We start from the raw sequence: 115,343 nt of genomic DNA, 5'->3' as shown, positions 1-115,343 counted from the left end.
CCAATAATAATGCAGATGATGCGAATAAAGCGATGAATGGTTTTTTCTTAATCATGTATGTTTCCCCCTAAGTTATGTATGTTTATTCATTAAAATGAATTTTAACACAGTGATGGTACTTTGAGAAGTTTTTTTCATAAGAAAGGAAAAGTTTATATTTTCAGATAGTTCATCATATGTTTCAGCCGCTTTGGGCATGGATTATGGGAAACTGCAAAAGAGTTGTTTATAATGGAGCAGTAAGGAGTGATGGGATGAAGAAATTATTATTGACGGGCTTTGAACCGTTTTTGGATTATACAGTCAACCCGACGATGAAAATAGTCGAAGAGCTGGATGGTGCTGTAATCGGCAACTACCAAATTGTCGGGCGGATTATGGCGGTGGATTTCAATTCCTCGGGAGCGGCGTTGCTGGGATTCATTGAGGAAGAGAATCCGGATGCAGTAATTTCTCTTGGACTTGCAGCGGGGCGCTTCAAGATTACGCCAGAGCGTATTGCAATCAACGTTAAAGATGGGGCAGTCGATAACGAAGGCAATAAACCTGTTGACGAACCGATTCGCGAAGAAGGCGAGCCGGCATATCTGTCTACGCTGCCCATCCGGAAAATGGTCGACAGCCTGCTTGAAAATGGTCTGCCTTCGACGATTTCAAATACAGCGGGTGCATATCTATGCAATAACGTGATGTATGAAGGCCTGCATTACGCCCATATGGACCGACCCGGCCTGCCTTCAGGGTTTATCCATATTCCGGCATCACATGAGCTGGCAATCCAGCATGGACGGATTCCAAGCTGGTCCCATGAAGATCTGGTGAAAGGCGTTCAAATCTGTATCGAAGTCTTGGACGAGGAATGAAAAAAGCGAATCGCGTTGGCGATTCGCTTTTTAACATACTAAATGATTTCCCAGTTGCGCTGTGTGGCGACGGTCCGCAACCGAGGTTCAGGCTGCACGGCTACCGGGTGTCCGACGAGTTCGAGCACAGGCAAGTCCGAGTGGCTGTCACCGTAGGCATAGCTGTTGGCCCAGTCGATGTCCTGGCCTTCTAAGGCTTCCTTGATTTTGATTGTTTTCAAAGGTCCTTGAATATGGGAGACGGCTGTCCGGTGATCCAGGATATTGTTTTTATAGAGGATTTCCGTCCCGATGATGGTCTTGATCGGCAGCTGTTTCGTCACTGCGTGGAGCAGCGGGGTGAAAGCTCCGGATACGAGCATGACGTAATCGTTGTTGGCTACGTGGTTTTTCAGGCGCTCGACTACATTCGGGTTCATGTCGCCATGCATCCGGTACGCAATCTCACCGAAATACTGTTCAAGCTCAGGTTGAGTGAACGTCTCCAGCGCAGACAGGTAAGCCTGCACAGAGCGTTCACGCATCTTTCGCTCCGGATAGATTTTCAGCTTGTGGCCGATATAGGGCGGCATGATGGCCCGGTAAAATTGGCGGTAGCGTTTACTGTGCTCGGGATGGTTCTTCAAATGATCCATCATCAGCTGGAAAGTTTCCTTCGAATACAATGTTCCATCAAAATCAAATATGGCTACACGCAAGGTGATCAACTCCGGTTTCTGAATTTTTTTCTGCTGTTTCCATCATAGCGGAAATTGCATCCTTCTTCCAGCGAATGGCAAATGCAGGTTTATGGATTTTCCTCTGCAGGGTATAGAAGCAGAAGTGAATGATTAAGTTACTGGAGGTTTTATAATGGAAAAGCAGCGCATCACAGTCGGTTACGTCGAATTGACACAGGAAGAGTCGGACCGGCTATTCGAAGAAGTAAAGAAAGACAAAGATATTGAAAACTATAAAGAGCTTCAGGGGTTGATGGATGATTATGATTCAGTGATCATTGAACCCGAAGCACGTCCACTCGACGAAATCCTCGATGGAGACGAAGCAACCGATGAGCCCGAACAAGGCGGAACCCGCTATATTGAGGTTTTCAATAAACTCGAAGAGGATACCCGTTATCGTTTCAAATCATCCAATCAGGAATAATTCAACCGCCCGGGTTCGCTTGGGCGGTTTTGTTATGGAACGATGCCTGAGGAGGATTTTATGAATTCGAGCGTTAATTCCCTGACACATGAAACATTTCCCGGATCAACAAAAAAAGGACAACCCATAACGGGTCATCCTTTCTTCAAAACTATTCTATTCTTCTGTATGTCCGATGCAGCGTTCGCATTCATAGATGATCGATTCGCGTTGCTCTTTGATTTCGCATCCGCATTCCCGGCATTCCTTTTTTGAACGAGTCCCATAAGTTTGTGTGTTTTTCATAATGATCTCCTCCAATAGTTTAGTTTAGTATTTCGTACCCAGGCAGTGTCAGGAATTCAGCAAAATCACTTTGCAAGGTAAGGTTCGTAAACAACTCGCGGGCTTCCGCGTAATTTCCGGATGAGTATCTTTCTTCGCCGACCGCTTGTTGAATCTTGGCGGCTTCTTCTTCGATGACTTCATGGAATAACGGAATATCGATTTTTCGGCCGTCATCCAAAATTCCTTTCGGATGGCGAATCCATTGCCACACTTGAGAACGTGAAATTTCAGCAGTCGCGGCGTCTTCCATCAGATTATTGATGGGAGCGGCACCGTTTCCTGACAACCAGGAAGCAATGTATTGGATGCCAACTGAAATATTGGAGCGTAAGCCTTCTTCGGTGATCGTACCCGTCGGAACTTCAACCAATTGTTCAGCAGTTACCTGGACATCTTCCCGTTTCTTATCGATTTGGTTAGGAGTTGGCATATGTTCGTCAAATTGTTCCATAGCAATCGCGACCATTCCAGGATGTGCTACCCACGTGCCATCGTGGCCGTCAACCGCTTCACGGCGTTTGTCTTCCGCGACTTTTTGGAACGCTGCAGCATTGGCTTCGTCGTTTCCTTTTACCGGAATTTGTGCAGCCATGCCGCCGAGTGCTGGTGCATTGCGCTTATGACAAGTCTTGATGCAGAGTTGGGTATAAGCGCGCATGAACGGAACAGTCATCGTCACCTGTGAGCGATCCGGGAAAATGTATTCCGGAAGGTTGCGCATCCGCTTGATGACACTGAAGATATAATCCCAGCGACCGCAATTGAGGCCGGCAGAATGATCACGCAATTCGTAAAGGATTTCATCCATTTCAAATGCAGCAAGGATGGTTTCGATCAATACCGTGGCACGAATCGTGCCTTGTGGAATTTCCAGTTCATCTTGTGCAAAGATGAAAACATCGTTCCAGAGGCGTGCTTCCAAATGGCTTTCCAATTTGGGAAGGTAGAAATAAGGGCCAGTACCACGGTCGATCAATTCCTTCGCGTTATGGAAGAAGTATAACCCGAAGTCGACAAGACTTCCGGAAATCGGCTGTCCGTTAATGTGGATATTCTTTTCCATCAGGTGCCATCCGCGTGGGCGAACCATGAGAACAGCCGTCTTTTCATTCAATGCATATTTTTTGCCGGTTTCTGGAGCTTCAAAGTCAATTTGGCGGCGAACTGCATCACGCAAGTTCACCTGGCCGTCAATGACGTTGAACCAATTGGGTGCAGTGGCATCTTCCAGGTCTGCCATAAACATTTTAGCTCCTGAATTCAAGGCATTGATCAACATTTTTCGGTTGGTCGGCCCCGTGATTTCCACGCGTCTGTCTTTCATGTCCTCCGGAAGAGGTGCGATGGTCCAATTATTTTTTCGGATATGCTTAGTCTCAGGCAGGAAGTCGAGTTTCTTTCCTCCATCGATTTCCTTTTGGCGTGCTTGGCGCTTTTCCAGAAGTTTGACTCGGCGCTGATCGAAGTTATTATGCAATTTTTCAATGAAGTCCAAGGCTTCAGGAGTTAAAATAGTCTCCATTCCCGGTACTTCTTCACCTTTTATAGTCACAGTAGATTTTGTCAACAAACAAATCATCCCTTTCTGAGAAAAAAGTTTTAAGCAACTGTATTAATACAGTTTGTTTTGATGTATATTAATATATAACAGAAAATTCTAACTGTCTTGCAAACAGGACGAAAGGGAGTATTAAGCGACGAAGACAGTTATTTGGCGATAAAGCTCGAGGGGAGAGTTATCCGCTGCTGATCTGTATAGGAGAACAACACATTTGGAAGGGGAGTCAGGGTATGGAGAACAGTATGTTGGAGCAGATGGGGTTTATCATTGGGGATTGGATTCCGAAAGAAGCATCGATTGCAATCGCGCTTGAAGGCAGCTACACCTACTATAAAGCGGGGGTGCATGACCTGCAGATTCAGGAAGGCCAACCAGTGCTCCCTGGCAGTATCGCAGCGCGTGCCAAAAAGGAAGGACAGCGGATCGAGATGTTCGTCGAGGAGTCGATTTTGGGTACAGCCTATTATGGCATCGGTTATCCCATTCGGCTTGGTGATAAAGAAGGGGTGTTGGTGATCATCCTGCCGCCCGATTATCTGGTCCGCAAGAAACAGCCGATCCGGTTTCTGACAGGCAAAATCGATGAAGCATGGCGGCCGGTCCCGGTGGATATGGTTTCCCATATTGAAAGCAGCCAGAAGAAAACCTGGTTTTATACGGATAACGAAACCTATTGCTCCATCCATACGCTGAAAAATTTGAAGCATCAATTGCCGGACAGCTTCCTGCCGATCCATCGTTCCTATATCGTAAATATCAATTATATAGAAGAGATCTCCCGGGACATTGCATCGAATTATCAATTGACGCTTAGGGACGGCTCGATTTTGCCGGTCAGCCAAAACTATACGGCGAGTGTCAGGGAACGGCTTGGATTTTAAAGCTTTCTAACATAGAAATAAAAGCCAGCTGAGGTTTCTGCTCCTCAGCTGGCTTTTATTTGAATATTTTCCCTGGGTTCAGCAGGTTGTCGGGGTCCAGCATGCGCTTCATGTTTTTCATGACCGCTATAGCGGCGCCATGTTCGGCATCCTGATATTTCATTTTGCCGAGGCCTACCCCGTGCTCGCCTGTGCACGTGCCCTCCAGCTCAATGGCGCGATAGGCGAGTTTTTCGTTGATCTTTTCCGCAGCAAGTTTTTGAACGGGATCTTTGGCATCATAAGAAATTGTAGTGTGGAAGTTGCCGTCTCCAATATGCCCTAAAGCGCCACCTTCGAGTCCGCTTTCTGCAATAAGTTCAAGAGCGAAATCAATCAGTTCCGGAAGTTTTGAAATCGGCACGCAGACATCGCCGCCGGTGACCGTCATCCCGGCTTGATGCCTGAAGGCGTAAGCCATTTCATGGCGGGCTTTCCAGATCAACGCCCGTTCTTCTGAATCTGCCGCAACACGCCAGTTTTCAGCATTCATATCGTGAAGCAATTCTTGGGCTAAGGCAGCTTCTTCCTCGACTGCACTCTTCATGCCGGCAAATTCAAAAAAGAGGGAATGCTTTTCGGGCAATCCATACTTTCCAAAGGCATTCACTTTTCCGATGCTGTAGGCGTCCACAAATTCCATGCGCTGTACAGGAATGCCGCTCAGAAGGATCATATGGGCTGCTTCTGCACATTCATGGGGCGTTTCAAAGGTGCAGCTGGCAGCGATCGTGTGTTCCGGAATCCCGTGAAGCTTTAAGGTGATTTCTGTAATAAGGCCGAGCGTTCCTTCAGACCCGGTGAACAAGCCGGTTAAATGATAGCCGGAGGAAGATTTCTTCGCTTTTGTTCCAGTATGCAGCAGCGTGCCGTCTGCCAGCACCACCTCTAAATCGATGATTTGATCGCGCATGACGCCGTAGCGGACAGCGGTAGTTCCGCTGGCATTATTGGCGGCCATTCCGCCGATGGAGGCATCTGCACCGGGATCGACCGGAAATTGCAGGCCATGCCGGTTGATGATGCTGTTCAACTGCAGGCGCGTGATGCCCGGCTGAACAGTGACCAATAAATCTTCCGGTGAAAATTTCACCACTTGATTCATGCGTTCAAAGTTGAGTGAGATTCCCCCTTTTACAGGTATGGCTTGGCCTTCCAGTCCGGAACCGATGCCGAATGGCGTGACGGGGATGGATGCCTCACGTGCAATTCCCATAATGGCCACTACGTCTTCTGTCGATTCCGGGAAGCAGACGATTTGAGGCTCTACAGGCGTATGTTCAGATTCATCATGGCTATGCCTGTATAATTCACTGACGCTGGTCGAATATTGATCTGCTTTTAAAGTGTTTTGCAATTGGGTGATCCAGTGATTTGTCATGTAGATAGAACTCCTTTATATAAAAATACTAACTGATAGCTGCAGGTTTAACTTAAATTCAAATGCGGGTAAAGAAGTTAAAATGTTAACAGGAGGAAGCTATGAAAAAACTGATTGTTTTTGCATTGATTCTACTGATTCTGTTGGCAGCCTGTGGACGGCCCGATGATCAATCCACTTCGACGGAACAAGGGGAAGGGGAAGAAACGTACACCATCCGAATGGCTTATCTGGTGCCTGAAGAGCATTCCGCCCACATCCAATCCCTGAAGTTCAAAGAAAAGTTGGAACAGGAGTCTGACGGGCGGCTGATTGTCGAGCTGTATCCGAATGGCCAATTATATGGATCGGATCGTGAAGCCATTGAAGCTGTGCAGCTGGGAAATCTGGAAATGACGATTCCGGCAGTGGCTCCATTAGCTTCGTTCAATGACAAGTTTCTGGTTTTCGATTTGCCGTTTCTGTTTAATGACTATGAAGCAGCTTACAGCGCATTGGATGGAGATCTTGGCCAGGAATTGTTGGACAGCTTGGAGGAAAGCGATTTGAAAGGTTTGGTATTCGGCGAAAATGGATTCCGCCACGTTTCCAATAATGAACAGCCGATCGAGTCGCCAGCGGATATGGAAGGGCTGAAATTGCGCACCTTAGAAAATCCGCTGCATACGGATACGTTTAAAGCATTCGGCGCCAATGCCTCACCATTTGCTTTCGGTGAGCTGTATACAGCTTTGCAGCAGGGAACTTACGATGCCATGGAATGTCCGATTTCACTGTACTATACAAATAAATTTTACGAGGTCCAGGATTATTTGACCTTGACCGGCCATGTCTATGCAGCTGCAATCGTTCTGGCCAATAATGATTTCTACGACAGTCTGCCATCAGATCTTCAGGAATTGGTCATGGAAGCTTCCGAGGAATTCCGGGACGAACAGCGCACACTTGCCCAGCAGCAGGATGTGGAATTCCTGGAGCAGCTGAAAGCTGAAGGCATGCAGGTAAACGATTTGACAGCCGAACAGCGCAACGAATTCCGTCAGGCCGCGCAGTCTGTTTATGACAAATACGAAAGCCAGATCGGCAAAGATCTGATTGACCGCGCATTAGCGGCAAATGAATAAGCAAGGATTTAAACCAGGGATCAGTTCCTGGTTTTTTGTCAGTTTCGTCTCTTTATTCTACAGAAATGTAATCAGCCTATAGCAAAAATAACGCATGAAGTTGTTAGAAAATTGTAATTCTTACTATACAAACGAATCTGTCTATTCTATACTTTCTGTATACAGTATACACTGTATGAACTAAATATGTAGAGAGGAGGAATTATGGAGAAAATCATAAAACAAGCCACGCTGGCAGATCAGGCATATGAGTATATCAAGAAAATGATCATTACCGGAAAGCTGAAACCTGGGCAGGAGCTGCCTGAAGAAAAGTTGGCTCTGGAGCTTGGAATCAGTCGGACGCCGTTGCGGGAAGCGTTGAAGAGACTGGCTGTTGATGCGCTTATCGAGTTGAGGAAGCCGAGGCCTGCAATAGTGGCAGCCTTTACTTTCCAGGATGTAAAAGAAATTATGGAGCTTCGCAGACTGCTGGAAATCTACGGACTTGAAAATTTGTCGAAAGCAGATCAACAGCCTGTCATGCAGGAACTAAAAAAAAACATCAAACGCCAATTTCAGGCAGTGAAGACGCAAAATGTCGTGGAATTTATGGATCTGGACCAGGAATTCCATTCTTTCTTATACCAGAACCATGGCAATAATCGCTTGAAAGAAATGATCAAAGGCATCAATAGCGGCGGCAGCAGAGCATTTTTGCTGTTATCTGATACGGCAGCCGACAGTGCTAAGAAAGCGTATGGTGAACATCTATCCATTATTCAGGCAATTGAAGAAGGAGATATGGGCAAAGCCAAGCAGCAGCTGGCAATCCATTTGGACAATATCGAAAATCGGCTGCTGAAATACATCACACAGGAGGAACTATGAAAAAACTACTCGGACTACTTTTTATCACATTAATTTTCCTATCAGCCTGCGGAAGACCGGACAGCGGAACAACGACAACTGAAGAAGGGGAAACGGGTGAAGATACTTATACAATCCGTCTTGCCCACCTGGTGCCTGAGGAACAATCTTCACATATCGCAGCAGTGGCCTTTAAGGAAAAACTGGAAGCGGAGTCAGACGGCCGCCTAACGGTTGAACTGTATCCGAATGGCCAATTGTACGGATCAGACCGGGAAGCGATTGAAGCAGTTCAACTGGGCAATGTCGAAATGACGATTCCAGCTGTAGCAGCAATGGCTTCATTCAATGAGAAATTCCAAGTGTTTGACCTGCCTTTCCTATTCAATAACAACGAAGCCGCTTATCGTGCGCTGGATGGAGATCTCGGCCAGGAACTGATGGCGGATCTTGAAAACAACGGCATGAAAGGCCTGGTCTTCGGCGAGAATGGATTCCGCCATGTCTCCAATAACAGAGGACCGATTGAAACCCCGGAAGATATGGAAGGACTCAAGATGCGCACATTGGAAAGCCCATTGCATACGGATACATTCAATGCTTTTGGAGCAAACGCTTCTCCGTTCGCATTTGGGGAACTTTACACAGCACTCCAACAAGGCACGTACGATGCAATGGATTGCCCGATTTCCCTTTATTACACAAACAAATTCTATGAAGTACAGGATTACCTGACATTGACAGGCCATGTATACGCAGCTACTGCGTTATTGGTGAACGATGATTTCTATAACGGCCTCCCGGAAGATCTTCAGGAACTGATGATGGAAGCTGCTGAAGAATTCCGGACGGAACAGCGCGAGTTGGCTCAGCAACAGGATGGAGAATTCTTGGATCAGCTGGAAGCGGAAGGCATGCAGATCAACGACTTGACGGATGAGCAGCGCAACCAATTCCGTGAAGCGGCTGAATCTGTTTATACGAAATACGAAGACCAGATTGGCAGAGATGTCATCGATCAAGCGTTGGCGGCAAATGAAGAATAAGTGAAAATGACAGTTGAAGAATCAAGGAAGAAATTCCTTGATTTTTCATTTTCAGCTGATTCGGCAATCAGTGAAAGAGAAAAATAGGCGAGTGGATAAACTTTCTCTTTAGGAAAGGAAGTGCATCAATGATCAAGAAATTCGAAAAGGCGGAAGAAGCATTTTTAGTCCTGACTTTAGTGGTGATGGTGGCGTTGATCTTCGGCCAGGTCGTCGGCCGCTATGTTTTTTCCAATGCACCCAGCTGGACAGAAGAGATGGCTCGCTATATACATATTTTCCAAGTGTGGATAGGAGCGAGTTATGCCGTAAAACTGCGGGAGCATATACGAGTGGAAGCTTTCATCACCCGGTTTAAAGGGTTGCCGAGAAAAGTTTTGGAAACCATCACTTTGGCAATTTGGTTTGGGATGGCGCTGTTTTTGGCGTATTTTGGAACAGACCTTGTCTTGAGCAGTATAGCCAATGGACAGGTCACTCCTGCAATGCAGCTGCCGATGTGGATTCCGTTTTTAGCAATCCCACTTGGCGGCATTGGGATGTGCATCAGACTTATCCAGCAATTGTTCAAAATCTGGAAAGGCGACTACGAGATGCATAAGGAAGGGGATCTTCCGGCATGACGATAGCTCTATTATTCGGAACTTTATTTATCTGTCTATTGATCGGTGTACCGATTGCAATTGCTTTAGGTGTCTCTGCCTTGACTGCCATCTATTTCGGCACGACCCTGCCGCTGAGCATCATCACTCAAAAAGCATTCACTTCATTGGATTCATTTCCATTGCTGGCGATTCCATTTTTCATGCTTGCGGGAATTCTTATGGGCAAAGGGGGCGTTTCCAAGCGTTTGCTGGCGTTCGCTTCTGCCTTGGTCGGTTGGATGACCGGTGGCTTGAGCATGGTGACCATCGTGGCTTGTATGTTTTTTGCCGCGATTTCAGGTTCAGGCCCGGCGACAGTTGCGGCAATCGGCGGCTTTATGATTCCGGCAATGATTGCGCGTAATTATGATGGTGGATTTGCATCTGCTGTTTCGGCCTCTGCGGGATCCATCGGTGTTATCATTCCGCCGAGTATACCCTTTGTCCTGTATGGTGTCATCGGAGGTGTCTCCGTCGGCAGCATGTTCCTGGCAGGCATCATACCTGGATTGATTATTGGATCCGGTCTGTTGCTCACAGCATATATCATTTCTAAAATACGCGGCTATAAACCGGAGCCCGGAGAAGCAATATCCATTGTATTCAAGGATGTCCTGAAAACCTTTTGGGATGCGAAATGGGCATTGCTGATTCCGGTCATCATCCTCGGTGGGATATACGGAGGCATCTTTTCTCCTACTGAAGCAGCCGTAGTAGCCGTAGTATATGCTATAATTATCGGCAAATTCGTTTATAAGGAATTGTCCTGGAAAGGACTTTATGAAAGCTTCAGGGAAGCAATCGTCATCAACGCCACCACGATGATCATCATCGGTTTATCGGTGTCGTTTGCGTACTTTATGACAATTGAACAGATTCCAGGTGAAATCTCCGATTACTTGACAGCATTGTCGACCAATCCATTGGTGATTCTGCTGGCCATCAACTTGCTGTTGCTGGTTGTGGGAATGTTCATCGATACCATTTCGGCATTGGTCGTCCTCACGCCTATTCTTTTGCCGATTGTGGTGACTGTGGGTGTGGATCCGGTTCATTTCGGTGTCATACTGGTAGCCAACCTGGCAATCGGCTTCGTGACACCACCGCTCGGTGTCAATCTGTTTGTGGCTTCAAGTGTGGGCGGAGTACGCTTTGAGCGCATCGCCTATGCCGTTTTGCCCTTCCTGTTGTCGATGATCGTTTGTTTGTTGATCATCACATTCATTCCGGCCTTGTCTTTATGGCTGCCGGGACTTTATGAATAACGAAGATTTATAAGTAGAGAAAGGTTGTCACTCATGAGCATTTCAATCAACAGCCGGATCGAGTCGATTCAAATTTCAGGCATCCGCCAGTTTTCAAATCAATTGATCGATTATCCGGAAGCTATTAATCTTACAATCGGACAGCCGGATTTCCCAACACCTGAGGCTGTCAAACAAGCGGGGATCGAAGCAATCAGAAACGATCAAACCAGCTATACACATAATGCGGGCTCACTTGAACTGCGGGCAGAAATCGCTTCTTTTTTCCGGGATTCATATGAATTGGACTTCGACCATAAAACCGAAATCATCGTCACTAATGGGGCAAGCGAAGGACTGGATTCTCTTTTCCGGGCGATTTTAGAGGAAGGTGATGAAGTCATCCTTCCTGCGCCGGCTTATCCGGGGTATGAGCCCATCATTAAGCTGTGTGGAGGAAAAGTAGTTTACCTGGACACGTCGGATACCGGCTTCCAACCAGATCCGCAGCGTCTGGAAAACTTGATCACCGACCGCACCAAAGCGGTCTTGATGAATTTCCCTTCGAATCCGACAGGTGTCACGATGGAGTCTGCCCAGCTTGAAAAGGTAGCTGCCGTGCTGGAGAAGCACGAAGTTTTCATCGTAACGGATGAAATTTACAGTGAAAATTCGTATGGCGAAAAGCATTCCACTTTTGCCCGTTTTCAAAAATTAAAACATCGGACATTTTTGGTCCACGGGCTGTCGAAATCGCATTCGATGACCGGCTGGAGAATCGGCTTTGTGCTGGGTCCGGAAATGTACATGAAGCATGTCTTGAAAGTCCATCAGTACAACGCCATCTGCGCTTCTGTCCCAAGCCAATTCGCTGCACTTGAAGCGGTGAAGAACCAGCGCCATATTCCTGCCGAAATGAATAAAGAATACATTCAGCGCAGAGATTTTGTATATGGACGGTTGACAGCGATGGGCATTGACGTGGTTCTGCCGAAAGGTGCCTTTTATATCTTTCCGTCCATTGAGAAATTCGGCATGACTTCTTTTGAATTCGCTACGCGTTTATTGAAAGAAGGGGGCGTGGCTGCAGTGCCTGGCTCTGCATTCACGAAGTACGGGGAAGGCTTTGTGCGGATTTCCTATGCCTATAGCATGAATGTCCTCGAAGAAGGAATGGACCGGTTGGAGAAATTCATCAATACGCTAGATTGATTTGCGAACTGGATAGATGATTAATCTATCCTCATCCGGGTAAAGTTCCTTAAACGATAAGGAGCTGACTTGCATGAAAAATCCGCAGTTTTATCAATTTGAAGATGACGGAGTGATTCCGAATAACCCATCGCTTGAAGTGATTGTGTATCCGGCTGCTTTCCAGGAAGATCCGGAAAGAATTGAAAAGGCCTTCAACAGCCATGAGTGGACAAACAGCTGGACCGGCGGTGTTTTCGAGTATCACCATTACCACAGCAATACACACGAAGTATTGGGGGTGCGCAGCGGTTCTGCAACTTTGCAGATCGGCGGCGAGAAAGGCGAGGCCTTAACTGTGGCAGCAGGGGACGTCTTGCTGCTGCCGGCAGGGACGGGGCATAAAAAGCTGGAAGCCAGTGATGACTTTGAGATAGTGGGTGCCTACCCTGGCGGTGTCGCCTATAACATGAAGACCGGTGAACCAGGCGAACGCCCTTATGTGCTGGAAGATATTCAAAACACACCATTGCCGAAAATGGATCCTGTCTATGGCAATCACGGACCTGTTATTGAGAAATGGACGTAAAACACATAAAAGCCCTTTGCCAGTCCTTGGCGAAGGGCTTTTGAGTTTTGGCGATTTATGCATCAAAACTCCATCGTGCTTGAATTACTCATAATAGCCTTCGGTCGATTTGCGGAAGGTCTTGAACTGATTGGCATCATGGCCGAACCAAACATCTGAATTGGTCTCCTTCGAGATTCTGCGGATTTTTTCAACGGCAGAAGTATAGCCGACGGAATCATAGAGAATGCCAGGCGGTTTGATCGGAGGGCCATAGCTTTCTGCTGTGTAAATGGCATCGGAAGCAAGGATGATTCCACCTGTTTCAGGAAGCTCGATTTGCAGCCCCAGCATGCCCCAAGCATGGCCGCTTCCGAAATTCAGGATTTTGATGCCTTCGGCAAGCTGCAAGCCATCTTCAGTCCGTTTGACGGTCTGCCATTGGAGGTTGTTCTTGATCCAGGCATCAATGTCACCCCAGATATAGGCGCCTTCCTTCATATTCCGGGCGTATGTCTGCAGTGCACCGTTCAGTTCATCTTCGTGGACGATGATGGTCGCATTGGTGAACAGCTCGAGACAGCCTGCATGATCCAAATGCAGATGGGAAGCGACCACATATTTGATATCTTCCGGACGAACGTTCAATTCCTCCAGACGATGATGCAAATAGCACTCCTCCGGCATGTCGATCGGAAACAGGGATTGTGTCACTTTCCCCCAGCGGCCTTCCGCACCCATTGAATTTGGATTGCAGGCCGTGTCGAACAGGATCTTGCCCTCGGGATGGTCGATCAAGACCGTATAGACCGGAAATGTCACCATCTCACTCGGTGGATTTGGATTCTGTACACTTGCTGGGTTGTGCATTGAAATCATGTAGTTCTTATCCATGCTTAATGTGCCATTATCCATTACATAAAGCTTTGGATTCGGCTTGATAATACCCGTCATCAATTTTCCCCCTCTCAGAATAATTCCATAATATCACAATTTTCAGAAAATAACATCAGCTACATAAAAAACTCCTGAGCGTTTGAGCCCAGGAGTTAAAAGATGGGGATAGCTGATTAATGAACCATAGCGGGCTCAAAGAATTCCTTGTATAATTCATTCAATATCTTTTGCTCATCTTCCTTGAGGATGCCGAAGACTAAGCTGACCTCAGAAGATCCCTGATTGATCATTTCAATGTTGACGCCTGTTCTGGCAAATGCATTTGCTGCGCGGGCAGTAAGGCCTTTTGTATTATTCATGCCTTCTCCAACCAAAACGATCATGGAGAAATCGCTGCGGATATGGACGTCGTCGGCCTGGAGCTCCGACTTTACACGGTCCACGATGCGCTGTTCCTTTTCAGCGGACAATTGATGGCTGCGCAAAATGACAGACAGATTATCGATGCCGGATGGGATATGTTCATAGGAAATCTCTTCATCTTCCAGTATTTGAAGAAGTCTGCGGCCGAAACCGATTTCGCGGTTCATCAAGTATTTACTGACGTACAATGTCGAGAAGCCGCTATCTGCTGAGATTCCTGTTACCGGGCGCAGCGAATGGTCGCGCTCTGCAACGATCATTGTACCGGGTGCTGCTGGATTATTGGTGTTGCGGATGCATAGCGGAACAGCCGCTTTGAAGACAGGCATAAGTGCTTCGTCATGCAATACAGCAAATCCGGCATACGAAAGTTCGCGCATTTCCCGGTAAGTCATCTGCTCGATTTCGACTGGGTTGTCGACGACACGCGGGTTGGCCGCAAATACACAGTCGACATCGGTGAAGTTTTCGTATAGCTCCGCTTTAATTGCAGCTGCCAGAATGGATCCGGTGATATCTGAGCCGCCGCGCTCGAAAGTCCGGAGCACGCCTTCTTTTGTATAGCCGAAAAAGCCGGGGAAGACGGTGATGGTTTCTTTATTGCGCAGATCTGCCAAACGTTCATAAGCTTCCGGAAGAGCTTGGGCACGCTCCGGCAATCCATTTACAAATAACCCGGCATCAAACGGATTGACGTATTCGGCAGTAAGACCGATGGAGGTCAGGTAAGCGGCAATCAATTTTGCAGAGTTATCTTCACCGCTCGCTTTAATCGAGTCTGCAAAAAGAGGGGGAGAACTTTTATCTGCTTGAAGGCGATTCAAGAGGTCTGTTTCGATGACTTCAATGATATCATTGCCCAACCCTAATCCATCAGCGATTTCCGAATATCTTCCTAAGACCTTGGCGAGAGCGGCATCAGTCGATTCTTCACGAAGTGCTGCTGCTGATAATTGGATGAGCAAATCGGTCACTTTTACGTCACCATCGAATCTTTTGCCTGGAGCAGAAACGACGACAATCCTGCGAGAAGGCTCTGCTCTAACGATTTCTGCCACTTTTTTTATCTGTTGTGCACTAGCTACTGAGGTACCGCCAAATTTGCTAACTTTCATCCAATCAAGTCCCATCTTTTTTAATAGTCTGTAAAAGGGTTGTTTTAAGTAAGATATAATACTATAATGTCCCTATGACAAAAACAGCTGTTTTTTCACAGTGTACACACCATGGGAGGAATCGTCAATGAAAAATGAAATTTCAATCGGATTATTAGGCCTTGGAACAGTGGGCAGCGGAGTTGCTAAAATCATCCAGCAGCATCAGCAGGATTTGCATCATAAATTAGGTGCCCAGGTTTCAATCCGGAAAGTACTGGTCAGAAATGCCAATAAGGACCGGCTTTCCAGTTTAGATCCGAGTGTTTTCACGACGGATATAGAAGAAATATTGAATGATTCTTCTCTCGATATCATCGTTGAAGTGATGGGCGGCATAGACGGTGCGAAATCAGCCATCGAAAAAGCGCTCAAATCCGGCAAGCAGGTCGTTACCGCCAATAAAGACGTGATGGCGGAATATGGCCATGATCTATTGAAACTTGCGGATGCCGAAAAATGTGATCTTTTCTATGAAGCAAGTGTCGCCGGCGGAGTGCCGATCATCCGCACATTGGAAGATGGTCTGGCATCAGACCGGATCTCCAGTTTGATGGGAATCGTCAACGGTACCACCAACTTCATCATGACAAAAATGAAACAAGAGAATATGACTTATGACGACGCATTGGCTGAAGCGACTGCACTTGGCTATGCTGAGGCAGACCCGTCATCGGATGTCGATGGCATCGATGCAGCACGGAAAATGGTCATCTTGTCTTCTCTGGCATTCTCGACAGAAGTCCACCTGGATGACGTCCTGGTCAGAGGCATGAAGGAAATTCGCGATGGCGATTTGGAGCTTGCGAATAAGTTCGGTTATACCATGAAAATGGTCGGTTCTTCAACTAAAGACGATGACGGAATCGAAGTTTCGGTAGAACCGATCTTCCTGGCAAACTCACATCCGCTGGCTTCTGTTAACAATGAATTCAACGCCGTGTACATATACGGTGATGCTGTAGGAGAGACGATGCTGTATGGTCCGGGAGCAGGATCTTTGCCGACGGCCACTTCAGTGGTCTCCGACATTATTGCAGCCTGCCGTAACCTGCAGCTTGGCGTCAACGGAAAACGTGCACATGCTGCACAACACGAACGTGTCATGAAACCGGAATCGAAACGGTTTGCAAAATACTGCCACCGCTTGTTGGTAAACGATGAAGTCGGTGTTTTATCGAAAATGACTTCCGTCTACAGCAAACACGGAGCAAGCATCCAATCGGTCATGCAATCGCCGGCACAGGATGATGGAAAAGCCGAATTGGTGTTGCTGACGCATCAGATTTCCCGACAGCAGCATTTGGATGTATTAAGTGAATTAGAAGGAACGGCGAGCGTCATCAGCCATTACCGCATAGAAGGAGAGGAAACAGCATGAGATGGCAAGGATTGATCGAAGAACATAAAGAATGGCTTCCAGTTACAGAAAACACCCCTTCACTGACGTTGCAGGAAGGCAATACGCCTTTGGTGCATTTGGAGAAACTATCGAAAGAATGGGGAATTGACCTCTATGTAAAACTGGAAGGTGCGAATCCGACCGGTTCTTTTAAAGACCGAGGCATGGTAATGGCTGTCGCCAAGGCCAAAGAAGAAGGCAAGACCGTATTGATTTGTGCTTCAACAGGCAATACCTCCGCTTCAGCAGCAGCTTATGGTGCAAGAGCGGGTATGCGGACCATCGTTGTCATTCCGGAAGGGCGCATCGCACTTGGGAAATTGGCGCAAGCCAAAATGTATGGAGCGGAAATTCTTGAAATCAAAGGAAACTTTGACGAAGCGCTGCAGATGGTGCGTGAAGTTGGTCAGGAAGCTGGCATCGCGCTAGTCAATTCCGTCAACCCTTACCGCCTTGAAGGCCAAAAAACCATTGCTTTTGAAGTGATCGACCAATTGGGCCAAGTACCGGATATCTTCGCTTTGCCGGTCGGGAATGCCGGGAACATTTCGGCATCCTGGAAAGGCTTTACCGAGTATGCTGAACGTACAGGCGAGAAGCGTCCGGTGTTGCTGGGTGTCCAAGCAGCCGGAGCAGCACCGATCGTCAATAATAAAGTTGTCGAAAATCCGGAAACGGTGGCGACAGCCATCCGTATCGGAAACCCGGCAAGCTGGCAGTTGGCACTCGATGCTTTGGATCAATCAGATGGCACGATTCTAGCGGCAACAGATGAAGAAATCCTGGAAGCCTACCAGTTACTGGCTTCAACTGAAGGGGTATTCGCTGAACCTGCGTCATGCGCTTCTATTGCGGGCATCAAAAAGCAGGTAGAGAATGGAATGTTGCCGAAAGGTTCGAAAGTGGTTGCTGTTCTGACAGGCAACGGACTGAAAGATCCTGAAACTGCGATTTCGGTTAATCAGCATAAAGCACTTCTTGTTCCGGAAGACATGGAACGTTTTTGGGAGGATCTTAAAAAAGGAGTGAAGATATGAGCTGGAAAGAATTTTCGGTGACCGTTCCTGCTTCAACGGCCAATCTGGGTCCTGGATTTGATTCGATCGGCTTGGCGTTGGACCTTCATATGTTCGTCCATGTTTTCCCGGCTGAAGAGTGGCTGGTCGAATACAAGGATCAAGGCTATCAGCAGATTGCAAGTGGCAACGACAATTTGATCGTTGCTACTGCGCAGTCAGTTGCGGATAAATACGGCCAACCACTTCCCACTGCGAAATTGGTTGTGGAGACAGAGATTCCATTAAGCAGAGGGCTTGGAAGCAGTGCATCTGCAATTGCTGCAGGAATTGAAATTGCGGATCGTTTAATCGGGTTAAAGCTGCCGATGAAAGAGAAGTTGAGAATCGGAACGGAAATGGAAGGCCATCCGGACAATATTTCGGCCTCACTTCTTGGCGGTTTGACAATTTCTTATTTTGATGAAGAAAATCTTGAAGTCGTCCATGTTCCAGAAGTGGAAATCGGCGTGGTGATCTTGGTTCCTCCTACAGAATTTCTGACTGCGGAATCACGGAACCTGCTTCCGGAAGCCCTAGCCCATAAAACAGCCATACGCGGCAGCGCTGCCGGAAATGTTGTGTCAGCCGCTTTAGCAAGAGGAGACTGGCGGACTGCAGGCCGGATGATGCAGAAAGATGTTTTTCATGAACCCTACCGGAAAGATAGATTTCCTGATTTTGATGCGATTCAACAAAGTTGCCTCGAGCTTGATGTCTTTGGTTCGGCCATCAGCGGCGCAGGGCCATCTTTGTTCATCGCGGTAGAAAAAGGCAGGGAAAAAGAGGTGGCCGCCCAATTGGCGGAGAAATTCCCACTTTATGAATGCATGGTTACAAGGCCCTCTTCCAAAGGGGTTAAAATTGGCGAAACAGTTGTATGAACAAGAAAAAGCGATCCGGATTTTCCGGATCGCTTTTTTCTCGTTTTAACATGCGGATTTTACCTTATAGCTTTATAGAAATGTATTTGGTTTCCAGGAATGCTTCTAAGCCTTCCTGTCCGCCTTCGCGGCCTACACCACTTTCTTTCATACCGCCGAATGGAGCTTGGGCTGTTGAAGGGGCACCATCATTCCAGCCGACAATTCCGTAATCCAGGTTTTCGGATAAGTAAGTGCCGCGGGACATGCTTTCAGTGAAGAAGTAGGCTGCTAGGCCGAAACGGGTGTCATTTGCGAGCTTGACCGCTTCTTCATCCGTTTCAAAAGACATGATTGGAGCTACAGGGCCGAATGTCTCTTCATTCATGACCAGCATATCTGAAGTGGCGTTGACTAACACGGTAGGATTATAGAAATAGGCATTGTTCTCGGAACGGCCATCTCCACCTACCAATACTTTCGCTCCTTTTTCGACAGCATCATTGACATGATTTTCGACTTTTTCATAGCCGTCTTTATCAACCAACGGCCCGATCTGGACGCCTTCATCCAGCCCATTGCCGACTTTCAGGTTGCCTGCAGCTTGCTGGAGTTTCTGGGAAAATTCCTCGACGATGCTTTGCTGGACGTAAATCCGATTGCCGCAGACACAGGTCTGCCCGGCATTCCGGAATTTCGATGCCATGACACCTTCAACTGCCAGCTCCATATTGGCATCCTCCAAAACGATGATCGGTGCGTGTCCTCCAAGTTCAAGAGACAGGTTCAACATGGTTTCAGAAGCCTGCTTCATCAATTCCTTGCCGATTTCAGTAGAGCCTGTGAATGTCAGTTTGCGGACGTCCGGATGGCTGGTGAAAACCTTGCCGATTTTACTTGCGCTGCCGGTCACCAAGTTGATGACGCCTTTAGGGAAGCCTGCCTCAATGGCGAGCTCGTACATCTTGACTGCAGTCAACGGCGTCATTTTTGCAGGCTTGGCTACAAATGTACAACCCGCAGCAAGGGCAGGAGCCATTTTTCTGGCCATCATGGCTGCTGGGAAGTTCCAAGGTGTAATGGAGACCACAACGCCGACGGGCTGTTTGTTGACCTGAATCCGTTTGCCGTCTTTGCTTGCCGGAATTGTACGGCCATACACGCGCTTGCCTTCTTCTGCAAACCAGGAGACGAATGAAGCTGAATATTCGATTTCCCCAATGGCTTCAGCCAGTGGTTTCCCCATTTCCTTCGTCAGGATTTCACCTATTTCTTCTTTGTGTTCAAGAAGAAGATCATGCCATTTCATCAAAAGCTCAGCACGATGATAAGCTGTCGTTTTTGACCATTCCGGGAAAGCCGCAGCCGCTGCCTCGATTGCTGCAGTAGCTTCCTGTTCACCGCCGTTGGGCACTGAACCTACGACTTCACCTGTTGCCGGATTCATCACTTCTATTTTTCCATCACCTGTATCGGTCCACTCGCCGTTGATATAATGTCTGCCATCCATTTGTTTGAATCCTCCTTTTGATTTTCGCTTATCCTAATAAATACCTCTAATGGATGAGGGATAAACGTTGCGAACCAATTGAAGGGCCGGCAGTTCGTAAAATGGACATATTTCAGAAAGTATAGATTGATATGCAATATATAGGCGTTGGAATCGTTTTCATAAAACATGAATCATTATTCAATTTAATATTATTTCAAAATAGTCGTTTTATTCTATTTATTAGCTTCCGATAGTGTGCTACTATTGCATCATTAAAAAAACACTCTTTGTAAAGCTTTGATTTCAATAGCTTATTAGTAATCAGGAAGAAAAGGGAGGAAATGGAAATGGCTCAAATGCTGGCGTTAACGATTTTGATTTTTGTATTGTTTATTGGCGAAGCAGTTTCAACCCGCACCAAAGCGTGGATTCCTTCGATATTTATCAGTGGAGTCCTGTTCCTGCTGGGATACTGGACGTTCTTTCCTCCTGAAATTGTCGCGATTGCAGGTATTCCGCCGGCAGTAGCAGTAATGCTCATTTATCTATTGATCACCAATATGGGAACGCTTTTGTCGCTGGAAGAATTAAAAAATCAATGGAGAACCATCCTGATTGCCATATCCGGTATTTTAGGAATTATTGCTGCATTGTTCAGTATCGGAATCCTGCTGTTCGACTTTGAAACGGTAGTGGTTGCGATACCGCCATTGGTTGGCGGACTGGTTTCTGCGCTGATCATGTCGGAAGGGGCAACTGCTGCTGGACTCCCGACTCTGGCTGTTTTTGCGATCGTCATTTATGTGGTCCAAGGATTTGCAGGCTATCCGCTGACTTCGATCATGCTGAAAAAAGAAGGCCAAAATCTGTTGGCTAAATACAGAAATAATGAACTGACTGCGAAGCAATTGCCTGGCGAACAAAAAGGGACGACCGGCAAGACCGTAAAAGAGCCGCGTATGTTTGCCAATATGCCGGATAAATATAACACCGATTTCTTCAAATTTTTCCGTCTTGCATTGGTCGGTTACCTTGCGTATCTGACATCTGTCCTTGCAGCGCCAGTAGTGGAAATCAGCCCGTTTGTCCTATGTCTACTGTTCGGTGTAATCGGGCGCAGCATCGGTTTCCTGGAGCGCCATCCGCTGCAGAAAGCGAACGGATTCGGATTTGCGATCATGGGGTTGCTGCTATATATTTTCGATGGCTTGAAAAATGCCACTCCGAGCATGATGCTGGAAATCCTCTACCCGCTTATCGGCTGTATCGTCATCGGTGTTGCAGGAATGTATATCTTTTCATTCATCATCGGCAAACTGCTTAAAGTCAGCAAAGAAATGGCATTTGCGGTTTCCCTGACAGCTTTGTATGGTTTCCCAGCCGATTATATCATCACCGTGGAAGTCATCAATTCCTTGACGAAAGACGAAGAAGAACGTGAAGTGCTGACCAGCCATATGCTGCCTCCGATGCTGGTCGCAGGATTTATCACCGTTACGATTGTTTCTGTTATATTGGCAGGCATATTTGTCGGCTTCCTATAGAACTGGAGGAAATTCATCATGATTAACCAAACCATAAAAAACGCTATCAAAGAAAACAACGAAGAAATGATTCAAATCCGCCGCAAGCTACACAGCGAGCCGGAACTGTCATGGGAGGAGTTTCAAACTTCCCAATTTGTCTATGATTACTTAACGGAACTTGGCATTGAAGCGCGTAAGACAGAACCGACTGGTGTAATCGGAGAGCTGAAAGGCGGAAAAGAAGGCAAGACCGTCGCATTGCGAGCTGATATGGATGCTTTGTCTGTGGAAGAGTTGAATGTGGATCTACCTTATAAGTCAAAAGAACTTGGAAAAATGCATGCCTGTGGACACGATGCGCATACATCCATGCTTTTAGCTGCAGCTAAAGCTTTGGTCAGTGTAAAAGATGAAATTCCAGGAAATGTCCGGTTTATTTTCCAACCTGCAGAAGAAGTGGCGACTGGTGCGAAAGCGATGGTCGAACAAGGAGCAGTGGCAGGTGTTGATGATGTGTTCGGCATCCATATCTGGTCTCAAAGCCCGTCGAATACAGTTGCCTGCAACCCGGGCGCTTCATTTGCTTCAGCAGATATTTTCAAAGTGCATTTCAAGGGGCAGGGCGGACACGGAGCAATTCCGCAAGCCTGCATCGATGCAGCCATCATCGCTTCTTCATTCGTCATGAATCTGCAGTCTGTCGTGTCGCGTACCATCGATCCCCAGCAGGCGGCGGTTGTGACTGTCGGGAAGATGATCGTCGGAACCCGCTTTAATATCATTGCTGAAAATGCGGAGATTGAAGGTACGGTAAGATGCTTTGATCCTGCGACCCGTGACCATATCGAAAGCCAGCTTCAAGTCTATGCTGACAACACGGCTGCCATATATGGAGGTTCTGCTGAAGTCGAGTATATACGAGGGACACAGGCAGTCATCAATGGAACAGAAAGTGCGCAGTTGGTCCAGCAAGTAGCCAGCGAAGCGTTCGGTGAAAATTCCATTTATGATGAAAAGCCGACAATGGGCGGAGAAGACTTTTCGTTTTATCTGGATGAAGTTCCCGGCAGCTTTGCATTGGTGGGCAGCGGAAATTCCGATAAAGATACACAATGGGCACATCATCATGGCAAGTTCAATATTGATGAAGATGCAATGGCAACAGGCGCAGAGCTCTATGCACAATATGCCTGGTCGTTTTTAACCAAGTAATGAAGCGCGATTAAAAAAGGAGGAAATCATACCCGTGAATAATGATAATCCTTTATACGAAGAGTTGATGAAAGACTATGATACTGCACTCGACCATTCAGGAATCAATGGAGAGCGGATTGCAAAACGGCTTTATGAATTGTCCCAAATCGGATTCGTACAGGTCGGAGGCGTAAAAAGGCCAGGATTTTCGGATGAAGAAAAAGCGGCAAAAGAGCTTGTGAAAAAATGGATGGCCGAAGCCGGGTTGTTGGTGAAGGAAGACGGAGCCGGCAATATCATGGCAAGGCTGGAAGGGAAATCCAACGTAGCGGCGATTGCCTCCGGCTCCCATGTGGACAGTGTGCCGAATGGAGGGAATTTTGACGGTCCTCTGGGCGTTTTGTCTGCTTTGGAAGTTGCAGAATCATGGAAAGAGATCGGCTATCTTCCTGAGAAGCCTTATGAAGTCATTGTCTTCTCTGATGAAGAAGGATCCCGCTTTAATAGCGGATTAACGGGCAGCCAGGCAATGACAGGTGCAATCACTGAGCAGGAGATGGCGCAGCTCAGAGACTATAACGGAGAAACCTTGGAGCAGGTATTGGCTCACTACGGCAGTACACTAGATGCTTTTAAAACGGCTAAACGGGATTTAAGTGAATTGGAACTATTTGTGGAAGTTCATATTGAACAAGGCAAAAAGTTGGAAAAGGCAGATCAGCCGGTGGGGATTGTAAATGGAATTGCAGGTCCCGCCTGGCTCGAAGTGGAATTTGTCGGAGAAGCGGGACACGCAGGGAACACGCCTATGATTGGAAGAAAAGACTCGTTGGTAACAGCAGCGGAATTCCTGCAAACAATCCCTGAATTTCCAAAAACGGTCAGTGATACTGCAGTAGCGACGGTCGGAAAATTAGAGGTTTTTCCTAATGGAGCGAATGTCATCCCTGAAAAAGTGAAACTGCTTGTCGATATTCGGGATATAAATGAAGAACCGAGAGACCGCCTCATCGATCAATTGGTCGAGCAGGCAGAAAAGATTGCGGCGAAAAACGATATTCAGTTGAACAGTAAGTTGAACACGCGTATTCAACCGGTGCCGATTGCGGAAGAACTCCAAGAGCGTTTGGCGGCTTCCCTGGAAAAATTCGGAATTTCCCCAACCTATATTCCAAGTGGAGCGGGACATGATGCTATGAACTTGGGCCGTTTTATTCCGGTGGCTATGCTCTTTGTCAGAAGTAAGGATGGCATTAGCCATAATCCGAAAGAATGGTCGTCTCTGAATGATTGCGTCACCGGCATCCATGTACTCAAGGATTTTGTTGAAGACGCGATGAATCGATAAAATAGAAGTGTACGTTGCATTTAAATGAAACAGGAAAAGAAATACTCTTTTCCTGTTTTTTGCTGTCTTCAATAGATTTTAAAGTAGATTTTAAACCTAACTTTAATCGGGAAATAAAATCCTTATAATGGATAATTAAAATTAAATTTGGAATTATCAGTATTAATTGAAATAGAGTGACTATTTTTAAAGAGAAAGGGTATAGGAAGAGTAAGTACCTATCAAAGGGCTGCAATTTTTGGAGGTGGTTAGATGAAAGTAATGGAAAATCGAGTGCATAATAGAACGAGAAATTTTTCGGAAGAAAAGATTTTAAACGAATGCCGTGAATATTTTTCATCCGAAACTGAAAAAACAGCAGAAATTGGTGAAAGGTTTATACGTTATTTTTTAAAGAACGCGTCTTCAGAAGGTGTGCTTTTCAAAACCATCAAAGAAATTACAACAGATATTACTATTTCACACCAAACTTTAACGAAAGTATTAAAAACGCTCGAATCGAAGCAAATCATTTACCGTAGAAACGGCATTATCGGTTTGTGGAAAGATTAACGGCGAAAGGCATCTCTCAATTTATTGAGAGATGCCTTTTTTTATTGGTTAAAAGTAGAGAAGGCATGGAAAAGATTGATCTATAAGTGCCGAGTAAAAAGGCTTTTTTCAATGTGGAATAAAAGCTCCAACTACTTATTTGTTATGGGAAGAACAAGTCTTAAGAATCAGTATTTCTACTCACATATAAGGGTAATAATGCCTAAACATAAGGATATAAATATAAAAAAATTTAACTGCATAGTCTAAGTGCTTATATTTTTTCTGAATAATTTAAAAAATATCCTTAAAAGTGTAGATTGAACCAATGATTTATGATATAAATGAACTATAATAATCTGAATTTTTAGAAATAATTTCAAAAAAACCATCTGTTTTAAGCGAAGGAGGAGAGGTTTGTGAATAATAAGCAAGTTGTATTGCCCTTATTGAAGAACTTGAAAAAACAAATTCGCTTCACAATTGGACTCATCCTTCTTTTGATGCTGGCAGTATGGGCTGTTTTTGTTTTTATTATCGAACCTGAGCACCAAGTATCCAGCCAATTGCTTATCCAAGAATCAGTGCCAGCGATCCCGCGCCTGGCTGCAGAAAAAAACCAGGTAGATTTTCAAACTTTAGAAGCATATGCAGCCTTTATCGAAAGTCCAGAAGTACTGGAGCGGGTAAGGGGAAACCTTGGATTAAAAATGTCCATCTCCCAACTTCGGGAGCGGGTGGAGATAAGTTATTCCGGTCATTCACCGGTGTTAACAATCCTTGTTTCTTCTGGCAGTACCCAACAGGCAATTGAAATTGCTGATGCATTGGCATTCACTTTTCAGAATGAGGTGAAAAATTCATTAAAAGCGGACAATGTCACGATTATTTCGCTGGCATCTTCGCAGGATGGAAGTATAAATCCGAGTGGAAATGAGCTGCTGTCCGCTCTGATGATAGCAGCGGTTTGTGGATTAGTTTTCAGCATTTTTTCAGCATTCGGCATCACTGCATTAAAAACAGCTGCCAATGCAAAAAAAAGAAAGATACGAAAAAAAGAGAATCAGTTGCAGACAGTGTTTAAGTGATTTTCTAGGTGAAGCAGGGGTGGAAAGCATGTACGAGCTAATATCAATACAAGAACATAGTCGTTGGCAACGGATTCTTGATATTTTGAAGATATCGGATATTTACTATACGAGCCAATATTTTCTATCGGCTTTGAAATTAGATCCGGGAGAAGCTTTGCTTTTCTATTACAAGGATGAAGATGGCGAAGTTGCCTATCCTTTCATCAAAAGGCGTATAAGCGATGAAAACACCCCTTACTTTGACGTTACGACTCCCTTCGGTTATGGAGGTCCTATATTAAAAGCAGGGAAAAATCATTCCAAACTGGCAGCCAATTTTCGAAAAGCTTTTGTTGAGTATTGTCAGAGTGAAAAGATTATTGCTGAATATATACGTTTTCATCCTCTCAAAGAAAATGCCCAGTTTTTCAAAGATCACCTGAAACTCTCTCCATTGTATGAAACTTTTACAATCAAACTGAAAGATTATTTCACTTCCACCACAAAAAAACAGTCGCCCACTGGACAAGCTGAAAAGGATTTGGATTTAGTGGTCAAAAAACTTGGAACGGTTCGGCATATGTTTGAATTTTTGGTGTTGTATTATTCAGCAGCAAGAAGAAGGGAAGAGGCAGACAGCTATTATTTTTTCACCAATGATTATTTTGAGACATTGATCAGTTCCATGGGGCCTAATCTACATTTATTTGGGGCTTACCACGAAAACAAATTGGTTTCAGCATGCTATGTTCTTGCTATGGGGGATACGATCTATTACCATCTCGAGGGAAGTTTATCCGAAGTGGAAAGTGAAAATACGCTCCGAACCCTTCTGCTGAAAATTGCTGAGTGGGGAGAAGAAAATTATTATACTTTCTTCCACTTAGGTGGAGACTTTCAAGGGGAAGCAAATAAAGATACTCAGATAAAAAGAGGAATCGCTAATTGTGAACCCGCTGTTTTTTCTATCGGTCAGCAAATCCATGACTTGCATGCCTATCACAATATGGGGTCTTTTGAAGACGAAGATATCATACGAAGATATAGAAATATTTGATGGAACAGGATGGAAGAGCATAAAAATCGTGATTATTCCGGGGAGGTATACTAATGAGATACATGCAGTATAAAGGTGTGGTAGAAAGAGAATACAAAAAATCATTGAGAAAAATCATGTATGAAATTTGTGTAGTAGAAGGGTTGAATGCTTCCCTGGGAGCAAAAAAGCTGGGAGTTGCGAAAGAGATTTTTGTTTTTTGGAGAAGTTTCTATCGTTTGGATAAGAACCAGCAATTGTTTGACCAAGCAGTCGATAATATGGAACAAATGAAGTTCCTTTATTTAAATGAAGCGAAGGGCATTGATTTATCTCGTCCCTTGCAGCATCAAAATGAACAATCACTTCAAGGTCTTGAAGAATTGATTGCCCATATGATAGAGTATTATAAATGCAAACACGCTGAAAGTGGTGGTCTTGCAATAGATGCAGGAAAGTTGCCATTATATGAATTTGCGCAGGAACTTCTTGAAGAGTATAAAACCGGCAGCTTACTAGCCGAAGTGGAAAACCTGAAGAAAAAAGCGTAATTGAAAGTTTTCAGAATGGATGGAATGGATGCAGAATTTTACTGAAAGAGCATTAACGATTATAAAGCAGATTCCTGCTGGCAGAATTATGACTTACGGACAAGTTGCTGCGGCTGCTGGAAGTCCCCGGGCAGCCAGGCAAGTGACAAGGATTCTACACAGCATGAGTGCAAAGTACAACTTGCCTTGGCACCGAATCGTAAATGTTCAAGGCCGCATTGCCCTTTTAGATGAAGAATCCCGATCTTTCCAAAGAGAGATGCTGCAGGCCGAAGGTGTAGAAGTGGATTCGAATGATCAAATCGATTTAAATCGTTTTCGCTTCGATCCAGAGAAGGATGTACATTGTTGAAAAACCCTTAATAGGGGTTTTTTTTATTGGTTATCAAGTAGTGGGAATTGTACTTGCCTGCATAATGAGAAGAAGTGAGATCTTCTCAGGGAAAGAATGGAAAGAACATAGTTTGCAGTTTAAATGTTTACTGGTTTGGAGCACTAGGGTATACAAAACAATGGACAACTGATTAAGTGGAAAAGAGGAAAAAAAATGACAGTAAAAGATAAGCCGGTAATTGGCATAACAGCACGCGTGGAAGAAGATCAGACATACTCGCTGGATCCTGTATATGGCAGAGCGATTCTGCAGGCTGGCGGTTTACCATTAATTGTACCTATCGTAGATAAAGAAGATATTCCCTTGTTATGTGAGCGTTTGGATGGGCTGATTGTCACTGGGGGAGGAGATGTTAATCCTACCTTATATGGCGAGGAGCCGCATCTGCGCCTGGGAGCAGTATATCCTGGCAGTGATGAATATGAAAAAGAATTGATTTTGAAGTTTCTTGATTTAGATAAGCCTTTCATTGGAATGTGCAGGGGTTTGCAGATGTTCAATATTTCATTGGGCGGCACTAACTATCAGGATTTAGAGTCCCAGTTTGAAGGGGATTTACATCAGCATAAGCAAATGGCGATGCGGACTCACCGTACCCATTCTGTAACTTTAGAAGATGAAAGCTTACTATATGACATCATGCAGGAGAAAAAGTTCAATGTAAACTCCTTCCACCATCAGGGAGTTAAAGATGTCTCAGAACAATTGACAGTAGCAGCTTATGCGGCAGACGGATTGGTGGAAGCACTGGAAAGTAAAAACCACCAATTTGCGATGGGAATTCAATGGCATCCGGAAGAATTTGCCCTTCAAGGGGATGAGGCATCGATGAATATCTTCAAACGTTTCGTCGATGAGTGTTTAGTGGATAAAAAACAAAATCAGTAAAGACAAAACTACAATTGAATATAAAAAGATCCAGGGATTAGTTATTCCCTGGATCTTTTTCGTTTTCTGATGGGACAAACAACGTTGTTTCTTTGCCATTGTCCTGAAACAAAGTATGTGCAGGCGAGTTGAAAGCAATAGAGGCTTGTACATAGTCGCCTCCCGACCCAGCGAAATTTACGATCACTACTATAAAAATACTGAGAAAGAAGCGCTCAGGAATGACTAACAACAGGATAATAAGCAATGTTCCCCATAATAATACAGGAGCTAATGCGATGACAATAAAATTGCCCCGCTTAAAGACTGCTTCGCTCCCGACGGAAAGAAATGGGAAGCGAATCCGAAAGGAAGGTCGACTCCCCGAAAAGAACTTTATGAAGAGAGCGTGAGTAAGTTCGTGAAAGGCCATATAAATCAAAACCAACAATACAGTGACTAGAAACGATAGAAAAGGGTTCAAGTCGGTTGACAAAGGCAAGCCAGTCCACAAAGCTAGACTGATCAAGACGCCAGTGATGAATAAGAAAGAGAATTGAATCATCCCGTTCAGATGCTTGTCCTTAGCTAAGTTAAACGTACGTTTAGCTTCGTAGCCGGCAGGTAAGGTACCTGTAACTTGTCTATTCATAAAAATCCCTCCATCCATAAGTTCAGGAAAATAAAAAAATTGCCGCTTTATGACATAAGCGGCAACCGGGTATGATTAAATGTATCAAGCTTGTTGGTTTTTAACAGACCAAGGTTCAGGAACACGGGCTTGGACAGCAACTTCAGTGCCGACTGACCAAGGCTCAGGAACGCGGGCCTGGACAGCAACTTCAGTGCCGACTGACCAAGGCTCAGGGACGCGGGCTTGGACAGCAACTTCAGTGCCGACCGACCAAGGTTCAGGAACACGGGCCTGGACAGCAACTTCAGTGCCGACCGACCAAGGTTCAGGGACACGGGCCTGGACAGCAATTTCAGTGCCGACCGACCAAGGCTCAGGAACGCGGGCCTGGACAGCAACTTCTTCTGATGAGCTTGAATCATTATTAATAGTTAAACTGCTTATTGCAAGAACAGAAAAGAACAAAATCGTAATGCCTTTTTTCATCACTTTCACTCCCTAAATAATGTATTGATATTTCTATATGATTCTCTTGCTTTGTTCATAATTTCAGCTGATTCTTTATAGCGTCCTTGATTATAGTATATTTGGCCCAAATGTCCAAAATAATACCCGCTTTCAAAATAATTATCTGTAGCCTCAAGGCTAGGAATCAATTGGTTTAGAACATAATTTTCGAATTTATCGTATTTCTTTTCTAAAAGATGTACTAAGCATATAAATTCGATATAAGCTTCTTTAAATATGTGGTTAGTTGGAGAATCAATATTCAATTTTTTGTTTTCGACAATTTCTAAGCCCTTACGGATCCATTCTTTTGCAGCCTCAAAATTCCCGACTTCATATTGGCATTTAATTAAAATGCAATAACTTAATAAAAGATCGGCAGTGTATTCTGGGTGAATGTATTTTAAGGAATTTTCAATATGGACAATTGAAAGGTCATAATTTTGAAACAAAAAGTATGAATACCCTAAATTAAATTCTGTCGTAAAACGCAGAATATCAATTTCCAGCTTGTTTCCTATCGTCAAAGCATTTTTATAATGTTCCATTGACATTCTGAAATTGCCGAAATGCTGGTGCGTAATCGCGATATTTAAGTGGCATTCGACAATACGTTTAGGAATGAATTCCTGTTGGTAAATTTTTAGCGCCATCTCCGAATATTTGTACGCCATTTCTGTTTCTCTGCACTTAGTGCTGGAAATTCCAATTGAATAATAGAGATCTCCGAGTTCAGAAGCAGAAATCGTATTAGGTGCGATTTTTTCTGCAACAAGATAGGTCTTTAATGCTTTTTCGAAATCATTCAGGATGTAATTGTAGTTGCCGTTGTATTTATGGAACAGGTAAAACTGTTCCTGGTTCATAAATTCCCTGAATCGATCCACTTCTTTAATTTTTTCTTCAGCACTATCCAGATCTCCGGTAATGATGAAATACCTGATTTGTTGAATGGAGTATTCCAACTCCACATCTTCATCAGCATGCAGTAAAGGATGACCTTGTATGTCTGCATACTGCTCCATGATTTTAGCTTTGTTTTGAGGATGTAATAATGAGTTTTTGAAATTCTTTACGAGTACTTTTCCAATCGGATTATCTTTGGGAGCTAATGGTATAGCCAATTTCTTGCATAATGCTTCCAAGTCTTTCAACGCCGGATCTTTACTGCCGATTTCTATTTTTTTCAGTTCCCGGGGAGACAGTATGCCAGAGGCTATATCTTCCAAGCTGATTCTCTTTTTTAAACGATGGTATTTTAAACGCATTCCCGTGTCCATTACTGCTCTCCTTTCCTTTTGCAAGGGCAGTACTTCTGTCATCCATGTAGGAGAGTTGTTTTCCGCCTTTGTCGGATCTTCCGAAAAGTAAGAAGAAAATAGATCGCCAAGTACGATAATTGCCGCCTCCATATCCTTTTTTTTTACTTTGTGTTCATATCTTTAATCCATGATATCATCAATTTTCAAAATAAACTGCTTTTTTATTTTAGAAATATGGAAAAAGAGAAAAAAGGTAAAATATGCTTACTCCGGTAATTGTTGAATAAAAATTTTTTTGAAATAGACCTATCTCTAGGCATATTGTATTAGAAAAGATTGGTTGACAAGTAAATCTTGCGCCTCAATCTAAAAAATGTGTAGATCAGCAGCCTTTCAGTTGTGGGATCAAAAATGATGGATAGGGGATTTTCCCATTCAATTGACTGGGAAGGTTAAGGTTAGTCCTGTGATGGGTAAAGATACAATAAGGTATTTTATCAAATCTATGGAGGTTTTTGTATGAGTTCGCACAAAAAAGTCTTGGCGGTAGTATTTTCAGAAACTGATTTATTGAAGAAGATTGAGGAGCTAAAGAGTTTAGGTTATAAGGAGCAGGATCTTCATATAATGGCAAGAGATACTGACCACTTTAAGGATTACGAAGTCGATAAAAAAGAAGTCGATACATTTGCTGACAAATTCAAAGGATTCATTTCTGGAGATAGTGGTATACGGGAAGGGGTCAAATCCTTGAACCTTTCGGAGACAGAAACAGAACGTTATACAGCTGATCTTGCAAAAGGCGGCATATTGCTCTACAAAGACGAAGAGAGTGAAACAATCCTTGATGAAATTTCCAGCAATGAAGTAAGGGCAGAACAAGAAGAACCGAATGATCGGGAAAGAAGGCAGTTCATCAATTCAGTCGATAATAACTTTGATGAGCAGGAAGACCGTTTTGCCCGTGGTGAAACATTTATGCAGGAGCCTACTATAGTGCAGGATGAAAAGCATAATTCGTTTACCACACAGAAAAAGCCTGATGTTGAAAAAGTACGTGGCGGTTCGAGTGAAGCTGAAAAGCATACCCAAAGCGACAAAAAGTATAAGTAAAACTTTGCTGAACGTTCAGCAAAGTTTTTTTGACTCAAGGATAATATAGGCAGCTGGGGAGTGGGGTCTTGTCTTTGCTCACTGTAGGTTTTAGCGATCCATAGGAGAGGGTAAACAAAAGTAACACAGTACACAGGAGGTTTTATAAAATGAGATCAGGAAATCGTGAATTTGAAATTGTCTACAGTAAATCAGAAATGGAAACAGCCATCCAGTCTTTAAAAGCAAAAGGCTATCGTGAAGAGGATATCCATGTAATGGCTAATGATAAGAAAATGGTGGAAACTGCTGGAAATTCAGGTGTTCATGCAGATCAGGCCAATTCCTTTTCAAATCGCTTTAAATCATTTCTGGGAGGGAAAGATGTTGTCAGAAAAGAACTGGATCGGTTTAATTTGAATAAAGACAGAGCAGATGACTATGAACGTGAAATTGAAAAAGGAGCTGTTCTTCTATATACAGACGGAGATGCAGCCTCACCCGAAGATGAACATTTTTCTTCTTTAGATGATTCAAATGCTCCAATGGATATGGAAGGTAGCACAGGACAAACAGCGGGTAATAAAGTTGTTCATCGCAACGACGTTAACCACGGAAACTCTGATGAGATATATGCGCGCGAAGTTTCCAGAGAAGATCAGCATGCACGTGCAGGTAAGAATGACCGCTTGCAGGATTCGCGCTTGAAAGGTGATGAAATTCATCCGACAGATGGGTTGAAGAAAGATGAAGGCAGTGTACGTGAGAAGGAATTGGATCATGAACCAGGCCTTCAAACAAAAGAAGGCGAAGATAATCTATTGCGTGAAGATGGAGTAAACCGTCGTCAGGATGAACCTTCACCTGGAGTAGACCCGAATTTGGGTCCTGCACCGTTTGGACGCGATTCAGAAGAAGAGCATCTACTGAATGATGAGCGAAAGGATCAGGGTGATAAGGGTAGAAACCCTCGCGATCATTATGACGAAAGAGATAGACAGAACAAAAATGATACCCCACCGCCAACGCAGAGATTATTTTAAATACAAAGGAGCCATTCCCTATAGGGGAAGGCTCCTTTGGTTGTTCTTATGGGTCGATCGCGCAACTGCTATTCCGATTGCAGTTCCGACAACAGCCGGAAGGACCCAGCCGATTCCCTGTTCAAAAAACAGCAGATGGCTTAAAATCGAATCGATCTGTTCAAAGGCTATTCCGGCTGAACGGAGGGCGTCGAAAATACTGACGATTGCAGTTACTGAGAGGGCAATCATGTAGACGAACGGTTTTCGATAGAAAACTCGATCAAAAAATGACAGTATGACTAGAACAATTGCCACAGGATATATTGCCAATAATACAGGGAGTGATATGGCGATTAACTGTGTTAAGCCTACATTTGCAATTATTGCGGAAAAGAGTGCAAAAAACAGGACATAAGTGATATAAGAAAATTTTGGGAAAATCTTATAAAAGAATTGTGCAGTGGCCGATACCAATCCGATAGAAGTAGTCAAACAAGCAAAGCTTATTGCAGCAGATAGGATAATGCCTCCAATTTCTCCATATAGAATACGTGAAGCCATCGCAATAATGATGCCTCCGTTATCCTGCAGGCCGATAGCTTCTACACTTGTAGCTCCAATGTGGCTTAACGATAAATATACTGCAGATAAACCGATGGCAGCAATAAACCCGGCATAAGCGGTCGCTTTTAGAATGGTCCTTGTATCCGTAACGCCTTTGCTTCGGACGGACTGAATAATGACAATCCCGAAGACCAAAGCGGCTATAGCATCCATCGTAAGGTAACCCTGCAGAAAGCTTTCAAAGAATGCCTCTGTATCATAATTTCCAACAGGTGAATTGATAGAACCCATCGGCGTCAAAAAACTTTTTATAGCCAGTGATCCAATGACCAGTATTAGCAATGGCGTCAAAACTTTACCGATCCTATCTACTAATTTCGTGGGATTCATCGCAAACAAAACTGTGATGGTAAAGAAGATTAGCGTAAAGATAGACAAAGACCAGAAAGATTCAGCGAAGTCAGCTGGCAGAAAAGGTGCTGTCCCGATTTCAAAAGCAACTGTAGCGGTACGCGGAATCCCGAAGAAAGGACCGATCGCTAAGTAAACAATCATTGTAAACACAATGCCGAATACGGGGTGAACGCGCCCGGCGATGGACTGAAGGTCACCGCCTGCTTTCGCGATTGCCAGAATGCCCAATAACGGAAGGCCGACTCCTGTCAGCAAAAATCCGGTTATGGCGATTGCTAATTGATCGCCGGCAAGCTGCCCTAAATAGGGGGGGAAGATGATGTTTCCAGCGCCAAGGAACAAAGCGAAAAGCATCAGTCCCAAGGTGAGGATATCTATTTTTGTAAGCGCCTTCTTTTGCATGACAAGCTCCTTCATAAATAACATTTACGCACGAATATTTATTATAACCGAATTCTTTAACTTTTGAAAACATTATAAATGCAAGAAAAAAAGCCCGTTTCAGAAACCGGGCTTTTGATTATTTATTATTTTTGTTTTTAAAGTCGCCGATCTTATCTTGGATATTCCCTTTGGCCTTATCCATTTTGCCTTCATTCTGCTTTTTCGGATCATCAGAGGCATTACCGATTTGATCTTTGAGCTCGCCCTTGCCTTTGTTCACGGCACCTTTTAACTTATCTGAGAAGCCTTTATTGTCGCTCATGAATAATTCCTCCTTCAAAATTTAGCTTACTTCTATAATAACCTTCAAAGGCAGATGCTAAACATCAAAAAGTCAATTCCTCGTGGCAGGGAGGTTTAATAAGGTTTTTTTAGCGGTATCTTTAATAGTAATACATAAATCTTCTTCGCTTAACCTTTTTAATGTCTGATGAGGCGTATGAAGGTTTTGGGCAACAGCCAATCGTACTTCAGTATGCTGGTCCATCGACAAATCAACAAGCAATCCTTCGCAGTTGATGATTTTTGCGAGTTCTGCACGGGATCCGTAATCCATCTTCAAAACAGCAGCTTCATCCCAAGGCGTCCAATCCGTCTTCAATGAATAGGGTTGAAGAGAGTTATCCATTTAAGTAACACTCCTAAAAAGTTAAAATTCAATCTATTTTATTTAATATATCATATATAAGATATTTAAGTAATCAAAAATACTTATAAAGGAGCAGGTAAATGAAAGTTTTAGTACTCGGAGGCACATCTTTTGTAGGGAGACATATGGTAGAGGAACTAGTGTCTAAAGGGCATGAAGTGATTTTGTTCAATCGGGGGAAAAGTAATCCTGGACTCTTTCCGAATCTAAAGAAAATTAAGGGGGACAGAAGAAAAGACGCTGCAAAAATTGGAGATGAAAAATGGGATGCTGTATTGGATACATCTGCTTACACACCAGCAGATTTGCAGCCAATAATGGAAAATATCAGAACGGATCATTACACATTCATTTCTACGATTTCTGTATATAATGACTTCACATCGGGGCCTGTTAAAGAAAGTTCTTCTGTATTTCGAGAAAATGTCAAAGGTGACCAGGTTACAAGTGATACCTATGGCCCTTTCAAGGTGATGTGTGAACAGCTGATTAAAGAAGAGATTGGAGGCAAGGCATTGATCATCCGTCCAGGCATCGTGATTGGACCTTTTGACCCCACAGACAGGTTTACTTACTGGGCAATGAAATTAAATGATAAAAGTACTGTATTAATTCCAGGAAGTAAAGAAAGGAAGGTCCAATGGATCGATGCCAGAGATTTAGCCCGGTTTACAGTCATGCAATTGGAGACAAAGGTGACAGGGGTGTTCAATGTAGTGGCTGATCCAGTTTCTATGAAAGAGTTTGTTGAGCAAATATCCGATAGAGAATGTAAAACTATTTGGGCAGATGATCAGTATTTAATAGAGGAAGGGGTGGAAGCTTTTGAACTGCCGTTTTGGATTCCCAATTCAGAAGAATTTCCAGATGGTTTCATTTTGGCAGATAATAAAAAAGCGAAAAGCGCAGGTTTGACCTTTCGTACGCTGAAACAATCTGCAAAAGAAACACTCGAATGGATTGAAAAACAAGGGGATTTTCGATTGAAAGCAGGGATAAGCAAAACAAGAGAGCAAGAATTATTGAAGAAACTTGGAGAGTAAGAAATCAGTGGTTTCACTATTTTGCCTGTTCTTGCGGCGAATATAGTTTTGATAAATAAAAATTTGTGCTTGTTGAAACTTTATCCGAATGAAGTCGTCCAATTTAAAAGAGCCTTAAGTATAGGCAAATTTTTCTTTATTTCTAATTTAGTCATGCTATAATACAAATGGATATGTATGTATCAATGTTTTTAAGGAGGAAAGATATGCTATACCTTACAATGGTTTTGGCATTTATCGCTTCGATTGTGCTGACTCCGATTGTCAAACGCATCGCCTTTCGGGTAGGCGCAGTTGACCGTCCGAATTATCGAAAAGTTCATGCGAGAATTATGCCGCGATTAGGCGGATTGGCCATTTTTGGTTCATTTTTAATCGCTTATTTTATATTGAAACCCCAAGATCCGATTTCCAATGCTATAGAGGCTTCATTTATTTCCATTGAAACGGCTATTATTATAGGAGCCTTATTGATCATCATTACCGGTGTCTTGGATGATATATACGAAATCAGTGCGAAAGCTAAATTAATCGGACAATTGGTTGCCGCAGGAATTGTGGTGGTCGGCGGTGGACTTGAAATTTCCTTCATCAATCTGCCATTTGGCGGAGTACTGGATTTTGGTTATTTGAGTATTCCACTGACGATCCTTTGGATTGTCGGTATTACAAACGCAATTAATTTAATTGATGGCCTCGATGGATTGGCCGCTGGTGTTTCTACGGTTGCTTTATTGACTTTAGCGGCTATGGCATTCATTATGGGCGATATCTTTGTCATGTCAACAGCTGCTCTATTGGCGGCAAGTACTTCAGGATTTTTGGTCTACAACTTTCACCCCGCAAAAATCTTCATGGGTGATACGGGTGCATTGTTTCTTGGATTTATGATTTCGGTGCTGGCATTGATGGGCTTCAAAAACGTAACGGTGGTTGCGTTAATTATCCCCATCATCATGTTGGGTGTTCCGATTTCGGATACATTTTTCGCCATTGTTCGTCGAGTACGTGAGAAAAAATCTATTTCGGAAGCGGATAAATCCCATTTGCATCACTGTTTATTGAATATAGGATTCTCCCATAGACAAACTGTTTTGATCATTTATGGGATTGCAGCCTTATTCGGGCTTGCAGCATTATTATTTTCACAAGCAACCTTATGGGGAGGGATTTTGCTCATCAGCGTGATGCTGGTAGCAATTGAACTTTTCGTGGAAGTCGTCGGATTGGCAGGAAAGAATTACCGTCCGCTTTTAAATTTGGTGAGGCTGATCGGCAAATGAAGAAACTGGACTTGAAGCTCAAATGCTTTGGGTTCAGTTTTTTTTGTGAAGGAATAGATCGTCTTAATTCGAATTTTATCCACGCACGTGATAAAACACAAAAAAAACACCACATTTTATTGTGGTGTTTTTTCCTCTTCTGTTTGATATTCCGCTAATTCCTGTTCAATTCCGCTATTCGTTAAATTCGATGTATCCGGCTTTAAACCTAAGTGGCTTTTTAGAACATCTTGTACTTCCATCAGCGATTCTTCTTCAAGCTGCCAATAGTAAATCCCTGTGGTCATATCATCGTAGCCATCAAGTGTAATGGTTTCTACATCAGGTTTTCCATTTTTCGCATATTCGAAAAATGCTTGCATGTCCTTGAAACTCATGCTCGTTTTCATATTGTCACCCACAGCTTCAATGACATCCCCATATTTAGTGATTGATCCGGCTGACAAGGTCCGGTTCATAATGGATTCCAAAATCATCTGTTGCCGTTTGCCCCGCTCAATATCATTGTCGTAATGACGAGTTCTCGCAAGTGCGAGTGCTTCACTGCCATTTAAAAATTGAATGCCTTCTTTCAATTCGATGGCATTTTTTGAATCATTTTCATCCTGCTCGGTCAAATCATAAGGAACTTCAACTTTGATGCCACCGAGAGCATCGATCGTATCAATAAAAGCATCAAAATTCATGCGCAGATAATAATCCACCGGTACTTCCAATAATTCTTCGACACTTTCAATGGTCGAACTCGGCCCATTATAAGAGTAGGCGTGCGTAATTTTATCTTCGTATCCTGCATCAGGAATATAGGTATAGGTGTCACGAGGAATACTGACCAATTTAATGGACTTGTCTTCGTTGTTCAAAGTGGCTAAAATCAGTGCATCCGAACGGATATTGTCATCGTTTTGATCTCGCACTTCACTGTCATCCACTCCTATAAACAAAATAGAAATATTATCAGTAAGCGGCTCGACTTTTTCGTCGCGTAAATCAGATAGGCCAAGTCCATCATCAAAGGCTCCATCTGCTGCAAACTCAGCCTTCTTCACCAGATAAATACCATAGGCAGATACACAAATAAGTAAGGAGACGGCTAAAGTGGCGATTATCTTGATAATTGTCCTTTTCTTATCTGATTTGGTTTTCCGATAAACTTTTCGGTTCATGTTTAGTTTCTCCTCTATAAGGAATGGGCCAACCGAGTATCTATTTCGGACAATCCAATCTTTTATTTAAAATAAAAATGTTAAAATTTGGAATTAAGTATATTTTCATTTTTCTATGCTGTTGATATTATACAGTGATTTTGGAAATGCGTAAATAAAAAGAATTACAGTGCCTTAAACTCCAAAAATTCACTGGTGACTATACTGGTCTTTGCTTGGCCATTTGTCAATTCATTTATCCAATTGATAAATTCTTCTTCTTTTTCGACTGGAACATGAATAAAGAGATCCACGCCTTCTGTGTATTCGAGATGATCCAGCGGATATGGAGATTGGCGGATTTCGTTTTCCAGTTTTCCAAGCCAGGTATAGTCTATAGAAGTTTTCATCACATGATGAAGTTTTCTTTCGACTATGCCAGCAGCAGTAAGCGCCGCAGATACAGCTTTCCCATATGCCCGTATCAAGCCGCCGCTGCCCAGCTTGATTCCGCCATAATAGCGGGTCACAACAACGACTGTATCTTTCAAGCCTTGTTTCTTAAGGACCTCCAGCATAGGAAACCCGGCAGTTCCACTTGGCTCCCCGTCGTCATTGGCTTTCTGCACAGAGTCGTGCTCTCCGATAAGGTAGGCAGAACAATTATGTGTAGCTGACCGGTGAAGGGATTTAATTGAATCGATAAATTCGATAGCTTGCTGTTCGGTTTCTGCTCGAGCGGCATGTCCGATGAACCTGGATTTTTGGATAAGTATTTCTGCACTGGCAGAATCGCCTACAGTTGTGTAATTTTCTCGCAATTTGACTCCCCCTGTTGTAAAATGAAATCAGATAATTTGTAACGTATATTTAATATGGTCTTGCGTATATAGTGATATACTTAATACAACCGACAAGGTATAAAGAAGCAAGGAATATACCTGGATACAGTCAGTATAGCTAAGGCGGTTTTGAAATGGCAAAGAAAATCGGTGGAAAATCACCTGATTCTATTTTTAATGCAATGTTGGAAGGAATGGAACAGGCAAAACAGGATATTTTCGTCATTAGCGAAGAAAGTCGCCAAAGTTATGAAGAGATGAAAGATGAGCTGGAAGACGTCCGAGTGAATATTTCACGTGTCATTGAAGCCGGAGATCTTTTGGAAGAGAAGACGCGCGCTGCTAGGAGGCGTTTAGCTGAAGTATCTCAGTTTTTCAATTCTTTTACTGAAAGTCAGGTTCGCCAAGTATATGAGCAGGCAAATGACCTTCAAGTACAATTATCCCTAAATCGCAACGAGGAAAAAAAGTATCGGCAAAAGCGGGACAAACTGCAGCGCAGGCTTCAAATTTTACTTCAGACGATAGAACGGGCTGAAAGCCTAGTCAATCAAATCAATGTCGCCAGCAGTTATTTGAATTCAGATTTAGAGAATGTGGATGAGGCTATCGGCAAGAATAAGTCAAGTCAGGATTATAGTCTGCGCATCATTGAAGCACAAGAGGAAGAAAGAAAACGCCTCTCGAGGGAAATCCATGATGGACCGGCTCAAATGATGGCGAACGTCCTGCTCCGTTCAGATTTGATTGAAAGGACTTACCGTGAAAAAGGTCCTGAGTTGGCTTTCCAGGAAATCACTTCATTAAAGGATATGGTTAGGCAGGCATTGACTGAAGTGAGGAGAATCATTTACGATTTACGGCCAATGGCGCTTGATGATCTTGGTTTGGTGCCGACTTTAAAGAAATACATCGACACCATTCAAGAGTACAACAAGGGAATCAAATTGGAATTCCAGTCAAAAGGAAAAGAAGGACGGTTACCCAATAAATACGAAACTGCTATTTTCCGCCTTATCCAAGAAGGAATTTCAAACGCAATCCGCCATGGAAAGTCGACTAAAATTACAGTTGAGATGGAATGGTTGAAAGACCAAGTGAAAATTATGGTAACTGATAACGGAACTGGTTTTGATCAAGGGATTGTGAAAAACCAGTCATTCGGATTAGCCGGGATGAGAGAAAGAATTGAATTGGTCGAAGGTGACTTTTTCATTAATTCCTCACCAGGGAACGGTACAATCTTAATGTTTCATATACCTTTTGAAAAGGGTATGTAAGATAGGGTATTCGAGGAGGACGACATAATGACAAAAATAATTATTATTGATGATCACCAATTATTTCGTGAAGGTGTAAAAAGAATTCTGGATTTTGAAAGTTCGTTTGAAGTCGTTGCTGAAGGTGGAGATGGCAGCGAAGTCGTTAAATTATATGAAGAAAATCAGCCGGATGTGGTATTGATGGATATCAACATGCCACAAAAAAATGGTGTAGAAGCAACAGGTGAGCTGATTGAGAAATTCCCTGATGCAAAAGTCATTATGCTGTCCATTCACGATGATGAATCTTATGTAACGCATGCATTGAAGACAGGTGCTTTAGGTTATATGCTTAAAGAAATGGATGCAGATGCAATTATTCAGGCTATTAAAGTAGTAGCAAAAGGCGGATCTTATTTACATCCGAAAGTAACCCGTAATTTGGTGATGGAATTCCGTCGATTGAGTGAACGTGAAAACAAAGGCTCTTTCCACCAAACGGAAATTCGCCGTCCATACCATCTTTTGACAAAACGCGAAAGTGAAGTTCTTCAATTATTGACAGATGGCCAAAGCAATCGAGTCATCGGAGAAACTCTATTCATCTCGGAAAAAACAGTTAAAAACCATGTATCGAGCATCTTACAAAAAATGCAGGTAAATGACCGGACACAAGCAGTTGTGACCGCGATTAAAAATGGCTGGGTTGAAGTAAGATAATACGAATAGGGAAGACGGTGCATCTGCTGGTTGGCAGTTGCACCGTCTTTTTTGTTTAGTAAGGAAATAATTGTTTTGCTTTTGGGCGCTTCCGCTTTTCTTTATAAACGGTCATAGCAGTATTGATAGATGGCCGCCGTTGCCAGGCAATCGCCTAGTGCATCGTGGGCGTCGTGCTCGAGTTTTAAAAAAGCTGTTAATGTGGTCAGTTTGTGGTTGGGTGTTTGAGTAATCGCTTTTCTCGCCAGTTTGACTGTATCGATTACTGTATATTCAGGAATTGGTGTAATTTCTTCAAGTGCATATAAGAATCCCATATCAAAAGGAGCATTATGAGCGATGATCGGCAAGTCGCCGATAAACGCAATCAGTTCATGGGCTACTTCTTCGATGGTTGGTGCGTTTTCTACATCTTTATTTGAGATGCCGGTAATTCGGGTGATGGTGCTGGAAATGAAGCATTCCGGATTGACCATGAGGTACATGGTTTCCTTGCGTTCATGCTCGATGAATTTGACGGCTCCGATCTGGATGATTTTATCGCTTCCTGCACGCAGACCGGTGGTTTCAAAATCCAGGACCACGTAATTCTCGACTTTTTTCATACTCGATTTATACTTCTTGGGGCGGGCAGGCTGTTTGCGGCTCCATTGAGGGCGCGTTTCTCTCATTTTTTGTTCCAGTATCTGTCTTGCATCTCTTTTCTCCATGCTATCCCTCCTTTTTTGGTACCTATTAGTGTACCGTAAAACTGAAAAAAATTCAGTTTTGACAGATGACACAGTTTCTTCATTGTATTCAACAACTGCCTATGGCAAAATGAAGCGCAGGAGGAATGCATGATGAAAAAAATGATTATTGCAGCAGGACTTATTTTGACACTGGCTGCCTGTTCAGATTCCGAAGAGCCTTCAGTCAATGAAAACACGGTCGAAGATGGCAATGCAGCTAATGAGAATAATGCAGTCGACCACGGCATTGATGAAGACAAGGAAGAAAAAGTCGGTTTCACAGTAGATGACGAAGGAAATGTTATAGAAGCAGAAGTGCCTGAAGAACAGGCCAGTGAATTATTGGCAGCTTATGATGAATATATTGCAGCGTTTAATGCTGAAGATATTGATCGTTACATGAACACCATCGCCCAGGATCCGGATGGTTTTGATCGCGAGGAAGATAAAGCTGCATTAGCACAAGCTTTCGAAGCTTATGACAGCCAATATGAAACAAGTGATGAAACGATTGTAAAATACGAAGAAGATCGCGCGGAGGTTTTTGCGACACTCAATGTAAAGATGAAGGACGCGAACTCGGATGATGCGATTGAACAATCCGGCCGGCAGGTCGTTGTATTCGAAAAAGAGAATGATGGATGGAAAGTGACAAGCGTTCACTTTATCGGTAATCAATAAAAGGTTTCTCGCTATATGCGGGAAATTTTTTTATTATGTCCTTTCCATTCATGTCTTTTCTATGTCTTTTTTTGGTAAACTAGCAGAGGAGGCTGATTAAGCATGAAAACCGCAATTGTAACAGATAGCACATCCTATTTATCTGAAGAAACACGTAAAGCGTTGAATATTCATATGATTTCGCTGGAAGTGACATTCGGAAACAAGTCATTTAAAGAAGCGGAAATGACCGAAGAAGAGTTTTATCAAAAGGCGAAAGTGGAATTCCCGAAAACTTCACAGCCCCCACTGGGAGAATTCACCACACTTTATGACAAGCTTTCAGCCGATCACAAGGAAATTGTCTCCATCCATTTGTCCAGTGGCATCAGTGGGACTTATGCAGGTTCGAAGCAGGCGGCAGAAATGGTCGAGAATGTAAAAGTATATTCTTTTGATACGGAACTCACCTGTGCTCTGCAGGGATTTTACACGGTAAAAGCTGCGAAGATGGCTGAAGAGGGAGCGGATGCTCAAACGATTTTAGCTGAATTGGATGAAATGAAAACCTCTTTGCGCGCTTATTTCATGGTGGAAGATTTGAAGCATCTGCAGCGCGGGGGAAGATTATCCAGTGCCCAGGCCTTGGTTGGCGGGATGCTGCAAATTAAACCGATATTGCACTTTCAGCAAAAAGTCATTATTCCTTTCGAAAAAATCCGGACGCGCAAAAAAGCGATGAACCGAATTGTGGATTTGTTGAAAGAAGATAGCAAAGATGGCCACGAGTGGCAAGCGACAATTATTCATGCGAACCGTCCTGAAGAAGCAAAGCAATGGAAAGCGGAACTGGAAATTGCGTGTCCGGAAGTGGATTTTGAAATTTCCTATTTCGGACCGGTTATTGGAACACATTTAGGAGAAGGAGCGATGGGTCTTGGTTGGGTGAAGAAATAAACCTGCTGAGGCTTTTTCTCTACCGAAAGGTGGTTGCAGATGAAGCAGTTAGAAGAATTTTTAACAGGCAGAACATGGCTGCGAAATTTTATTCCATTTCCAAAGGAGCTCGTGGACAAAGCCATATCCACCGGAGCCATCAGTGTCAGTCAAGGGATGCTTGACGGAAGGCAATGTGCCAGATGCCTGGAAAAATCCAAACAAAAAATCATTCCTTTTTTATGTGCCAGGTGCAATGGAATCTGTTATTATTGCCGGCACTGCATAAAAATGGGGCGCATCAGTTCCTGTACGGAATTGATCACTTGGGCGCTCCCTTCAACAATCTCTCCTCAAAGCCATTCATTCCATTGGAACGGCAATCTCACCCCGCTGCAGGAAAAAGCTTCGCTGGAAGTTCAAAATAGCCTCTCACAAAAAAACGATCACCTTGTATACGCTGTGTGTGGAGCAGGAAAAACTGAGCTGTTGTTTCCGTCCATCTTCGATGCATTGAAAAAAGGGCAGCGTGTTTGCATCGCTGCTCCCAGAACGGACGTGGTATTGGAGCTTTCTCCACGATTGCGAACCGTTTTTCCGAATACGATTGTCCATAGCCTCTACGGGAATTCTCCAGAAGAACCTGGCTTTGCCCAATTGGTCCTTGCCACTACCCATCAATTGTATCGATTCAAAGATGCCTTCGATGTCATGATCGTCGATGAGGCGGATGCATTTCCCTATTCTTATGACCCAGCGCTGAAGAGGGCGGTTATAAAGGCGAAGAAAAAGGAAGCGCCCATCATTTATGTGTCAGCGACTCCTTCAGATCAATTAATAAAGCAAGTGTCCAATACTTCAAAGATATTTCAGCGGTTTCATGGTTACCCTTTGCCTGTTCCAGAATTCCGCTCCTTATGGGGGTACGAAAAGGATATTGCCAAAGGCAGGATTCCGTCGAAATTAATGGCATGGGTAGATGATAAAATAGCGAAAGAGCAACCGTTCTTATTGTTTTTTCCATCGATTGAACTGATTGAACAGGCGATAGTCCTATTCCAGAAAAAACATCCAAGCATCGAAGCGGTCCACTCTCAAGATGAAGACAGAAAAGAGAAAATCATGAAATTGCGTCAAAGGCAAATTCCCGGCGTATTGACTTCGACGATTTTGGAGCGCGGAATCACGATTACGAATGTGCAAGTTGCGGTAGTCGGAGCAGATCAACCTATTTTTGACGCTGCGGCATTAATTCAAATCTCCGGGAGAACAGGCAGATCCAAAGACTATCCAGACGGGGAAATCGTATTTTTTCACAATGGCATTGTCCGGCAGATGGATAAAGCGAAAAAGTTGATCGTTTCTTATAATGAGGGGGCTGGAATTTGAATTGCTATTTATGTGATCGAATGACATCATCCCAAGTAAGTTGGCGAAGCATTTTTTTCAATGAGTTGGAAGAGGTGATTTGTCTGCGCTGTCGTGCCGGCTTCGAAAGGACCGCAGTAGGATGCCCACTTTGCAGTGCCCCAGGAGAAGGGAAATGCCTCAATTGCAGTCAGTGGGAAACTACAGAGTATGCTGGGGTAATTGATTCTGGGAAGAGCTTATACCGCTATAATCACGCGATGAAAGAATTTCTTCATCAATATAAATTTTTGAAAGACGTGGTGTTGTCGGAAGTTTTCGCTTCGGTTCTAAAAGAAGAATGCGGCAAACAGAATTCGGTGATTGTTCCGATTCCGATGAATGCTGTCAAATTGAAAGAACGGACTTTCCCTCAAGTTGATCGGCTGCTTGATGCAGCTTCTATCCCATATACACATTGCCTCGGGAAAAATGAAGTCGGTCTTGGTGAGAAATCGAAATCCGAAAGAATGGCACTGCAAGACGTCTTTTGGTGGAATGGACAAGCTGTACCTGAAAAAATCTTGCTGTTTGATGATTTATATACCACAGGAAGTACGATGCGCCTGGCTGCTAAAGTCCTGAAAGAAAAGGGTGCGAAAGAAATTAAAATCCTTGCCCTTATCCGTGCATAACCAATTGGTTTATACTGGAGGGACAAATAGGAGGGACAGCCATGTTCTATAAACGGTCAGAAAGTTTTCGTTACACTTTTGGCACGCCGCCAGAAATATGTCTGCAATTGATGGACCCACTCGCGAATCAAGCGGTGTCTCCGAAAATATATTGTTTATTGCTTGATATTTCGCCTAAGGGAGCAAAACTGTTTTCCGAAAAAGAGTTGAAGCCGGGAGAAGAAAACGTCAATCTGCAGTTTGTCCTGAATCATGAAACAATCACCGCAGGTGCGACGGTCGTCTGGAAACAGCAGTATGAGGAAGGCTGGATTTACGGTGCTGATTTTGAGCGCAATTCGATTAAAGAAATGTTGATCTTAAATGAAATCAGAGAGTTGAAAGAGATCGAAATGAATTAAAAAACCGGCCTTGGCCGGTTTCAGACTGTAGACAAAGTCTGACCAAAATGTATAGCGGTGCATAATCCCCAACCGGTCCGGCCACTTCGCTTTCCGTGAGCTCAGCTTCAGCCTCCTCGTCACTGGAAAACCCATGCTCCTGCATCGCTGCGCTAGCTTCGTCGCAAAGGATTGGCCTCACAAGTTTCGGCCAATGCCTTTCCTGCGGGGTCTTCAGCTTTCGCTGTCCCACTGGAGTCTTCGTGGCCAGCCCGGTTGGGGGCATGTTGCTTCAATCAAAGAGAGAAGCTTGCTAGTCTGTTCTAGAAAGAATAGTCCTAACAAATCTAGAAAACCCTTCACTCAAGGATCCGGAGCACAAGGCGGCGACTCCTGCGGGGACAGCGAAGTGCCGAAATCCACTCGGGCGCCAGTCCGAGTTAGTTCGGCGCGAGCCCGCGGAAAGCGTCCGCCTGAAGCGCAGGATCCGGTATAAATATGTTAAAATGTGTATTCATTCTTTAAATGACATCAATATTCTTTTGTCTACAAGCTCAAACCGGCCTTGGTCGGTTTTTTAGTGTTCTAAGAAGTAATGGATGTTAGTTTTTTAGTTTTGTTTGGTGGGGTCTGGGGATTGTGGTTTTCAGTGTCCAGGCTCCGGCAGCCAGCTCCTCGAGTCGCTTCAGCCTTACCAGCAATGGCAAAGAACGCCATTACCGGTAAGGCTTCCAGCGCTTGTCGGAGCTAAGCGGCTGCTTCCGCTTTTCTTAGTGTCCAGCTCCATCGGCCAGCTCCTCGGGTCATAAGCCACTCTGACTATGCGGCAAAGGACGCCGCTTCGTCAGATCGTCTTATGCCTTTCGGAGCTGAACGGCCGCTTCCGCTTTTCAGTGTCCAGACTCCGGCAGCCAGCTCCTCGAGTCGCTTCAGCATTACCAGCAATGGCAAAGACCGCCATTACCGGTAATGCTTCCAGCGCTTGTCGGAGCTAAGCGGCTGCCTCCGCTTTTCTATTCTAATGTTCATAGATCATTTTCCGTGTCATGCCGCCGTCGATGTTCAGGCATTCTCCTGTGATGAATGAGTTTTGTGGGTTGCTTAGGAACAGGCAGGCCCGGGCTATGTCGGCTGGTTCACCGACGCGGCCGCTCCAATGTTGGTGATGGTCGACGTCACGCAGTTCTGTTGTGTCTCCGGTATGGATCCAGCCAGGGGCGATGGAGTTGACGCGAATTCCTTTTTCGCTGAAAGTGGCAGCAAGTGAATGGGTCAAAGCAAAAATACCGCCTTTTGATGCCGAATAAGTTTCAGTATTGGGCTCCGACATGAATGCGCGTGTCGAGGTCATGTTGATGATGGAACGGATATCGTCCGTCATATAGCGTGCAGCTTCCCTGCTGCAGATAAAGACACTTTTCAGGTTCGTGTCCAGGACATGATCCCATTCCTGCTCATCCACCTCCCAGATGGATTTGAAGGTGGAAATTCCCGCATTGTTGATCAAGGCATGGACAGCACCGTAATCTTCATTGATTTTCTTGAATACGGCGACGACCTCATTGAAATTGCCGACGTCGCATGCCCGATATTCTACCCCTTCCAGTTCGACGGGTTGGACATCCAATCCGATGACCCGTGCATTTTCTGCAGCGAAATGTGTTGCGATGCTCTTGCCGATGCCTTGGGAGGCACCTGTAACAATGACTGTTTTATTAGTGAACATAAACTTCATCTCCTTGTCATAATGTTTACCTGTAATCAATACTGTTAAAACTTTTTTGGTTTTAAGAAGGAAAGACAAGGGAAGATGTAGAAGTGTACAGGTAGCACAATAGAAGGAGGAGTTAACATGTTGCAATTTAACATCAGAGGCGAAAATATTGAGGTAACTCCCGCAATACGTGACCACATTGAAAAGAAAGTTGAAAAGATTGAACGCTATTTCACAGACGGTGCTAATGCTACCGCAATGGTCAACTTGAAATCATATAACCACAGCCAAACAAAAGTGGAAGTTACAATACCAATGAAAAACCTGACATTACGTGCTGAAGAGCGGCATGATGATATGTACGCTGCAATAGATTTGATCGTCAGCAAGCTGGAGCGTCAAATTCGCAAGTACAAAACAAAAGTAAACCGTAAATTCCGTGAGCGCGACGGTATGGGACTTGCATTTGCTACTGCCGAGAACGATACTCGCAATCAAAACGAAGCTGAAGAAGAGGATGAGGATTTCACAATCGTCCGTACTAAGCAGTTTGACTTGAAACCGATGGATGAAGAAGAAGCGGTTTTGCAGATGAATATGCTTGGACACAATTTCTTTGTCTTCACTGACGCAGAATCCAATGAAACGAATATCGTCTACAAACGTAAAGATGGAAGCTACGGCTTGATCGAAACTTCCGCACAATAAAAATTGAATAGTTTTTAAGCTAAACTGTGTTGAACAGTAAAGCCTCTCCAAGCGAGAGGCTTTTTTGTTTCCTGTAAATTAATGAAATCCTGATTGCTCAGTGTTCAAAGCGGGCAAGGCTGTTTCTTCCATCCGGCAAAAGAATAGCTGACGTCATTATTTGCACGCTTTTGGGCGCAGTGTTAAAATGAATAGTGAGATTTTTTTTGAATCGACTGAAGATGATTTGGATAACTATGCCCATTAAGCAAAATGTTTAATAGGACACTATAAAAGCTAAAGCGATCATCCGGTGTGTTGGATGCCGGCGGACACTTACGCAGGGAGCGGTATAATTATGCTAGGAGTATTAAATAAGGTATTTGATCCGAATAAACGGGATTTGAAACGATTGGAAAAAGTAGCGGATCGTGTAGAGGCGTTGGCTTCAGATTTTGCAGCTTTGTCTGATGAAGCATTGCAAGCGAAAACAGAAGAATTTATTGGGCGCCATGCCAAAGGCGAAGCGTTGAATGACTTGCTGCCTGAAGCGTTCGCGACTATTCGGGAAGCCTCGAAGCGCGTGCTTGGACTTTACCCATTCCGCGTCCAGATCATGGGCGCTGTTTCCCTGCACGAAGGGAATATTTCAGAGATGAAGACAGGTGAAGGTAAGACCTTGACTTCCACACTGTCTGTTTACTTGAATGCCATCAGTAAAAAAGGGGTTCATGTGGTAACGGTCAACGAATACTTGGCCAGCCGTGATGCTTTGGAGATGGGTCAGCTTTATGAATGGCTTGGATTGTCTGTCGGCTTGAATTTAAACTCGTTGACCAAAGACGAAAAACGGGCAGCTTACCAGGCGGATGTCACTTATAGCACCAATAACGAACTGGGTTTTGATTATCTCCGGGACAATATGGTGCTTTACAAAGAAGAGATGGTCCAGCGTCCATTGAATTACGCAGTAATCGATGAAGTCGATTCCATCTTGATCGATGAAGCGCGGACGCCTTTGATCATTTCCGGACAGGCAGCTAAAGCGGCTCAATTGTATCAGCAGTCGAATGCTTTTGCGCGCCTATTGAGAAAAGATACAGATTATACGTACGATGAAACAACCAAAGGAGTCGTTCTGACGGAGGAAGGCATCGAGAAAGTCGAGAAAGCATTCGGCATCGATAACCTTTTCGATATCAGCCATGTTCGCTTGAACCACACAATCAATCAATCATTGAAGGCATACGTTACGATGCACAAAGATGTGGATTACGTGGTACAGGAAGGGGAAGTGGTCATCGTCGACCAGTTTACAGGCCGTCTGATGAAGGGGCGCCGGTATTCGGATGGTCTTCACCAGGCAATCGAAGCTAAAGAAGGCCTGGAAATCCAAAATGAATCGATGACTATGGCTACAATCACTTTCCAGAACTATTTCCGTATGTATGACAAATTGTCTGGTATGACCGGTACAGCTAAGACTGAGGAAGAAGAATTCCGCAATATCTACAATATGTATGTCATTGTGATTCCGACGAATAAACCGATCATCCGTGAAGACCATGTTGATTTGATTTATTCCACAACTGCCGGTAAGTACAAAGCAGTGGGAGATGACATTGCAGAGCGCAATGCCAAAGGCCAGCCGGTGCTGGTAGGTACTGTAGCAATCGAGACATCTGAAATCATTTCGGAGTATTTGACGAAAAAAGGCATCAAGCATTCCGTATTGAACGCGAAGAATCACGCGCATGAAGCGGAAATTATTTTAAATGCAGGCCAAAAAGGTTCTGTGACCATTGCAACCAATATGGCAGGACGAGGCACCGATATCAAGCTTGGTGAAGGTGTCATCGAAGCCGGTGGTCTGGCGGTCATTGGTACAGAGCGCCATGAATCCCGCCGTATTGATAATCAGCTGCGCGGACGTTCAGGCCGCCAGGGAGATCCGGGTGTTACTCAATTCTATCTGTCTCTCGAAGACGATTTAATGCGCCGATTCGGATCGGATGCTATGCGCAATATGATGGGCAAACTGGGAATGGATGATTCCCAGCCATTGCAATCGAAGATGGTGACGCGTTCTGTAGAGTCGGCGCAAAAACGGGTGGAAGGCAATAACTTCGATGCTCGAAAGCGCCTGCTTCAATACGATGATGTTCTTCGCCAACAGCGCGAAATCATCTATAAAGAACGTATGGAAGTTCTGGAAACTGAAAATATGCGTGCACTGGTTGAAAATATGATCAACAGTTCAATTGAGCGGATGGTCTACACGCATACTGTAGAAGAAAAGCAGGATGACTGGCACCTGAAAACACTGTCAGAACTAATTTCAGCAAACCTTCTTCCTGAAAACACAGTGACCGAAGCAGATCTTCAAGGGAAATCCCAGGAAGAGCTCATTGACTTCATTAAAGCCGCTGTTACTAAGCATTACGATGAAAAAGAGATTGAAATGACGCCTGACCGGATGCGCGAATTCGAAAAAGTTGTTCTTCTCCGTTCGATTGATACCAAGTGGATCGATCATATCGATGCGATGGATCAACTGCGCCAGGGGATCCATTTGCGTGCTTATGGACAAAACGATCCACTTCGTGAATACCAAAGCGAAGGCTTTGCAATGTTCGAGGCGATGGTTGAAGCTATTGAAGAAGATGTCGCGAAGTATTCGATGAAGGCTGAAATCCGCAACAACCTTGAACGTGAGGAAGTGGCGAAAGGCCAGGCAGTCAATCCGAAAGAAGACGGACCAGCTCCGAAAAAGAAAAAGGTTCCTGTCCGCAAAGATATGGAAGTCGGCCGCAATGATCTTTGCCCATGCGGCAGCGGCAAGAAGTATAAGAATTGCCATGGAACAGCTTCATAAGAGCGTGTGAAAATACCGAAGAGCTTATGCTCTTCGGTGTTATTTTGAGGAGGAACATATAATGATGGAATTAGCAGACATTCGTAACCAGCTCGACAAATCAGCCAGCAAGCTGGCGGACTTTAGGGGGTCTCTTTGACTTAGAGAACAAAGAAGCCCGCATTCAGGAATTAGATGAAATGATGTTGGATCCCGCTTTTTGGAATGATCAGGAGTCAGCACAAACTGTCATTACGGAATTGAATGGATTAAAGGAAATTGTGAACACTTATTACGATTTCGTGGAAACGCAGGAAAGTATGGAAATGTCCTTGGAACTTTTAAGAGAAGAAGATGATGAGGATCTGCATGAAGACGTCGATAATGAAATGAAGGAATTCAATTCCAAGCTGGCGGATTATGAATTAACGATGCTGCTCAGCGAACCTTATGATAAGAACAATGCCATCTTGGAATTACATCCAGGTGCAGGTGGTACAGAATCACAGGACTGGTGTTCCATGTTATTGAGGATGTATACACGATGGGCGGAAAAGCGCGGCTTCAAGGTGGAGACGCTGGACTACCAGGCTGGCGATGAGGCTGGAGTCAAATCTGTTACGCTTGGAATTCGCGGCCATAATGCCTATGGTTACCTGAAAGCCGAAAAAGGGGTTCACCGCTTAGTCCGTATTTCGCCTTTCGACTCATCAGGGCGCCGCCATACTTCATTTGTTTCCTGCGAAGTGATGCCGGAATTCACAGGTGAGATTGAAATTGATATCCGCACCGAAGATTTAAAAATCGATACGTACCGGGCAAGTGGTGCGGGTGGACAGCACATCAACACTACGGATTCCGCTGTCCGCATCACGCACCTTCCAACAGGGGCTGTGGTGACGTGCCAGCAGGAACGTTCACAAATCAAGAACCGTGAAAAAGCAATGCAAATGTTGAAAGCAAAATTATATGCTTTAAAAATCGAAGAAGAAGAAGCGCGCCTTCTTGAAATTCGTGGAGAACAAAAGGAAATTGGCTGGGGAAGCCAGATCCGTTCCTATGTATTCCATCCATATTCAATGGTTAAAGATCACCGAACCAACTATGAAACCGGTAATTTAGGCGCGGTCATGGACGGGGACATTGATGGATTCATCAACTCTCTCTTGCGTTCGAAAATGGATTGATAAAATATGTGGAAAGTCCGGAAGCTTAACCGCTTTCGGACTTTTTTGCGCTATGGCCTCTTTCATTGTGCCGTTCCACTTGGTGAACGCTTTATTCTGATCAGGCAATGCTTTGCTTTACCTGGATGAAGTTCACAAAGCTCAGCACCTTTGGTATACTCTGACAGGGTTTAACCGAACAGAAGAGAGAAGAGGAAGAAGAACAGATGACTAAAAAAAATCGACGTATCCGCAAAGATCCACATCCACTGCTGACCTTATTCCTGGATTATGCCAGTGTGATCGTTGGATCAGCGATTGTGGCAATTTCCTTTAATGTATTTTTATTGCCGAATGAAGTGGCTTCAGGAGGCGTAAGCGGCATCAGTACCATTTTGAAAGGATTGTTCGAATGGAAACCGGCTTTTGTTCAATGGGCTTTCAATATTCCGCTGTTTATTGCGGGATTGATCTTACTGGGTAAGAATTTTGGGATTAAAACGGCTGTGGGAACAGTCTTTTTGCCTTTTGTCGTATTTTTGACGGAAACGTGGGAGCCTTGGACCCAAGATCCTTTACTTGGCGCTTTATTCGGCGGGATTATGGTTGGGCTTGGGCTGGGCATCGTCTTCCGCGGGAAAGCATCCACAGGCGGAACAGACCTTGCAGCCCAAATCATCACGAAGTATACGGGCTTGACTCTTGGCACGAGTGTCGCAATGATCGACGGCTTTATCGTGCTGGCAGCAGCGCTGGTCTTCGATATTGAAAAAGGGCTATACGCTTTGATCGGATTATATGTTACGACGAAAACCATCGACTTGGTCCAAGTGGGGTTCGGCCAATCAAAGCTGGTCTATATCATCACCAACAAGCAGATGGAAATCCGGGACGCCATTTACGAAGAAGTTGATCGGGGCGTGACGGAACTGACTGCGACCGGGGGCTATTCAGGGACGGAAAAGCCGTTATTGATGGTGGTTATTCCTCAAACAGAATTTACGAGACTGAAACAATTGGTCAAATATATCGACCCTAGCGCCTTTGTAATCGTTTCAGATGCTTCTGAAGTTCTCGGCGAGGGTTTTAAAAGGCCATAACTTTGGTATACTCTAATATGTAGAAGAATTCATAAGAGGAGGTCACCAAATGAAAAAGCAATTGATGGCGATGCTGTTCGGTACGGCACTCATACTTGGCGCATGTGGCGGTGAAGAAACGACGGAACCTGTAGAAACTCCTGTAGAAGAGCCTGCAGAAGCGCCTGCAGATGGCGGAGGAGAAACAACGGCCGTTGATGCCGAGCAAGTGGTTCAACAAAATTGCATTTCCTGCCATGGTGAAAATCTGGAGGGTCAAGGAAACTTCCCGCCTTTGAATGACGTGGGATCCCGTTTATCACAGGAAGAGATCCTTTCTGTCATTGAAAATGGACAAGGTGCAATGCCTGCTAATATCATCGAAGGTGATGAAGCGGTAGCGGTTGCAGAATATTTAGCGAACATGGAATAAACCTGCCGAACAGCAGGTTTATTTTTTTATGCTAAAATATAAGCGTTTTTAATACTTTTCTATACTTTTTGAGGTATAATATGGAACTTATTTGATAGATTAATATCTATAAAATTAAATTTTCTTATAGTTCAGATTATTCAATTTGAATTCCAAATGATACAGAAATGTAATAAAAATATATGTTTAAGGTGTTATAATAAGTTTGCTGCAAAATTCCAAGGAAATAATGTTGGCATATGCCAATTAATATTAGGTGGGTAATAAAAATGATTCAAATGAAGAACGTCTACAAAAAGTATCCGAATGGAATTGTCGCCCTAAACGGTCTCAATGTTGAAATTGAGCAAGGGGAATTCGTATATATCGTAGGCCCGAGTGGTGCAGGTAAATCGACATTCATCAAAATGATGTATCGTGAAGAACGTCCGTCCTCAGGACAGATGTTCGTTGACGATATTGACATAGCAACATTAAAGAACCGGAAAGTTCCGATGCTGCGCCGCCAGATTGGCGTCGTATTTCAGGATTTTAAATTGCTGACAAAACTGAATGTCTATGAAAATGTAGCATTTGCGTTGGAAGTAATTGAAGAAAAGCCCGCGGCCATCAAAAAACGGGTCATGGAAGTGTTGGATCTGGTCGGGTTGAAACATAAAGCTAAAATGTTTCCGACGGAATTGTCCGGAGGCGAACAGCAACGTGTGTCCATCGCGCGATCTATCGTCAATATGCCGAAAGTGATGATTGCAGATGAGCCGACAGGAAATCTGGACCCCGAAACAGCCTGGGATATCATGAACCTGTTCGAACGCATCAACAAAGCGGGTACGACCATTATTATGGCAACACACAATCAGCAAATCGTGAATACACGGCGACATCGTGTAATTGCAATAGAGGGCGGCTTGATTGTCCGTGATGTAGCTGGAGGTGACTACGGCTATGAAAGCTAGAACGATGATGCGCCATTTCAAGGAAAGTTTCAAAAGTATTGGCCGCAACAGCTGGATGACATTCGCATCCGTAAGCGCAGTGACGGTAACGCTATTGTTGGTCGGTGTATTTGTTCTCATTATGATGAACCTGAACAAAGTGGCCGACGATCTCGAAAATGATGTTGAAATTAAAGTATTTGTTTCCTTAGATGCTACAGAAGAGACAATAGAGGATCTGGAATCTCGGATTGTCCAAATGCCTGGTGTAGAATCTACTGATTTTTCGACAAAAGAAGAAGAACTGACCGACTTGGTCCTTGATTTCGGGGATGAGTTGAGCTTATTCGAACAAAGCAATCCATTGTTCGATGTTTTTTATGTAAAAGCACTTGATCCACAGCAAACTGAAGCAGTAGCAACCGGGATTGCGGCTTTAGAAAGTATAGAGGACGTCAAATACGGTGAAGGCAAGATAGAGAAGCTCTTTAACTTTTTGAATGCCGGACGGAACGTCGGACTGATTTTAATCCTGGCGCTGTTGTTCACGGCTATGTTCCTTATATCAAATACGATTCGAATTACGATTGTCGCAAGACGCCGTGAAATCGAAATCATGAAATTAGTAGGTGCTACAAACTGGTTCGTGCGTATTCCATTCATTTTGGAAGGCATGTGGCTTGGAATCTTAGGCTCACTCATTCCGATTGGCCTGGTCGCATTGCTCTACAAAAAAATAACTGAATTTGCACAACCCCGTTTAAGTGGAGAACTCTTCCAGCTATTGGAGTTCACCCCATTCATCTACCAGGTAAGTGCCTTGATCTTATTGATGGGCGTATTTATCGGTATCTGGGGAAGCTTCATGTCAATCAGAAAATTTTTGCGTGTATAATTATAGATATAAGAACGGTCTGCAGGTATTATAAAGAGACCTCAGACCGTTTGAATGGTATGGCTTAAACTAGAGATAGATAGAAAAAGAGCGTAAAGCCGAAAGGGGATCACAAACTTGAACTCGAAGTCGAAATGGTTGTTGACTGGTGTTTCATCCGTATTAGCGCTTACCTTGTTGATTCCAACAGCAAACGCTGATACCTTAAGTGAATTGCAGCAAGAGCAGCAAAAAATAGAACAAAAAGAAAATGAATTGAATTCTGGAATCAGTGAAAAATCCACTGAAATGAATCAAAACCAATCCACACTGGAAAGCATCATGGCTAAAATCCAGGAGCTGGAGAACCAAATGCAGGAAACCCAGTCAAAAATCAATGGAGTGCAAGGTGAAATCGATCAGACAATCGTTGAAATCGATGACCTGAAAAAATCCATTGAAGAACTGGAAAGAAAAATTGCTGAACGGACAGAGTTGCTTCAAGAACGTGCACGTGCCATCCAATTGAGCGGCGGCTCTGTGGATTACATAGACGTATTGCTGGGTGCAAACAGCTTTGTTGATTTCATTGACCGTTTTTCGGCAGTGAACACCTTGATTGATGCAGATCGCGAAATCATGAACGAACAAGCTGAAGATAAAAAGCTTTTAGGTGAACAAAAAGCACAAGTTGAGACAAAGCTTGCAGAGCAGGAACAACGCCGTGCAGAACTTGTTGACCTCAAGAAATCATTAGACGGGCAGAAAGCTGAACAAGCTGGCCATGTGAAAGACCTGAAAGCTGAACAGGACCGTTTAGCAAAAGAAAAGACTACACTTGTCCAGCAACGCGAAGAAGCGATTGACGTGAGTGCGGAACTTGAAACAAAGATTGCCAACGAACAAGCGCGGCTTGCGGAATTGGCAAGAAAAGCTGAAGAAGAGCGCTTGCGTAAGCTAGCTGCAGAACGCGCCGCAGCAGAAAAAGCCGCAGCAGAAAAAGCGGCAGCTGAACGAGCAGCGGCAGAACGGGCGGCAGCTGAACGCGTCGCTGAAGACAAGGCAAAGGCAGCTTCGCAAAAATCGGTCAGCAAGCCTGAAGCACCAAGTGCTCCTGTTGCCGCTGCGCCGGCACCGGCTTACAGCGCGCCGGCACCGGCAGTTTCTGTGAATGCAAGTTCTGGATTTATCCGTCCGGCTGCCGGACGTTTTACTTCTAAATTCGGCTGGCGCGATATCGGTTCTGGTCCGGAGTTTCACCAGGGCGTAGATATTGCCAACAGCAAAGGCACTGCGATCGTGGCAGCTGCGAACGGATTTGTATCCTACGCCGGTTCAATGGGCGGCTACGGCAACGTAGTCATCATCACCCATTCGATTAATGGCCAAACGCATGCAACTGTATACGCTCATCTGAATTCGATTGGCGTGTCAGTTGGACAGCAGGTTTCACAAGGACAAAACATAGGTGGAATGGGGAATACCGGAAGATCATTCGGTGATCACCTGCATTTCGAAATCCATGTTGGACCTTGGAACGGCGGACGCACAAATGCCGTGAATCCAGCCAGCTATGTTTCATTATAAGTTCAGGACAGCCGGCATCTCATGTCGGCTGTTTTTTAAATTCCTGTTATTCTGTCACATTTTTTAGCAATCTTAGTGGAACAAACTGTCCAATTTATCGTATGATGAAAGTTGAATGGAGTGAATAACAGATGCCTAAAAAGATAATCGGCTTATTGGTGCTTGCTGTTATGGTGGCGCTCGTCATCATCGGCGCTGTTCAGAATAATATGGCGGAATCCGAAGCACTCGATAACATGGCTCTTGGCAGCGATGTGGATTTTTTGCCGACAGATGAAGGGTTGGCTATAGGAGAAAAAGCTCCGGATTTTCAGTTGACTACCTTGGATGGCGAAAAAGTTAAGCTTTCGGATTATCAAGGAAAAAAAGTAATGCTGAATTTCTGGGCAACCTGGTGTCCTCCGTGCCGAGCAGAAATGCCGCATATGCAAAGTTATTATGACGAACAGGCTGAAGACGAAAATGTTGTAATCCTGGCAGTCAATTTAACGACTAAAGATAAAGGTCTTGGGAAAATTGAGGAGTTTGTTGAAGAATTCGGATTGGAATTTCCGATTCCGATGGATGAAAATGGCGATGTAGGTTCAACTTATCAAGCGGCATCCATCCCGACTTCTTATATGATCGATACGAATGGGCGCATCCAAAATAAAGTGGTAGGCCCCATGGACGAACCCATGATGGAACAACTAATTGCAGAATTGGAATAGGAGATGGACTAATGGCGTCAATTGAAACGAAATCAGTGCACACAGCAACGATGAAGGAACGGACGATCCAATCGAAAGTTATGCCGCTTTACCAGACTTCCGCATTTTCTTTTTCTTCTTTGGAAGAACTTGAAGGCTATTATGAAGGAAATGGCACTTACCTGTATTCACGTACAGCCAATCCGAATACCGATGCACTTGGACAAACTGTAGCTGATTTAGAGCTTGCCCCGAAAGGCGTTTCGGCATCTTCAGGAACTTCTGCGATTCTTGCCGGAATCCTGTCGGTTGTTAAAACAGGCGATCATGTTCTGGCCGCACAGGATGTGTATGGCGGAACATTCCATTTATTGAAAGAAGAACTTGTCCTCATGGGAATCCAAGTTCATTTTGCCGATTTCTCGAATATCAGCAAAATCGAGCAAATCCTGATTGATACTCCTGAAATCAAACTGATATTCAGTGAATCGATCACCAATCCGTTTTTGCGTCTGGAAGATATCGAAGTTCTTTGCCAGTTGAAGCGGCATTACGACGTCCGGGTCATGATCGACAATACCTTTGCTACACCTTACACAATGACGCCTTATTCGCTTGGCGCGGATCTAGTTGCTCACAGTGCGACCAAGTACCTTGGTGGCCACAGCGACGTCACTGCCGGTGTTTTGGTAGGGGACGCGGAGCTGATCGGCATTGCAGAGAAACGTGTAGTGAATTTGGGGTTGAATTTAAGTCCTTTCGAAGCTTGGCTCACGATTCGTGGCATTAAGACGCTGGCTCTTCGAATGAAGACACAAACAGAAAATGCGCAGGCGATTGCTGCATTTCTGGAGGACAAGGCACGTGTCTGGTATCCAGGCGTAGGGGCGATCGTATCTTTCGAATTGCCGGAAACAGTTGATGTGTCGAAGTTCTTTTCCTCACTGGGCTGGATAAAAATTGTACCGACTCTGGCAGGCGTGGAAACGACAGTTTCGTATCCATACGGAACTTCCCACAGAGCGCTGTCAGCTGAAGAAAAAGAGCGAATCGGCGTAACTCGCCGAGTGATCCGGCTGTCTGCTGGAATTGAAGGAACTGAAGATATTTTGGAGCAATTGGGCTCCGCGTTCATTTAACTGAAAAAGAAATGCAGAAAGCCGGTTTTCTTTGTTACAATGAGAGATAGCGTCAATTGCCGGTGATAGGATGGTGTAAGTATAGTGATAATGGATTTAATGTTAGCGATTGGTAGATTTTTTGTAAATCCGGTTTTATACATAGCATTGCTCGCTGCAGTGCTGTTGGGATATTATCGAGTAAAGAAGGAACGAAGAATATTCAGGATTCGGATTGTTTATGGTTTGACCGAATTCAAACGGCTGTTGAAGGATGGCTGGTTGTACGCTCTTGTCTTCTCCGTGCTTTTTGCCGGAATCGGATTGGTTGTGCCGATGGATTGGCTGATTGCTTTGAGCATCGTCTCCATTCTTTTGATGGCTACGACTTTTTATCAGGCAGGGTCATTCGTCTACTTGGCTGCAGCAGCAGTCGGCCTCAGCTGGTTAGTTAATGCCAATGGCTGGTCATTGAATTTTGGTTTATTTGAGTTTGAAGGTACAGCTTTTGCTTATGAATGGCTTGTTCCTGTCGCACTTATTGCAGGGGCACTGGTCTTCGCAGAAGGAAAAATGATCAACAAAGCAGCGGCAGACGCTGCTTCACCCCGTTTACATAAATCGGGACGCGGCCTTAAAGCCGCAGCTTATCTATCGAAACGCTTATGGCTATTGCCGATTCTATTGGTGGTGCCAGGTACGGTGATTGATTCGTATGCACCTTACTGGCCTCAGTTGCCGATTGGTGAAACCAGCTTCTCGCTGATTCTTTTCCCATTCGTCTTCGGATTCCTGGGGCGCTCACAGCGGACATTGCCGGTATATCTTTATCCGTTGGTCGGTAAAGCCGTTTCCACTTTAGGGATCGGCATCATTGTTGTCGGACTGGCCGCGTTATTATGGCAGCCGCTGGCAGCAGTTGCACTCGCAGCCGGAGTGATCGGACGCATCGCCATCACAATCCATTTCGCATTGAAGGAACGCAGCGGCAATTATGCTGTAACGCCGCAGTCCCAAGGCGTTATGATTGTGGATGTTCTGCCGGGTTCTCCTGCCGATAAGATGGGCTTGCTGCGCGGCGAAGTGATCCGCAAAGTAAATGGCATCGCCATTTCAAATGAATCGGAGCTGTATGAAGCGATTCAGGTCAACGCCGCCCACTGCCGCTTGGAAGTTTTGGACCATAACCTGGAAGTGCGTTTGCGCCAACATGTTATTTTCCGTCATGACCATCATCGCCTGGGATTATTAGTGGTCAATTAAGGAGCTAACTAAATGGAATCAATGATAACGAAATTTTTCCTGTCTCTTTTGGTGCCGGGATTGCTCGTCATTTTGTTTACGAGAGTCACGTTCAACCACATTGTTGCATTGATTTTGACTGTGGCACTTATGGCGGCAGCAGTTTATGCGGGTTATACCCATACATGGCTGCTGTTCATCGCCAATGCGGCATCTCTTACTGTCGGATTCTGGTATTCCACTAATATGTTCAATCGCAGAAAAAAAGCCGAAGCTCATGAAGATGAGTAACGGCTTTTTTTCTGCGATTTTATATGAATATGCTGTAAATTGCCAGCACTGCGATGGAACCAAGGACGACAACCATAACATTCGCGCCTGTAAAGGCGATTCCGAATGCAGCAATGGCACCGATGATCCCAAACCAAATATTTTCCTGGATAAAAAAGATAGCAGGGAAAATCAACGCACCCAATACGGCGTAGGGAATATTGCGTAAAATGTTTTGGACCGGTTCCGGCAGTTCCTTGCCCTCCAGAAAAGTCAGCGGAATGGCGCGGGGAATATAAGTCACAACTGCCATGCCAAGTACCATCCACCAATACCATGCCCCCATTATTCTTTCACCTCTTTCCGGGAAATCCATTCAATGAAAATGGCAGATGCCAAAGTCGAGACCATGATGGCCCAGCCTGTGGACAGCCATTCTGTGAAATAAAAGAAGGAATTGACCAAGCCTGCAATAAGGGCCAAGCTGACTACTTTGCGATTACCGCGCATCGAAGGCACCAATAATCCGACGAACATAGCGTAAAGGGCAATCGACATGGAAGCTTGTAGGAATTGTGGCAAATTGGCGCCGATCAGGTGGCCGATTGCAGTGAAGATGATCCAGCTTCCATAAGCGATGAGGATGACTCCGGCGGCAAAAGTGGTACTTAATTTATTGCCTTTTTGAGTGGCCAGTACAGAAAATGATTCATCTGTGATGCCAAAAGCATAGAGAGCTTTTTTCCACCGGTCATCTGGCTGCATCTTTTCATTGAGTGCAGCCGTCATTAGAAAATGCCGGATGTTGACGATAAAGGTATTCAGAACAATCACGGCTGGGGCTACCCCAGCTGTGATGAGAGAAAGGGAAATATATTGTGCGGCTCCTGCAAAAACAAATATGCTCATCGCTGTTGCTTCCCACAGCGACAGGCCGGTTGTCTTGGCCAATAGACCAAATGTCAATGCTATTGGAAAATAGCCGATTGCTATACTGGTTCCAGCCTTTATCCCAGCAGCAAACTCGCGTCTATCCATTTTTCTCGCTCCTTATGTATATGTATTTCCTTTTCCAAACCCATTGAAAGAGTGTAAAGTAATTATAATAGCATATCATACAAGCTTTAAATTTTTTATCAGCATTTTTAAAAATTTTGTACTTTAAAGGAATGAGCTTATGTCGGATTTTTTTTCCATGGAGAATATTGTTGAATTGACGCAATCCTACCGGGCTTTTGGTCCATTGATCGGTTTCCTGTTGCCGTTCATTGAAGCGTTCCTGCCGTTTTTGCCATTGTTCGTCTTTGTATTCGCCAATGCAACAGCTTACGGATTATGGTTTGGTTTCCTATTGTCGTGGGGAGGTTCTGTTGTAGGTGCATATGCAGTGTTCCTATTGATCCGCAAATACGGAAGGGCGCGTTTCATGAACTTTATGACAAGGCATGAAAAAGTGCAAAAACTGATTCATTGGGTGGAGCGGAACGGGTTTGGACCGCTGTTCCTGCTGTTGTGCCTGCCCTTTACGCCGTCTGCTCTGGTCAACCTCGTAGCTGGCCTATCAAACATCCGCAGATATTATTATCTGCTGACGGTCATGGCAGGGAAATTTGTCATGGTCTTCACGATTTCTTTTGTCGGTTATGACCTGCGTGCTCTTTTTACCCAGCCGGTTCGGACTGCCGTTGTCATCCTTGTCATTATTCTGTTGTATATAATCGGTAAAATTCTTGAAAAACGATTAAATAAAAAAGTGGAAGCTGAATATCGTCTGGCAAATGAAGAGCGTAAAAAGCAGAAGCAATAAATAGTCTTGGTGTTGGCAAACATCTTGGGATAGTCGTATAATTAGAACAAACGTTCTTATTCAAGGGAGTGATCATGTGTCTTTACGCATTGTATATGGCAGGGCGGGAGCGGGGAAAACCCGTTTTGTCCAAGATGAAATAGTGGAGGAATTAAAACGGCAGGCGGATGGGGATCCTATTTTTCTTATCGTGCCGGACCAGATGTCGTTTTCTACCGAATATCGTCTTTCTGCTGCATATGGCATGAATGGCATGATTCGGGCGCAGGCAGTCACCTTTAAAAGGCTTGCCTGGCGCGTGCTGCAGGAAGTGGGAGGAATCAGCAGGAAAGAAGTGGATACCTTCGGTTACCGGATGCTGATCCGCAGTCTGTTGGAAGAACATCGGGAAGAATTCCAATTGTTCCGCAGAGCTGCCGGCAAAAGGGGATTTACCGACCAAATAGAACAATTGGTGAAGGAATTTGCCCGCTATTGTGTGGATTGCGGAGAATTCAGTTCAATCCGCTCCTCATTAACTGAAGTGGGAGCGCCGAAAACGCTGTTGGATAAAGCGGAAGATCTGGAATTGATCCTGACAGAGATTGAAAACCGTTTAGGAAAAGTGTTCGTAGATTCCGAAGGCCACCTGGCTTTGCTGAGCGAAAAAATACCATATTCGGAACTGATCAAATCATCCACGATCTATATCGATGGTTTTGTAACGTTTACAGCAAGAGAATATGAAATTCTATTTGAATTGATGAAACATGCCAAATCTGTGACCATTGCCTTACCGATGGATGAAGGGACGGATCCGAACGACGAGCAGGCACTGTTCTATCAGTCTGCCAATACCGCCCGCCGATTAAGCGAACAGGCTGCAAAAGAGGGTGTCGAGATTGATGGTTCTGTGCATCTTTTTGTACCGCGCAGATTTTCTCATCCTGAACTGGAGCACATCGAACGGCATTTCGATGATTATCCGACCAGAAAGATTCAAGGCCAAGGCCGTGTATCCCTTGTTGAAGCATCGAACAGGAGAGCAGAAATGCACGCAGTGGCAAGGAGGATCAGAGACCAAGCCAGAAAAGGCTTTCGGTACAATGAAATGGCCATTCTGTACAGACAGCCTGAAATCTATGATGAACTGATCAACACTATTTTTCCACAATATGAAATCCCTTATTTCATAAGCCAGAAAAAGTCGATGCTGCATCACCCGTTGATTGAATTCAGCCGTTCGGTCCTTGAAGCGACCGTCTCCAATTATTCTTATGAATCCATTTTCCGGGCGGTTAAAACAGATTTGTTCTTTCCGCAGGGACCGGCTACAAAATGGCGGGAACGAAGCGATCTGCTGGAGAACTTTGTCATTGCCAATGGCATTTATGGGGAACGTTGGTTTGAAGAGAAGCGCTGGTTCTATAAGAAATACCGGGGTCTGGAATTTCATACATCCATCCAAACGGATGAAGAACTGTCGGCTCAAATGGAGCTTCATGCGGTCCGTGATCTAATCAGAGAGCCTTTAGCGCAGTTAAAGGAACAGCTGAAGCTCAGCAAAACAGGTAGGGATATCGCAGAAGCTCTCTTTCTTTTTATAGAAAAGATGGACGTTTATGCGAAAATCCAAGATTTGAAAGAACGGGAAGAAAGCGAGCATCGTCTACTGGCAGCTACTGAACACGAACAGGCCTGGAATCAGTGGATCGGAGTGCTGGATCAGTTTGTCTTGATGTTCGGAGATAAGGAAATCGACTTGGCGACAGCAGTCAAAATCCTTGACGAAGGGTTTGAAACGCTTGAATTTTCACGGATTCCGCCTTCCCTTGACCAGGTCACGGTCTCTAAAATCGATTTAGCGCGTCTGATGGATATCAAGTCGGTGTTTGTTATCGGCGCCAATGACGGCGTATTGCCGAAGCGCATCGAGCAGGAAGGGCTTTTGACTGATACGGATCGCGAGTGGTTTGCGCAGATCGGTTTTGAGCTGGCGCCTACTTCGAAAATGCGTCTGATGGATGAGACTTATATGGTTTACCGTGCCTTTACGTCGGCGTCCGATCTGTTGACGGTCTCGTACCCGATTGCAGATGAAGAAGGAAAAGCTTTGCTGCCTTCCCTCTATATCCAGAAGTTGAAGGATATGCTGTCGATTGACACCGTTCCGGCAGTCATCGATCCCGAAGAGCTTTTGGATGTTTCTCCAATGGCCTATATTTCACACCCGAGGGCAAGTCTGGCTTATTTGACTTCACAGATCCGTGGCGGAAAATTGTCAGCTGAATGGCGTGCTGTCTTGAACTATTATGAGGAAGATCCGTTGTGGTCTTCGGTCATAAAACGAATTTTAGCGCCGATCAAACCGAATATAGCGGATCCACTGCGAGGAGACATCGCCGAACCTTTATATGGTACGCCGATCTCGTCCAGCGTATCGCGGGTTGAAACCTATTACGGCTGTCCATTTGCGCATTATGCAGCATATGGGCTGCGTCTTGAAGAACGCAGCCAGTACAAACTGGCTGCTCCCGCTATGGGGGATCTTTTCCATGCGGCAATTAAGTGGATCTCAGACGAAGTCCTAAGGCTTGGGGTCTCCTGGTCATCGCTGACCCGAACACAATGCCAAAACTTAGCGAAAGAAGCAATTGAGCAGCTGTCGCCATATTTCGTCAACCATATCCTGATCAGTTCCCATCGCTATCGCTATATCCAGCATAAATTGGAAGGCATCATCCGGCAGACAGCATTTATGCTCAGCAAGCATGCCAAAGTATCTGGATTTGTGCCAGTTGCGCTGGAGGTTGGATTCGGTCCGCAAGAAACGATTCCCCCCCTCGATATTTCTTTGAAAAACGGACGCAAAATGAATGTCCGGGGCCGTATCGACCGTATCGATTCGACTGAAATCCATGGCAAACCGTATTTACGTGTCGTCGATTACAAATCGTCCAAACAAGGGCTCGACCTCAGCCATGTCTATCATGGCCTGTCTTTGCAAACTTTCACATATCTCGATGTGGCACTGACACATTCCGAACGATGGCTTGGAGATGAAGCAGAACCCGCTGGTGTATTGTATTTCCATATGCATAATCCGATGTTGAAATTGACGAAGCTCATGACAACAGAAGAACTCGAAGAAGAAATGGCCAAATCTTTTAAAATGAACGGTTTGGTCGTCGAAGATCCGGAAGTGATTCAGGCGATGGACGATGGGATTGACGGCTATTCCAATGTCATACCCGTAAGGCTCAATAAAAGCGGTGAAGTGTCCGCTTCCCAGTCGAAAACAGTTGCTAAAGAGGATATGCATGCCATCCGCCAATTTGTCCGCAGTAAGCATCAACAGGCCGGTAATGGCATATTGGACGGCAACACGAGCATCACCCCTTATAAGGTCAAAGAAGACACACCATGCCAATTCTGTTCCTATCGCTCTGTCTGCCAGTTCGACCCAGCGGACCCAACACAGACTTATCGGAAATTACCGGCATTATCGCCGGACAAAGCAGTAGAGTTGATCAGAAAGGAGACCGCTGAAGATGATACCGATAAAACCGACTGATGCCACATGGACGGATGAACAATGGCTGGCGATTTGGGCAACAGGACAGGACATGCTTGTTTCAGCAGCAGCCGGTTCAGGAAAAACGGCTGTCCTGATCAATCGGATGATTGAAAAGGTGCTGGCCGAGGAAGATCCCATTTCAGTGGACGAACTTTTGGTCGTTACTTTCACCAATGCCTCAGCTGCTGAAATGCGTCACCGCATGTCGAATGCATTAGAAAAAGCTGTTGCAGAAAACCCTGATTCAACCCATTTGCGTAAGCAATTACGGCTGATCAATAAAGCACAAATCTCCACATTGCATTCATTTTGTCTGCAGGTGGTGAAACAATATGCCTATTTGCTTGAAATTGACCCGGGGTTCCGGATTGCAGGAGAGACAGAAGCGGCTTTGCTGCGGGATGATGTCCTGGAAGCTGTTCTTGAAACGGCTTATGAGGGGGAAGGGGCTGAGGCAGTATATAGGTTGGCGGACAGTTTTACTTCCGACCGCAGCGACCAGGCGATGGAGGTGCTGCTTAGCAAGCTCTATGATTATTCGCGTGTCCATCCAGATCCTGTAGGCTGGCTGCAGCAAGTACCCGCATTATACGAGGTGCCGGAATCAGCCAGCATCGATGAATTGCCGTTTACCGGTGACTTGAAACTAACGATACGTCATGCTTTAGAGGAAGCGCTGCAGCTGACGCAGGAGGGACTGCAATTGGCTTTGCAGCCGGATGGCCCCGCTCTCCTGGAAAATACCTTCAAGACAGACACAGAAGTGATCCAATCGGCTCTTTCTGCTTTAGAGACTTCCTGGGACAGCCTTTATGCTTTTTCAAAGTCCTTCAAATTCGAAAAAGCGGCCAGTATCAAGAAAGATTCTTGTGACCCTGCAGTTGCAGACGAAGCGAAAGCGATGCGCAATGAAGTGAAGAAAATCGTCAACGGCCTGTTCGATGCCTATTTTACGAGGTCGCCTAAACGCCTGCTCGACGAAATGCGTGAAATGGCGCCTTTGATGAAAACCTTAGTGGAACTGACGCAGCTTTTTGCGGATCAATATAAAGCCCTCAAGATCGACCGGGCACTGGTTGATTTCTCTGACTTGGAGCATTATGCACTTGAAATCTTATCGGATGATGGCAAACCATCGGCCATTGCAAAAGAATACCAGGATCGCTTCAAGGAAGTTCTGGTGGATGAATATCAGGACACCAATCTGCTGCAGGAAACCATTTTGAATTTAGTGAAGTCAGGAACTGAACAAGACGGCAATCTGTTTATGGTGGGCGACGTCAAACAATCGATCTACCGATTCAGGCTCGCTGAACCGATGCTATTCCTGGGGAAATATTCCCGTTTTCGCCACGATGCAAAAGATGCCGGGCTGCGCATCGATTTGAATGCGAATTTCAGGAGCCGTAAGGAAATATTGGATGGCACCAACTATATATTCTCGCAGATTATGGGAGAGCGGGTCGGGGAAATCGACTATGACGAAGCAGCGGCGCTAAAAGCGAAGGCACCTTATCCCGAGCAGCAGGTACCGATTGAACTGGCTCTGATCCATGAACCGGAAACAGAAGAGGAAGTTATGGATGAGGACCTGGTGAAATCGCAGTGGGAAGCGCGTTATATCGCCAAAAAAATCAAAGAGATGATGGACCAGGAAATGGTCGTCAATGACCCCTGGACCCAGCAGCAACGAAAACTTGAATACCGGGATATCGTTGTTTTGATGCGCTCCATGACTTGGTCTGGAGACTTTGTGGACGAATTTAAAATGGCAGGGATTCCTTTATACGCTGAATTGACAGGCGGCTACTTTGACGCACTCGAAGTAATGATCATGCTCAATACACTGCGCGTCATCGACAATCCATATCAGGACATTCCGCTTGCTTCTGTTTTGCGGGCACCGTTCATCGGCTTGAAAGAGAATGAGTTGGCCGAGATCCGCTTAGCGGCGCCTCAGGCTTCGTTTTATGAAGCGCTGAAAACCTTCATGCGAGCCGGTACAGGAATTGATCGTGGCACAGCGGTGAAACTTCAACGCTTTATCATTCAGCTGGAGGGGTGGCGCAACCAGGCCCGCAGAGGCTCTTTGGCGGAATTGATCTGGCAGGTTTACCTGGATACGAACTATTACGAGATGGCAGGCGCCATGACCAATGGCAAGCAGCGCCAGGCCAATTTGCGTGCGTTGCATGACCGGGCGTTGGAATATGAGAAAACCTCTTTCCGCGGACTGTTCCGCTTTTTGCGCTTCATTGATCGCATGCGCGAACGTGGAGATGATTTGGGTACAGCGAAATCGCTCAGCGAAAAAGAAAATGTCGTTCGGCTCATGACAGTCCACAAGTCGAAGGGACTTGAGTTTCCAGTAGTATTCTTTGCCGGTACAGGCCGCTCTTTCAATGAAATGGATTTCAGAAAATCCTACCTGTTCGATCAGGATTATGGATTGGCTGTTAAGGCGGTCAATCCTGATACGCGGATTGAATATACATCCTTGCCATTCCTTGCGGTCAGAGAAATGAAGCAGCTGCAGATGAAAGCGGAAGAAATGCGGGTTTTATATGTAGCGATGACACGGGCAAAAGAGCGTCTGTATTTGACGGCTTCCGTTAAGGAAATCGATAAGCTTTTTGAAAAATGGAAAGTCGGTACACAAGATGTCCGGCTGCCGGATTTCTTGCGGTCACGTGCAAAAGGTTATTTGGACTGGATTGGCCCCGCTCTTGCCAGACATCCGGATGCCGCTGAACAATTGAATGTCAATGGCAATGTTCTTGATCATTCCTCCCGCTTCCATATTGAAATTATTGAGTCCCAGTCATTGCTCCCAGGAGTTGTGAATTTGGAAGAGCTGCTGGAAGGCGATGATTCCAATGAAAATTATCAGCAGCTGGTCAACGATCGCTTCAACTATCAATATCCGCACCAAAAAGCGGTTGAGAAACGTTCTAAGCAGTCTGTGACGGAAATGAAACGGCTGCAGATGCTGCAGCGTCTGGATGAGCCTGAATCCTTTATCCAAACGGCAAAGCCCGAAAGAACGGTGTTGTTGCACCGTCCTGATTTCATGATGGACAAACGCTTGTCAGCGGCCGATGTCGGTACTGCTGTCCATGCGGTCATGCAGCACATTCCATTGGATCGCACAATGGATGCCGCTGAAATAAAAGAGTTCATCGAAACGCTGGTCGGGATGGAGATCCTTTCGCCCGACGAGGGAAAAGCGGTGAAGATCGAAGAACTGGAAAGATTTTATGAAAGCGATACTGCTGCACGTCTCCGTTCGGCGAAAAACATCAAACGGGAAGTTCCTTTTACTTACGCAAAAGCGGATGAGGACGGAGACCATCAGATTATCCAGGGAATCGTCGATTGCCTTTTTGAAGAACAGGACGGTTGGGTTCTGCTGGATTACAAGACCGATCGGATATCGCACATAAGCGATGTCAATACGGAGATGGCCGAGCGTTATGGCGTTCAGTTGACCGTCTATCAGGAAGCGGTTGAATCGATCCTCAGAATCCCGATCAAGGAGCGTCTGCTGTATTTGTTTGCAGCAAGCCGAGAAGTGACTATTTAGGAGGATTATTTTGAACTTACAGCCCGTTTCACTAAATGAACGAGTAAAAGCGATTGATTTGATGAGAGGTTTTTCGCTTTTTGGAATATTGATCATCAATATGCTGACTTTCCATTCCCCATTTTTGTATATCGATCCATACAAATGGTTCAATGGCACGTTGAATGAAGGAATATACCGGTTTATCGATATATTCATACAGGCAAGCTTCTACCCCTTATTTGCCATGTTATTTGGCTATGGGTTGGCGATGCAATACATGCGTGCAGAAGCCAGCAAGCGCCCCTTTATGCCCTTAGCCGTCAAACGTCTGGTGATCTTGTTGGTGTTCGGTATCCTTCATGCCTTTTTGATCTGGTATGGAGATATTTTGATCACCTATGCCATCATGGGATTCCTTCTGATCTTCATGATTCGGCTGCCATCAGGTTGGTTGCTGGGTTTTGCGGCCATCATCTATACGATTCCACATCTCCTGCTGCTCGGCATCATGTTTATAGCAGCTGCAGCAGATCCGAATATTTATGTGGGGTACATGGAAATTGAAAGCTCGATTCAAGCTTACCAATCGGGAAGCTTTGCAGAAATCTTCAGTCAGCGATTGGCTGATTGGACTTATAGCAATAACTTTGCCAATTACATCATCTTGATCGCGACAATCCTGCCATTTCTGATGGTCGGAGCGGCGGCGGCAAAATGGCGGCTGATTGAACGGACCCAGGAAAAGCGTAAGCTGTGGCTGGCCCTGGCCATTGGCCCCTTGCTGATCGGTTTATTGTTGAAATCCGGCCCCATCCTATTTGAGCCGAATTACGCGTTTGTCTATTTGCAGGATATTTTTGGAGGCCCGCTTCTTGCTGTCAGCTATGCAGCGATCATCGCACTGCTCGCACAAAAAACAATCGTTCAGAAGTTATTTTCTCCGGTCGCCAAAGTAGGGCAGATGTCTCTGACGACATATATCACACAATCCATTTTAGCGACGACGATCTATTATTCTTACGGCTTCGGTCTATATGGACAGGTTGACTTGTTGACTGGAACATTGATCGCCATCGGTATTTTCGTGGTTCAGCTGATTTTCGCAGAACTTTGGTTCGAAAAATTCACCCGGGGACCGCTTGAAATGGTTTGGAGAAAATGGACATACGGAAATAATTTCGAAAAAACTAACAATTCAAAACGCTGAATGTGTATAATGAATTCAATCAAAGAAAAGGAGTGTTTGACGAATGAAGCTGTTATCATTTCGCTACGAAGGAAAAGAAGGATTTGGACCGAAAGTTAAGAAGGAAGAAGCTGTATGGGATCTGATTGCCATTCAACAGCAATTGCAGGTCTTACCCGAGTTTCCTGAGAAATTGGTGGAAGGAATTCCGCAAGGCATGGAATTTGTTGAACAAATTCGTAAATTGACGGAAGCTGCTGTCCAATCTGACCGCTCTAAAGAATTCAAACACTCTTTTTCAGAAATTGAATGGTTAGCTCCCATTTCAAGAACACCCAAAAATATTATCTGCATCGGAAAGAATTATGCAGACCATGCAAAAGAAATGGGCAGTGAAGCTCCTGTAGATCTAGTGGTATTCACGAAGTCGCCTACTTGCATTTCTGCAGATGGTGAGACCGTTTCTGTCCATGCTGATTTAACCGATTCCTATGATTATGAAGGGGAACTTGCTGTTATCATTGGAAAAGCAGGGCATAAGATCCCGAAACAAATGGCCTATGACTATGTTTTCGGTTATACGATCGCCAATGATTTGACTGCCCGCGATATACAGGACAAGCATCAACAGTATTTCCTTGGGAAAAGCTTCCCGGGTTCATGTCCTTTAGGGCCCTACATCGTCACCAAAGACGAAATTCCACAGTCGCAGAATTTGTCGATCGTCACAAAAGTGAATGATGAAGTTCGCCAGAATGGCAATACAGAAAACATGATCCGCCGTGTGGACGAACTTGTAGCGGAAGTCTCGAAGTATGTGGCATTGGAGCCCGGTGATGTTCTGCTGACCGGAACTCCAGCTGGAGTCGGTAAAGGCTTCAATCCGCCGAAATTCCTGAAAGCGGGAGACACCGTCAAAGTCTCAATCGAATCGATCGGAACGCTCGTCACACATTTGTCATAAGATCTGAGCCCTTTTACTCGTCCGGTTTGTGATAAACTGGAAAGGACTTTATTAGAAGAGGTGAGATTTTGGACATTTTTACACAAACTACACATTTGCACATCACTACATGGGTCGTAGCCGTCATTTTATTCCTAGTTGCAGCATTCATGCAGCGTGACAGCAAAGGCCGCAAGATCCTTCACATGGTCTTGAGATTGTTCTACATTTTGATCATCATCACTGGCCTTACTTTATTCATCGAATGGTCTTCATCAGATCCGATGGTATACGGCATCAAATTCCTATTGGGTATATTGACGATTGGAATGATGGAAATGGTTTTGGTCCGTTCGAAAAAACAAAAACCGGTTACGATGTTCTGGGCATTGTTTGCATTGTTCTTGTTTGCAACGATGTTTGTCGGATTCATGTTGCCGATCGGTTTGGATTTCTTTTAATGAAAGCAGGGCAGATGCATCCAGCATCTGCCTTTTTTCATTTTTTGTACACGTTGACGGCTGCTTCTGCTTTTCTTATTGTCCAGACTCCAACGCCCAGCTCTTCGGGTCATAAGCCAGCCCAGCTGTGCGGCTGAAAACATGCCACTTCGCCGGTCTGTCTTATGCCCGTCAGAGCTCCACGGGCGCTTCCGCTTTTCTAAGTGTCCAGCTACAGCGATCAGCCCCTCGGGGTCATAAGTCACGTCGACTGTGCGGCAAAAATACGCCGCTTCGTCAACGCGCCTTATGCCTGTCGGGTCTTAACGATCGCTTTCGCTTTTCTTAGTTGTCCAGACTCCAGCAGCCAGCCCCTCGAGTCGCTTCAGCCTTACCAGAAATGGCAAAGAGCGCCATTCCCGGCAAGGCTTCCAGCGCTTGTCGGGGCTAAACGGCTGCTTCCGCTTTTCTTTAGGTTTTCACAGTTTAGACGAAACTCCGGGAAGTCGTTGTCGTTTCGCTAACTTAACATGGCGGCGGTAGCCTGAGTTTGATAAAATTAACCGGGTGGAACGCAATAACAACCTCATTGAAGGAGGATTTTAGATTGAAGGCAAAATGGATTTCAAGCATATTAGCAAGTGTGCTATTACTGACAATGGTTAATCCGGTATCTGCTCAGGAAGAGTTTGAACTTAAAGATGAACTCATCTATGATACGCTGGTTGATCGTTATTTCAACAAAAAGATCGACAATGATTACGAAGTAAATGCCTTAGACCCAGCCGCTTTTAATGGTGGCGATTTTGATGGGATGGCAAGCGAAATTCTATTCGTAAAAGAAATGGGCTTTACTGCTCTTTCAATAGGACCAGTGTTTTCGACAGCTACATACGATGGAAAAAGAGTATTGGACTATACGGAGTTTGAACGCCATTTTGGAACCGAAGAGGAGTTCAACGAATTGGTGGCTGAGATCCATGACCAGGATATGAAAGTGATAGTGGATATCCCTACGCAGCAGGTGAGTGAAAACCATGTGTGGGCAGCTCAGAATCCAGAATGGTTCATAAAAAATGAAGACGGCAGCCTGGCGCTGGATACTGCAAATCCGGAAGTTCAGGAAGCTCTGATTTCCACATTCACGGATTTCAGTGACACCTATCAGGTTGATGGTTTCCGGCTGCAGAATTCAGATCAATTGGATCCTGCATTTATCAGTGGTTTTTCTGAAGCCATTAAAGACGTTCGGGACAGCTACATCTTAAGCGATCAGGAAATGGAAGAGACGCCTGGATTGGATGCAGTGGTTCTTCCGGGTGTAGAAGAAACGCTGCGTGATGCCTATAAGAATTTTGACCAGGACTTAACAGGCGTTTCTGCTTTAATGGGCGAGAGCGAAGGAAAACTGATTCAGGTCGACTCCATATTCGGTTCGCGGTTTACAGCGGATATTGTGGACGTTAACGGATTTCCGCCAACCCGCTGGACGTTGTTATTGACTCAATTATTGACGATGCCCGGTATTCCAGTCATTCAGTATGGTTCGGAATCAGCGATGAATGGAACGGAATTGCCTGAATCGCATCAAATTCTGGATATGGCGGTAGACAAAGAATTGGTTGACCATATCACGGATTTGACTTCATTGCGCAATTCATCTGAAGCTTTGCGGACAGGGGAATTGGAAGTCCTGCATGATGAAGATGGCTGGCTTGTCTACAAGCGTTCAAATGACGAAGAAACATGGGTCATCGCGATCAATGACTCTTCTTCGACAAAGAACATCAACTTGTCTGCTGAAGCCATTGGGGATGGAAAGGAATTACGTGGTCTATTTGAAAGCGATATTATCCGCCAGGAAGACAATGGGGATTATCGGGTGACGCAGGACCGTGAAATAGCGGAAGTGTTCCATGTGACTGAAGAAACAAAGCTCAACTCGGCTTATATTGCGACCCTTGCTATCATGTATGTCGTCTTCATGCTGTTCCTTTGGATTGTTTGGCGCAAAGGCAAACAACGAAAAGCAGATGCAGCAAAACAAAGAGCCAATGAAAAAACTGTCTAATCGTTTGGACAATAAAACAGGAAGAGAAAGCAATATGCTTTTCTCTTCCTGTTTTTAATTTGGCATCATTTATTGATGGCCTTATAGCCAATCATATTGATTGGATCTTTTGGTGAAGAATAGGGAGGAGCATAACAAAGCTCCAGTGCCTGTAAGTCGTCGACGGTCAAGCCGCCGTATATGGCTGTAACAATAACATCGATTCGCTTATCGACGCCTTTGCCACCGATGCACTGCGCTCCGAGGATCTTTCGGGTCTGTGGATCGTAATGGACCTTTAAGGTGATTTTGGAATGCTCAGGGTAATAGCCGGCATTCGAGTTGCCCGTATGGGTTACTGAAGCGGCTGGCAGGTTCTTGTCTTTGATCGCCTGCTCGTTTAACCCCGTCATGGCAGCGGTCAACGAGAAGATTTTCAATACTGAAGTGCCAAGCAACCCTTTTTTCGCTATTTTGTCCCCGATCAGGTGCCGCGCTGCGATAAATGCCTGACGATGCGCTGGAGAGGCGAGAGGAACTCTCTTCGGATCTCCCGTCACCATATCAAAATTCTCCGAAGCATCACCGATTGCGTAAATCGAAGGGTCGTTTGTCTGCATATATTCATTGGTTCGGATGCCGCCGGTTTCACCGATGTCCAGTCCGGCTTTGACGGCCAGTTTGGTGTTGGGCCTCAATCCGATGCTCATGATAATGAAATCGGCTTGCAGTTCAATGCCGTTCGTCAACGTGATGTTTTTGCCTTCGGACTTTTCAATCGCAGTTCCAGTAAGCAGCTTAACGCCTTGGAGTGCCAATTCTTTCTCGATGATCAGGGACATATCGAGATCTAATATAGACATGATGGCAGGGGATTTATGCACCAGCGTAACATCTAAGCCGAGGTTTTTCAGATTTTCGGCCATTTCAAGACCAATAAAACCGCCACCTGAAACCACACAGGTTTTCGGTTGTTGAGTTTTGATGAATTGGTCTATTCGCTGCATATCTTCATAATTGCGCAAAGTGAAAACCTTTGAAGTATCCAATCCTTCGACTTCAGGAACGATGGCAGAACCCCCTGGAGCAAGGATCAAGGCGTCGTAGGGTTCACTGAATTGTTCATCGGTTTCCATATTGTGAACCAGCACTGTTTTAGCTTGTCTATCGATTTCCATCACTTCATGGCGCAATTTAACGTCGACATCGCGCTTTTTCTTAAATTGCTCAGGGTCCGTCATGATGATCGAACGTTCGTCTTCAATTACATTGCCGATGACGTACGGTGTTCCACATGCCGCATACGACATCGTAGAATCACGGTCGAACACAGTGATGCGTGCCTCGGAGTCATAGAATCGGATTTGGCCAGCGGCTGTTGCTCCGCCGCCCACTGCGCCTACGATGACTATTTTCTTCACAGTCTGATCAGCTCCTAGTTGATTTTATTGAAGAAGAATAATGCTAAAGTTCCAGGTCCGGTATGTGCTGCGATAACAGAACCGATCATATGGACTTCAATCTTCTGCGGATGGAAGTTCTCCTCGATTTCCTGTTTCAGGACATTGGCGAACTCTTCGTCATCGCCATGGCTGATGGCAACTGTTTGCTGATCTAATTGGGTGCCGCGTTCTTTCATCAATTCGATCATCCGCTTGATGACTTTCTTGCGTCCGCGGAGTTTTTCAATCGGCACCAATTTGCCATCCTCCACATGAAGCAATGGTTTGATGTTCAATAAGCCGCCAACAAACGCACTGCCTTTGGAGATGCGTCCGCCTTTGGCCATATAATCCAGGTCTTCAACAGTAAAGAGGCTTTCCAGGTGGTCGGCCATAAAACTGGTTTTCTCAATGATTTTTTCCAATGGCTGTCCTGTGGCTCGCATGGCTGCAGCTTCTTTTACGATCAATCCGTAGCCCAACGAAGCGGCTTTCGAATCCAGTATCGTCAACTTCAGGTCGGGGTATTCTTCGCGTACTTGATCCGCTACCATCACAGCTGTACTGTAAGTACCGGAAAGTTCAGAAGAGAAAGCGATGTAATAGCCCTCATCGCCGTCCTTTGCCAGCTTCTCAAAAGAAGACAGCATTTCCTCGGGTGAAACCTGGGATGTTTTTGGATGGTTGCCTGCACGGATTGTATCAAATACTTTAATGGACTGAATGCCGCGTATATCTTCGTAGTCCTGGTCTCCGATATGGACACGGAGCGGAAACAAAACGACGTCTTCTTTTTCAAAAAAGTCTTTTGGCAGATCTGATGCGCTGTCAGCGAATAGTCTCATAGTGAACTCCCCTTTTGATTTATAGTTTCAATCGGTCGATCAGCAGTTCGGCAATGCCGTCGTCATTATTAGTTAAGGTAATTTCATCGGCAATATTTTTCAAAGGATCGATTGCATTGCCCATAGCCACCCCGACTCCGGCAAAGTCGATCATTTCGAGATCATTGTCCTCATCTCCGAACGCAATGATGTTTTCCCGTGAAATTCCAAGGGATTTGGAGACGCGGTCCAGCCCGACAGCTTTGCTCATGCCGCTTTTAACGATTTCGATGACATGCCAAGGAGCTCCCCAGCGGCGATGGTCGATCACTTCAGCATGAACCGAAGACAGATGGTCGTGAATTTCCTGGACCCGTTCATAAGGCGCATGGATTAAAATGGACGTTGGATCTGTCTTCAAGTAATTGCGCAAGTCGCCTGTGGTGATAGTAGGATCGCCGAATCGGAAAATATCCATCAGCTTTTCATCATGATGATGAACATAGACATCATCCAATACTTCAGCCACAATATTGTGGAAATCGTAATCATGCATCGATTCCACTACTTCGTGGACGACATCCAATCCGATTGGTGTATGGTGCATCCCCCAATGTTGATTTTGGGGATGGTGGACAAATGCTCCGTTAAAGTTAACGATAGGTGTTGTCAAGCCCAATTCCCTGTAATAAGTTTCACTGGAACGATATGGCCGGCCAGTAGCGATCATTACCTGGTGCCCTGCTTCAAGTGCTTTATTTAAAGTCAGTTTCGTTTTAGGTGAAATGACTTTTTGGTCTGTTAATAATGTTCCATCCAAATCAAGAACAATCAAATGTTGCTTCATAAATAGCCGACTCCTTTCTATATATTACTAGTGTAGCGATAATACAAGGGTTTCGTCAAAAAATCTTGAGGAAATCAAAATACTTTAGTCCTGCTTTAATAGCCATATGAAGATAAATAATCGGCTTTTGATTGAATTTTCCGTTAAGTGGACTTGTGTTTGCTGGATACTGTGAAGATTGATAGGATTACTAATGAAGGAAGTGATTTTACATGAAAGTCCAAAGACAAGTATGGGGGCATGTCCCGTTGCTTCACATAACTCCGGAGCGAAAAGTGGAGACCGCATTGCCGACGGTTGTTTTTTTTCATGGCCATATGAGTGCCAAAGAGCATAATTTGCATTATGCGTACCAATTGGCTGAAAAAGGGCTACGGGTGATTTTGCCGGATGCACATCTCCACGGGGAACGAAGTGAGGGATTGGATGATGTCCAAATCAGCTTGCGGTTTTGGGAAATCGTACTGACCTCAATTGAAGAATTGGCCTTTCTGCATAAAGAAATACATAAGCAAGGTCTGGCAGTTGGAGAACCGGGAGTAGGCGGCACGTCTATGGGGGGCATTACGACCATGGGCGCGTTGACAGTTTATCCTTGGATCAAAGCTGCTGCGATTATGATGGGGGCAGGAAATTATGTGGAACTGGCTCAAGCGCAGATGGCTCAATATGAATCGAGAGGCTTTCAATTGCCGATAAGCGCAGAAGAACGTGAAAAGATGCTTTCGACATTAGCTGTTTTTGACAGCAGCCATCACATGGAGAATTTCAATGGCCGCCCAATCTACTTCTGGCACGGAGAGCAGGATGTTACGGTACCGTTTGAACCGACGCATCGGCTCTTTAAAGAGTTGAAGAAACAGTATGAAGCTGTGCCAGAGAACATCGTCTTCAAACGGGAAAGAGAAGCGGGCCACGCTGTGAGCCGCAACGGCATGCTGGAAGCAACAGAATGGCTTGCCCGCCATCTGGTACAATAAGCGTGTAGATTTCATTTTCGTAGAAAGTTTGTTAAGATGGTACTAATAGTAAAGGGAGGGATTCTGAATGGATCAAGATATGAAAGACAGCATGATGGGTGCCTTAGAAACAGTTATCGACCCTGAATTGGGCGTCGATATTGTCAATCTGGGCCTTGTATACGATGTAATGGTGACAGAAGACGGATTTGCGGTTGTGACAATGACATTGACATCAATGGGATGCCCAATGGGACCTCAAATCGTAGAAATGGTCAAAAATGCTTTGTATGAATTGCCTGAAGTGGAAGAAGTCGATGTTAAAATCGTATGGACACCAGTGTGGGGCAAAGATCATATGTCTCGTTACGCAAAAATGGCGCTTGGCGTCAGATAATCGATACAGCAAAAGCCTTTCCAGGATATTTCTGGGAAGGCTTTTTTCTTTTTTATAAAAGCAGTAAATTCAAGTCTATAATAATTGCTAATTCCAGAAAAAATGATTATAATTTAATTAGTCAAAGATAGTCAAACTAATTGGAAGGTGTGGTTTTTATGGTTCAATTCCCAAATAGCACAGAACAAAAATCCCCGTTGGAACAGTTTGGCCGCAATATGGTGGAACAAGCACAATCAGGGAAGATGGATCCGGTCATCGGCCGGGATCAGGAAATTCGGAATGTTATCCGGATCCTATCACGGAAAACGAAAAACAACCCGGTTTTGATCGGGGAGCCGGGTGTCGGAAAAACGGCGATTGTCGAAGGGCTGGCGCAGCGCATCGTCCGCAACGACGTTCCGGAAGGGTTGAAAAACAGGACCATTTACGAACTCGATATGAGTGCGTTGATTGCCGGGGCCAAGTACCGAGGAGAATTTGAGGAACGCTTGAAAGGCGTTTTAAAGCAAGTTAAAGACAGTGAAGGCCAGATTATCCTGTTCATCGATGAAATCCATACCATTGTTGGAGCGGGTAAAACTGAAGGAGCTATGGACGCGGGAAATATGCTGAAGCCGATGCTCGCACGGGGGGAATTGTACTGTATCGGAGCGACCACATTGGACGAGTACCGCATGCATATCGAAAAAGACCCTGCCCTGGAGCGCCGCTTCCAACAGGTGATGGTTCGTGAGCCTTCAGTAGAAGATACGGTTTCCATTTTACGCGGTTTGAAGGAACGCTTTGAATTGCACCATGCTGTCCGTATCCATGACCGGGCGATTGTAGCTGCTGCTGCCATGTCGGACCGTTATATAACTGAGCGCTTTTTACCGGATAAAGCCATCGATTTGATTGATGAGGCTTGTGCGATGATCCGTACGGAAATCGATTCGATGCCACAGGAGCTCGATGAAGTGACACGACGCCTCATGCAGCTTGAAATCGAAGAACAGGCTTTGATGAAAGAAAAAGATGCTGCAAGCAAAACACGGCTGGAAACTTTACGCGAAGAAATCAAAGAGCTGAGGGATTCTTCCGCTGATATGAAGAACCAATGGACCGAAGAAAAAGAATCCTTGAAAAAAATTCAGGAAAAGCGCGAGCAATTGGATCAATACCGCCGCCAGTTGGAAGATGCGGAAAACCGCTATGACTTGAATGCCGCAGCTGTTCTGCAGCATGGCAAGATTCCTGAATTGGAAAAAGAGCTGATGGCACTCGAAGCCAATCTTGAAAAAGACGGCACAGAACGTTTGCTGCGTGAAGAAGTAACTGAAGAAGAAATCGCTGGAATTGTAGCGAGATGGACCGGTATTCCAGTAACGAAACTGGTGGAAGGTGAGCGGGAGAAACTATTGCGCTTGGGCGAAACCTTGAAGGAGCGGGTAATCGGCCAGGATCAAGCAGTCGAACTGGTCACTGAAGCGGTGTGGAGAGCACGTGCGGGCATCAAGGATGAGCGGAAGCCGATCGGTTCATTCATTTTCCTCGGACCAACAGGCGTCGGTAAAACAGAATTGGCCAAGTCATTGGCAGCCAACCTGTTTGATTCGGAAGACCACTTCATCCGGATTGACATGTCTGAGTACATGGAAAAACACAGTGTATCCCGTTTGGTCGGTGCGCCTCCCGGATATATCGGCTACGAAGAAGGCGGCCAGCTGACAGAAGCGGTGCGCCGCAATCCGTATTCAGTTGTCTTACTTGATGAAATTGAAAAAGCGCATCCGGATGTCGCCAATATCCTGCTGCAGATCCTGGATGATGGGCGAATCACCGACAGCCAGGGACGCTTAGTCAACTTCTCGAATACAGTAGTAATCATGACTTCAAATATTGGATCTGCCTATATCAGCGATACCAGCAATGAACATGATATCGAAGACATTGTCATGAGTGAATTGCGCAGACACTTCAAACCTGAGCTGTTGAACCGCATCGATGATATCGTCATTTTCCATGCGCTCAATAATACACATTTCTACGGTATTGCCAAGAAAATGATAGCTGAACTGGCAGCGCGCATCAGCCAGCAGCAAATCAAGTTAACTGTAGATGATTCAGTCATCAATTATATTGTAGAAGCAGGAACCGATCCGGTGTTCGGAGCCCGTCCATTGAAACGGTTTATCCAGCGCAATATCGAAACGAATATTGCCCGTGAATTGATCAAAGGTGGGATTGTCGCCAATATGGAACTGGAACTGACCATGGATGACAACAAGCAGATCGTCATCAACAAAAAAGAAGCGTAAACCGGAACTCCGGTTTACGCTTCTTTTTTGTATTAATGCTTTTCAGGAGCAGGTTCGTTAGGAATAACTGCTGCCATAACGAAGATCAGGATTGAAACTCCGACTGAAATGTAAACGCCGATCATGAAATCGAAAGGCACGTTTTGCACTGCACTTACCACATAGTTGACCAATGAAATCAAAAAGAATGACCATAAGAACGTTCCAATATATTGCATCTAGTTTCACCTCTACATAGAATAACTAGATTAATCATAGCATAAGGTGTAACAGACAGAAAGAAAGATTCCAGAGAAAGAAGATTTTTTGTCGGAAATATGTCAGTTAGTTGAAATAAGCGTGTAGATGACGTATTATTAACACCAGGTACTAATATATGATGATAATCGAAATGAGGGATATAAATGAATGCTGGAATAATCGGTATGGGCAGATGTTTGCCTGAAGATATATTGACGAACTTTCAATTAGAGCAGCGCATGGATACAAGTGACGAATGGATTCGTACGATGACAGGCATTGAAGAACGCCGAATTGCAAAAGACGATCAGGATACTTCCGACATGGCACGCGAAGCTGCACAAAAAGCGATTGAAGATGCTGGTATTGATCCGGCTGAAATTGGCTTGATTTTAGTGGCGACTGTGACACCGGACCAGCCTTTCCCATCAATGGCTTGTGTGATTCAGCAGGAGATCGGTGCTGTCAATGCTGCCGCCATGGATATCTCAGCTGCATGTGCAGGATTCATGTATGGAGTCATTACCGCAAAACAATTCATCGATTCCGATGTTTATAAATATGTGCTTGTTGTTGGCGTTGAGAAATTGTCGAAGATCACCAACTGGGAAGACCGTAATACAGCTGTCCTTTTCGGAGATGGTGCAGGAGCTGCAGTAATCGGAAAAGTTTCAGAAGGCAGGGGGATTCTATCTTTTGAACTCGGAGCCGATGGTACTGGAGGCAAACATCTTTTCCAGGACGAGAAAGACCATTTACAGATGAACGGCAGAGAAGTGTTCAAGTTCGCTGTACGACAAATGGGCGAATCAGCAATAAACGTTATCGAAAAAGCGGGCTTACAAAAAGAAGATGTTGATTTTCTGATTCCGCATCAAGCGAATATCCGCATTATGGAGGCTTCCAGGGAACGTCTGGGTCTGCCGCTTGAAAAGATGTCGAAAACAATTCATAAATATGGCAACACTTCAGCAGCAACAATTCCGATTTCCCTTGTCGAAGACATCGAAGAAGGCCGCGTAAAAGATGATGATGTCATCGTCATGGTCGGTTTCGGGGGTGGCTTGACTTGGGGAGCAATTGCTATGAAGTGGGGCAAATAATCAGGTATGCGAAAGGAAGAAGATAGAATGGAAAATCGCCGTGTAGTTATTACAGGAATGGGTGCAGTAACGCCATTGGGAAATAATATTGAAACGACATGGGAAGCTGTAAAGAGCGGCAAGTCCGGTGTCGGTCCTTTAACCAGGCTGGATGCAGATTTGTATTCAGCGAAAATCGCAGCAGAAGTGAATGATTTTTCGATAGAAGATTATATTGAAAAGAAAGATGCCCGGAAAATGGACCGTTTCACGCATTATGCGTTGGCTGCTTCCATCATGGCAATGAAAGATGCGGCTCTTGAATTGGACGATAAGACGGCTTTGCGGACAGGAGTATGGATCGGTTCAGGCATCGGCGGCATGGAGACCATCGAAAATCAGATGAATGTACTGAATACAAGAGGTGTCCGACGCATCAGCCCATTCTTGATTCCGATGATTATTCCGGACATGGCATCAGGCCAGGTATCGATCTACTTTGGCGCCAAAGCCATCAACTCCTGCTCGGTAACTGCCTGTGCTTCAGGGACAAACTCGATTGGTGACGCTTTTAAAGTCATTCAGCGCGGAGATGCAGATGTTATGATCTCTGGCGGAGCGGAAGCGCCGATCACGCAATTGTCCGTGGCTGGATTTACAGCGAACACAGCATTGACGACAAATCCGGATGCAGCTACAGCTTCCCGCCCGTTCGACAAAAACCGTGATGGCTTCGTCATCGGTGAAGGAGCAGGAATCGTCATCCTTGAAGAATATGAACATGCAAAAGCACGAGGTGCTAAAATATATGCGGAAGTTGTCGGTTATGGTTCTACTGGCGACGCCCATCACATTACAGCCCCTGCTGAAGGCGGAGAAGGCGCGGCTCGCGCAATGGCGCAAGCCCTAGCAGATGCAGGTGTTGAAACGACGGAAATTGGCTACATCAATGCCCATGGAACAAGTACACCGTATAATGATTTATACGAAACAATGGCTGTTAAAACGGTATTCGGTGAACATGCCTATAAATTAGGCATGAGTTCGACAAAATCCATGACCGGCCATTTGCTTGGCGCTGCCGGCGGAGTTGAAGCGATTTTCACAGCTTTGGCGCTGCAGGAAGGGATCATGCCTCCGACGACTAATTACGAAACGCCTGATGAAGAATGTGATTTGGATTATGTTCCAAACGAAGCGCGTAAAGCAGATCTCAACTTTGCAATGAGCAATTCATTGGGATTCGGCGGACATAACGCTTCACTCGTATTCAAGAAAGTTTAAAATGACCTGAACAAAAAAGGCAATCCGCAACTTACTGCGGATTGTTTTTTTTTATGCTCTACCTGTGTAAATTCAGAAAATAAGCACATTATTTCAAAAAAATTGAAAAAATTTTCCGATTACTTTAAACATTATGGTATTGTAAAAGACAGATGTAATAATATTTAACTAATTAGGGTGCTGATTCAATTTATGTGAACATTATGAACTACCTCTGCACATTGAAAAAATTTTCATTCTTTCTGGATTATAGCTCAGCTAGTTGTGCAGAGGTGCCAAGGTTTGAATTGGAGGCCAGTCATTCCAATCAATATTTCAAATAAGACGATTATTCACAAAATTAAAAATAATATTGTCTTTGTAATCTTATTGTAATAAAATTAATATTAGAAGCTGCTGACCAATTAAACTATTGAATTGCCAGCAATTCTTTTGAGGAAGAACCAAAGTCGACCTTTGCAATGTTTTTTTTGATGTAATAAATCTGAATGTTGAAAACTTTTCCGATAAAGATATCAGCTGCAACGAGGAGTAACTATAGAACAGCTTCATTTAGAGGAGGATAAATGTGAATGATGTTTTGCTGAATATCAAAAATTTAAAAACATCTTTTAGAATTAAGGACGATTATTACGCTGCGGTCGACGATGTTTCATTAACAGTTAGAAAAAATGAAGTGTTGGCAATCGTAGGCGAATCAGGTTCCGGAAAAAGTGCATTTGCATTTTCGATTATGGGACTTCATACAAGAGCCAAAATTGAAGGAGAGATAGATTATAAAGGCATCAACCTTGCAAAGGCAAGTGCCAATCAAATGAAAAAATTGCGCGGCAATGAAATGGGGATGATTTTTCAGGACGCCCTTTCAGCGCTGAATCCTTTGATGGTCGTGGGTGCACAGATTGATGAAGCGATTTTACTGCACAATCCTAAAAGTTCCAAGAGCCTGCGGAAAAAACAAGTCATCAATTTATTGAACCAAGTGGGCATTCCCCGTCCTGAGAAAACGTATGACCAGTATCCCCACGAACTATCGGGAGGAATGCGCCAGCGCATTGTCATCGCCATGGCGATTTCAAACCAGCCAGAATTGCTGATTGCCGACGAACCGACAACGGCGCTAGATGTGACCATTCAATCGCAGATTCTCGATTTGATCAAAGAACTGAAAGAAACCATTCATGCCGGCATCATCCTGATCACCCATGATTTAGGGGTAGTGGCGGAAATGGCCGATAGAGTGGCAGTCATGTATGCAGGGCAGATTGTAGAGATCGCTGATGTTTATACCTTAATGGAAAATCCACAGCATCCGTATACACGTTCCCTCCTGAACTCCATCCCGACATTAAATGAAGTAAAAGAAGAGCTTCACGTAATACAGGGGGTAGTGCCATCGCTTCAGAACTTGCCGAGAACCGGATGCCGGTTCGCTGCAAGAATTCCTTGGATCGAAGAATCTGCGCATGAAGCTTCACCGGAACTCCATGAAATCAGTCCAGGGCATTATGTGCGGTGCACATGCTATAAGGACTTTTACTTCCCAGAACAAGCCGAGGAGGAGCGCAATTATGTCGCTAATTGAAGTTGAAAACCTGAAAGTCCATTTTCCCGTTCGTGGAGGCATCTTTCAGACAGTCAAAGACCATGTTCGTGCAGTAGATGGCGTCTCGTTTTCGATTGAACAGGGCCAGACTTATGGACTTGTAGGAGAATCAGGATCAGGGAAAACGACGACAGGCCGTGCGATTATTGGATTAAATGATATAACTTCAGGAAAAGTACTGTTTGAAGGCAAGGATTTGTCGACCATAGACAAAAAAGAATATATAGATGTCCGAAAAGATATACAGATGATCTTCCAGGATCCATTTTCCTCACTGAACCCGAAAAAACGAGTGGCGGACATTGTGGCAGAACCGCTTCGCAATTACGAAAACCTGTCTGCTAAAGAAGAGCGGATCCGCGTTCAGGAGCTAATGGAATTGGTCGGACTGAGCCCTGAAGCCATTTACAAATATCCACACGAATTTTCCGGAGGCCAGCGTCAGCGCATCGGGATTGCCCGGGCAATTGCACTGAACCCGAAATTGATTATCGCTGATGAGCCTGTTTCTGCACTGGATGTTTCCGTGCAGGCTCAAGTTTTGAACTTCATGCGTGAAATTCAAAAAGAATTGAACTTAACGTATTTATTCATCAGCCATGATTTGGGCATCATCCGTCACATGTGCGATCACATCGGCATTATGTATAAAGGCCGTTATGTTGAACATGGTACATCCGAAGAGATTTTCACGAATCCACAGCATATTTACACGAAACGGCTGATTGCGGCAATTCCGGACAGCAATCCACGCAATCGGGAGATGCATTACGAAAACCGTAAGTTAGTGAAAGCTGAATATGACAAGCTGGAAAAAGACTTTTTTGATGAAGAAGGTTTGCCTTTCTCGTTAAAATCAATTTCAGCTACCCATCAAGTAGCGTTGCCTGAGAGAGGTTGAATGGTATGTGGAAATTAATTGTACGCAGAACACTTATAACGATTCCGCAAATTATTATTTTGAGTATTTTGGTATTCATATTAGCCCAGGCAATGCCTGGAGATGCCCTGACTGGTTTGATCGATCCGAACATCGACCCGGCGACGATCGAAGCGATGCGCGAACGCCTTGGTTTGAACAATCCATGGTATGTACAGTACTTCGATTGGATCAAGGGAGTGCTTCAAGGTGATTTCGGGCAGTCATTCCGCTTTAAGATGCCGGTTTCCGAGTTGATAGGCGACCGTATGATCAATACTTTGTGGTTATCATTAGCAACATTGATATTGACATACTTGATCGCGATTCCACTGGGCATCATCAGCGGCCGCTTCAACGACACGTGGTTGGACCGTATGATCACAGGATATACGTATATCGGCTTTGCAGCTCCATTATTCATTTTCGCTTTGGTTATGCTTTTCATTTTTGGGTTCCAGCTGGGCTGGTTCCCGACAAGCGGAAGTGTAGCTCCAGGTACCGAACCTGGAACTTTCGCCTATTTCATAAGCAAGCTGAATCATTTATTATTGCCGGCACTTTCCATGGCATTGATCACGACCGTTTCTACAGTCCAGTATTTGAGAAGTGAGATCATTGATACAAAACAAAAGGATTTTATCGTAACTGCCCGCGCTAAAGGTTCTTCTGAATCGCGTGTCTACAATCGCCACGTCTTGCGGAATTCCCTGCTTCCGATTGCAGCGTTCTTCGGCTATGAAATAACAGGATTGATTGGCGGAACTATTTTCATTGAAAATATTTTTGGCTATCCAGGAATGGGTGAATTATTCCTTTCTTCCATCAGTCTGCGTGATTACAGCGTAATGACGGCGCTCGTCCTGTTATTTGGCCTAGCAGCGATCATCGGAGCATTATTATCCGATATCATCTTAAGTTTAGTTGATCCACGTATCCGGATTAAATAATAAATGACAATTTAGAGGTGTAAATATGAGAATTGACAAAGACAGTGGGACACAAATTCCGGATATGGATCTCGGTAAAAGCCCATCCGGATTTAGTATATTACTAAGAGAGCTGATACGGGACAAAGTAGCATTTGGCTCTCTCCTGTTCCTATTCTTGATCATTGCGGGTGTTTTCGGCACTTCGATCATCATGGATCAATCTGAGATCATAAAAGTCGACCTTTTTGCCCTATATGAGCCGCCTTCTGCTACTTATTGGCTGGGCACTGATTACGGGGGAAGAGATATCTTCGGCCAATTGATCATTGGAACACGCAATTCATTAGCCATCGGTTTTTTGGTCACGCTGTTAACGGGAATCATCGGTATTTTGGTCGGACTGATTTCGGGATATTACGGTGGTACGGTGGATAATATCTTTATGCGCTTTGTTGACTTTTTTATGGTTTTGCCGATTTTAATGATCGTTATCGCATTTGTAACAGCTGTACCTGGATATAGCATTCTATCTTTCTCGTTGATCATGACAGCATTTCTATGGATGGGTATTGCACGACTGATCCGTTCCAAGGCGCTGCAGGAAAAAGAATTGGATTATGTCAAAGCGTCCAAGACTTTAGGGACGTCCGATTTTAAAATCATGTTTTTCCAGGTGCTGCCAAATCTTAGTTCGATCATCATCGTGACGATGACGTTGAATTTGGCAGGCAATATCGGAATCGAATCCGGGCTGTCCTTCTTAGGATTCGGCTTCCCCGAATCGACTCCGAGTTTAGGGACCTTGATCAGTTATGCAAGAAATCCTCAAACACTGGAATTGCGATGGTGGATCTGGTTACCTGCATCAATCCTGATTTTTGTTTTGATGCTTAGTATAAATAATGTCGGGCAGGCTTTAAAACGCGCTACCGATGCCCGACAGCGCAGAGGGTAACAAAAAAGCAGGGGAAAAGGGGGAGTAGGGTTCTCGGTACCGGTAAGAAACAACTCTATTCAAGCACAACAGTAGTCCGGAAGAGCTTTATTCAAGAGAAAAGAGGAGGAAACAGAGAATGGTGAAAAACAAATGGACCAAATATTTAACCTTACCGATGTTGTCTTTTGTTTTGGTCTTGGCAGCATGTACTGGTGACGACACGTCTACAGAAGAAGGCGGCGGAGAAACAGATACTGACGGCGGACAGGAACTTGAAAATGGCGGCATGTATTCGATTGAAGATTTCAGCAATGTGAAAACGAATGAAGGCGAAGCCATTGATGGAGGAACCGTAACATTCGGTTTAGTATCGGACACGGTTTTTGAAGGGACATTAAACTGGAACTTCTATTCGGGTGCACCGGATGCAGAAATTCTGAATTGGTTTGATGAAGGGTTATTAACTTGGGACGAAAACTATGTGTACACAAATGATGGAGCAGCAACATATGAAGTTTCAGAAGATGGCCGTACGTTCACATTCACAATCGGCGATAATGTCAACTGGCATGATGGCGAACCGGTTACTGCGGAAGACTGGTTGTTTGCGCACGAAGTAATCGGCGATCCTGATTATGACGGCCCTCGCTACAACTCTGATTTCACAAACATTGAAGGAATGGAAGAGTATAACAGCGGAGCAGCTGATACGATTTCAGGTATTGAAGTCGTCGACGAAAAAACCTTGTCGATTACGTATATCGAGTCTACTCCTTCTTTATTGACAGGAAGCATCTGGTCTTATCCATTGGCTAAGCACATCTTCGGAGACATGGCAGTTGCGGATATTTCGTCTTCACCTGAAGTGCGTGAAAACCCAATCGGCTTTGGACCATTCAAAGTGGAAAGCATCGTACCTGGAGAGTCTGTCACGCTGACTAAAAACGAAGACTACTGGCGCGGTGAACCAAACCTTGATGGCGTAACCGTTAAAGTAATCAGCAGCTCAACAGTTGTACAGGAATTGGAAACCGGAGGCGTTGACTTGATCAGCGATTTCCCTGTAGATCAATTCCCGGATAATGCTGAGATGTCAAACGTTGAATATCTAGGAGCGATTGATCGCGCCTACACGTATATCGGCTTTAAACTTGGAACATGGGATGCAGAAAACAATCGTGTGGATTATAATCCCGAAGCGAAAATGGGCGATGTAGAACTTCGCCAGGCAATGTGGCATGCAGTGGATAACGCTGCAGTCGGTGAACGTTTCTATAATGGGTTGCGTTGGAATGCGACAACTTTGATTCCGCCATCCCATCCTGAATTCCATGACGATACGAATGAAGGCAGAACGTACGATCCGGAAGTAGCGAATCAGCTTTTGGATGATGCTGGATACGTGGACACTGATGATGACGGTATCCGTGAAGACCCAGAAGGAAATCCGTTGGAAATCAATTTCATCTCGATGACTGGCGGCGACACAGCCGAACCTTTGGCACAATACTATGTGCAATCTTGGGAAGCTGTCGGCTTGAAAGTCAACCTTGAAATGCTTGAATTCAACTCATTCTACGATCGTGTAGGTAACGGTGGAGAAGACGATCCGAATGTCGATGTTTATCAGGCAGCTTGGGGAGTTGGTATTGACGTAGATCCTTCAGGGCTATACGGCGCTGATGCACTGTACAACTTCGCACGCTGGGAAAATGAAGAAAATACACGTCTTCTAGAAGCAGGACGTTCAGAAGAAGCATTTGACCTTGCCTACCGCCAGGATATCTACAACGAATGGCAGCAATTGATGGTAGATGAGGTGCCGGTATTCCCTACGTTATACCGAGCAGTTCTGAGCCCGGTCAACGACCGAGTATTGAATTACGCAATCGGTGATGGCACTGGTGTTTACTTGTCAGACCTTGCTGTAAATCAAGAGTCACCAGTTACTGCAGAATAATAACCAAAGAAAAAGGAGCTGCGATTTTGCAGCTCCTTTTTTGTTTATTTTCTTTTACGCCCAAGACCCATGGCGTTTTCCATTTTCTTTAAGGTTTTGTTGGCCAGGTGATTGGCTTTTTCAGCTCCGGCATCAAGGATTTTGTCCAATTCCTCAGAGTTCAGAAGCGCAGCGTAGCGTTCCTGGATCGGCGCCAAATGTTCGGTGACGGCTTTGGCAACGGAAGCTTTGAAATCACCGTATCCGGAGCCTTCGTATTTGGCGACCAGGCTGTCGATGCTTTCACCGGTCAAGGCCGCTTCGATGGTCAACAGGTTTGCGACACCAGGCTTGTTGGCCGGATCGTAGCTGACCACGCCTTCAGAATCGGTTACAGCGCTCTTGATTTTCTTTTCGATCGTTTTCAGGTCATCCAATAACGTGATGATCGCTTTCTTATTGGTATCAGATTTACTCATTTTTTTCGATGGGTCCTGAAGCGACATGATGCGCGCGCCATTTTTAGGGACGCGGATGTCCGGAATCGTAAAGATATCGTTGTACTTCCGGTTGAATCGTTCGGCCAGATCGCGTGTCAGTTCGATATGCTGTTTCTGGTCGTCTCCAACTGGTACGATGTCTGTCTGATATAAAAGGATATCGGCTGCCATCAATGGGGGATAAGTCAGCAATCCAGCAAGAACAGAAGCATTTTTAGCAGATTTGTCTTTGTACTGGGTCATCCGCTCAAGTTCGCCGATGGTCGAAACGCATTGCAGCATCCATCCAGCCTGGGCGTGCGCCGGAACTTCCGATTGGATGAACAGGGTGACTTTCTCGGGATCGATTCCGACAGCCAGATAGAGGGCTGCTAAAGCACGGATGTTTTTCCGGAGCTCCAAACGGTCTTGCGGCATCGTGATGGCATGTTGGTCAACGATGCAGAAGATGCAGTCATACTCATCCTGCAGGTCCGTAAATTGCTTGAATGCTCCTATGTAATTTCCGAGTGTTACCGTACCGGTAGGCTGAACGCCTGAAAAGATTTTCTTCATCAATATTCCTCCTCAAAGTAAAAAACACAGCACACATCCCTTAAAAAAAAGGGACGAATGATGTGTTTTCCGCGGTACCACCCTAGTTGCCGTCGCCGGCCACTCTTCTTCATAACGTGAAGAACACGGAACCGGCTACTTGTTCGTTCACCGCTTCAGCTCAAAAGTCCATTCAATGCAGCACTTCATCTGTTTCCACCAACCACAGACTCTCTTTATAGAAGGAACTGCATTTACTCTTCTTTTTCATCGCTCATAATATGTCCTATTAGTATAATACATAAGCGTTTCGGGAAGCAATACTAGAGGTTATAAATCACCAGGCAAATCCCCATGATCAGCAAAGTGACAGCTCCTGTAATGAGCAGGAGCGAGCTGGAAAAACCTAAAGCTTCGGAAGGCGGCCGCATTTCTTCATCTTCCAGTGTGGACTTCATCTTAAATGCCTTTCTCACACTGATTGTGAATATATCAAACACACCTGTCCGCACCACAAAAACCCACAATCCGAAAAATAGCAAGATCCCGCCGTAAACAAATGAATTATTAATATAAGCCAGCAGGGACAAGTCATCTGTCCGGAAAAATATTGTGATAAAGATCAAAACTTGGATAATTCCTAAAGATAAAACGATTTTCTTCAAACTTCGCACCTCGATTCTTATCAATTGTAGAAGAAGTTAAAAAAAAAATCAAAAAATTCTTCATTTATCTTAGACGCCGAAAACGCTTACAAATCCAATATTCTAGCGGATTCGTGTAATGTGAATGTAACGCAATTGTTACAAGAGTGTAAAAATTTCCAAAAAAAGTGCTGTACAAGAAAAAAATATTATGTATAATTAGCCTTGTACCAATTTTTCAGAAAATTCGAGGGGGTCAATTTAGTGAGAAACAGCAAGATTTTTTGGCTATTAAGCCTAGTTTTAGTCCTAAGTGCTTTTCTAGCGGCATGTGGCGGCGGAGACGATACTGACACTAGTACTGAAACTACAGACGGCACGGAAGGTACAGAACCAGCTGGGGATTTAGACTCAGAGCAAGTCCTTAACTTGATGGAAAGCGCTGAAATTCCAACTATGGATATTTCATTAGCTGAGGATGCAGTCGCATTCAACATTTTCAATAATGTTAATGAAGGCCTATTCCGTTTAAATCAAGAAAACATTGCTGAACCTGCACTTGCTGAAGGCGAGCCTGAAGTCAGTGAAGACGGTTTGACTTACACATTCAAATTGCGCGACTCTAACTGGTCAGATGGAACACCGGTTACTGCCAACGATTTCGTATACTCTTGGCAACGTTCAATTGATCCTGCTACAGGTTCTCCATACGGAGCTTACATGATGGCTGGTTCGATTGTTAATGCTACTGAAATTGCTGCAGGAGACATGGAGCCGACTGAACTTGGAGTTACTGCTGTAGACGACAACACTCTTGAAGTGCAACTTGAGCGTCCAGTACCTTATTTCATGTCATTAATGTCTTTCCCAACTTTCTACCCACAGAACGAAGCTTTCGTAACTGAAAAAGGTGACGCTTATGCTTCTAACTCTGAAAACTTGATTTTTAACGGACCATTCACACTTACTGACTGGGACGGAACTGGCTTGACTTGGAAAATGCAGAAGAATCCTGAATACTGGGATGCTGAAACTGTTCAACTTGAGACAATTAATTGGGATGTTGTAAAAGAACCTGCTACTGCAGTCAACCTTTATAACTCTGGAGAAAAAGACCGCGCTGGTTTGAGCGGAGAATTTGCAAGACAATACGCAAATGACGAAAATTTGGTTACTGATTTGGAACCAACTGTTTTCTACTTCAAACTTAACCAAGAGCGTAACGGTGAAGCAAATGCTCTTTCAAACGTTAATATCCGTAAAGCAATTGCAAAAGGTTTCAACAAGCAAGATCTAGTGGACGTAGTTTTAGCTAACGGATCATTGCCTGCTACATTCTTAGTACCTACTGAATTTGCTTTCGATGAAAGCAATACAGACTTCCGTGATGTCAATGGAGACTTGATTGAGTTCAACGCTGAAGAAGCTGCGGAACTTTTCGCAACTGGTATGGAAGAATTGGGAGTGGAAGAAGTTACTCTTGAAATCCTAGGTGGAGACACTGAAACTGCTAAAAACATGGATGCTTACCTTAAAGAACAACTTGAAACAAATCTTGAAGGCTTGACGATCAACCTTAAAGCAGTTCCTTTCGGAGTTCGTTTAGAACTTGATGAAGCTCAGGACTACGACATCCAAACTGCTGGATGGGGACCAGATTACCAGGATCCTATGACGTTCATCGACTTGTTCGTGACTGGATCTGCTCAAAACAAAATGTCTTACTCAAATGAAGAGTATGATGCACTAGTTGAATCAGCTAAAGGCGAATTGGCAACAGATCCTGCTGCACGTTGGGAAGCAATGGCACAAGCTGAGAAAATCCTTCTTGAAGACGACGCTGCAATCGCGCCGATCTATCAGCGTGGCGCAATGGCACTTCAACAGCCTTACGTTAATGGCATCATCAAACACCCATTCGGTGGAGATTTCAGCTACAAGTGGGCATACATTTCGGGTAAAGAATAAGTTAAACCCGCTACTGTGAAAACAAAATAGAAAGAGAGTATATCGCATTTTAGGACGATATACTCTCTTTTCTAATGTAAAGGAATTAACCGAAAATTGACCATTTTCTGCTAACTTTTGAATGTTGCAGGTCCGCATTCCTATGCTAAGGACTTGTCAAATAGAATTAATTTTGGAGGTGCACTATGGCGAAATATATTGGCAAGCGTTTAATCTATATGGTGATCACTTTAGCGCTGATCGCTACTTTCACTTTTTTCCTTATGAAAATTTTACCAGGATCCCCCGTCGCTTCCGCAGATAAATTGTCTCCAGAACAAAGGGCAGTCGTAGAAGCCAGGTATGGATTGGATGAACCTCTTCCGGTTCAGTATTTCAATTATATGTTTGGCCTAGTGCAAGGCGACCTAGGAATTTCGATTAACCAATTCAAAGGAGCGGAAGTTACGGATGTCATTTTAAGCCGCCTTGGTCCTTCTGCTCAAATTGGTTTCCAGGGAATGGTGTTGGGAACTGTACTGGGAATCCTCTTGGGAATGATTGCCGCCCTAAGGCAGAATACCTGGGTTGATTACACCAGTACATTCGTAGCGATTGTCGGAATATCGATTCCTTCCTTCGTTTTCGCTTCTTTGCTGCAATATTGGTTTGGCTTGAAATGGGACTTGTTCCCAGTGGCCTTATGGAAGGACGGTTTCATGTCCAGTGTTCTGCCATCCATCGCGTTGGCTATGTTCCCACTTGCTACAGCAGCACGGTTTATCCGTACTGAAATGATTGAAGTACTCGGTTCAGACTATATTACGTTAGCGAAAGCTAAAGGAGCGAGTGGATCAGAAATTGCATTCAAGCATGCATTCCGTAATGCGTTGATCCCATTGATCACTGTTCTTGGGCCGATGGCTGTATCCATTCTTACAGGATCACTTGTAGTGGAACAGATTTTCGCAATTCCGGGTATCGGGGAACAATTCGTTAAATCGATTATCGTCAGTGATTTCTCCATCATCATGGGAACTACTATTTTCTTCTCGGTGTTCTTGATTGTGATCATCCTGCTGGTTGATATTCTGTATGGTGTCATTGATCCTCGTATCCGTCTTTCAGGAGGTAAAAGTTAATGACTCAAAAAATCGATAAAATTCCGGAACTGCCGAAAGGCTCGTTTGAGCGCATCACATTGGATGCCAATCAGGCAGAGCGCATCACCAAGCCGAGCGTCAACTTCTGGCAGGATGCGTGGTACCGTATCCGTAAAAACAAAGGTGCTTTGTTCAGCCTGATTTTATTTGGCTTAATCGTCATCATGTCATTTTTGGGGCCAATCATCAGCCCTTATGAGCCGAATGATCAAACAATCACTCATGCGAACCTGCCGCCGAAAATTCCAGTCATCGAAAATCTAGGAATTCTTGATGGAGTCGGAACTTTAGCCGGAGAGGAAGTCGACTTGTACGAAATGAAAAATGTGGAAGTCAATTATTGGTTTGGAACAGACGGCCTTGGCCGTGACATGTTCTCGCGTGTCTGGAAAGGAACTCAAGTATCCCTGTTCATTGCTTTCGTGGCTGCTGCAATCGATATGCTGATTGGAGTAATCTATGGAGGGATTTCCGGCTACTTTGGCGGACGCATTGATGACTTTATGCAGCGTATCGTTGAAATTCTGACAGGTATTCCTAACCTGGTAGTGGTAATCCTATTTATCCTCATCATGGATCCGGGGATACTCGCCATCATCATCGCCTTGACCATCACCGGATGGACGGGAATGTCCCGAGTCGTCCGGGGTCAGGTCCTTAAATATAAGAGCCAGGAGTTCGTATTGGCTGCCCGCACATTAGGTGCCAGTGACAGCCGCATCATCTGGAAGCATTTAATGCCGAACGTTCTAGGTGTAATCATCATCAATACGATGTTCACCATACCAAGTGCGATTTTCTTTGAAGCTTTCTTAAGCTTTATCGGACTGGGGCTGCAGGCACCGGATGCTTCGCTCGGGACATTGATTAACGATGGTTATGCATTGATTCAATTTGCACCGCATATTCTAGCATTCCCAGCCGTCTTGTTAAGTTTAATCATGATTGCATTCAACTTGATCGGTGATGGACTTCGTGATGCCCTCGATCCGAAGATGAAAGATTAAGGAGGAACGTTGATAATGGAGAAAATCTTACAAGTAAAAGACCTTGAGCTTTCTTTTAACACCCAAGCCGGGGAAGTTAAAGCGATACGAGGGGTTAACTTTGATCTATATAAAGGCGAAACTTTAGCGATTGTTGGAGAGTCGGGTTCAGGAAAATCTGTTACGACAAAATCCATCATGCGTTTGTTGCCTGAAAGTTCAGCTGAATTCAAAAGTGGTGAAATCCTTTTTGGCGGCCGTGATCTGACGAAGTTGAGCGATAAGGAAATGCAGAAGATCCGCGGAAAAGAAATTTCGATGATTTTCCAAGATCCGATGACTTCCTTGAATCCAACAATGCCGATTGGCCGTCAATTGACAGAACCTTTGTTGAAGCACCAGAAAATCAGCAAAACTGAAGCGAAAAAAGTAGCGATTGATTTGCTGCGGCTGGTCGGTATGCCGAAACCGGAATTGCGTATGAAACAATACCCACACCAATTCTCAGGCGGTCAGCGCCAGCGTATCGTTATTGCCATCTCACTTGCCTGCAATCCGAAAATCCTGATTGCAGATGAGCCGACTACTGCACTTGATGTTACCATTCAAGCACAAATTCTGGAATTGATGAAAGACTTACAGAAGAAAATAGATACATCCATCATATTCATCACACATGATCTAGGTGTCGTTGCAAACGTTGCAGATCGTGTAGCGGTGATGTACGGTGGGAAAATCGTTGAAATCGGCACTGTTGATGAAATCTTCTACAACCCACAGCATCCTTATACGTGGGGCTTGTTGAGTTCGATGCCGTCATTGGATACGGAAGATGCGAAATTGTATGCGATTCCTGGAACTCCTCCTGATCTATTGGACCCGCCGAAGGGCGATGCTTTTGCGCTTCGAAGTGAATATGCACTAAGCATTGATATGGAGCAAAATCCTCCATTCTTTAAAGTCAGTGATACCCATTCGGCTGCTACATGGTTATTGCATCCGGATGCGCCACAGGTGGAACCGCCTGTAACTGTCATTGAACGTATGAAGAAATTCCCGGGAAGCAGATATTATGAAGGGGGCGCGGTGTAATGGCTGAAAAATTACTGGAAATCAAAAATCTCAAACAGTATTTCAATATCGGTAAAGCAAATGAAGTCCGCGCGGTGGATGATATCAGCTTTGACATCTACAAAGGTGAAACTCTAGGATTGGTTGGCGAGTCGGGCTGTGGTAAATCCACAACCGGCCGCTCCATCATCCGTTTATATGATGCAACTGATGGCGATGTTTACTATGAAGGTGAAAATGTCCACGGTAAAAAGTCCAAGCAGGACTTGAAGAAATTCAACCGCAAAATGCAGATGATCTTCCAGGATCCGTATGCTTCATTGAACCAGCGCATGAAAGTGATGGATATTATTGCTGAAGGCATCGACATCCATGGCTTGGCAAAAAACCAGACAGAACGCAAAAAGATGGTCTATGATCTGCTGGAGACAGTCGGCTTGAACAAAGAGCACGCCAACCGTTATCCGCATGAGTTCTCAGGCGGTCAGCGCCAGCGTCTTGGAATCGCCCGTGCTTTGGCTGTAGATCCGGATTTCATCATCGCTGATGAGCCGATCTCTGCATTGGACGTTTCCATTCAAGCGCAGGTCGTCAATTTACTGAAAGAACTGCAAGAGGAAAAAGGATTGACTTTCTTGTTCATCGCCCATGACCTGTCGATGGTTAAATACATCTCAGACCGCATTGGTGTTATGTATTTCGGGAAGTTAGTGGAATTGGCTCCTGCTGAAGAATTGTACAATAACCCATTGCATCCTTATACGCAATCGTTGTTGTCGGCAATTCCGCTGCCGGATCCGAACTATGAGCGTAACCGGGTCCGTAAATCTTACGACCCTGCCGTTCATGACTATAATAAAGCTGATGATGTTCGGATGAGAGAAGTCAGTCCAGGTCATTTCGTACAATGCTCAGAACGTGAATTCGAATCCATTAAAGCGTCATCTTTGACCAAATGATAAAAGAACGATGTCCTTAGGGCATCGTTCTTTTTTTAGGTTGAATAAGGTCTTGGCCGCGAGTCGAAATCTGTTTATCCTCGCTTGTTGAATGGCAGCCAAAACTATTTCGCACCCTTATGATTTTCTTATTTCAATTAGTCAGATAAATGATAGAATGGAAGAACGATGAATGATGAAAAAACACCGTCAAGGAGCTTCTCGAACCACTTTGAGGGTTGATAATCAAATCGGGCTTTTATAGTCACTACCCCTTCTCCTAGTCGGAGGAGTGGTTTGGCTATTAGAGCAGGATAAAGGGGTGCAGTGGAATGGTGAAACCGTGGAAATTGGCAGCGATTTGTGCAGTAAGCTTTAGTTTGGTGAGTGCTGGAAATGGTTATGCAGCCGAAGAGGACAAGGCACCGGATTTTACACCGCGGGCTTATCATACAGTTGAACTTGACTCGAAGGTTTTGGCGTCTTCACAATTATTTAAATTTGACTCAGGTCTCAACTTCAATTATCCGGATGCAGTCCGTGGAATTTTTGTGACAGCGCATTCTGCCGGAGGAGAACGGTTCGATTCGTTGATCAACCTTATTGATCAAACAGAACTGAATGCTATGGTCATCGATATAAAAGAAGATGTTGGCCACCTGACATACATACCTGAAGAAGGATCGGCCTTGGCAGAGCTAAATATCGGCCGATCTTTCATAAAGGACCCAAGAGCAATGTTGGAGAAATTAGAAGAAAAAGAGATTTACCCGATTGCTCGTGTCGTGGTTTTTAAAGACACTGTATTGGCGGAACAAAATCCGGAGTTGACGTTTATGGACGGAGACCAGGTATGGAAAAACAATCGTGGAGATGCATTTGTCAATCCATTTTTGCAAGAGGTATGGGATCATAATGTTCAAGTTGCCATCGAAGCAGCGAAGCTCGGGTTCAAGGAAATCCAATTTGACTACGTCCGCTTTCCAGAAGGCTTCGAACACCGTGCGGATGATTTAAGCTATTCACTCGGCGACTATGCAGAGTCCGATGTTGATCCTGTACAGAAAAGAGTGGAAGCGGTAACTGATTTTGTGGCATATGCTAGAGAACAATTAGAGCCTTATGGAGTGGAAGTCTCTGTCGACATTTTCGGCTATGCTGCCACTTTGCCGGAAGCACCTGGCATTGGCCAGAACTTTTCCAAAATCTCTGAAAATGTAGATGTTATTTCATCCATGATCTATCCAAGCCATTGGACTTCTTATTTTGGAATTGCCAAACCGGATTTGGAACCCTATAATCTGGTAGCTGAGTATGCGAAGGTGGAGAATCAGGTCTTGGCTGCTTTAGACAATCCGCCAGTTTCACGGCCGTGGCTCCAGGATTTTACAGCCAGTTACCTGGGGTCAGGCAATTACATGCGGTATGGTAAAGCGGAAGTGGAAGCACAGATCAAAGCTTTGAATGATCAGGGCATAGAGGAGTTTCTTCTATGGAACGCCGGCAATTCTTATACAGAGGGCGTAGACTATACGCCTTGATTGCTTTTCAAAGAATGCACTATAGTGAAGGCTTGGGGAATATCCAATAATCGGTGCAGCCATTGAAAATAATTCATCTGTTTATATTGTTGTTCATTATGAAACTATTTTGATTCTGAAACGTAGTATATAAGTGTACTAACTATTTTCAAACAGAAGAAGTAACTGAGAATAATTAATTTTAGTTTGGAAGTTTACGACAGATGATAAAGGGGTAAATTGAGAATGTATAGCTATAAAAGTATAAAGAATATATAGCTAATATGTGACAAAAAGCTCGTTTTCTAAATTTTTTATTGAGATACACTATTAAATTGATCCCATACATTGTATAATGAATGTAGAGCCTCTAAACTATAATGATTCTAATTTGAGAAAAAGTACTACACCAAGTTTTCATGAATCCGAAAGGAAGTGCTCCACTATGATGGTTACATTATTTACTTCTCCAAGCTGTACATCTTGCAGAAAAGCAAAAGCTTGGCTTGAGGAACACGAAATTCCATATACAGAACGCAATATTTTCTCTGAACCACTGACAATCAGTGAAATTAAAGAAATTTTACGTATGACTGAAGACGGCACAGATGAAATCATCTCTACCCGTTCTAAAATATTCCAAAAATTGAATGTAGATGTTGAAAGTTTACCGCTTCAGCGTTTATATGAGTTAATCCAGGAGCATCCAGGATTGCTGCGCCGTCCGATTATTATGGACGAAAAACGCCTGCAGGTGGGCTACAACGAAGATGAAATCCGCCGCTTCCTACCACGTAAAGTTAGAGCATACCAATTGCTTGAAGCTCAGCGAATGGTCAACTAACAATAAGTACACTAGCTGTCCGGTCTTTATGGTATTTCATAAGAGATCCTGGGACAGCTTTTCTTTATCTTAAATTAGTTGCATAAATCACTTAAGTGAATTAGACTCTATGTACTTGTAACTTGTCTTAGGGGATAGGCATAAACTTTTTCTTTATCTATGAAAGAAGTTATACTTGTTTAAAGTAATACAGCACGGCTCTGAGGAATGTTCTCTTAGTCCAAACCGTAAAGGAGAGGTGTAAAATGGAAATAGAACGTATCAACGACAACACAGTTAAATTTTACATTTCCTATCTCGACGTTGAAGAGCGAGGGTTTAGCCGTGACGAAATCTGGTTTAACAGAGATAAGAGCGAAGAGCTTTTTTGGGAAATGATGGATGAAGTCAATGAAGAAGCCGATTTCGTAATGGAAGGTCCACTTTGGATCCAAGTCCAGGCGATGGATAAAGGTCTTGAAGTAACCGTAACACGTGCTCAATTAACTAAAGATGGGCAAAAGCTTGATTTGCCTGATGATATAGAAGAACGCCGCAAAATGTTTGCAAGTGAAGATGCGGTTACACCGGAGTTTGATGAATTTGAACCGGTCTTTGATGAACCTGACGTTAAGAAACTTGAATATACATTTGTCTTTTCGGAAGTGGAGGAACTGTTGCCGATTGCACGGCGCTTAATGTACGTGCCGATTGAATCAGCTGTCTACCATTTCGAGGACAAGTATTATCTTTACACAAGTTTTGATGAGATTCTTCATTCAGAAGAAGACATCAAAAACAATGTCAGCATCATCACTGAATATTTACGTATGTCACCTGTCACTGTTCACCGTCTTGAAGAATACGGCAACTGTATTTTCAAAGAAGACGCGCTCTCAAATGTCCTGCATTATTTTGGATGAGATCTCCTTTATGGGAGGTCTTTTTTTTTATTGCTAAAACTCCTTTCCTTCCATAGAATGGAAGAAAGGAGAGTGATCTATATATTAGTTGCCAAAACGAAGCAACAGGAATTGTTTTATTTAACCGGAAAGTATGCACGAAAGGAACTTCTTGAAATTCGTTCGCGCGAACAATTTTTCTGTCCTTCCTGCCAAGCTCCGCTGCTTTTGAAAATCGGAGAAATCAACATCCCTCATTTCGCACATAAAAGCCTTTCAGACTGCGATTATTTCAGCGAACCTGAATCCCCTTTACATCTACACGGAAAACTTCTTCTTTATCATTTCTTCCAACAACTAGACCACCACGTTGAATTAGAGAAACATCTATCAGCGATCCGGCAGCGCGCAGACCTTTTGGTCGACGGGCGTTATGCGATTGAGTTCCAATGCAGCACCATTCCAGCCACGCAGCTTAACCAGCGCTCTGAAGGCTATCGGTTGCTTGGTGTGAATCCAATCTGGATAAAAGGCTTAAAACAGCCTTGCCGTGAAGAAATTGGGATCGTGCATTTGAAATCCTTTGAAATTGCGATGCGGCAGGAGAGCGGTCCGATTTCCTTCATCCTTTTATTCCATCCACCAGGGGACCGGTTTTATTATCATTCGAATTTGTTTTATATCAGCCCGAATCGCTGGGCGGGAAAAACAAAATCGATTCAGTCAACTAGGCAGGTTTTTCCCTTTGCGATTCCAAAACGTCTGACCAAAGAAGAGTTCAGGAGCGTGATGGGAATTTTTCAGAATGTAAAGCGCCGGTATATCAGGAGTCAGCTGTACGCAGAAAATCGGATCAAAAATAGTTTTTGCCGACTGTGTTATGAATTGCGGATAGATGTAGGGAATGTGCCTGATTTTTTTGGGATTCCGATGCTGGGCGCTGAATGTATGAAGTCTCCAGCGGTAGTGTGGCAATTGCAGACTGTCGCCGCTTGGGAGAAAGGAATCTCGATGGAAGTGCTGGCCGCTTCCGGAAGAGTGCCCCTAACCAATCCGGGTGTAACAGGCCAGGCAGCGTCGCTCATGACAGAGTATCTAACGCTGTATTTGTCTTTCGCAAATCGGGATTCGACCGATTCGAAGGTTTTGGACAGCGCTTATGATATCTATTGCAAAAACTTGAGAAAATTGAGAAAATAAGGTGTAGTTCGTTTCCCGAAAGAACGGGACAGAGGAGGAAGCTAAATGGTTAACAAAGTATTGACGAGAGAAGAAGTTCCAACAGAATTGACTTGGAGATTAGAAGATATATTTGAAACCGATGAGCTTTGGGAAAAAGAGTTCGTTGAAGTCGCTGCTTTAGGAGATCAAGCGGAATCGTATCAAGGGAAACTGCAAGAAAGTGCTGAAGCTCTTTATAAGGTACTGGTGTATAAAGATGAGTTGACGGAGCGCATGAGACGTCTATATACGTATTCGCATATGCGCTACGATCAGGACACCACCAATTCGAAATACCAGGCGATGGACAGCCGGATTAAGTCATTATTTGCGAAAGTATCAGCTGGCTTGTCATTCCTGACGCCTGAAATTCTCGCTTTGGAGGAATCCGTGCTGAATGACTACGTAGCCAATCATGAAGGCTTGAGCTTATACAAACAGGCGCTCGAGGAATTGAATTCACTGCGTCCGCATGTTTTGCCTGCAGAGCAGGAATCGCTGCTTGCTCAAATGTCTGAAGTGAGCAGAGCCTCTTCAGAGACATTCGGAATGCTGAACAATGCAGATCTTGAATTTCCGGAAATAGAAGATGAATCAGGGGAAAAAGTGCAGATTACACATGGCAACTATATCCGGTTCCTTGAAAGCAAAGATCGCCGGGTACGCGAAGATGCATTTAAAGCAGTTTATGCAACCTACGGCAAATTCCGCAACACGTTTGCTTCTACTTTATCAGGCAATATCAAACGCGATAATGTCGAAGCGCGTATCCGGAAGTTTGATTCTGCCCGCCAGGCGGCTTTAGCTGATGACCATATTCCGGAAGCAGTGTACGATAACCTGGTGGAGACCGTCAACAATAACCTCCACCTATTGCACCGTTATGCAGCACTGCGCAAAGAAGTGCTGGGAATCGACAAGGTTCACATGTGGGATTTGCATACACCTTTAGTCAAAGAAGTGAAAATGGAGATTCCATATGAAAAAGCCACGGGCATCATGCTTAAAGGGCTTGGAGCACTCGGAGAGGAATATGTAGGAATCGTCAAAGAAGGCATCGACAACCGCTGGGTGGACGTGAAAGAGAACAAAGGAAAGCGCAGTGGAGCTTACTCTTCCGGTGCGTACGGAACTAATCCGTATATCCTGATGAATTGGCAGGACAATGTAGATAACCTGTTTACACTGGCGCATGAATTCGGCCATAGTGTCCATAGTTACTATACGCGTGCAAACCAGCCGTACGTCTACGGAGATTACTCGATTTTCGTAGCGGAAGTGGCTTCGACGACCAATGAAGCTCTGCTGAACGAATACATGGTGAAGTCCACAGAAGACGATCAGGAACGCATTTACTTGTTGAATCATTGGCTTGATGGATTCCGAGGAACCGTATTCCGCCAGACCATGTTTGCCGAATTCGAACACCTGATGCACAAAATGGATCAGGACGGGGAAGCGTTGACAGCCGATCGCTTAACTGAAGTCTATTATGAATTGAACCAAAAATACTTTGGACCGGACGTGGCAGTCGATGAAGAAATCGGTTTAGAGTGGGCGCGGATTCCACATTTCTATTATAATTATTACGTCTTCCAATACGCCACAGGATTCAGTGCGGCTACAGCGTTGAGCAAAGGGATCCTTGAAGAAGGCCAGCCTGCTGTAGATCGTTATATCAATGAATTCCTGAAAGCGGGAAGCTCGGACTATCCGATCGAAGTGCTGAAAAAAGCGGGTGTCGATATGACGCAGTCAGAAGCTGTTGAAGAAGCCTGTAAAGTTTTCGAACAAAAGTTAAATGAACTTGAAAAGTTATTGTTGAATAAATAAAATGAGGGCAGAAGCTGATTTTATAGATCAGCTTCTGTTATTTAGTTATTTTGAAATAACTAAAAAGAAAATGAAGATAGCAAAAATAAGCTTAATTATGACGAATTTGTGAAAGTCCTTGTGAATTATTGCATTAACTATTATCCCGTGATAAGATTACGTTGTGAAATAAATCACATACAAACATACACCCCTTTGTTTGAGCGTGAACATTTCTCCCATCCCCTTTGTGTAATATAGAAAGGCGCCTTCCGGACGTGGAAGGCGCCTTTCGCTTTGGGAAGAGAAAAGCGGAAGTGCCCGTTTAGAACCGACAGGCTTAAGGCAGTTTGCCGAAGCGGCGTTTTGTGCCGCACAGGCAAATTGACTTAAGACCCCGAGGTTCTGGGCGCTGTAGCTGAACAACAAGAAAAGCGCAGGTGCCCATGTAGCTCTGCCGGGCATAAGACAGACCGGCAGTGTGGCGCTCTTTGCCACGCAGCTGGGTTGGCTTATGACTCAAAGAGCTGGGCGCCCAAAAAAGTGCAAGTGTCCACTTTTAAGTCTAAACCCAAGTTCAAACCAAATACTTTCCACTGGAAGCGAATTACTTTCCAAAACTCTTAAAATACTTTCCAAAGTTAAATCTGAGCGAAAAAAATAACCTGTCTCCCACAAAGGGGAGGCAGGTTATTTTACTTTCCATAAAGTTTCTTTCGGCATGCAGATGCGTTCCAGCTTTTGTTGAAGAACTTGTTTCTTAAGCTCGCATTCTGCAGTCTGTTCGGAAATATTGTATATAGAAGCAATTTCTTTGGTTGCCATGGTCGAAAATTTTGTGAAGAGATCATCTAAAGGAGGTGGGGTTTGCCGATTCAAGCTTTCTTCCCCCATCATTTCCTGTAAAATCGTTTGATACACATCGTATGAATAAAGTCCGGATATTTTGACGCCTTCATCTTCAATGCATTCGTTGAAGAATACAATGCTGGGGACTTCAGTGATTTCCATCTCACGGGTAATCTGTAAATCGCATTGAAAAGCTTTTGCGGTATGTACAGAATGAAAATCCGTTTTGAATTCTTCCTGATCCAGCTCTGCTTCCTCCGCAATTTCCAACAAGACACTGTAAGAAGAGACGTCCTTTGACTGAAGGAATAGATGCTCCTGTAATTTGTGCAGGAAGCGGTTTCCAGATCGTTTTCCCTGAAGTTCTGCAGCTTTGATGGCAACAGAAGGCAATACAGGGTGAGTTAAGTTATCGGTATCGATATTAGCTGAAAGCGTTGCTTTGTTTAAGTTGAATAATTGTGTGCTCAATACGATGCGCATGGAAAAATAATGGCCGTATTCAATCTGTAGCTTCCGGATGACAGCCTGAAGCTCCCAGCATTCCGGGTTCAAAGGATCTACAAAAACATACAGTTCCATTGGTTTGAAAGAATTCGCAGGCTCACGAATTTCTTGAGCCAGGTCCAGGTTGCTCACTCCAACTCCTCCTCACTGTCAGACGCATTGATCATATGATGTGCAGTTAAAACAAGCCGATTGTATAAAGTCTCACGGAATTTTCCGCTCAACCCCACTTCGTCCATTGCTTCACTCATACACTCAAGCCAAGCCTGAGCTCTAGCAGGTGTAATAGCGAATGGATTATGTCTTGCCTTTAATCTCGGATGTCCATGTTCTTCTGAATAAATATTCGGTCCACCTAAATATTGGGTTAGGAATTGTTTTTGTTTACGGGCGGTTTCTGAAAGATCATTTGGGAAAATAGGCTGCAGCTTTGGATGTGCCGCTACGCGCGCATAAAATGCATCGACTAACTGTGATAATCTCTCCGCACCAATTTCTTCGTACGGAATAATCGGTTTTCCAGTCATCATCGTGTCTCCTTTGCTTTAGCTGTAAATTCATTCTAACAACGCAGCTTGAATATCTCAACCAAATCGATTGTGAAGTTTACAAAATTTAGGGTTTCAAAACTATTGACCGGCAGGACGTGGAGTAGCTGAATCCATGAAGCGCGCAATTTTCTTTCGTGCTGGACGTTCGGGAATCCCTTGCTGCTGCAGGAAATTCAAGAAATATTCATGGCCGGTTTCAGCGTCTGCCACTTCGAATTCCAGCTCGAAATCTTCATGGCCATTGTATTCGGAATGGTCGATCACCAAAAGGCCACCGAGATATTCGAATTCCACACGGTGTGTGGTCAAGGTTCCGATCGGCTTCAATGCAGTCAGCGGTATTTCAAGTTCTCGAAGGGCCACAGATACTTCGGTTGCTTCAAAGGTTTCCAGTTCAAGCATCCGGCGTGCCTGCTCTTTGGTCAATTTATCGGTGATTTCATAATGTCCGACTGGAGCAGGAATTTTCAAGGTGCATTCAAAGCGGCCGCTTTTATTGCGGATCCGCAAGGCACTGAGCTGCTCTTTCAGCCGGAAATCAGCGGTATCGAAATAATGGTTGTGCTGGGTGATGGGGCCGTCATGGAGAGCGGCGAAATCTTTCAGCAAACGTTTATACTCTTCTTTGGTCAACATGTTCTTAAATTCGATTTCGAGTTCTTTTGTCATAGTGAACACCTCTCTGTTAACTTCATTATCGGATAGTTTAGTGCAAACTGCAACGAATGGCAGAGCTGTGTTAAAATATCATTATCAAGAAGCCAGAAAGGAAGTATTGATTTGCATAAATTAGTGGCAGTAAACAGAACTGAAATCAATGGCGATAAAATTGAATTCTTCATCGAAGAAACTGAACCGGCCGAAGCAATTGAAGCATCTGGCCAAATGTTGACGGATTCCGACAATCAGGCGTTTGTCTATTTGTTGGATACGGGTACAGAATATATATATGTTCAATTTGATATACATACATGGCCAGCGATGACCAAGGCGCTGCAGCTGAAAAAAGTTCCGCTTCTTACGTGGGGCAAGCAAGTCATGCCCTTGGCGGATTTCCACGAAGAGCTATGGATGCTGGTGGAAAATATAGAAGGCAACGACAATTACGGCGAAGCTTTCCGTACCGCTGTAGAACAAGCATTTCATGAGGCACTTGCTTCACGATCTTGAAAGAAGTGAGGAGGACCGGAAATGGGTCAATGGAATCGATTTTTAGCACCATATAAACAGGCAGTGGATGAATTGAAGGTTAAATTTAAAGGGATGCGGAGCCAGTTTGAGAATGGGAATACAAATTCACCGATCGAGTTCGTGACCGGGCGCGTCAAACCTTTAGCGAGCATCTACGACAAAACCCTGGAAAAAGGCATTCCGTTTGAGCCTTCCGAAGAGCTTGCCCATCAATTGCAGGACATTGCCGGAATTCGGATGATGTGCCAGTTTGTCGGGGATATTGAAACCGTAGTCGGCCTGTTGCGGCAGCGCAAAGATTTGCGGATTGTGGAAGAAAAAGATTATATCTCCCAGGAAAAACAGAGCGGCTATCGCTCTTACCACGTGATTGTGGAATACCCGGTCCAAACCATCAATGGTGAGCAGTTGATTTTGGCGGAAATCCAGATCCGTACACTGGCTATGAATTTCTGGGCATCGATTGAGCATTCCTTGAATTACAAATATAAAGGTGTTTTTCCGGAAGAGATAAAGAATCGGTTACAGCGTGCAGCGGAAGCCGCATTCCAATTGGATGAGGAAATGTCCCAGATTCGGGATGAAATTCAGGAAGCGCAAGCTTATTTCACCGAATTCAAGGAATCACCCGGAACACATTTCCGAGCCGATAGAGAGGGAGGTCGATCAGAAAGATGAAATTTTATATTATATCGAGAAGCGACAAATTATCCAACAAGTTGATGGCCACTGCCAGGGATTACCTGGAGGATTTCGGAATGGAGTGGAATGAGGAGTCGCCGGATGTCGTCCTGTCGATTGGGGGAGACGGTACCTTGCTTCACGCCTTCCATAAATACAGCGAAAAACTCGCGGATGTCGCCTTTGTCGGGATACATACAGGCCATCTTGGCTTTTATGCCGATTGGAAGCCGATTGAAATTGAAAAGCTGGTTTTATCGATTGCCAAAAAAGAATTTGAAGTGATCGAATATCCCTTGCTGGAAGTCAGTATCCATTATCAGAACCTGGACGAGCCGGCTGTTTATCTGGCGTTGAACGAATCGACAGTGAAGTCTCCGGATGTCACATTGGTCATGGATGTCTTTTTGAACGAAAGTCATTTTGAACGCTTTAGAGGAGACGGCCTGTGCATGTCCACTCCTTCGGGGAGCACGGCCTACAATAAGGCGCTTGGCGGCGCCATCATCCACCCTTCACTTCAAGCGATGCAATTGACGGAGATGGCTTCCATCAATAACCGGGTTTTCCGTACAGTTGGATCACCGCTGGTTCTGCCTGGCCATCACCGTTGTGCATTACGCCCGGTGAAAGCACCTGACTTCATGGTCACGGTCGATCATCTGCAGCTGCTCCATAAAGATGTGAAATCAATCGAATACAAAGTGGCCAGCGAAAAAGTTCGGTTTGCAAGATTCCGTTCATTCCCATTCTGGCAGCGTGTCCATGATTCCTTTATCGACAGCGAGCTTTCAGATTGAACGCCATGAAACCTTTTCAACTGACGTATACTGCTGACGCCCAGAGCCTGCTCCGTGAAGCATTGGGGCAGTGGGGCATCTCCAAACGAACACTCGCTTCCGTAAAATACGGAGGCGGACAGATTTTAGTGAACGGTGCAGAAGTAACGGTCAGGCATGCCTTGGAAAAAGGTGATGCTGTGACCGTTATTTTTCCGAATGAAGAACATGGAAAAGGACTTGTGGCAGAAGACGGACAACTGGACATCGTCTATGAGGATGAGGCACTGCTGATCGTTGAAAAACCGCCTCTGCAAAATACGATCCCCTCCCGTGAACATCCTTTCGGCAGTCTGGCCAATATCGTTGCCAAGCATTTCAATGACCATGGCATTCCGTCGACTCTGCATATCGCGACCCGGTTGGACCGGGATACATCCGGGCTTGTATGTATCGCAAAAAACCGCCATATCCATCATATGATCTCCATGCAGCAGCAGGAGAAAAAGATGAAACGGCGGTATGAAGCGCTGGTGCATGGACAAATAGGCAAAGACGAATTTACCATAACCGCACCCATCGGACGGAAGAATCAGAGCATCATTGAACGGGAAGTCCGCAACGATGGCCAATTTGCAGAAACAGAAGTCCGTGTGCTCCGGCGACTGGAAGGCTACTCGCATATCAACCTGCAATTGAATACCGGCAGAACCCATCAGATCCGTGTCCATTTAGCCCATATCGGCCATCCATTGGTAGGGGACGATTTGTATGGCGGCAAGAGGGACCTATTGGAACGCCAGGCGCTCCATTGTACGGAATTGGAATTGTTCCACCCGGTTTCAGGAGACAAACTGTTCTTCAGCTCTTCATTGAATAAAGATATGCAGTCGCTCATTTAACTGTAGATGTGAAAGCGGTCGGGTTGATACGGCTGCAGGGAAGGGACAGAAACGATTTCTTTTTCAGGAAAGCGGAAAGCCGTCAAGGAACCGCCGAACACACAGCCGGTATCGATATTGACGGTGCGGTTGACGAAATAAGGTTCGGCTGTCGGTGTATGGCCATACACCACCCATTTTTGTCCTCTATAGGACTTGGCCCAATCCCGTCGGACAGGACGGCCATCAGCATGGAATCTTCCGGTGATGTCGCCATACAGGACAAATACTGCGATGCCTTTGCTGAGCGGTTTGCCGATCATTTCGGCTTTCAAGCCGGCATGGGCGACAATCAGGTCATTTTCAAGCTGTTGATAATGCGGCAGCTGTTCATAGAAATGGATATAGCGTTTTCGGAATTGCTGCCTTTCCGGTTTATGCAGCTGCTGCCATTCATCTACAGTCACCTCCAAGCCATGTGTCAGCTGGACATCGTTCCCTTTAAAGTAACGGAAAAGTTTATTGCAATGATTTCCAGGGGAATAGTAGAGGATGCCTGCGTCCTGCAACGCAAACAATAATCTCAGGACATTGAGGGACTCAGGGCCACGGTCCATGGCATCGCCGACAAAAGCAAGTTTCCGGTTTTCCGGATGGATGAACACATCGCCTTGCTTTTCGTAGCCTAAACGGGCAATGAGCTGCAGCAGCTCCTGATAGCAGCCGTGAATATCCCCGATAATATCGTATTTCATTTTACACACCTCTTTGTTTTGGAGTTTACTATACATAAGCATGGTGTAGCGTATAGACTACTATAGCAAGCAGAGAGAATCTTCGAAAGGAGGGAGTATACATGATGGAAGAAAAAGTAGTACGTGATGAAGAATTGAATGATGCATTGTTTACTGAATTGCTTATACGCGGAGATGTAAAAGAATTCCGCGATGAGTTTTTATCGCACCATCCATACGACCAGGCAAGTTTTTATGAAAAGGCGGATTCGGAGACCAGGCAATTGCTTTATCAGTATCTCTCTCCTAAAGAGATGGCGGATATTTTTGAAGCTATTGAATTGGATGATGATGACTACGAAGATCTCTTCCAAGAGATGGACGCGCGTTACGCCTCCGATCTATTATCCTATATGTATACGGATGACGCGGTCGATGTCTTAAACGAACTGAATAAAGAACAGGTCGCCAGTTACTTGACGATCATGGACAAAGAGTCTGCGCAGCAAATCAAGGACTTGCTGCATTACGAAGAGTATACTGCCGGTTCCATTATGACCACGGAATTTGTGGCGATACCGAAAAATTCAACGGTCCGGTCTGCGATGAATATTCTTCGCAATGCGGCTCCGAATGCGGAAACCATTTACTATGTTTTTGTCATCGATGACGATAAAAAACTGTCTGGCATCGTGACATTGCGTGACTTGATCCTTGCAGAAGAAGACACGCTGATCAAATCGATTATGAATGACCGTGTTGTCAGCGTCTCTGTCAGTGAAGATCAGGAAGAAGTGGCACGGATGATCAAGGATTACGATTTCCTGGCCTTGCCGGTTGTCGATTTCCAGCATCATCTGCTCGGCATCATCACGGTCGATGACATCATTGACGTGCTGGAAGAAGAAGCATCGGACGATTACTCCAAACTGGCAGCCGTTTCTGATATGGATACGTTTGACAAAGGATCGTTCACTGCGGCAAAAAAACGTTTGCCGTGGTTGATCCTGTTGACTTTCCTCGGCATGCTGACCGCCAATTTGATGGGAATGTTCGAAGCGACACTGGATCAGGTGGCCTTGCTTGCTGTCTTTATTCCGCTGATTGCCGGAATGGCCGGAAACAGTGGTACCCAGGCTTTGGCTGTAGCAGTTCGAGGAATCGCAACAGGCGATATCGAAGAGCAAAGCAAAATGAAGCTGTTGTTCCGGGAAGCCGGGACGGGGCTGATTACCGGTATTGTCTGCGGTATTGTCGTCGTTGGTCTGGTTTACTTCTGGAAAGGCGAATTGCTGATCGGCGTATTGGTCGGAACGGCTGTTTCAAGTTCCATTTTTGTAGCAACATTGGCCGGTTCGTTCATCCCATTATTGATCCACCGGATGAAAATCGACCCCGCTGTTGCTTCAGGCCCTTTTATCACCACTTTAAACGATATCATTTCGATTTTGATTTATTTAGGCTTAGCGACTACGTTCCTGAGCAGCCTCTAGAAAAGTGCGAATTGCACTTTTCTTTTTTGTGATGTATTATTAGTACCAGGTAATAATAACAGACGCAGGAGGAATGGACATGTCAATATCATTAAAAGGAAAGACTTTCGTCATTATGGGAGTAGCCAACAAGCGGAGCATTGCTTGGGGGATCGCACGTTCTTTGGATCAATCGGGTGCAAACCTGATTTTTACGTATGCAGGTGAACGTTTTGAAAAATCTGTCCGCGATTTGGTAGCGACGCTCGATGGCAACCACGAACTGATTTTGCCGTGTGACGTGACGAACGACGAAGCTGTAGCGGAATGCTTTACAGCCATTAAAGAGCAGGTGGGAACCATCCACGGACTGGCACATTGCATCGCCTTTGCGAAGAACGAGGAATTGGCCGGTGATTTTTCGGATACATCAAGAGACGGGTTCCTATTGGCACAAAATATCAGCGCCTATTCATTGACCAATATCGCGAAAAATGCAAAGCCATTGATGACAGAAGGCGGCAGTATTGTAGCGTTGACGTATATCGGCGGCGAACGCGTAATGCCGAATTACAATGTCATGGGTGTAGCAAAAGCTTCTCTCGAAATGTCGGTTCGTTACTTGGCGGCAGATCTTGGAAGACTCGGCATCCGGGTCAATGCGATTTCTTCGGGTCCGATACGTACCCTATCATCAAAAGGGGTCAGCGATTTCAATTCAATCCTGCATGAAATCGAAGAAAAAGCACCATTGCGCCGCAATACCACTCCTGAAGAAGTGGGCGATACGGCTGCTTTCCTTTTCAGTGACATGTCGCGCGGCATCACAGGCGAAACCATCCATGTAGACAGCGGATACCACATCCTTTAAAAACACCAAAAAGCAGATCAGCCGATTTATCGGTTGATCTGCTTTTTGATTTAGACTATTATCCGGCAACGACTTTCTCCATCGATTTGTGGGGAATACCGGCGTCCATGAATTCATCGGATGTGATTTCATAGCCAAGCTTTTCATAGAAGGCAAGTGCATGGGTCTGGGCATTCAATTTCAGTCTGAATAGCCCATGTGCTCGTGCATATTCTTCCATCTCGTTCATCATCATGACTCCGATCTGTTGTCCACGGTATTCGGAAAGTACGCATACGCGCTCAACTTTGCCAAGTCCTGACTCCACTTCACGGATGCGTCCGGCAGCAATTGGCTGCGCAAGCTGATAGCCGACGAAATGGATTGCGCTGTCATCGTATTCATCCATTTCAATGTGGATCGGAACTTGCTGTTCCTCTACAAAAACTTTTCTGCGGACATCGAAAGCCTGTTCTTTTTCTAATTGGTTTTCAGCAATTTTTACTTTCAGCACTTACTGATCATCTCCAGTTAATCGGAATGTCTCGTACACGGTCCATGAACCATCTTCCAATTGATAGAGCAGGTGTATACGGTCAATGATTTCTTCATGTTCGATGCCGGCCATTTTTAGTTGGCCATAAACATCGGCGTGTTCTGTATCGGACAACTTCTGTCCAATGGTGATGTGGGGTACGAAAGAATGTTTCGGCATACCGCCGAAGAAATCTGAATGCAGGTCTTCGTGCAAGTCAGTAATTTCAGCATTCGGTTCCACTTTGAAGTACAGGGTATTGGTAACCGGAGAAAACGTGCTGACACGCGTAGCGTGCAATTTGAACGGTTTTTGTCGCTTGGCGATATTCTGCATTTCTGCTGCCACATCTTTTATTTTAGATGCATCCGCCTCAAATGGATCTTTCAATGTCATATGAGGGGTAATCAGTTCATAATGCGGATCATAACGTTTCCGGTACGAATTGGCGAGATCCTGCAATTTTTTTGAAGGAAAAGCTGCAACTCCATATTTCATCCTAACGACCTCCTTGTCTGTAATAACCATTTCTATCCTAGTGCCAATTATGCCCTGGAGCACCACGCAGCCTCTACATGCCGAAGTTCTGAATCAATGCACGCCGCAAATCGGGCTGCCAATGTCTCCAAGTGTGGTCTCCTTCAAATTCTTCATAAAAGATCGAAAACCCTTTATTTTTCATTAAATTATTTAATTTCCGGTTTGGTCCGACAAAATCCTCGGTTCCGCCGTTGCTTAGTTTGACAGCTGTTTCTTCCTTTCCGATGACGTGATAAACGGTAAAGGAATTGGCTGATTTAAATGCTTCCACTGCTGTAAGCATTTCATCTCCCACTTTAGGTGATTGCAGGATGACGCGGCCGAAAATGTTAGGATATTTCAAAGCAGCCATTAAAGACACGGTCGCTGCAAGCGAATCCCCGATTAATGCACGGCCCATGCCTACTTGATAGGTCGGGTATTTTTCGTCCAGGAAGGGAACCAGTTCATGCGCCAGAAAACGCAGATAGGCACCATGCTGTTCGCCGGTCGGTTCGTATTTTTTGTTCCGGTCAGCTACGCTTTTGTAAGGAACACCGATCACGATGATGTTTTCGATTTCCTGATTTTCCAATAGCTCATCCACCACTCGTGGAATTCGCCCCAGTTGAAAATAGTCTTTGCCGTCAGAAGCGATGACCAGCGTATATTTATATAAGGGCGAGAAATTGGAAGGAAGATAGACAAGCAATTGCATGTCTTCTTGAAGTTCCTTGCTGTAGATGGATAAATCTTCTACCTTTCCAGTAGTCATTGATAGGCCTCCTCTAGGGTTTTGTAAGAAAATTGTACCATAATGAATCGACAAGGTATAATGGGAAAAGAACACCAATTATATAGAGGGAAGGGGTTTTTGATATGGATGGCGGAAGATTTCGAGTACACTCAGACGACGTGACAAAAGCAACGCACGAAGCACTGGAGCGCAGAGGAGTCACCAATGAAGACATAGCCAAAATTGTCCTGGATATGCAGCTGCCTTTCAATGAGGGGCTGAAGATTGAACATTGCATGGAATCGGTCGAAAGTGTTTTGCGTAAACGCGAAATGCAGCACGCCCTTCTGGTAGGGATTGAATTGGATGAATTGGCAGAGCAGGGGAAATTATCCCGACCGCTCCAACAGATCGTGGGATCGGATGAAGGGCTCTTCGGGGTCGATGAAATGATCGGGCTGGGAGCAGTTTTAACATACGGCAGCATCGCCGTGACCACATTTGGCCACTTGGACAAAAACAAAACAGGCATTATCCATAACCTGGATACAAAATACGGCGGCCAGGTCCATACATTCCTCGATGATTTAGTAGCAAGCGTCGCGGCGTGTGCATCCGCCCGCATTGCCCACCGGACACGTGATCTTGAAGAGCAGGGCAGAACATTTGAAGATCTCGCTCCAGAAGACACGACTCCCGAAACCCATGTAGAAGGCGCTGAAACGTGAGGAGTTATCTAAATGTTCCCGCTGTAAGCGCTTGTATTTACTGAAATGCATTGAAACTAGTAAG

The 115,343-nt window shown here is 44.7% G+C and carries 112 protein-coding genes and 1 other annotated feature (1 of these 113 cut by a window edge); of the genes, 79 read left to right on the top strand and 33 right to left on the bottom strand.

What is annotated here, in order from left to right; translation table 11 throughout:
- Positions 1-55, bottom strand: partial view of an ABC transporter substrate-binding protein gene (locus tag Q0785_RS06005; protein ID WP_298827011.1) — the start only. The gene continues 722 nt to the left of window position 1, outside the view; only the first 55 of its 777 coding nucleotides appear in the window; the start codon lies at positions 53-55; its stop codon lies beyond the left edge, outside the window.
- 199 nt (positions 56-254) lie between these two features.
- Between Q0785_RS06005 and Q0785_RS06000 the strand changes: the two genes are divergently transcribed.
- Positions 255-863 carry a pyroglutamyl-peptidase I gene (locus tag Q0785_RS06000; RefSeq protein ID WP_298827010.1) on the top strand — a complete coding sequence of 203 codons (609 nt, stop codon included), beginning with the start codon at positions 255-257 and terminating at the stop codon, positions 861-863.
- Between the two features lie 38 nt (positions 864-901).
- Here Q0785_RS06000 and Q0785_RS05995 read toward each other — a convergent pair whose 3' ends face one another.
- The gene (locus tag Q0785_RS05995; RefSeq protein WP_298827009.1) at positions 902-1,561 is read right to left on the bottom strand and encodes an HAD family hydrolase; all 660 of its coding nucleotides are present in this window, start codon (positions 1,559-1,561) and stop codon (positions 902-904) included.
- Between the two features lie 154 nt (positions 1,562-1,715).
- On the opposite strand from Q0785_RS05995, the gene Q0785_RS05990 reads away from it, so the two are divergent.
- Positions 1,716-2,009 carry a hypothetical protein gene (locus Q0785_RS05990; RefSeq protein WP_223634191.1) on the top strand — a complete coding sequence of 98 codons (294 nt, stop codon included), beginning with the start codon at positions 1,716-1,718 and terminating at the stop codon, positions 2,007-2,009.
- 156 nt (positions 2,010-2,165) lie between these two features.
- On the opposite strand, the gene Q0785_RS05985 is transcribed toward Q0785_RS05990, so the two are convergent.
- Positions 2,166-2,294 (bottom strand): YhfH family protein, encoded by a 129-nt coding sequence (locus Q0785_RS05985; RefSeq protein WP_298827008.1) that lies wholly within the window; start codon positions 2,292-2,294, stop codon positions 2,166-2,168.
- Between the two features lie 19 nt (positions 2,295-2,313).
- The gene (gene aceB, locus Q0785_RS05980; RefSeq protein WP_298827007.1) at positions 2,314-3,915 is read right to left on the bottom strand and encodes a malate synthase A; all 1,602 of its coding nucleotides are present in this window, start codon (positions 3,913-3,915) and stop codon (positions 2,314-2,316) included.
- A gap of 212 nt (positions 3,916-4,127) precedes the next feature.
- On the opposite strand from aceB, the gene Q0785_RS05975 reads away from it, so the two are divergent.
- Positions 4,128-4,778: a LytTR family DNA-binding domain-containing protein gene (locus Q0785_RS05975; RefSeq protein ID WP_298827006.1), complete on the top strand. Its 651-nt coding sequence runs from the start codon at positions 4,128-4,130 to the stop codon at positions 4,776-4,778.
- A gap of 55 nt (positions 4,779-4,833) precedes the next feature.
- Here Q0785_RS05975 and Q0785_RS05970 read toward each other — a convergent pair whose 3' ends face one another.
- Complete coding sequence (locus Q0785_RS05970) at positions 4,834-6,198, bottom strand: FAD-linked oxidase C-terminal domain-containing protein (protein WP_298827005.1); 1,365 nt, start codon at positions 6,196-6,198, stop codon at positions 4,834-4,836.
- A gap of 101 nt (positions 6,199-6,299) precedes the next feature.
- Here Q0785_RS05970 and Q0785_RS05965 point away from each other — a divergent pair, with 101 nt between their 5' ends.
- From Q0785_RS05965 to Q0785_RS05935, 7 genes are all read left to right on the top strand, one after another.
- Positions 6,300-7,322, top strand: coding sequence for a DctP family TRAP transporter solute-binding subunit (locus tag Q0785_RS05965; RefSeq protein WP_298827002.1), 1,023 nt, complete (start codon positions 6,300-6,302; stop codon positions 7,320-7,322).
- 204 nt (positions 7,323-7,526) lie between these two features.
- Positions 7,527-8,192, top strand: coding sequence for a GntR family transcriptional regulator (locus Q0785_RS05960; protein ID WP_298826999.1), 666 nt, complete (start codon positions 7,527-7,529; stop codon positions 8,190-8,192).
- Positions 8,189-9,217: a DctP family TRAP transporter solute-binding subunit gene (locus Q0785_RS05955; RefSeq protein WP_223634165.1), complete on the top strand. Its 1,029-nt coding sequence runs from the start codon at positions 8,189-8,191 to the stop codon at positions 9,215-9,217. Before Q0785_RS05960 ends, Q0785_RS05955 begins: the two co-directional genes overlap by 4 nt.
- Positions 9,218-9,345: 128 nt before the next feature.
- Positions 9,346-9,840 (top strand): TRAP transporter small permease, encoded by a 495-nt coding sequence (locus Q0785_RS05950; RefSeq protein WP_223634163.1) that lies wholly within the window; start codon positions 9,346-9,348, stop codon positions 9,838-9,840.
- Positions 9,837-11,126 (top strand): TRAP transporter large permease, encoded by a 1,290-nt coding sequence (locus Q0785_RS05945; protein ID WP_298826985.1) that lies wholly within the window; start codon positions 9,837-9,839, stop codon positions 11,124-11,126. The genes Q0785_RS05950 and Q0785_RS05945 overlap by 4 nt, the downstream gene beginning before the upstream one ends.
- A 33-nt stretch (positions 11,127-11,159) precedes the next feature.
- Positions 11,160-12,317: an aminotransferase class I/II-fold pyridoxal phosphate-dependent enzyme gene (locus tag Q0785_RS05940; RefSeq protein ID WP_298826982.1), complete on the top strand. Its 1,158-nt coding sequence runs from the start codon at positions 11,160-11,162 to the stop codon at positions 12,315-12,317.
- Positions 12,318-12,390: 73 nt separating this feature from the next.
- Positions 12,391-12,885 carry a cupin domain-containing protein gene (locus Q0785_RS05935; protein ID WP_298826979.1) on the top strand — a complete coding sequence of 165 codons (495 nt, stop codon included), beginning with the start codon at positions 12,391-12,393 and terminating at the stop codon, positions 12,883-12,885.
- Positions 12,886-12,969: 84 nt separating this feature from the next.
- On the opposite strand, the gene Q0785_RS05930 is transcribed toward Q0785_RS05935, so the two are convergent.
- Together Q0785_RS05930 and Q0785_RS05925 are read right to left on the bottom strand one after the other, a co-directional pair.
- On the bottom strand, positions 12,970-13,818 hold the full coding sequence (locus Q0785_RS05930; RefSeq protein WP_223634155.1) for an N-acyl homoserine lactonase family protein: 849 nt from the start codon (positions 13,816-13,818) through the stop codon (positions 12,970-12,972).
- A 116-nt stretch (positions 13,819-13,934) separates the two neighbouring features.
- Entirely contained in the window at positions 13,935-15,299 is a 1,365-nt protein-coding gene (locus tag Q0785_RS05925; RefSeq protein WP_298826973.1) for an aspartate kinase, read from the bottom strand.
- Between the two features lie 127 nt (positions 15,300-15,426).
- On the opposite strand from Q0785_RS05925, the gene Q0785_RS05920 reads away from it, so the two are divergent.
- From Q0785_RS05920 to thrB, 3 genes are read left to right on the top strand one after another with little or no spacing between them, the layout of a single operon-like run.
- Entirely contained in the window at positions 15,427-16,719 is a 1,293-nt protein-coding gene (locus Q0785_RS05920; protein WP_298826970.1) for a homoserine dehydrogenase, read from the top strand.
- The gene (gene thrC, locus Q0785_RS05915; protein WP_298826967.1) at positions 16,716-17,777 is read left to right on the top strand and encodes a threonine synthase; all 1,062 of its coding nucleotides are present in this window, start codon (positions 16,716-16,718) and stop codon (positions 17,775-17,777) included. The genes Q0785_RS05920 and thrC overlap by 4 nt, the downstream gene beginning before the upstream one ends.
- Positions 17,774-18,679, top strand: a complete 906-nt coding sequence (gene thrB, locus Q0785_RS05910; RefSeq protein ID WP_298826964.1) for a homoserine kinase — start codon at positions 17,774-17,776, stop codon at positions 18,677-18,679. Before thrC ends, thrB begins: the two co-directional genes overlap by 4 nt.
- A 64-nt stretch (positions 18,680-18,743) precedes the next feature.
- Here thrB and Q0785_RS05905 read toward each other — a convergent pair whose 3' ends face one another.
- The gene (locus Q0785_RS05905; RefSeq protein WP_298826961.1) at positions 18,744-20,168 is read right to left on the bottom strand and encodes an NAD-dependent succinate-semialdehyde dehydrogenase; all 1,425 of its coding nucleotides are present in this window, start codon (positions 20,166-20,168) and stop codon (positions 18,744-18,746) included.
- Positions 20,169-20,497: 329 nt separating this feature from the next.
- Between Q0785_RS05905 and Q0785_RS05900 the strand changes: the two genes are divergently transcribed.
- From Q0785_RS05900 to Q0785_RS05860, 9 genes are all read left to right on the top strand, one after another.
- The gene (locus Q0785_RS05900) at positions 20,498-21,694 is read left to right on the top strand and encodes a hypothetical protein (protein WP_223634138.1); all 1,197 of its coding nucleotides are present in this window, start codon (positions 20,498-20,500) and stop codon (positions 21,692-21,694) included.
- Between the two features lie 18 nt (positions 21,695-21,712).
- On the top strand, positions 21,713-22,888 hold the full coding sequence (locus Q0785_RS05895; RefSeq protein WP_298826956.1) for an amidohydrolase: 1,176 nt from the start codon (positions 21,713-21,715) through the stop codon (positions 22,886-22,888).
- Positions 22,889-22,916: 28 nt separating this feature from the next.
- Positions 22,917-24,218 (top strand): M20 family metallo-hydrolase, encoded by a 1,302-nt coding sequence (locus Q0785_RS05890; protein ID WP_298827326.1) that lies wholly within the window; start codon positions 22,917-22,919, stop codon positions 24,216-24,218.
- A gap of 252 nt (positions 24,219-24,470) precedes the next feature.
- The gene (locus Q0785_RS05885; RefSeq protein WP_298826953.1) at positions 24,471-24,770 is read left to right on the top strand and encodes a replication/maintenance protein RepL; all 300 of its coding nucleotides are present in this window, start codon (positions 24,471-24,473) and stop codon (positions 24,768-24,770) included.
- A 437-nt stretch (positions 24,771-25,207) separates the two neighbouring features.
- Positions 25,208-25,837, top strand: a complete 630-nt coding sequence (locus Q0785_RS05880; RefSeq protein WP_298826950.1) for a capsule biosynthesis protein CapA — start codon at positions 25,208-25,210, stop codon at positions 25,835-25,837.
- Positions 25,838-25,865: 28 nt separating this feature from the next.
- The gene (locus Q0785_RS05875) at positions 25,866-26,876 is read left to right on the top strand and encodes a GNAT family N-acetyltransferase (RefSeq protein WP_298826948.1); all 1,011 of its coding nucleotides are present in this window, start codon (positions 25,866-25,868) and stop codon (positions 26,874-26,876) included.
- Positions 26,877-26,929: 53 nt separating this feature from the next.
- Positions 26,930-27,406: a hypothetical protein gene (locus Q0785_RS05870; RefSeq protein ID WP_298826945.1), complete on the top strand. Its 477-nt coding sequence runs from the start codon at positions 26,930-26,932 to the stop codon at positions 27,404-27,406.
- Between the two features lie 28 nt (positions 27,407-27,434).
- On the top strand, positions 27,435-27,758 hold the full coding sequence (locus Q0785_RS05865) for an MGMT family protein (protein ID WP_298826942.1): 324 nt from the start codon (positions 27,435-27,437) through the stop codon (positions 27,756-27,758).
- Positions 27,759-27,953: 195 nt separating this feature from the next.
- Positions 27,954-28,688: a gamma-glutamyl-gamma-aminobutyrate hydrolase family protein gene (locus Q0785_RS05860; RefSeq protein WP_298826939.1), complete on the top strand. Its 735-nt coding sequence runs from the start codon at positions 27,954-27,956 to the stop codon at positions 28,686-28,688.
- A gap of 37 nt (positions 28,689-28,725) precedes the next feature.
- Here the strand turns inward: Q0785_RS05860 and Q0785_RS05855 are convergent, their stop codons facing one another.
- The 3 genes from Q0785_RS05855 to Q0785_RS05845 all read right to left on the bottom strand — a co-directional run bounded on the left by Q0785_RS05855 (position 28,726) and on the right by Q0785_RS05845 (position 31,220).
- Positions 28,726-29,319, bottom strand: coding sequence for a DUF3267 domain-containing protein (locus Q0785_RS05855; protein WP_298826937.1), 594 nt, complete (start codon positions 29,317-29,319; stop codon positions 28,726-28,728).
- Between the two features lie 84 nt (positions 29,320-29,403).
- On the bottom strand, positions 29,404-29,787 hold the full coding sequence (locus tag Q0785_RS05850; RefSeq protein WP_298826935.1) for a hypothetical protein: 384 nt from the start codon (positions 29,785-29,787) through the stop codon (positions 29,404-29,406).
- A gap of 5 nt (positions 29,788-29,792) precedes the next feature.
- Positions 29,793-31,220, bottom strand: coding sequence for a tetratricopeptide repeat protein (locus Q0785_RS05845; RefSeq protein WP_298826932.1), 1,428 nt, complete (start codon positions 31,218-31,220; stop codon positions 29,793-29,795).
- A 369-nt stretch (positions 31,221-31,589) separates the two neighbouring features.
- On the opposite strand from Q0785_RS05845, the gene Q0785_RS05840 reads away from it, so the two are divergent.
- On the top strand, positions 31,590-32,183 hold the full coding sequence (locus Q0785_RS05840; protein WP_298826929.1) for a general stress protein: 594 nt from the start codon (positions 31,590-31,592) through the stop codon (positions 32,181-32,183).
- Between the two features lie 149 nt (positions 32,184-32,332).
- Entirely contained in the window at positions 32,333-33,205 is an 873-nt protein-coding gene (locus Q0785_RS05835) for a general stress protein (RefSeq protein ID WP_298826927.1), read from the top strand.
- A gap of 18 nt (positions 33,206-33,223) precedes the next feature.
- Here Q0785_RS05835 and brnQ read toward each other — a convergent pair whose 3' ends face one another.
- The 3 genes from brnQ to Q0785_RS05820 all read right to left on the bottom strand — a co-directional run bounded on the left by brnQ (position 33,224) and on the right by Q0785_RS05820 (position 35,237).
- Entirely contained in the window at positions 33,224-34,567 is a 1,344-nt protein-coding gene (gene brnQ, locus Q0785_RS05830; RefSeq protein WP_298826924.1) for a branched-chain amino acid transport system II carrier protein, read from the bottom strand.
- Positions 34,568-34,685: 118 nt separating this feature from the next.
- Positions 34,686-34,871, bottom strand: coding sequence for a CsbD family protein (locus tag Q0785_RS05825; RefSeq protein ID WP_298826921.1), 186 nt, complete (start codon positions 34,869-34,871; stop codon positions 34,686-34,688).
- A 72-nt stretch (positions 34,872-34,943) separates the two neighbouring features.
- Positions 34,944-35,237 (bottom strand): hypothetical protein, encoded by a 294-nt coding sequence (locus tag Q0785_RS05820; protein ID WP_298826918.1) that lies wholly within the window; start codon positions 35,235-35,237, stop codon positions 34,944-34,946.
- 101 nt (positions 35,238-35,338) lie between these two features.
- Between Q0785_RS05820 and Q0785_RS05815 the strand changes: the two genes are divergently transcribed.
- Positions 35,339-36,301 carry an NAD-dependent epimerase/dehydratase family protein gene (locus Q0785_RS05815; protein WP_298826914.1) on the top strand — a complete coding sequence of 321 codons (963 nt, stop codon included), beginning with the start codon at positions 35,339-35,341 and terminating at the stop codon, positions 36,299-36,301.
- Between the two features lie 206 nt (positions 36,302-36,507).
- Positions 36,508-37,584: an MraY family glycosyltransferase gene (locus Q0785_RS05810; protein WP_223634087.1), complete on the top strand. Its 1,077-nt coding sequence runs from the start codon at positions 36,508-36,510 to the stop codon at positions 37,582-37,584.
- Positions 37,585-37,700: 116 nt separating this feature from the next.
- Here Q0785_RS05810 and Q0785_RS05805 read toward each other — a convergent pair whose 3' ends face one another.
- Together Q0785_RS05805 and Q0785_RS05800 are read right to left on the bottom strand one after the other, a co-directional pair.
- Positions 37,701-38,750 carry an LCP family protein gene (locus Q0785_RS05805; protein WP_298826909.1) on the bottom strand — a complete coding sequence of 350 codons (1,050 nt, stop codon included), beginning with the start codon at positions 38,748-38,750 and terminating at the stop codon, positions 37,701-37,703.
- A 164-nt stretch (positions 38,751-38,914) separates the two neighbouring features.
- A complete protein-coding gene (locus Q0785_RS05800) occupies positions 38,915-39,550 on the bottom strand; it encodes a YigZ family protein (protein WP_298826906.1) in 636 nt (211 codons plus the stop codon).
- 155 nt (positions 39,551-39,705) lie between these two features.
- On the opposite strand from Q0785_RS05800, the gene Q0785_RS05795 reads away from it, so the two are divergent.
- Complete coding sequence (locus Q0785_RS05795; RefSeq protein ID WP_298826903.1) at positions 39,706-40,851, top strand: sensor histidine kinase; 1,146 nt, start codon at positions 39,706-39,708, stop codon at positions 40,849-40,851.
- A 27-nt stretch (positions 40,852-40,878) separates the two neighbouring features.
- Complete coding sequence (locus Q0785_RS05790; RefSeq protein ID WP_223634061.1) at positions 40,879-41,553, top strand: response regulator transcription factor; 675 nt, start codon at positions 40,879-40,881, stop codon at positions 41,551-41,553.
- Positions 41,554-41,654: 101 nt separating this feature from the next.
- Here the strand turns inward: Q0785_RS05790 and Q0785_RS05785 are convergent, their stop codons facing one another.
- Positions 41,655-42,263 (bottom strand): 3'-5' exonuclease, encoded by a 609-nt coding sequence (locus tag Q0785_RS05785; protein WP_298826894.1) that lies wholly within the window; start codon positions 42,261-42,263, stop codon positions 41,655-41,657.
- A 132-nt stretch (positions 42,264-42,395) separates the two neighbouring features.
- Between Q0785_RS05785 and Q0785_RS05780 the strand changes: the two genes are divergently transcribed.
- The 5 genes from Q0785_RS05780 to Q0785_RS05760 all read left to right on the top strand — a co-directional run bounded on the left by Q0785_RS05780 (position 42,396) and on the right by Q0785_RS05760 (position 46,323).
- Positions 42,396-42,965, top strand: a complete 570-nt coding sequence (locus tag Q0785_RS05780) for a DUF4440 domain-containing protein (protein ID WP_298826891.1) — start codon at positions 42,396-42,398, stop codon at positions 42,963-42,965.
- Positions 42,966-43,067: 102 nt separating this feature from the next.
- The gene (locus Q0785_RS05775; RefSeq protein WP_298826888.1) at positions 43,068-43,901 is read left to right on the top strand and encodes a DegV family protein; all 834 of its coding nucleotides are present in this window, start codon (positions 43,068-43,070) and stop codon (positions 43,899-43,901) included.
- 39 nt (positions 43,902-43,940) lie between these two features.
- The gene (locus Q0785_RS05770) at positions 43,941-45,269 is read left to right on the top strand and encodes a DEAD/DEAH box helicase family protein (RefSeq protein ID WP_298826885.1); all 1,329 of its coding nucleotides are present in this window, start codon (positions 43,941-43,943) and stop codon (positions 45,267-45,269) included.
- Positions 45,270-45,550: 281 nt separating this feature from the next.
- Positions 45,551-45,922, top strand: coding sequence for a phosphoribosyltransferase family protein (locus tag Q0785_RS05765; protein WP_298827323.1), 372 nt, complete (start codon positions 45,551-45,553; stop codon positions 45,920-45,922).
- A gap of 41 nt (positions 45,923-45,963) precedes the next feature.
- Entirely contained in the window at positions 45,964-46,323 is a 360-nt protein-coding gene (locus tag Q0785_RS05760; protein WP_298826882.1) for a PilZ domain-containing protein, read from the top strand.
- A 997-nt stretch (positions 46,324-47,320) separates the two neighbouring features.
- Here Q0785_RS05760 and Q0785_RS05755 read toward each other — a convergent pair.
- Positions 47,321-48,028, bottom strand: a complete 708-nt coding sequence (locus Q0785_RS05755) for an SDR family oxidoreductase (protein ID WP_298826879.1) — start codon at positions 48,026-48,028, stop codon at positions 47,321-47,323.
- Between the two features lie 126 nt (positions 48,029-48,154).
- Here Q0785_RS05755 and raiA point away from each other — a divergent pair, with 126 nt between their 5' ends.
- From raiA to Q0785_RS05695, 12 genes are all read left to right on the top strand, one after another.
- Positions 48,155-48,724: a ribosome-associated translation inhibitor RaiA gene (gene raiA, locus Q0785_RS05750; protein ID WP_298826876.1), complete on the top strand. Its 570-nt coding sequence runs from the start codon at positions 48,155-48,157 to the stop codon at positions 48,722-48,724.
- 337 nt (positions 48,725-49,061) lie between these two features.
- Positions 49,062-51,578, top strand: a complete 2,517-nt coding sequence (gene secA / locus Q0785_RS05745) for a preprotein translocase subunit SecA (protein WP_298826873.1) — start codon at positions 49,062-49,064, stop codon at positions 51,576-51,578.
- A gap of 64 nt (positions 51,579-51,642) precedes the next feature.
- Positions 51,643-52,744, top strand: a protein-coding gene (gene prfB, locus Q0785_RS05740) for a peptide chain release factor 2 (protein ID WP_298827320.1) whose coding sequence is annotated in 2 segments (ribosomal slippage) — positions 51,643-51,714 and positions 51,716-52,744 — 1,101 coding nt in all. Because the reading frame shifts where the segments join, the coding sequence is not laid out codon by codon here.
- Positions 52,745-52,950: 206 nt separating this feature from the next.
- Positions 52,951-53,823, top strand: a complete 873-nt coding sequence (locus Q0785_RS05735; RefSeq protein WP_298826870.1) for a YitT family protein — start codon at positions 52,951-52,953, stop codon at positions 53,821-53,823.
- A gap of 49 nt (positions 53,824-53,872) precedes the next feature.
- Entirely contained in the window at positions 53,873-54,235 is a 363-nt protein-coding gene (cccB, locus tag Q0785_RS05730) for a cytochrome c551 (protein WP_298826867.1), read from the top strand.
- Between the two features lie 269 nt (positions 54,236-54,504).
- Positions 54,505-55,191 (top strand): cell division ATP-binding protein FtsE, encoded by a 687-nt coding sequence (gene ftsE, locus Q0785_RS05725; protein ID WP_298826865.1) that lies wholly within the window; start codon positions 54,505-54,507, stop codon positions 55,189-55,191.
- The gene (gene ftsX, locus Q0785_RS05720; RefSeq protein WP_298826862.1) at positions 55,181-56,065 is read left to right on the top strand and encodes a permease-like cell division protein FtsX; all 885 of its coding nucleotides are present in this window, start codon (positions 55,181-55,183) and stop codon (positions 56,063-56,065) included. Before ftsE ends, ftsX begins: the two co-directional genes overlap by 11 nt.
- A gap of 117 nt (positions 56,066-56,182) precedes the next feature.
- A complete protein-coding gene (locus Q0785_RS05715) occupies positions 56,183-57,631 on the top strand; it encodes a M23 family metallopeptidase (RefSeq protein ID WP_298826859.1) in 1,449 nt (482 codons plus the stop codon).
- A 131-nt stretch (positions 57,632-57,762) separates the two neighbouring features.
- The gene (locus tag Q0785_RS05710; protein ID WP_298826856.1) at positions 57,763-58,341 is read left to right on the top strand and encodes a redoxin domain-containing protein; all 579 of its coding nucleotides are present in this window, start codon (positions 57,763-57,765) and stop codon (positions 58,339-58,341) included.
- Between the two features lie 11 nt (positions 58,342-58,352).
- On the top strand, positions 58,353-59,459 hold the full coding sequence (locus Q0785_RS05705) for a PLP-dependent aspartate aminotransferase family protein (RefSeq protein ID WP_298826852.1): 1,107 nt from the start codon (positions 58,353-58,355) through the stop codon (positions 59,457-59,459).
- Between the two features lie 225 nt (positions 59,460-59,684).
- Positions 59,685-60,701, top strand: coding sequence for a PDZ domain-containing protein (locus Q0785_RS05700; RefSeq protein ID WP_298826850.1), 1,017 nt, complete (start codon positions 59,685-59,687; stop codon positions 60,699-60,701).
- Positions 60,702-60,713: 12 nt separating this feature from the next.
- Positions 60,714-60,971 (top strand): CsbA family protein, encoded by a 258-nt coding sequence (locus Q0785_RS05695; RefSeq protein ID WP_298826847.1) that lies wholly within the window; start codon positions 60,714-60,716, stop codon positions 60,969-60,971.
- Positions 60,972-60,990: 19 nt separating this feature from the next.
- Here Q0785_RS05695 and Q0785_RS05690 read toward each other — a convergent pair whose 3' ends face one another.
- Positions 60,991-61,296 carry an AzlD domain-containing protein gene (locus Q0785_RS05690; protein ID WP_298826845.1) on the bottom strand — a complete coding sequence of 102 codons (306 nt, stop codon included), beginning with the start codon at positions 61,294-61,296 and terminating at the stop codon, positions 60,991-60,993.
- Positions 61,296-61,988 carry an AzlC family ABC transporter permease gene (locus Q0785_RS05685; protein ID WP_298826842.1) on the bottom strand — a complete coding sequence of 231 codons (693 nt, stop codon included), beginning with the start codon at positions 61,986-61,988 and terminating at the stop codon, positions 61,296-61,298. Before Q0785_RS05685 ends, Q0785_RS05690 begins: the two co-directional genes overlap by 1 nt.
- 139 nt (positions 61,989-62,127) lie before the next feature.
- Here Q0785_RS05685 and Q0785_RS05680 point away from each other — a divergent pair, with 139 nt between their 5' ends.
- From Q0785_RS05680 to Q0785_RS05650, 7 genes are all read left to right on the top strand, one after another.
- The gene (locus tag Q0785_RS05680) at positions 62,128-62,757 is read left to right on the top strand and encodes a TVP38/TMEM64 family protein (protein WP_298826839.1); all 630 of its coding nucleotides are present in this window, start codon (positions 62,128-62,130) and stop codon (positions 62,755-62,757) included.
- A gap of 76 nt (positions 62,758-62,833) precedes the next feature.
- A complete protein-coding gene (gene addB, locus Q0785_RS05675; protein WP_298826836.1) occupies positions 62,834-66,310 on the top strand; it encodes a helicase-exonuclease AddAB subunit AddB in 3,477 nt (1,158 codons plus the stop codon).
- On the top strand, positions 66,288-69,896 hold the full coding sequence (gene addA / locus Q0785_RS05670; RefSeq protein ID WP_298826834.1) for a helicase-exonuclease AddAB subunit AddA: 3,609 nt from the start codon (positions 66,288-66,290) through the stop codon (positions 69,894-69,896). Before addB ends, addA begins: the two co-directional genes overlap by 23 nt.
- 10 nt (positions 69,897-69,906) lie before the next feature.
- Positions 69,907-71,085 carry a DUF418 domain-containing protein gene (locus Q0785_RS05665; protein ID WP_298826831.1) on the top strand — a complete coding sequence of 393 codons (1,179 nt, stop codon included), beginning with the start codon at positions 69,907-69,909 and terminating at the stop codon, positions 71,083-71,085.
- Between the two features lie 43 nt (positions 71,086-71,128).
- On the top strand, positions 71,129-72,028 hold the full coding sequence (locus Q0785_RS05660) for a fumarylacetoacetate hydrolase family protein (RefSeq protein ID WP_298826828.1): 900 nt from the start codon (positions 71,129-71,131) through the stop codon (positions 72,026-72,028).
- 68 nt (positions 72,029-72,096) lie between these two features.
- Entirely contained in the window at positions 72,097-72,468 is a 372-nt protein-coding gene (locus tag Q0785_RS05655) for a YisL family protein (RefSeq protein WP_223633969.1), read from the top strand.
- Between the two features lie 586 nt (positions 72,469-73,054).
- Entirely contained in the window at positions 73,055-74,518 is a 1,464-nt protein-coding gene (locus tag Q0785_RS05650) for an alpha-amylase family glycosyl hydrolase (RefSeq protein WP_298826823.1), read from the top strand.
- A gap of 65 nt (positions 74,519-74,583) precedes the next feature.
- Here the strand turns inward: Q0785_RS05650 and Q0785_RS05645 are convergent, their stop codons facing one another.
- Genes Q0785_RS05645 through Q0785_RS05635 form a run of 3 tightly spaced genes read right to left on the bottom strand, consistent with a single transcriptional unit; the run spans position 74,584 to position 77,610 of the window.
- Positions 74,584-75,918, bottom strand: a complete 1,335-nt coding sequence (locus Q0785_RS05645; RefSeq protein WP_298826820.1) for a CoA-disulfide reductase — start codon at positions 75,916-75,918, stop codon at positions 74,584-74,586.
- Positions 75,919-75,932: 14 nt separating this feature from the next.
- Positions 75,933-76,784, bottom strand: a complete 852-nt coding sequence (locus tag Q0785_RS05640; RefSeq protein WP_298826815.1) for a DegV family protein — start codon at positions 76,782-76,784, stop codon at positions 75,933-75,935.
- 19 nt (positions 76,785-76,803) lie between these two features.
- Positions 76,804-77,610, bottom strand: a complete 807-nt coding sequence (locus tag Q0785_RS05635) for a Cof-type HAD-IIB family hydrolase (protein WP_298826810.1) — start codon at positions 77,608-77,610, stop codon at positions 76,804-76,806.
- Between the two features lie 212 nt (positions 77,611-77,822).
- Here Q0785_RS05635 and Q0785_RS05630 point away from each other — a divergent pair, with 212 nt between their 5' ends.
- From Q0785_RS05630 to Q0785_RS05620, 3 genes are all read left to right on the top strand, one after another.
- Entirely contained in the window at positions 77,823-78,590 is a 768-nt protein-coding gene (locus Q0785_RS05630; protein ID WP_298826806.1) for a prolyl oligopeptidase family serine peptidase, read from the top strand.
- A gap of 67 nt (positions 78,591-78,657) precedes the next feature.
- Complete coding sequence (locus tag Q0785_RS05625; RefSeq protein WP_223633952.1) at positions 78,658-78,966, top strand: metal-sulfur cluster assembly factor; 309 nt, start codon at positions 78,658-78,660, stop codon at positions 78,964-78,966.
- 158 nt (positions 78,967-79,124) lie between these two features.
- Positions 79,125-81,266, top strand: a complete 2,142-nt coding sequence (locus tag Q0785_RS05620; protein ID WP_298826799.1) for an AAA family ATPase — start codon at positions 79,125-79,127, stop codon at positions 81,264-81,266.
- 32 nt (positions 81,267-81,298) lie between these two features.
- Here Q0785_RS05620 and Q0785_RS05615 read toward each other — a convergent pair whose 3' ends face one another.
- Positions 81,299-81,484, bottom strand: coding sequence for a YjzD family protein (locus tag Q0785_RS05615; protein WP_223633946.1), 186 nt, complete (start codon positions 81,482-81,484; stop codon positions 81,299-81,301).
- Positions 81,485-81,670: 186 nt separating this feature from the next.
- Here Q0785_RS05615 and Q0785_RS05610 point away from each other — a divergent pair, with 186 nt between their 5' ends.
- The 7 genes from Q0785_RS05610 to opp4A all read left to right on the top strand — a co-directional run bounded on the left by Q0785_RS05610 (position 81,671) and on the right by opp4A (position 90,226).
- Positions 81,671-82,609, top strand: a complete 939-nt coding sequence (locus Q0785_RS05610) for a beta-ketoacyl-ACP synthase III (protein ID WP_298826795.1) — start codon at positions 81,671-81,673, stop codon at positions 82,607-82,609.
- Between the two features lie 27 nt (positions 82,610-82,636).
- Positions 82,637-83,872, top strand: coding sequence for a beta-ketoacyl-ACP synthase II (gene fabF, locus Q0785_RS05605; RefSeq protein ID WP_223633942.1), 1,236 nt, complete (start codon positions 82,637-82,639; stop codon positions 83,870-83,872).
- Positions 83,873-84,440: 568 nt separating this feature from the next.
- Positions 84,441-85,457: an ABC transporter ATP-binding protein gene (locus Q0785_RS05600; RefSeq protein WP_298826788.1), complete on the top strand. Its 1,017-nt coding sequence runs from the start codon at positions 84,441-84,443 to the stop codon at positions 85,455-85,457.
- Positions 85,444-86,379, top strand: coding sequence for an ATP-binding cassette domain-containing protein (locus Q0785_RS05595; RefSeq protein ID WP_298826785.1), 936 nt, complete (start codon positions 85,444-85,446; stop codon positions 86,377-86,379). The genes Q0785_RS05600 and Q0785_RS05595 overlap by 14 nt, the downstream gene beginning before the upstream one ends.
- A 5-nt stretch (positions 86,380-86,384) precedes the next feature.
- Complete coding sequence (opp4B, locus tag Q0785_RS05590) at positions 86,385-87,347, top strand: oligopeptide ABC transporter permease (protein ID WP_298826782.1); 963 nt, start codon at positions 86,385-86,387, stop codon at positions 87,345-87,347.
- A 25-nt stretch (positions 87,348-87,372) separates the two neighbouring features.
- A complete protein-coding gene (locus tag Q0785_RS05585; protein ID WP_223633936.1) occupies positions 87,373-88,284 on the top strand; it encodes an ABC transporter permease in 912 nt (303 codons plus the stop codon).
- A gap of 118 nt (positions 88,285-88,402) precedes the next feature.
- Entirely contained in the window at positions 88,403-90,226 is a 1,824-nt protein-coding gene (gene opp4A / locus Q0785_RS05580) for an oligopeptide ABC transporter substrate-binding protein (RefSeq protein WP_298826774.1), read from the top strand.
- A 44-nt stretch (positions 90,227-90,270) separates the two neighbouring features.
- Here the strand turns inward: opp4A and trpS are convergent, their stop codons facing one another.
- Together trpS and Q0785_RS05570 are read right to left on the bottom strand one after the other, a co-directional pair.
- Complete coding sequence (gene trpS / locus Q0785_RS05575) at positions 90,271-91,260, bottom strand: tryptophan--tRNA ligase (protein WP_298826771.1); 990 nt, start codon at positions 91,258-91,260, stop codon at positions 90,271-90,273.
- Positions 91,261-91,306: 46 nt separating this feature from the next.
- Positions 91,307-91,519, bottom strand: a binding site (T-box leader).
- Between the two features lie 43 nt (positions 91,520-91,562).
- Positions 91,563-91,913 carry a DUF3899 domain-containing protein gene (locus tag Q0785_RS05570; RefSeq protein WP_298826768.1) on the bottom strand — a complete coding sequence of 117 codons (351 nt, stop codon included), beginning with the start codon at positions 91,911-91,913 and terminating at the stop codon, positions 91,563-91,565.
- Between the two features lie 234 nt (positions 91,914-92,147).
- Here Q0785_RS05570 and Q0785_RS05565 point away from each other — a divergent pair, with 234 nt between their 5' ends.
- From Q0785_RS05565 to pepF, 10 genes are all read left to right on the top strand, one after another.
- Positions 92,148-93,851, top strand: a complete 1,704-nt coding sequence (locus Q0785_RS05565) for a peptide ABC transporter substrate-binding protein (protein WP_298826765.1) — start codon at positions 92,148-92,150, stop codon at positions 93,849-93,851.
- A gap of 185 nt (positions 93,852-94,036) precedes the next feature.
- Positions 94,037-94,972, top strand: coding sequence for an oligopeptide ABC transporter permease (gene opp3b, locus Q0785_RS05560; protein ID WP_298826762.1), 936 nt, complete (start codon positions 94,037-94,039; stop codon positions 94,970-94,972).
- A complete protein-coding gene (opp3C, locus tag Q0785_RS05555) occupies positions 94,972-96,000 on the top strand; it encodes an oligopeptide ABC transporter permease (RefSeq protein WP_298826759.1) in 1,029 nt (342 codons plus the stop codon). The genes opp3b and opp3C overlap by 1 nt, the downstream gene beginning before the upstream one ends.
- A 15-nt stretch (positions 96,001-96,015) precedes the next feature.
- Positions 96,016-97,071: an ABC transporter ATP-binding protein gene (locus Q0785_RS05550; RefSeq protein WP_298826756.1), complete on the top strand. Its 1,056-nt coding sequence runs from the start codon at positions 96,016-96,018 to the stop codon at positions 97,069-97,071.
- Complete coding sequence (locus tag Q0785_RS05545) at positions 97,071-98,009, top strand: ABC transporter ATP-binding protein (RefSeq protein WP_298826753.1); 939 nt, start codon at positions 97,071-97,073, stop codon at positions 98,007-98,009. Before Q0785_RS05550 ends, Q0785_RS05545 begins: the two co-directional genes overlap by 1 nt.
- 311 nt (positions 98,010-98,320) lie before the next feature.
- Positions 98,321-99,529: a putative glycoside hydrolase gene (locus tag Q0785_RS05540; protein ID WP_298826749.1), complete on the top strand. Its 1,209-nt coding sequence runs from the start codon at positions 98,321-98,323 to the stop codon at positions 99,527-99,529.
- A 427-nt stretch (positions 99,530-99,956) separates the two neighbouring features.
- Entirely contained in the window at positions 99,957-100,352 is a 396-nt protein-coding gene (spxA, locus tag Q0785_RS05535; protein WP_006829729.1) for a transcriptional regulator SpxA, read from the top strand.
- Positions 100,353-100,597: 245 nt separating this feature from the next.
- On the top strand, positions 100,598-101,254 hold the full coding sequence (mecA, locus tag Q0785_RS05530; protein WP_298826747.1) for an adaptor protein MecA: 657 nt from the start codon (positions 100,598-100,600) through the stop codon (positions 101,252-101,254).
- 72 nt (positions 101,255-101,326) lie between these two features.
- A complete protein-coding gene (locus tag Q0785_RS05525) occupies positions 101,327-102,433 on the top strand; it encodes a competence protein CoiA family protein (RefSeq protein ID WP_298826744.1) in 1,107 nt (368 codons plus the stop codon).
- Positions 102,434-102,478: 45 nt separating this feature from the next.
- Positions 102,479-104,287 (top strand): oligoendopeptidase F, encoded by a 1,809-nt coding sequence (pepF, locus tag Q0785_RS05520; RefSeq protein ID WP_298826741.1) that lies wholly within the window; start codon positions 102,479-102,481, stop codon positions 104,285-104,287.
- A 669-nt stretch (positions 104,288-104,956) separates the two neighbouring features.
- On the opposite strand, the gene Q0785_RS05515 is transcribed toward pepF, so the two are convergent.
- The 3 genes from Q0785_RS05515 to Q0785_RS05505 all read right to left on the bottom strand — a co-directional run bounded on the left by Q0785_RS05515 (position 104,957) and on the right by Q0785_RS05505 (position 106,842).
- The gene (locus tag Q0785_RS05515; protein ID WP_223633903.1) at positions 104,957-105,754 is read right to left on the bottom strand and encodes a ClpXP adapter SpxH family protein; all 798 of its coding nucleotides are present in this window, start codon (positions 105,752-105,754) and stop codon (positions 104,957-104,959) included.
- Entirely contained in the window at positions 105,751-106,149 is a 399-nt protein-coding gene (locus Q0785_RS05510; protein WP_223633900.1) for a globin, read from the bottom strand. The genes Q0785_RS05515 and Q0785_RS05510 overlap by 4 nt, the downstream gene beginning before the upstream one ends.
- Before the next feature lie 102 nt (positions 106,150-106,251).
- On the bottom strand, positions 106,252-106,842 hold the full coding sequence (locus tag Q0785_RS05505) for a CYTH domain-containing protein (RefSeq protein WP_298826734.1): 591 nt from the start codon (positions 106,840-106,842) through the stop codon (positions 106,252-106,254).
- 111 nt (positions 106,843-106,953) lie between these two features.
- Here Q0785_RS05505 and Q0785_RS05500 point away from each other — a divergent pair, with 111 nt between their 5' ends.
- From Q0785_RS05500 to Q0785_RS05485, 4 genes are read left to right on the top strand one after another with little or no spacing between them, the layout of a single operon-like run.
- On the top strand, positions 106,954-107,343 hold the full coding sequence (locus Q0785_RS05500) for a hypothetical protein (RefSeq protein ID WP_298826732.1): 390 nt from the start codon (positions 106,954-106,956) through the stop codon (positions 107,341-107,343).
- Positions 107,344-107,364: 21 nt separating this feature from the next.
- Complete coding sequence (locus tag Q0785_RS05495; RefSeq protein ID WP_223633893.1) at positions 107,365-108,042, top strand: GTP pyrophosphokinase family protein; 678 nt, start codon at positions 107,365-107,367, stop codon at positions 108,040-108,042.
- Positions 108,039-108,845: an NAD kinase gene (locus Q0785_RS05490; protein WP_223633891.1), complete on the top strand. Its 807-nt coding sequence runs from the start codon at positions 108,039-108,041 to the stop codon at positions 108,843-108,845. The genes Q0785_RS05495 and Q0785_RS05490 overlap by 4 nt, the downstream gene beginning before the upstream one ends.
- Positions 108,846-108,850: 5 nt before the next feature.
- Positions 108,851-109,726: an RluA family pseudouridine synthase gene (locus Q0785_RS05485; RefSeq protein WP_298826725.1), complete on the top strand. Its 876-nt coding sequence runs from the start codon at positions 108,851-108,853 to the stop codon at positions 109,724-109,726.
- Here Q0785_RS05485 and prpE read toward each other — a convergent pair.
- Positions 109,723-110,460 carry a bis(5'-nucleosyl)-tetraphosphatase PrpE gene (gene prpE, locus Q0785_RS05480; RefSeq protein WP_298826722.1) on the bottom strand — a complete coding sequence of 246 codons (738 nt, stop codon included), beginning with the start codon at positions 110,458-110,460 and terminating at the stop codon, positions 109,723-109,725. The two genes, Q0785_RS05485 and prpE, sit on opposite strands and share 4 nt — an antisense overlap.
- Positions 110,461-110,561: 101 nt before the next feature.
- On the opposite strand from prpE, the gene mgtE reads away from it, so the two are divergent.
- Positions 110,562-111,932, top strand: a complete 1,371-nt coding sequence (gene mgtE / locus Q0785_RS05475; protein WP_298826719.1) for a magnesium transporter — start codon at positions 110,562-110,564, stop codon at positions 111,930-111,932.
- A gap of 79 nt (positions 111,933-112,011) precedes the next feature.
- Positions 112,012-112,782, top strand: a complete 771-nt coding sequence (fabI, locus tag Q0785_RS05470) for an enoyl-ACP reductase FabI (protein ID WP_223633880.1) — start codon at positions 112,012-112,014, stop codon at positions 112,780-112,782.
- A gap of 58 nt (positions 112,783-112,840) precedes the next feature.
- Here fabI and Q0785_RS05465 read toward each other — a convergent pair whose 3' ends face one another.
- The 3 genes from Q0785_RS05465 to Q0785_RS05455 form a co-directional block, all read right to left on the bottom strand.
- Complete coding sequence (locus tag Q0785_RS05465) at positions 112,841-113,275, bottom strand: GNAT family N-acetyltransferase (RefSeq protein WP_223633877.1); 435 nt, start codon at positions 113,273-113,275, stop codon at positions 112,841-112,843.
- Positions 113,276-113,794 (bottom strand): YjcG family protein, encoded by a 519-nt coding sequence (locus Q0785_RS05460; protein ID WP_298826710.1) that lies wholly within the window; start codon positions 113,792-113,794, stop codon positions 113,276-113,278. It abuts the gene before it with no gap.
- Positions 113,795-113,867: 73 nt separating this feature from the next.
- On the bottom strand, positions 113,868-114,590 hold the full coding sequence (locus tag Q0785_RS05455) for an alpha/beta hydrolase-fold protein (protein ID WP_223633873.1): 723 nt from the start codon (positions 114,588-114,590) through the stop codon (positions 113,868-113,870).
- A gap of 104 nt (positions 114,591-114,694) precedes the next feature.
- Between Q0785_RS05455 and Q0785_RS05450 the strand changes: the two genes are divergently transcribed.
- The gene (locus Q0785_RS05450; RefSeq protein WP_298826703.1) at positions 114,695-115,279 is read left to right on the top strand and encodes a phosphatidylglycerophosphatase A; all 585 of its coding nucleotides are present in this window, start codon (positions 114,695-114,697) and stop codon (positions 115,277-115,279) included.
- Positions 115,280-115,343 lie beyond the last annotated feature (64 nt).

Source organism: uncultured Planococcus sp., assembly GCF_947501725.1.
Classification (GTDB): Bacteria; Bacillota; Bacilli; order Bacillales_A; family Planococcaceae; genus Planococcus; species Planococcus donghaensis_C.
Note: the sequence above shows the minus strand (reverse complement) of the source record. Positions and strands in the feature narration are given on the sequence as shown.

Excerpts from the sequence above, each read along its gene's own strand:
- Q0785_RS05935 (WP_298826979.1), top strand. The coding sequence starts at position 12,391 with ATGAAAAATCCGCAGTTTTATCAATTTGAAGATGACGGAGTGATTCCG.
- Q0785_RS05685 (WP_298826842.1), bottom strand. The coding sequence starts at position 61,988 with ATGGATAGACGCGAGTTTGCTGCTGGGATAAAGGCTGGAACCAGTATA.
- Q0785_RS05550 (WP_298826756.1), top strand. The coding sequence starts at position 96,016 with ATGGAGAAAATCTTACAAGTAAAAGACCTTGAGCTTTCTTTTAACACC.
- Q0785_RS05950 (WP_223634163.1), top strand. The coding sequence starts at position 9,346 with ATGATCAAGAAATTCGAAAAGGCGGAAGAAGCATTTTTAGTCCTGACT.
- opp3C (WP_298826759.1), top strand. The coding sequence starts at position 94,972 with ATGACTCAAAAAATCGATAAAATTCCGGAACTGCCGAAAGGCTCGTTT.
- Q0785_RS05900 (WP_223634138.1), top strand. The coding sequence starts at position 20,498 with ATGGCTCAAATGCTGGCGTTAACGATTTTGATTTTTGTATTGTTTATT.
- aceB (WP_298827007.1), bottom strand. The coding sequence starts at position 3,915 with ATGATTTGTTTGTTGACAAAATCTACTGTGACTATAAAAGGTGAAGAA.
- Q0785_RS05815 (WP_298826914.1), top strand. The coding sequence starts at position 35,339 with ATGAAAGTTTTAGTACTCGGAGGCACATCTTTTGTAGGGAGACATATG.
- Q0785_RS05615 (WP_223633946.1), bottom strand. The coding sequence starts at position 81,484 with ATGCAATATATTGGAACGTTCTTATGGTCATTCTTTTTGATTTCATTG.
- Q0785_RS05510 (WP_223633900.1), bottom strand. The coding sequence starts at position 106,149 with ATGACTGGAAAACCGATTATTCCGTACGAAGAAATTGGTGCGGAGAGA.
- Q0785_RS05920 (WP_298826970.1), top strand. The coding sequence starts at position 15,427 with ATGAAAAATGAAATTTCAATCGGATTATTAGGCCTTGGAACAGTGGGC.
- Q0785_RS05805 (WP_298826909.1), bottom strand. The coding sequence starts at position 38,750 with ATGAACCGAAAAGTTTATCGGAAAACCAAATCAGATAAGAAAAGGACA.
- mgtE (WP_298826719.1), top strand. The coding sequence starts at position 110,562 with ATGATGGAAGAAAAAGTAGTACGTGATGAAGAATTGAATGATGCATTG.
- spxA (WP_006829729.1), top strand. The coding sequence starts at position 99,957 with ATGGTTACATTATTTACTTCTCCAAGCTGTACATCTTGCAGAAAAGCA.
- Q0785_RS05795 (WP_298826903.1), top strand. The coding sequence starts at position 39,706 with ATGGCAAAGAAAATCGGTGGAAAATCACCTGATTCTATTTTTAATGCA.
- Q0785_RS05785 (WP_298826894.1), bottom strand. The coding sequence starts at position 42,263 with ATGGAGAAAAGAGATGCAAGACAGATACTGGAACAAAAAATGAGAGAA.
- Q0785_RS05970 (WP_298827005.1), bottom strand. The coding sequence starts at position 6,198 with ATGACAAATCACTGGATCACCCAATTGCAAAACACTTTAAAAGCAGAT.
- Q0785_RS05495 (WP_223633893.1), top strand. The coding sequence starts at position 107,365 with ATGGGTCAATGGAATCGATTTTTAGCACCATATAAACAGGCAGTGGAT.
- thrC (WP_298826967.1), top strand. The coding sequence starts at position 16,716 with ATGAGATGGCAAGGATTGATCGAAGAACATAAAGAATGGCTTCCAGTT.
- Q0785_RS05845 (WP_298826932.1), bottom strand. The coding sequence starts at position 31,220 with ATGGAGGCGGCAATTATCGTACTTGGCGATCTATTTTCTTCTTACTTT.
- Q0785_RS05930 (WP_223634155.1), bottom strand. The coding sequence starts at position 13,818 with ATGACGGGTATTATCAAGCCGAATCCAAAGCTTTATGTAATGGATAAT.
- Q0785_RS05820 (WP_298826918.1), bottom strand. The coding sequence starts at position 35,237 with ATGGATAACTCTCTTCAACCCTATTCATTGAAGACGGATTGGACGCCT.
- Q0785_RS05635 (WP_298826810.1), bottom strand. The coding sequence starts at position 77,610 with ATGAAGCAACATTTGATTGTTCTTGATTTGGATGGAACATTATTAACA.
- opp4A (WP_298826774.1), top strand. The coding sequence starts at position 88,403 with ATGGTGAAAAACAAATGGACCAAATATTTAACCTTACCGATGTTGTCT.
- Q0785_RS05455 (WP_223633873.1), bottom strand. The coding sequence starts at position 114,590 with ATGACTACTGGAAAGGTAGAAGATTTATCCATCTACAGCAAGGAACTT.
- Q0785_RS05505 (WP_298826734.1), bottom strand. The coding sequence starts at position 106,842 with ATGACAAAAGAACTCGAAATCGAATTTAAGAACATGTTGACCAAAGAA.
- Q0785_RS05640 (WP_298826815.1), bottom strand. The coding sequence starts at position 76,784 with ATGAGACTATTCGCTGACAGCGCATCAGATCTGCCAAAAGACTTTTTT.
- Q0785_RS05955 (WP_223634165.1), top strand. The coding sequence starts at position 8,189 with ATGAAAAAACTACTCGGACTACTTTTTATCACATTAATTTTCCTATCA.
- Q0785_RS05835 (WP_298826927.1), top strand. The coding sequence starts at position 32,333 with ATGAGATCAGGAAATCGTGAATTTGAAATTGTCTACAGTAAATCAGAA.
- Q0785_RS05965 (WP_298827002.1), top strand. The coding sequence starts at position 6,300 with ATGAAAAAACTGATTGTTTTTGCATTGATTCTACTGATTCTGTTGGCA.
- Q0785_RS05960 (WP_298826999.1), top strand. The coding sequence starts at position 7,527 with ATGGAGAAAATCATAAAACAAGCCACGCTGGCAGATCAGGCATATGAG.
- Q0785_RS05735 (WP_298826870.1), top strand. The coding sequence starts at position 52,951 with ATGACTAAAAAAAATCGACGTATCCGCAAAGATCCACATCCACTGCTG.
- Q0785_RS05540 (WP_298826749.1), top strand. The coding sequence starts at position 98,321 with ATGGTGAAACCGTGGAAATTGGCAGCGATTTGTGCAGTAAGCTTTAGT.
- cccB (WP_298826867.1), top strand. The coding sequence starts at position 53,873 with ATGAAAAAGCAATTGATGGCGATGCTGTTCGGTACGGCACTCATACTT.
- Q0785_RS05860 (WP_298826939.1), top strand. The coding sequence starts at position 27,954 with ATGACAGTAAAAGATAAGCCGGTAATTGGCATAACAGCACGCGTGGAA.
- Q0785_RS05680 (WP_298826839.1), top strand. The coding sequence starts at position 62,128 with ATGTCGGATTTTTTTTCCATGGAGAATATTGTTGAATTGACGCAATCC.
- Q0785_RS05905 (WP_298826961.1), bottom strand. The coding sequence starts at position 20,168 with ATGGATGGCAGACATTATATCAACGGCGAGTGGACCGATACAGGTGAT.
- Q0785_RS05705 (WP_298826852.1), top strand. The coding sequence starts at position 58,353 with ATGGCGTCAATTGAAACGAAATCAGTGCACACAGCAACGATGAAGGAA.
- Q0785_RS05865 (WP_298826942.1), top strand. The coding sequence starts at position 27,435 with ATGCAGAATTTTACTGAAAGAGCATTAACGATTATAAAGCAGATTCCT.
- Q0785_RS05450 (WP_298826703.1), top strand. The coding sequence starts at position 114,695 with ATGGATGGCGGAAGATTTCGAGTACACTCAGACGACGTGACAAAAGCA.
- Q0785_RS05870 (WP_298826945.1), top strand. The coding sequence starts at position 26,930 with ATGAGATACATGCAGTATAAAGGTGTGGTAGAAAGAGAATACAAAAAA.
- Q0785_RS05850 (WP_298826935.1), bottom strand. The coding sequence starts at position 29,787 with ATGAAAAAAGGCATTACGATTTTGTTCTTTTCTGTTCTTGCAATAAGC.
- Q0785_RS05485 (WP_298826725.1), top strand. The coding sequence starts at position 108,851 with ATGAAACCTTTTCAACTGACGTATACTGCTGACGCCCAGAGCCTGCTC.
- fabF (WP_223633942.1), top strand. The coding sequence starts at position 82,637 with ATGGAAAATCGCCGTGTAGTTATTACAGGAATGGGTGCAGTAACGCCA.
- Q0785_RS05690 (WP_298826845.1), bottom strand. The coding sequence starts at position 61,296 with ATGGGGGCATGGTATTGGTGGATGGTACTTGGCATGGCAGTTGTGACT.
- opp4B (WP_298826782.1), top strand. The coding sequence starts at position 86,385 with ATGTGGAAATTAATTGTACGCAGAACACTTATAACGATTCCGCAAATT.
- Q0785_RS05875 (WP_298826948.1), top strand. The coding sequence starts at position 25,866 with ATGTACGAGCTAATATCAATACAAGAACATAGTCGTTGGCAACGGATT.
- Q0785_RS05775 (WP_298826888.1), top strand. The coding sequence starts at position 43,068 with ATGAAAACCGCAATTGTAACAGATAGCACATCCTATTTATCTGAAGAA.
- Q0785_RS05810 (WP_223634087.1), top strand. The coding sequence starts at position 36,508 with ATGCTATACCTTACAATGGTTTTGGCATTTATCGCTTCGATTGTGCTG.
- Q0785_RS05790 (WP_223634061.1), top strand. The coding sequence starts at position 40,879 with ATGACAAAAATAATTATTATTGATGATCACCAATTATTTCGTGAAGGT.
- Q0785_RS05460 (WP_298826710.1), bottom strand. The coding sequence starts at position 113,794 with ATGAAATATGGAGTTGCAGCTTTTCCTTCAAAAAAATTGCAGGATCTC.
- Q0785_RS05825 (WP_298826921.1), bottom strand. The coding sequence starts at position 34,871 with ATGAGCGACAATAAAGGCTTCTCAGATAAGTTAAAAGGTGCCGTGAAC.
- Q0785_RS05975 (WP_298827006.1), top strand. The coding sequence starts at position 4,128 with ATGGAGAACAGTATGTTGGAGCAGATGGGGTTTATCATTGGGGATTGG.
- Q0785_RS05625 (WP_223633952.1), top strand. The coding sequence starts at position 78,658 with ATGGATCAAGATATGAAAGACAGCATGATGGGTGCCTTAGAAACAGTT.
- Q0785_RS05695 (WP_298826847.1), top strand. The coding sequence starts at position 60,714 with ATGGAATCAATGATAACGAAATTTTTCCTGTCTCTTTTGGTGCCGGGA.
- Q0785_RS05490 (WP_223633891.1), top strand. The coding sequence starts at position 108,039 with ATGAAATTTTATATTATATCGAGAAGCGACAAATTATCCAACAAGTTG.
- secA (WP_298826873.1), top strand. The coding sequence starts at position 49,062 with ATGCTAGGAGTATTAAATAAGGTATTTGATCCGAATAAACGGGATTTG.
- Q0785_RS05940 (WP_298826982.1), top strand. The coding sequence starts at position 11,160 with ATGAGCATTTCAATCAACAGCCGGATCGAGTCGATTCAAATTTCAGGC.
- Q0785_RS05760 (WP_298826882.1), top strand. The coding sequence starts at position 45,964 with ATGTTCTATAAACGGTCAGAAAGTTTTCGTTACACTTTTGGCACGCCG.
- Q0785_RS05780 (WP_298826891.1), top strand. The coding sequence starts at position 42,396 with ATGAAAAAAATGATTATTGCAGCAGGACTTATTTTGACACTGGCTGCC.
- ftsE (WP_298826865.1), top strand. The coding sequence starts at position 54,505 with ATGATTCAAATGAAGAACGTCTACAAAAAGTATCCGAATGGAATTGTC.
- fabI (WP_223633880.1), top strand. The coding sequence starts at position 112,012 with ATGTCAATATCATTAAAAGGAAAGACTTTCGTCATTATGGGAGTAGCC.
- Q0785_RS05660 (WP_298826828.1), top strand. The coding sequence starts at position 71,129 with ATGAAGCTGTTATCATTTCGCTACGAAGGAAAAGAAGGATTTGGACCG.
- Q0785_RS06000 (WP_298827010.1), top strand. The coding sequence starts at position 255 with ATGAAGAAATTATTATTGACGGGCTTTGAACCGTTTTTGGATTATACA.
- pepF (WP_298826741.1), top strand. The coding sequence starts at position 102,479 with ATGGTTAACAAAGTATTGACGAGAGAAGAAGTTCCAACAGAATTGACT.
- trpS (WP_298826771.1), bottom strand. The coding sequence starts at position 91,260 with ATGAAGAAAATCTTTTCAGGCGTTCAGCCTACCGGTACGGTAACACTC.
- Q0785_RS05595 (WP_298826785.1), top strand. The coding sequence starts at position 85,444 with ATGTCGCTAATTGAAGTTGAAAACCTGAAAGTCCATTTTCCCGTTCGT.
- Q0785_RS05755 (WP_298826879.1), bottom strand. The coding sequence starts at position 48,028 with ATGTTCACTAATAAAACAGTCATTGTTACAGGTGCCTCCCAAGGCATC.
- Q0785_RS05985 (WP_298827008.1), bottom strand. The coding sequence starts at position 2,294 with ATGAAAAACACACAAACTTATGGGACTCGTTCAAAAAAGGAATGCCGG.
- thrB (WP_298826964.1), top strand. The coding sequence starts at position 17,774 with ATGAGCTGGAAAGAATTTTCGGTGACCGTTCCTGCTTCAACGGCCAAT.
- prpE (WP_298826722.1), bottom strand. The coding sequence starts at position 110,460 with ATGAAATACGATATTATCGGGGATATTCACGGCTGCTATCAGGAGCTG.
- opp3b (WP_298826762.1), top strand. The coding sequence starts at position 94,037 with ATGGCGAAATATATTGGCAAGCGTTTAATCTATATGGTGATCACTTTA.
- addA (WP_298826834.1), top strand. The coding sequence starts at position 66,288 with ATGATACCGATAAAACCGACTGATGCCACATGGACGGATGAACAATGG.
- Q0785_RS05855 (WP_298826937.1), bottom strand. The coding sequence starts at position 29,319 with ATGAATAGACAAGTTACAGGTACCTTACCTGCCGGCTACGAAGCTAAA.
- Q0785_RS05585 (WP_223633936.1), top strand. The coding sequence starts at position 87,373 with ATGAGAATTGACAAAGACAGTGGGACACAAATTCCGGATATGGATCTC.
- Q0785_RS05840 (WP_298826929.1), top strand. The coding sequence starts at position 31,590 with ATGAGTTCGCACAAAAAAGTCTTGGCGGTAGTATTTTCAGAAACTGAT.
- Q0785_RS05895 (WP_298826956.1), top strand. The coding sequence starts at position 21,713 with ATGATTAACCAAACCATAAAAAACGCTATCAAAGAAAACAACGAAGAA.
- Q0785_RS05710 (WP_298826856.1), top strand. The coding sequence starts at position 57,763 with ATGCCTAAAAAGATAATCGGCTTATTGGTGCTTGCTGTTATGGTGGCG.
- raiA (WP_298826876.1), top strand. The coding sequence starts at position 48,155 with ATGTTGCAATTTAACATCAGAGGCGAAAATATTGAGGTAACTCCCGCA.
- Q0785_RS05925 (WP_298826973.1), bottom strand. The coding sequence starts at position 15,299 with ATGAAAGTTAGCAAATTTGGCGGTACCTCAGTAGCTAGTGCACAACAG.
- Q0785_RS05620 (WP_298826799.1), top strand. The coding sequence starts at position 79,125 with ATGGTTCAATTCCCAAATAGCACAGAACAAAAATCCCCGTTGGAACAG.
- Q0785_RS05630 (WP_298826806.1), top strand. The coding sequence starts at position 77,823 with ATGAAAGTCCAAAGACAAGTATGGGGGCATGTCCCGTTGCTTCACATA.
- ftsX (WP_298826862.1), top strand. The coding sequence starts at position 55,181 with ATGAAAGCTAGAACGATGATGCGCCATTTCAAGGAAAGTTTCAAAAGT.
- Q0785_RS05945 (WP_298826985.1), top strand. The coding sequence starts at position 9,837 with ATGACGATAGCTCTATTATTCGGAACTTTATTTATCTGTCTATTGATC.
- Q0785_RS05885 (WP_298826953.1), top strand. The coding sequence starts at position 24,471 with ATGAAAGTAATGGAAAATCGAGTGCATAATAGAACGAGAAATTTTTCG.
- Q0785_RS05770 (WP_298826885.1), top strand. The coding sequence starts at position 43,941 with ATGAAGCAGTTAGAAGAATTTTTAACAGGCAGAACATGGCTGCGAAAT.
- Q0785_RS05610 (WP_298826795.1), top strand. The coding sequence starts at position 81,671 with ATGAATGCTGGAATAATCGGTATGGGCAGATGTTTGCCTGAAGATATA.
- brnQ (WP_298826924.1), bottom strand. The coding sequence starts at position 34,567 with ATGCAAAAGAAGGCGCTTACAAAAATAGATATCCTCACCTTGGGACTG.
- Q0785_RS05545 (WP_298826753.1), top strand. The coding sequence starts at position 97,071 with ATGGCTGAAAAATTACTGGAAATCAAAAATCTCAAACAGTATTTCAAT.
- mecA (WP_298826747.1), top strand. The coding sequence starts at position 100,598 with ATGGAAATAGAACGTATCAACGACAACACAGTTAAATTTTACATTTCC.
- Q0785_RS05990 (WP_223634191.1), top strand. The coding sequence starts at position 1,716 with ATGGAAAAGCAGCGCATCACAGTCGGTTACGTCGAATTGACACAGGAA.